Origin of the sequence: Alistipes indistinctus YIT 12060, from assembly GCF_025144995.1 — a bacterium.
Taxonomy (GTDB): Bacteria; Bacteroidota; Bacteroidia; order Bacteroidales; family Rikenellaceae; genus Alistipes_A; species Alistipes_A indistinctus.
Genome location: NZ_CP102250.1, coordinates 630,354 through 745,696 on the forward strand (window position 1 = coordinate 630,354; position 115,343 = coordinate 745,696).

Below are 115,343 nucleotides of genomic sequence, written 5' to 3' on the forward strand. Positions count from 1 at the left end.
CGCTGCCGAAGGCATGCCGCTGTTGACCGAAAAATTAATCGACACATTCGGACAAAAATAAATCCGCCCTGCGACCGGGAGAATCACCCGTCCTATTTTTCAGCTTCCCATTTTATGCTATCTTTGCCCGGAGCGACCCTGAACGATGAGAAAATTCGCGGATAAGATCAGACGTATTCTGGCCGGTTGGCTGCTCGTACTTTTTGTCGGGTACCTGGCCGGGGCGACTCTTTTTTATCACACGCACATTGTCAACGGGATACGAATCACCCACTCTCATCCCTATTCCCAAACTCCCGATACGGGAAATCACACCCACACCACGACAGGTTTCGCAACGATCGCCCAGCTGACGCTGATTCTGATGCTGGCCGCATCGTTTTATGCGTTGCTCCGGACCTTCGCTCTCCGGGCAGCCCGGATGAAACCGTGCCACACCCCGATCCATTTCGTACGGGCCGTCTCCGTCCCGTCACTGCGGGCCCCTCCCGTCCATTAGACATCCCGACATTCTCCAATGTCCAAATTTATGCCCCCAGCCCATCGCTACGGGGGTTAGCATATCCATGTCTAACGATAACGGGATCGATCCCACCTTATCCATATGAAAACACAACATATTGTAGCTGCAGTCGCTATCACGCTGCTGCATCTCCCGTCGTTGGCAGCGGCCGACGGCTCGCCCGACCACACTTCGCACCCACCCAAACCGGTAACCGATGCCAACATCACCGGCCATGTCCGGAACGCAACCACCCAAGAACATTTACCCTATATCAGCATCACTGTAAAAGGGACGACCTTGGGCACCACGACCGACGCAACAGGGCACTATATGCTCAAGAACCTGCCCGCCGGCGATTTGGTATTGGAAGCCTCCATGCTCGGATATAAAACCGAAGAAAAAAAAGTCACTACACAAGCAGATAAATTGCTCGAGGTCAATTTCGACCTGGAAGAAGACGCCGTAGCACTCGACGAAGTAGTCGTATCGGCCACCCGGAACGAAACCAGTAAAAAAGAGGCTCCCATCATCGTCAACGTTTCGTCGGCCAAACTCTTCGAAGGGACTTCATCTGCCACACTGGCTGAAGGAATGAATTTCCAGCCGGGCCTGCGCGTCGAAAACAATTGCGGGAACTGCGGCACGACCCAACTGCGTATTAACGGACTGGAAGGCCAATACTCCCAAATCCTGATCGACAGCCGTCCCGTTTTCAGTTCCCTGGCCGGAGTGTACGGGCTCGAACAGCTGCCCGTCAGCATGATCGAGCGGGTCGAGGTGATCCGCGGCGGGGGATCGGCCCTGTATGGATCGAGCGCCATCGGCGGCGTAATGAACATCATTACGAAAGAACCGCTGCGCAACTTCGCCTCGCTGGCCAACACGACCAGTGTGCTGCCCGGCGGAAAAACCGACATCAACACATCGCTCAACGCCTCGCTCGTTTCGGATGATCGTAAAGCAGGCGTCTACCTCTTCGGCATGCTGAAAAACCGCGACTGGTACGACCGTAACGGGGACGGATTTTCGGACATTCCGGAAATTAACGCCCAAACCCTCGGATTCCGGGGTTATTACCGGACCGGCGACCGATCGCGCCTCAGTGCCGAATACCACCATATCCACGAGTTCCGCCGCGGCGGCAACCTGTTCGACCGCCCTCCCCACGAAGCCGACATCGCCGAGCAACTCGACCACGAGATCGACGGCGGCGGCCTGCGCTTCAATACCTTCTCTCCGAACTACAAACACCGCTGGGAGATTTTCGCTTCGGGACAGGGCATCCGCCGCGCCAGCTATTACGGCGCCCAGAAAAATCCGGATGCCTACGGCCACACCAACGACAAAACCTTTGCAATCGGTACTCAATACACCTACACGATGGACCGGCTGTGGTTCATGCCTGCGGAACTGACCGCCGGGATCGAATACAACTACAACGACCTGCACGATTACTACATGAGCCTCGACCGCGATTTTACGCAGCAAACCCATGTCACCGGCGGTTACCTGCAGAACGAGTGGAAAACCGAAAAACTGAGTCTGCTCGTCGGGGCACGCCTCGACAAGCACAACCTCATGGAGCACGTGGTGCTTTGCCCCCGGGCAAACATCCGTTACAGTCCCAGCGAGCAGGTCGGACTGCGGGTCAGTTATTCGAGCGGCTACCGCGCCCCGCAGGCCTACAACGAAGACCTGCACATCGAAGCCGTGGGGGGAGCGCTCGCGCTGATACGGTTGGCCAAAGGGCTCAAGCCCGAATATTCGCACAGTGTCAGTGCATCGGCCGACCTCTACCACAGTTTCGGACGCCTCCAGGCCAACCTGCTCGTCGAAGGATTCTACACAATGCTCAACAATGTATTCACGTTGGTACGGATCGGTGAAAACGAAGACGGCAGCATCGTCTACTGGGAGCGCCGCAACGGATCGGGCGCAACCGTGGCCGGCGTCAACTTCGAAGGAAAAATCGGCATTCCACACCGATTCGAACTTCAGTTAGGGTATACGTTGCAATCCAGTCGCTACGACACCCCCGAACGATGGTCCGACCAACTGGCTCCGCAACGAAAAATGTTCCGTGCGCCCGACCACTACGGCTACCTCACCTCGCTGTTCGATATCACGCCCAGGTTCAAAGCCTCGCTATTCGGCACCTACACGGGTTCGATGCTTGTCAAACATATCCTCAGCGACGGAACAAACGAAACGGATTTGGAACAAAACACGCCATCGTTCTGGGATATGGGTATCAAACTGGCCTATACGTTCCGGATCGGGAAAGCTGTCGACCTGGAGGTCAACACCGGAGTCAAAAACATTTTCGATGCCTACCAGAAAGACCTCGATTACGGAGCGTTCAAAGACGCCGACTACGTCTACGGCCCTTCCCTGCCGAGGATGTATTTCGTCGGTATAAAATTCTCCATTTAAGCCACATTCCGGAATACAGTTCCGCCCCTCATACGGAAATCCGTCCTGTTTCAAAAAATACTTTCAGCTATTTCCCGAGACAACGGAACCGTAACGACACCCAAATACAAACAGCCCCGGAACTTGAAGGTTCCGGGGCTGTTGTTTGCATAACCCTCCGCTTTATTTAGTCTGCGTAGTGGCTTTGATATAAGTGTGGTGTGCTCCGTAGCGCTCGAAAGCAGCCTTATCGAGCTCTTCCTGATGATCGGGGTGAGCCACCGAAATGATCAGGCGGGCACGCTCCTGCAACGATTTGCCGTACAGGTTCACCGCACCGTACTCGGTCACGAACCAATGAGCGTGTGCACGGGTCGTCACGACACCGGCGCCCAGCGTCAGCGTCGAAGCGATCTTACTCACCCCCTTGTTCGTTACCGAAGGCATCGCGAGAATCGCCTTGCCGCCCTCGGAACGCGAAGCGCCGTAGATGAAGTCGATCTGGCCGCCGACACCCGAATAGAACTTCGTCCCGAGCGAATCGGCACAAATCTGTCCGGTCAGGTCGACCTGCAACGCCGAGTTGATCGCGGTCACTTTCGGGTTCTTGGCGATGATAAACGGATCGTTCGTATAGCCGACATCCATCATCGCTACGCCCGGGTTGTTGTCGATAAAGTCATACACTTTCTGCGATCCCATCAGGAAGGTGGAAACCATCTTTCCTTTGTCGATAGCCTTGTTACGGCCGTTGATCACCCCGCTCTCCACCAGCGGCAACACGCCATCGGCAAACATTTCGGTGTGGATACCCAGGTCTTTGTGGTTACCCAGCTGCGCCAGTACGGCGTTCGGAATGGCACCGATACCCATCTGCAAGCAGGCACCGTCCTCGATCAGCGCCGCGCAGTTCTTACCGATAGCGGTTTCGATTTCGTTGGGCACCGAAAAATGAGCCTCTTCGAGCGGCTTGTCGTCCTGCACGAAAATGTCGATATCGTCGACATGAATGAAGGCATCGCCGAACGAACGGGGAACATATTTATTGATCACGGCGATCACATGCTCGGCGCACTCGACGGCGGCCAGCGTAGCATCGACCGAAGTACCCAGCGACACGTAACCGTGCGCATCAGGTTCCGACACCTGGATCATCGCCACATTACAGGGCAGTACGCCGCTGCGGTAAAGTTTCTGCGTTTCGCTCAGGAAAACAGGAATGTAATCGGCGTAACCGGACTGCGTCACCTTGCGCACGTTGCCGCCAACGAAAAACGAATCGAGCTGGAACACGCCCTCGAATTCGGGATCGGCATAAGGCGCGGGGCCTTCGGTGTGCAAGTGATGGATATGTACATCCTTCAGCTCATGGTTGCGGCCACGGTCGCACATGGCCTGGATCAGGCACTGCGGCGCACTGGCCACGCTGCTCAAATGGACATGGTCTCCCGATTTGATCACCCTGACCGCCTCGGCAGCCGATACATATTTAATTTGTTTCTTCATGGTGGTTATTTTGAGTTAGATTTGACGATTCTTAAACGGAAATGCAAATTTAAACATTTTTCACATCCAAAACCGATTTTCCGGCAAATAATCGTCGGATCGGGCATATTCATACCACTGCACATCGGATGGCATACGCAAATACGCATGCCATCCGACAGCGGGGCTTTCAGGCCATGCCCGGTCAATACCGGTTGATTGTCTCGAATAATTTGGCTTTGCTGAGCGGTTTGGTCAGGAAATCATCGACTCCCGCCTCGAATGCGCGCCTGCGGTCTTCGTCGAACGCATTCGCCGTAACCGCGATGATCGGAATAGCCGGACAGAATTCCCGGATTCGCCGCGTAGCTTCCGCGCCGTCCATCTCCGGCATCCGGATATCCATCAGGATAATATCGAACTTCTCGCGTCCGGCCAGCTCGACCGCTTCACGTCCGTTGCAGGCCCGCGTAAGGTTATACCCTTTCAACAATACTTTGACCAGCATATAATTGCTGTCGTTGTCCTCGGCAACGAGAATCCGTACCGTAGCACAATCGCAGTCGCTCACTTTCTGACCGGACACGTTCTCTCCCCCATGTCCGGCCCCGTCGTCCGCATGGTCGTCCGTTCCGGTATTCAACGGAAGAATCGCCCAGAAAGTGCTGCCTTTGCCGGGTGAGGACACCGCGCCGATCTCCCCGTGGTAAATCTCCACGATCGCCTTGGCAATCGTGGTGCCCTGGGCGGTACCCTGTTCGAACATATTGAATTTTTCAAACCGGTTGAACACGCGGTTGACCTCATTTTCGGTCATTCCGCAACCGGTATCCCCTGCATAAAGTCTTACACTCTGAGGTACGATCTGGAATCCCATTTTTATATATCCCTGTTTGGTAAACTTAATTGCGCCGGTCATGAAATTCGAGAGGATTTGCGCTACCCTGAAAGCAATAATCCCCGATCTGCTTCATGACACGTAAAAACAAAGCATAAAACACCCCTACGATTAACTGAAAACCAAAATTACAAATAAAACCAGACGAAGATAGGCTTTTTTCCCTTTCCACGAAACGAACGGACTCATTGTGTTTAGAAATGTTTATTTCACAAAACACAGGCGGGAGAAAGGTTACTTTCTCCCGCCCGACAGACATTACACCTTCGGATACACATTCCGGACGTACCGAATCCTATTTATTTTTTAAATGCTGCGAAGAAATCGTTGCCCTTGTCGTCCACCAGCAGGAATGCGGGGAAATTCTCGACATAAATCTTACGGACAGCCTCCATGCCCAGTTCCGGGAAATCGACCACTTCGACCGACTTGATGCTATCCTTGGCCAGCACAGCGGCCGGACCGCCGATCGAACCGAGGTAGAAACCGCCATGCTTCTTGCAGGCATCGGTTACGGCCTGCGAACGGTTACCCTTGGCCACCATCACCAACGAACCGCCGAGGCTCTGGAAAAGGTCCACGTAGGGGTCCATACGGCCTGCGGTCGTCGGGCCGAAACTGCCCGAAGCCATGCCCTGCGGAGTCTTCGCGGGACCGGCGTAATAGATAGGATGTTTCTTGAAATATTCCGGCATCGGTTTCCCTTCATCGATCATCTGCTTGATGCGGGCATGGGCAATGTCGCGCGCCACGACCAGCGTGCCCTTGACATTGAAACGGGTCTTGACCGGATACTTCGACAACGTCTCGCGTACTTTGTCCATACCCTCGTCGAGATCGAGCTCGACGGCGGGCTGCATATTCGGAGCTTCCTTAGGCAGGAAGCGGGCAGGATTTTTTTCAAGTTGTTCGAGGAAAATACCGTCTGCGGTAATTTTCGCCTTGATGTTGCGGTCGGCGCTGCAACTCACGCCGATACCGACCGGGCAGGACGCCGCATGGCGCGGGAGTCGAACGACGCGCACGTCGTGCACGAGGTATTTGCCGCCGAACTGGGCACCCACGCCGCTCTCCTGGCAAATTTTCAGGACCTTCTGCTCCCACTCCAGGTCGCGGAACGCGCGACCGCCCTCGTTACCGCTGGTAGGCAAGTGGTCGAGGTAACCGGCCGAAGCCTTCTTTACGGTCGAGAGATTCGCCTCGGCCGACGTACCGCCGATCACGATGGCCAAGTGGTACGGAGGACAAGCCGCCGTGCCGAGGTCCATGATATGCGATTTGATGAAATTAGTCAGGTTCTCCTCGGTGAGCAGCGCTTTGGTCTGCTGGTAGAGGAACGTTTTGTTGGCCGATCCCCCGCCCTTGGTGATAAACAGGAACTTGTATTCGTCGCCAGGAGTGGCGTAAAGGTCGATCTGGGCCGGCAGGTTAGTCCCGCTGTTCTTCTCCTCGGTCATCGAGAACGGCACCACCTGCGAATAGCGCAGGTTCCGGTCGCGGTAAGTCTCGTAAACGCCTTTCGACAGCATCTCGGCGTCATCGGCACCGGTGTACACGTTCTCGCCCTTCTTGCCGATCACGATCGCCGTACCGGTATCCTGGCAGGTGGGCAGTTCGCCTTGGGCCGATACGACCTGGTTGATCAGCATCGTGTAAGCGACAAACTTATCGTTGTCAGTGGCTTCGGGATCCTTGAGGATATCCGACAGTTTCTGCAGGTGTGCAGCACGCAGGTAGAACGATACGTCGGCAAAAGCCTCTTTGGAAAGCAGTTCCAAACCTTTGGGGTCGACCTTAAGCACTTTGCGTCCGTCGCATTCGACCACCTTCACGTAATCCTTCGTGAGCAGGCGATACTCCGTTGTGTCGGCCGACAACGGAAACGGCTCCTGATACTTGAACTCTGACATATCTTCGTTATTGATTTGTGTTGGATGAAATTCGGATATGCAAAGGTAAAAATATTTGGTTGTTTTTCGTTACTTTTGCCGGAACAAAAGCGCTTCGTAACGATGACTGGAACCATAGCCAACGCCACCGCGATCATACTGGGTACGCTCGCGGGCGTACTGATCCGCTCGCGGCTTCCGCAAAAAAGCGTGGAGATCGTATTCCAGGGAATCGGCCTCTTTACGCTGGCGATCGGTATCTCGATGTCGCTCAAGTCGGCGAACCTGCTGCTTGCCGTGCTCAGCCTCGTGATCGGCGGACTGATCGGCCAGGCACTAAACCTCGACCGACACCTGCGCCAGCTCACGGAGCGGCTGCAGCGAATCGCAAAAAAAGAGACCGCAGAAACTCAATCATCCTCACGCTTCACCGAGGGACTGATAACCGCTACGATGCTATTTTGCGTCGGCTCGCTGTCGATTCTAGGAGCGATTGAAGAGGGTTCGGGCGAGACTCCCCGTCTGCTGCTGACCAAATCGATTATGGACGGGATCTCTTCCATAGCATTGGCCTCGTCGTTCGGCATCTGCATTCTTTTCTCGTCCGTGCCGCTGCTGATCTACCAGGGCGGCCTGACGCTCTTCGCCGGGGCGATGATGCGGTTCATGTCCGGGAGCATGATCGCCGAATTGACCGGGGTAGGCGGTATCCTGCTGATCGGGTTAGGGATCAACATTCTCAAGATCAAAGAGATCAACATCATCAATTTGTTGCCGGCACTGATCGTGGCTGTCATACTCGCCTACCTTTGGCCGTCAGGTATTTAATGAGTAGGAACGCCGCGCCTTCAACTTCGCAAAGCTCCCGGACAACAGTAGCGGGAAGGAAATCAGCAGAAGCTTATCGAAATATTTGATTTTCCCGGAGAAATCACTACCTTTGTGGCTCATTTTTACCAAACACTTTTAAAAATCGCATTATGAACCATTACGAAACCGTTTTCATTGCCACGCCGGTTCTGTCCGATGTACAGGTCAAAGAGGCTGTGAGCAAATTCCGCGGTGTTATCACCGAAAACGGCGGTCAGATCATCAGCGAAGAGGATTGGGGCCTGCGCAAGCTCGCCTACCCGATTCAGAAAAAGACCACCGGCTTCTATTACCTCATGGAGTTCACGGGTGAGGGCGACATCATCGAAAAGCTCGAAACCCAGTACCGCCGCGACGAACGCGTGATCCGTTTCCTGACTTTCAAAATGGACAAGTACGCCGTTGAGTACGCCGAAAAACGCAGAAACAAAAACACCGCTAAACAAGAGTAAGAGCCATGGCACAGAATCAATCAGAGATCAGATACCTGAATCCTCCCACCGTCGAGGTCAAAAAGAAAAAATATTGCCGCTTCAAAAAAGCCGGTATCAAGTATGTCGATTACAAGGACGCTGAATTCCTCAAGAAGTTCCTCAACGAGCAGGGTAAAATTCTGCCCCGCCGCCTGACCGGTACTTCGCAGAAGTTCCAGAAGAAAGTAGCTACCGCCGTTAAGCGTGCCCGCCACTTGGCCATTCTGCCGTTCGTAACCGATATGTTCAAATAATCAAAACCGGAGGACCCATCATGCAAGTAATTCTTAAGAAAGACATTGAGAAACTGGGCTACGCCGATGATATCGTGGATGTTCGGCCCGGTTATGCCAATAATTTTCTCATTCCGCAGGGCTATGCCATCAGCGCCACCGAGTCTGCCAAGAAAGTGCTGGCCGAAACGTTGAAACAGCGTGCCCACAAAGAGGCCAAATTCGTTGCCGACGCAGAAGCGCTCGCAGCCAAACTCGCCGAAGTAACGCTGACCATCACCGCCAAGGCAGAGGAAGGCCGCATCTTCGGTTCGGTGACCGCAGCCAACCTGGCAGAGGCCCTCGAGAAACAAGGCATCTCGGTAGACCGCAAAAATATCGCTCTGGACGCAGTGAAGACGGTCGGACAGTACGAAGCGACCGTAAAAATCTACAAGGGTATCCAGGGCACCGTAAAGTTCGGTGTTGTGGCAGAAGAGTAATCTTATATCCCGCTTCATACAAGACAGGCGGCTCATACGAGTCGCCTGTCTTATTTCAGAGAGATTCTCGCATTATCCAGTCCATCCAATTCAATTATCCTGTCGACCCGATTCAACAAGCTGTCCTGAAATCCGAGGTACGGTTCTATTCCATTTTGAAGAAAATCTGCCATCCGGCCAATCGGATCCAAGCCCCCCTCCGGAGATCACTACACTGACCCCAAAACATTCCCCTCCAAACAGTCAATAAATAAAAAAGGCAGGCCTGCGGGCCTGCCTTTTTTATTTCGGACAGCAATTTGATTATTTCGCAGCTGCAGGTTTGTCCACAATGCCGAGTTCCTTTTTAACTAACGGGAGAATATTGGTTACGGTAGCCTCATTGTAGTAAGCCATTGCACCGGCCGCAACATCGAATACGATCGTATAGCCGGCAGCCTGGGCCACTTTCTTGATCGCATCCTGGGCCTTCGTAATTACGGGCCCCATCAGTTGCTGCTGCATTTTCTGCGCATCCTGTTCGGCAACCTGCTGGAAGTCGTCGAAACGTTTCTGGAGATCCTGCAGTTCGCGCTCTTTGAGCTGTTTGGCCGATTCGCTCAGCGTCTCGGCATTCTTTTGATAATCCAGATACTTGTTGTTGAATTCGACCTGGATCGTCTCCAACTGGCTCTGCTGGTCTTGTGCGAACTTCTGGTATTTGGACAGGGCCGAATCACGTTCAGGCATGGCAGTGATCAACTCCTGCGAGTTGACATAGCCGAATTTCTGCGCATAAGTCGTACTACCGCACAACAACAGCGCTGCAAGCAAGGTTAGTTTTACAAGGTTTTTCATAAAGAAAATACGTTAAAAAGTGGTTTATTTTAAAAGGTTGATTATATCTTGGGTTTTATCCAACGAAGGCGAGTAGTACAGCAGGGTCTGGTTGTTCACCACGTCAAGCACCATCGTGTACTTGTTCGCTTCGGCATATTGGTTTATCGCAGCAAAAACCTTGTCCTGGATCGGTTTGATCAGCTCGGTGCGCTTCTTCATCAAATCGCCCTGGGGACCCAACACATCCTGCTGGTACTTCTGCACCTCTTTCTCCAACTCCACAATCTCCTGCTCTTTGGCGGCACGTTTCGTCTCGGAAAGGTAATTCTTCTGGGCCTGATAATTGCTATAAGCCTCCTCCAGCGTCTGATACGCGTCGTCCACATTCTTCTGATACTGTTTGGCCAGATCGTCAAGTTGCTGGATCGCGGTATTGTAATCGTTCTGCGATTTAAACACCTTCTCCGAATTGACAAAGATATAACTTTGGGCGTAAGCTCCGCCTACAGCGAGGAGCAATACGGCACATGACAACAGAAACTTTTTCATAATCGTTCGGTTTATAGGATTTAGAACTCTTGCCCCATCATGAAGTGCAGCTCGCCTCCGTGACGTTTGGACGAACCGACCTGGTTGTCGAAACCATACCCCCAGTCGAAACCGAGCATGCCCACGATCGGAAGATAAAGACGGATGCCGACGCCGACGGAACGTTTGATCGAGAAGGGATCGAAGTCCTTCCACGTCGCAAAACCGTTACCACCTTCCGCAAATACCAGACCATAGATCGTAGAGCTGGGCTGCATGATGAACGGATAGCGGACCTCCACGGTATACTTGTTATACACTCGCGCATAGGTATTCGAGTTAGTCGAATAAGGAGTCAAACCTCCGTTCTCGTAACCACGTACCTTGATGATGTCCACACCGTAAACATTGTAGCCGGTCATACCGTCACCGCCGACGTCGAAGCCTTCGAACGGCGAGGGTTTGTTTTTGTTATACGACCCCAGGTAACCGAATTCGACGCCTGTCATCAGGACCAGCTTGCGGTTCGCACTCAGCGGGTAATACCATTTACCCTTGAGCAACCATTTGTTGAACTCGATCCAACGGTAACGGTCCTCGTTCGACATATTCGGGTCGGCGTAATTCTTTCCGTCGAACAACGAATAAGGGGGAGTCAGCGACAGTGAGATCGAGAAATCGGAACCCTGGCGCGGATAGATCGGCTGGTCTACGGAGTTACGGCCAAATACCGTCTTGAACTGGATAATATTAGAAGTACCGTTTTGCACCAGAAAGTTGTCCCAGTCTTTCAGGTTATAGGCCTGGTACGAGATTTCGTTATAGAGCGTAAAATAACGGTCGGGCCACGAAAGTCGGCGTCCGATACCGGCCGACACGCCGATCGTACGGAAGTGTTTGGTACCTTTTTGCGTGAAATAGTAAGCATTGGTTTCATCCGAATAATAGAGGCCGATGGTCAGCGAATTGGGCTTGCGGCCGCCGAGCCACGGCTCGGTGAAGTTCAGCGAGATCGCTTTATAATAAGTACCGTTGGTCTGTCCCTTGATCGCCAGCTGCTGGTTCTGTCCCGAAGGATAGGGACGCCATTCGTTGCCTTTAAACAGGTTGCGGATCGAGAAGTTGTTCAACTGGACGCCGACCGAACCGACGAACATACCGGAACCCCAACCGCCCGAAACCTCGAATTTGTCGCTCGCCTTCTCTTCCAGCGGGAACGAAAGGTCGACCAGTTCGTTGGATACGGGAACGATATTGGGCTGCAACTTCTCCGGATCGAAGTGTTGCATCTGGCTCAACTGGCGCAGCGTGGCCATCAGCATCGAACGGTCGTACAATTCGCCGGGGCGAACATACAGTTCACGGCGAATCACTTTGTCGTCCACCCGGTAGTTACCCGTAAAGTTCACATCGTTGACCCGCGCCTGCTTACCTTCGTACACTTTGATGATCAAATCCACGGAATCTTCCCCGACGACCACCTCCTGGGGTTCGATCTGCGAGAAGAGGTAGCCCGAATTCTGGTAAAGCGACGAAACGGACATCTCCTCCGGATTCGTCTCCCGGCCGATACCCAACTGTTTATGCAGCGACTTGCGGTCATAGGCAGTACCCTTGACCACCCCCAGCATGTCGTTGAGTGTTTTGGTGTCATACACGCTGTTACCGAGCCACGAGACATTCCGGTAGTAGAATTTACGTCCTTCGTCCACCGTCAGCGAAATCCCGATACGCTTATCGTTGATCGGATAGATCGAATCCTTGACGATGACCGCATTGCGGTAGCCGCGCGAATTGTAGTAATCGAGCAGGTTTTCCTTATCCTCTTCGTACTCCTTGCGCTTGAGTTTCGTAGCCCTGAAAATATTAATACCCTTCTGGTGGGTCTTTTTGAAGGTCTTGCGCAGGCGTTTGTCGGAAAAGACCTCATTTCCCTCGAAACTGATCTTGCCGATCTTGACGCGGCTCTTCTTGTTTACGACAAAAGTAACGTTGACGGCATTGTGCACCGTGGTATCGTTGACCTGCTCGACGGAAACTTCCGCATTCTGGAAGCCTTTTTCGTCGAAATATTTCTTGATCGCGTCACTGTTGGTATTGATCACGAACTCAGAAAGTTCGCTACCCCGCTTCAGCTTAAGTTTTTTGTCGATCAACTCGGACTTTTCGCTTTTGTTCACACCCACGATATTCCATTTGAATACACGGGGGCGCTCCTGCAGGTAAATTTCGAAATTGACGCTGTCACCCACAGGCTCGGCCAGAATCCGTACATCGGAAAAATACCGCTGGCTCCACATTTTACGCATCGCCGAGGAGATGTAGTCGCTCGGGAGCATGATCGTATCGCCTTTGTGCAGCCCCGAGGTGTTCGCGATAATCTCGGGATCGAGGAACTTGACACCGGAGACGGTCACCTTGTTCACGATATAGCGTTTCGGGGCGTTGTAGTCGGCTATCGGTGCATCGGGCACCCCTGCCTTTTTTGTCGTATCGACGGCTGTTGCCGGGCCTTGCGCCACGGCGGCCGACCCCGAGCCCACTCCTATCGCCAAGAACATCAGGGCCCTCAATCTTTTTCTCATATGCCTTTCGGTAATCTTCAAACCTATTCCGTTAGTAGTCCGTATCTGCGCTGACGTTGCTGGTAATCTTCGATCGCCCGGGCAAACTCTTGCTCGTCGAAATCCGGCCAGTAAACATCGGTAAAATAGAGCTCGCTGTATGACAATTGCCACAACAAAAAATTACTCAGCCGGCGCTCCCCGCTCGTCCGGATCAACAGATCGGGATCGGGCACACCGGCCGTAACCAAATGGCCGGAAATCACTTCCGGCGTAATATCCTCGACTTTAAGGCCGCCCCGTACCGCTTCGGCAGCCACCCGCTGAGCCATACGGGTGATCTCCCAACGCGAACTGTAATTGACCGCGATCTGCAACGTCAGTCCCGTATTGTCCGCCGTGGTTTTTTCGCTGCGGCGGATAGCCTCCTGCACATCGGCAGAGAGAGCCTCCGTGTCGCCGATGAACCGCATCCGGATTCCCTCCGACAGCAGCGCAGGGGTCTCTTTTTCGGTACTTTCGCACAACAGTTTCATCAACGCTTCGACCTCGCGCGAGGGACGCCCCCAGTTTTCGGTCGAAAAAGCATAAATTGTCAAATACTCGACCCCGCAATCGGCTGCGGCACGCACCACTTTACGAACGCTCTCGACACCCTGGATATGGCCGCAAATACGATCCAACCCGCGTTGGCGGGCCCATCTGCCGTTGCCATCCATAATGATAGCGATATGCCGGGGGATCCTCTTCTGGTCCATATGCTCCATACTGCGACTGATACTGAATTAAAGTGCAAATATAACATTTATACCGTTAATCGTCCCAAATGGCCGGCTATCTTTCGTTTTTCTTTTGCCGCTCGCGGGAGTCGATCCCCCACATCATTTTATTTCTTAACGTATCATAAAACGATATATTTTGGAGATGCACCAAAAAAATCGATTTTTCGGCTTTCCTGACTCTCAGCTCCGTTCCGTCTCCGGCCAGATAATTGCGGTTGTCGAGCGAGACGAAGAACTTTTCGCCGCGCGTATGCACCCGGAAAGTAACCTGCGAAGTATCGGGAACGACCACCGGACGCATCGTCAGGTTGTGCGGAGCAATGGGCGAAACGATGAAACAGCGGCAATCGGGCGCCACCACCGGTCCCCCGACACTCAGCGAGTAGGCCGTCGAACCCGACGGGGTCGAAACCAGCATTCCGTCGCCGTGGCAGGTGGCGATCATCTCGCCGTCGACGAATACTTCGGCCGCGATCATGCTCGTATCGTGGCGCTGGATGGTTACCTCGTTAAACGCATAAGGATAACAGGTCCGGTCGATGAAGTCGCCTTCGGCCGAAAGCAGGGTCCGCTCTTCGACCGCATAATTGCCGTCGCGAATGTCGCAGAGCGCTGCATCGAGCCCTTCCATCGTGATATTGGCCAAAAATCCGAGCCGCCCGGAATTGATGCCGATCATCGGAATCGGCCGCAGATCGAGCACCCGGACCGCTTCGAGGAAAGTGCCGTCCCCCCCGTAACTGATCAGGACACGTACCTCGTCGTCAATCTCGCCGGGACCGCAGTAAAGCTGTTCGGGAGCGAAAAGCCGTCCGGTAAGTTCCGTCACCTGTCCGGCAAATTCGCCGTTGACCTGAAAGGAAAAGCCATGCCCGGCAAGCGCACCGAACAGTCGGTCAAGTTCACCGGCCCGGTGCGAAGCCTGGGCACGGCTGTAGAGGGCAATTTTCATACGGCAGCGGATTAGGAATATGAATGAAACCGCCCGCCCGCAAATTCCCGGGCGCCGGGTTCGTGATTTTCGTTCGTAATGTGTACCTTTACCCCGCAAAAATAAAGAAAAATATGACAAAGCTGAGTGTTAACATCAACAAGATCGCCACACTGCGCAATTCGCGCGGAGGGGATATTCCCAACGTGGTGGAGGCAGCGCTCAATGCGGAACGGTTCGGTGCACAGGGCATCACCGTGCATCCGCGTCCCGACCAGCGGCACATCCGCTACCAGGATGTCCGCGACCTGAAGCAAGTAATCACCACCGAACTGAATATGGAAGGCAACCCCATCGACAGTTTCATCGACCTGGCGCTCGAGGTCCTGCCGGCACAGGTGACGCTCGTACCCGACGCACACGACGCGCTGACTTCCAATTCGGGCTGGGACACCAAAGCGCACCAAAAATTCCTCAGCGAAGTCATTGCCACCTTCAAAGCCAAAGGCATCCGTACTTCGATCTTCGTCGATCCCGATCCGGAAATGATCCGTTATGCCGCCGAAACCGGTGCAGACCGGATCGAGCTCTATACCGAATCCTATGCTTCGGGCTACGCAGCCGGACGTGAAAAAGCGATCGCCCCGTTCGTTGCGACGGCTGAAGAGGCGGTCAAATACGGACTGGGAGTCAACGGGGGCCACGACCTGAGCCTCGAAAATCTGCACTATTTCGCCAGGACGATACCCAACCTGCTCGAAGTGTCGATCGGGCATGCGCTGATTTCTGACGCGATCTACCTGGGCTTGGAGAATACGATTCAACTCTACCTGCGCCAATTGAAGGAATAATCCGGCCCACGCACCTTTGTCCATACTTTATGCATTAGATAACCGCAACACTCCATAGTTTAATTATGAACGACGCCCTGAGCGCCCCGCTTTTCCGACGGATCGGCCGCATTGCCGACGAAAAAGGCCTGCGCGCCTTCGTAATCGGCGGCTATGTCCGCGACCATTTCCTGCACCGTCCCTGCACCGATATCGACATCGTGGTGGTGGGAAGCGGCATCGAAGTGGCCGAAGCACTCGGACGGGAATTGAAAACCAAAGTTTCGGTGTTCAAGAACTTCGGCACGGCGATGCTGCGCTGTGACGGATGGGAAGTAGAGTTCGTCGGGGCACGCAAAGAGTCCTACCGGGCCGACTCGCGCAAACCGATCGTCGAGGACGGAACGATCGAAGACGACCAGCTCCGGCGTGACTTCACGATCAACGCCATGGCATTCTCGCTCAATGCCGGCACGTTCGGCGAACTGGTCGATCCGTTCGACGGAATGCGCGACCTCGAGAACTACATCATCCGCACGCCGTGCGACAGCGACACCACCTTTTCAGACGATCCGTTACGCATGATCCGCGCGATCCGCTTCGCCACACAACTCGGTTTCGACATCGAAGACGAGACGTTCGAGGCGATCCGCCGCAACCGCGAACGGATCGAAATCATCTCGCAGGAGCGCATCATCACCGAAATGAACAAGATTATGCTCTCTCCCGTCCCGTCTATCGGATTCCAACTGTTCGACAAGAGCGGACTGCTGGAACTGATCTTTCCGGAATTGAGCACACTGAAAGGGGTCGAGACCCGTAACGGCAAGGCGCACAAAGATAACTTCCTGCACACGCTCAAGGTGCTCGACAATGTGGCCCTCAAAAGCGACAACCTCTACCTGCGCTGGGCTGCACTGCTGCACGACATCGGCAAACCCCGCACCAAAGCTTTCGATCCGCGTACCGGTTGGAGTTTCCACGGACACGAAGTGGTCGGGTCGAAAATGATCCGGCCATTGTTCCGCAAATTGAAACTGCCACTGGGCGAACAGATGAAATATGTGCAGAAACTCGTCTTTTTGCACCTGCGGCCGATCGTACTCTCGGAAGAGGAGGTAACCGACTCGGCGGTTAGGAGACTGCTTTTCGAGGCCGGAGACGACATCGACGAGCTGATGACATTGTGTGAAGCCGATATCACCTCGGCCAACGATGCGAAAGTAAAACGCTTCCTGCACAACTTCGAACTGGTCCGGCGTAAACTGCGCGAAATCGAGGAAAAGGACCGCATTCGCAACTTCCAGCCACCGATCGACGGCGAACTGATCATGCAGACCTACGGACTGGCTCCCTGCCGCGAAGTGGGCATGATCAAGGAGGTAATCAAAGACGCCATCCTCGACGGCACGATCCAAAACGATTACGACCAGGCATATGCCCTGATGGAGCAAGTGGCCGCACAATACGGCCTGGAGAAAAAAGAATAACGGCCAATCAGCCTGCACCCAACAACGACGTCCCTTTTACGAGGGGCGCCGTGTCATATTATAGCGTCCGGTTTCTCCGGAAAAGCTTTTCCGGAGAAACCGGAATCGTTTACGGATAAAGTGGTTTCCGGATCAAATCGGGTAAGCCGTGGCGCTCATACCCGTTATTTTTTATTGAAAATCCTGTTTTGGCCCAGATTTACCGTGAAAATGATCTTCTGCTGCCAACCCCATTTGTGCCCGTCGTAATGGTGCACCGACGAAACGCGCAGGTTCATCAGGCTGGTACGGACAGGCTGCCAGTAGATTTCCAGCCGGTCATAAATATTGTCGGTACGATAGAACGGCTCTCCCCAGTAGAGCCCCGGACCGTAATCGAGGTTGTCGAAAGGAGCCACGTAGTAGGGCATCAGGTTATCGCCCGCATAGAACGTATTGTGGATACCGAAATTCCATTTCTGCACGTGCGCTTCGATCTGCACGCCACCCGGCGTCACATAATCGCCCACATACTTGCGGTCGTTCTGGAAACCGTTGATCCAGCCCGCCCGCAACGACAACTCCTGCATGCAGGGCACGATCCGGGTGAAATCGACCCCGACGAACGGCTCGACCAACACGTTGTCCACCACCCCGTCGCCTACGGTCGGATCCGGTTCTTCACTGCTGTCCCAACCCGCATGGTGGTACATCGTCAGGTTATAGCCGACAAAGAACATCTGCCGTGCACCGAGCCCGAGTCGTCCGGCCGAAAAGAGCAGGAACTTCTCACGGGTGGTTTTCGAAAACATGCTGTTCCAGTCGCAGCCGAACTCCACATAACCGCGGCCGCCCATATATTGCAGCAACAGGCCGGTCAGGTTCGGATCGTAATACTTGACCGAATCGCTGAAAAAAGCGCCCGAATACTCGCCGATCATCCGGCTGCGCGGCACGACACCGGCATAAGCCCGGAATTTCGGGGAGATGAACTGGTAATACCCGAAAATCTCATTATCGACCTCGAAAGGTTTGGCCCCGAAATTGGCCAGCAGGCTCACACCGATCATCAGCGAATGGCGACCGTCCCAGGTAACGCCCACCTCGGGATTGATCCGCGCGCCGAAAAGCGTCTGCGACCAGTTGGTCGTCAGGTTTTTGTATTCGCGGTTATCGAAAAAGAAGTCGAACGACGCACCCCAGACAAGCTGCGGTAACGCTGAACTGACCTTAGGTTCAGGAGTTACCGATACCTCCGCAGCCGAAAGCTGTGACGTCACGCCCGGTACGGCGGCGGGTGCCCCCTGAACCGAAATCGCAGGGGTAAGTTCAGCGGCCGGTTGTGCCATAGGCGTCACCGGGGTCGTCCCGGACACCGGAAGGGAATCCCGCTGTTGGACCGGAGACTCCAAACCGGACTCCCGGGCCTGTACCGGAACATCAGTTCCTTCGGGCAGTACCGCGAAGGCGTCCGCTTGCGGAAAAGCCGCAAAAAGAACGGCTGCAATAAAGGAAAAACGGGTAAAGATTTTGCCAGTCATATGATCCTAAATGATGTATTTGATCGTAAACGTATTTTTGCGAACCGACACGAACAGGAAAATTCCAAGGGGGGATCCCGCCCGGAACGTTTCAGGAAGTTGCAAACAGTCTGACCCGGAACGCCAAAAACGCTTCAAAGGTAAAGATAATTTCGCACAAAGATCACCTTGCGGGCTACATATGCCGAAATCAGCCAAAAAAGGGGCGGTCGAGACGACCGCCCCCTACAACATTGGGTCCGTAACATAGATCAGGGCGGCCCGATGGGCCGCCCTGAGGCTTCGATAACCCAGCGGTAAACCGCCCGGGCTATTTCACCATTTTTCCGATCGCGCCTTTCATCGCGACGATGTCGTCCTGGAACGAAACGATATCGTTCTCGTGTTCGAGCTCGTCCTCGAGAATATCCACCGCCATTTTCGCCGTCGTGTAATCCACGCCGCTGGTGTAATCGGCGATGTCCTGGTAACGTTTGATCGCGCAACGCTCGCTGCGCAGGTTCTGCTCGAGAATCGTCTCGATGTAGGGATCGGTCGGGGTTTCGTACTTGCAGCGGGCCATCTCCTGCCATTGCAACGGATTGAGCACCGGAGTGCCTCCCAGCTGGATGATGCGTTCGATCAGCATTTCGGCGTGTTTCAACTCCTCGTTGGCATGCTCGAGCAACTCGGCCTCAATCGGAATGCGCATCGGGCCCTCCATGATCCGGGCGCCCACCCAGTACTGGTAGTAGGCTAGCCACTCTTCGCACAATGCGGCGTTCAACATCTCAATCAGTTTCTCAACGTCGAGGTTCAGTACCTCTGCACTCACTTTTTTCATAATTTGTATCTTTTAAAGTATAGTTGAAAATCCCTTTGTCCCATACTTGTGCAAATACTGTGCTAATGAGCCTCACCGCCAAAGAAAAAAGCGGCACGGCCACCACCTTTCACGCATGATACCATGCGAAATGTCCCCGCCGTGCTCGCTTTGCGCATGCTTTTTGCAAACCGGAATATTATTGTATATTTGTTCTGTATCTTGAGTTTAACTATCAGGCACGAACATGCTGAAAGAGAATCTGATCGAGCTCTACCAAAAGAGCTTCCGGGAAAACAAGGAACTACCGGCTCTCTCCGACTATTTCAAGAAGGAGAGTTTCTCATATTTTGAAATGGCCAAGGAGATCGCCAAGCTGCACCTGCTTTTCGAAGAGGCCGGACTGCAACGTGGCGACAAGGTAGCGCTGATCGGCCGCAACAACCCGCGCTGGTGCATCGTCTATATCGCCACGATCACTTACGGCGCCGTCATCGTCCCGATCCTGCAGGACTTCAGCCCGAACGATGTGCACCACATCATCAACCACTCGGATTCGGTGCTGCTGTTCGCCGGGGATATCTATTGGGACACGATCGAGACGGACAACATAGAACAGGTCCGGGCGGCCTTTTCGCTCACCGACTTCCATTGCCTCTACGAACGGCACGGCGATTCGCTGGCCCGCTTCCAGCGCGAGATCGGCAAACGCTACCGCTGCCGTTATCCGCGGGGATTCACCTCCAAAGAGATCGCCTACCCGAAAATCGATAACGACAGCGTGGCGGTCATCAGCTACACTTCGGGTACGACCGGATTCAGCAAGGGAGTCATGCTCACGATAAACAACCTGACCGGAAACGTACTCTTCGGCGTGCAGTCCAAACTGCACTTCAAAGGAAGCCGGATCGTCTCGTTCCTCCCGTTGGCCCACGCATTCGGCTGTGCGTTCGACTTCCTGGCCGCACTGGCCGCCGGTACCCACATCACCCTGTTGGGTAAAATACCCTCGCCGAAGATATTGATCGAAGCGATGGGCGAAGTCAAACCGCACCTGATCTGCATCGTACCGCTGATCCTCGAAAAAATCTACCGCAAACAGATCAAACCGTCGCTCGAAAAGGGAGTGGTCAAACTGGCCATGCGCGTGCCACTGCTCGATACGCAGGTATATGCATCGGTATGCAACCGGCTGACGGAGTCTTTCGGCGGTGAGTTTACACAAGTGATCGCAGGCGGGGCACCGCTCAACAGCGAAGTCGAGGAGTTCCTCCACAAGATCAAATTCCGCTTCACGGTCGGTTACGGCCTCACTGAATGCGCACCGCTGATCAGCTATACTTATTACAAGGATTTTATCCCCACCTCATGCGGACGCGTGCTCGACGGCCTGATGGAAGCGAAAATCGACTCTCCCGATCCGCAGCGTATTCCGGGCGAAATCTGCGTCCGGGGCGAGCATGTGATGAAAGGATACTACAAAAACCCGGAAGCAACCAGGCAAGTCATCGACGAAGAGGGCTGGCTGCACACCGGCGACATCGGTACGATGAACGAGGACAACACGCTGTTTATCAAAGGTAGGAGCAAAAGCATGATACTCAGTGCGAACGGACAAAACATATATCCGGAAGAAATCGAAAGCAAACTCAACAACATGAGTTGCGTGCTGGAATCGCTGGTCGTCGAACGGGACGGGAAGCTCGTGGCATTGGTCTATCCCGACTACGAACAGGCCGACGAGGCGGGCATCTCGTACAGTGACATCCAACGGGTCATGGACGAGAACAAGGAGGTACTCAACACGCTGGTCGCCCCTTACGAACAGGTCACGAAAATCATGCTGTGGCCCAACGAGTTCGAGAAAACCCCGAAAAAAAGCATCAAACGGTTCCTTTACAACCGTTAAACCGGTCATAACGCATATACCGGCACCCGTCAATACCGGGACAACGGGACATGCGATTATTACACACAACGCACAATCCGCAGGCAGGCCGATGCGGAATTATTGACGCATTTTATAGGTTTGCATCGGTCAGGTCAGCCGTTCCCGGCAGCGGCCACGGACGGGGTTCGTACTTCTGGTTGCGCAGCCGGGGGATGAATCCTGCCTCACGAATCGCCTGTTGAATGCCTTCGGCGTCGAAGCTATTGTGCGCACCGGCCGATGAAACGACATTTTCCTCGATCATAATCGACCCCATATCGTTCGCCCCCCCGTGCAGCGCGATCTGCGCGGTAGTCTTGCCTACCGTCAACCAGGAAGCCTGGATATTCCGGATATTGTTCAGAACGAGACGGCTCATCGCAATGATGCGCAGGTATTCGGCCGCCGATGTATCCGGAACGACACCCTCCCGCTCCAACCGCGTACCGCTGCTGCGGAATACCCACGGAATAAAAGCGATGAATCCGTAATTCCCGGATGGGCATTCAGCTTGTAAGTCCCTGATTTTAATCAGGTGTTCGATCCGTTGCCGCGGGGTTTCGAGATGGCCGTACATCATCGTCGCCGAGGTAGGCAGGTTCAGTCTGTGCGCAATGCGCATCACTGCGAGCCATGTATCGGCATCGGGCTTACCCGGCGAGATGGCGCGACGCACCCCGTTGTCGAGAATTTCGGCGCCCGCCCCCGGCAGGGAATCGAGCCCGGCAGCGATCAGCCGGAGCAGAACCGTTTCAGGATCGAGCCGGCTGATGCGTGCGATATGCGCCACTTCGGGCGCCCCGAGTGCATGGAGCCGAAGCTGCGGAAAACGGCGTTTCAGTTCCCGGAACAGCTCTTCGTAAAAAACGATGTCGAGCTTCGGGTGCAACCCGCCCTGCAACAAGAGCTGGTCGCCACCCAAAGCGAGCGTCTCCCGAATCTTGGCGTCGTACTCTTCGATCGTCGTGATATACGCCTTGTCGCTCTGATGGGGTTTACAATGGAAGTTACAGAACTTGCATCCCGAAATACAAACGTTGGTAATGTTGACGTTACGGTCGATCTGCCAGGTTACCACCTGCGGATCGCCGGCCTGTTCGCGGCGCAGCGCGTCGGCCGCGAGCATCAGTTCGGCCAGCGGAGCGGAACGGTATATCTGCAGCGCCTCCCCTTCCGTGAGCGGATCGAGGGCGAGCGCCTTGCGGTAAATATCGCTGTTGTTCATGCGTGCAAAGATAACATTTCGGCGTGAAAACGGACACACAAGAATCACCCGCAGTCATTCCTGAAAGGGAAACGGGACGGAGACCGGACAATGAAAAACCGCCTCCCCTCTCGGGAAGGCGGTTATGCTAAACCTGTCCGGGATTACTCGATCGAAATCGATTCAGTCGGGCAAACATCGGCGCAAGAGCCGCATTCGGTGCAAGCCGAAGCGTCGATCACGTAAACATCGCCCGGAGAGATAGCCCCTACAGGACATTCGTCAATACAAGTTCCGCAAGCGGTACAGGTATCTTCACTAATTTTGTAAGCCATTGTTGTAATATTTTTAAAAGTGGTTTTAAAAATCTTCCAATGCAAATGTAAAACTATTATTTGTTTCGGACAATATTAAAACGTTTTTTCTATCGTTGAAGTATTGCGGGAATGAGCCAAAAGTTCCCCGATTATCGTATATTTGTCTGCCACCGACCGAACGGGGCGCCTACAAACCTGACTAACGATGAAAATCCGAAACCTTCCGGTCCTGTTGCTTTGCTGCACATTGCTCGCAGCCATTCCCCCAACCGTACAGGGCGCCATGCCGAAATCCGGCGAAATAAAACCTTACCGGGGACGACCCACGATCCACGTAAACGGCACCCCGATGACTCCGGACATCTATGCGCTGACACATGCCACCGGCGCACGCTGGAGTTGGGAAGAGGTACCGCAGCATAACGTCCGCAACTTCTACGACATCGGTTTCCGGCTGTTCCAACTCGATTTCTGGCTGTCGGATATCTGGCCCAAGGACGGCTCGCCGCTCGACGTTTCGCTCGCTCAAAAACAGATTCGCGGCGTACTGGACGTAGCCCCCGACGCCTGCATCATCCTCAGGGTGCACACCGACGCCCCCTACTGGTGGAACGAGGCGAACCGCGACCAGTGCACCGAATATGCGGACGGTCCCATACAGGAATACTACAAACCGGGGCCGCCGCACAACAACGAGGATTTCAGCATCATGCGTTCGCTCAGGGCCAGCCTCGCGTCACAAAAATGGAAACAAGAGGCAGGAGAGAAACTGGTCGAATTCTGCAAGAAACTCTCACAAACCGAAGAAGGCGACGCCGTAATCGGCATGCACATTTCGGGTGGCATCTACGGCGAATGGCACTACTGGGGCTTCGTCGACCACGATCCGGATACGGGAAAAGCGATGACCGCCTATTTCCGCAACTGGCTCCGCAACAAGTACGGTACGGATAAAAAGCTGCAACAGGCATGGAATTCGGCACAATGGACGTTGGAAACCGCAACGGTGCCGGGTGTGGAAGAGCGCACGAAGACGCAGTTCGGCCAGTTCAAGGACCCCAAAGCTGAGCGCCGCGTGATCGACTACATCGCCGCGCAGCAGGAGGCTGTGGTCGAAGACATCGAATACTTCTGCCGGTTGGCCAAAGAGAGTTGGCCCCGCCCGCTGATCACGGGCGTCTTTTACGGCTACCTGCACATGACCTTCAACCGGCAGTCGGTCGGCGGCCACCTGCTCGTGGAGCGCATCCTCGACTGCCCCTGGATCGACTACCTGGCCGCACCGCAAACCTATTATAAGTTTTCGCGCAAACTGGGCGGCAGCGGCATGCCCCGCGGAATCGTCGAATCGGCCGCGCTGCACGGCAAACTCTGGTTCGACGAGATGGACAACGGAGAGTTGGCCCGGCGCGTCTGCCACGATGCGGTACGTTACCTGGAACGTTATGACGCCGACTATGCGCCGGTACTGCGCCGCAGCGTCGTATTGCCACTGATGCGCGGCGGGGTATGGTATTATGACTTCGGCATCCGCGAAAGCCTCGGCTGGTTCGACGATCCGGTTTACCTGCAATCGATCGCCGACGAAAAAGCGCTGTTCGACAAGCAACTGAACGTACCCCACAAATCCGAGGCGGACGTACTCTACGTCTGGAGCCAGGAGAGTTACTATTACCTCAAGCCCCAAAGTACGCCCATCTCGTCGAACGTGATCGACCACTCGATCGAAGAGGCGCTGCGTAGCGGCACCGTGGGCGACCATATTTACGATTTCGATCTCGACAAGGTGAATCTCGACCAATACAAGGCGGTGATATTCATGAACAGTTATGTGCTGTCGTCCGAACAGCGGAAATTTATCCGGGAGAAAGTAGCACAAAACGGCAGGACCTTGATATATAACTACCTGACGGGCGTGACCGACGGCGAAACGATCGGCCTGCCGCTGACCGAGAAACTTTCGGGCGTAAAACTTGCGTTGCAAAACGCAACCGAACCGCAAACGCTCCATTTCACCGACCCGGAATCGGAGTTTACCTTCAAAGGCGTCGTAGAGCCCTTTGCGGTCATTACCGATCCGCAGGCCGAACCGTTGGCGACACTCGGGGGACGCCCGGACGTGGTCGTGGCCCGCAAAAATTTTCCGACCCACACGGCGGTATACGCCACGCTACCGGTCAACGGCACCGACGTATTCCGTAAACTGCTGCGCGATGCAGGCTGCCATGTTTACAACGACCGGAACGACTTCACTTACGTCAACAGCGGCATCATGCTGATCCACTCGCTCGACGGCGGACAGCGCACGATCCGCCTCCGCAACGGAAAAGAGTTGAACCTGACGCTGCCCGAAAAGTCGAACACGGTACTGGATGCCAATACGGGTGAAGTCCTGCTCAAAGAGATTCCGAAAACCTACCCCAAGGTAAAATAAAGCGGGACGCATCGAAACACGCCGCAAAAAAATGAAAATATAGCGGATTAAAACTTCATCCGCGTCATCCATTACAAGCAGCCACCTTGATAAGAGGTGGCTGCTTTCATCGATGCATGACAATCCGCCGGAAGGAATTTAGTATAATATTTTACTAATATCCTGCGAAATGATTACCTTTGCGGCGTTCAATACGAAACAATATGACACCGAACGGAGAAATGGCCCGCGAACTGAACCTGCAACTGCTGAAGACCCGGATGGCCTTCCGGCAGGCAGTCCAGCGCCTGCTGCGGAAATACGAAATCGGCATGACTTTCGAGATGCTCCAAATCCTGTACCAGCTCAGGACCCTGCAAGGTGTGAGCCAACAGCAACTGGCCGAAGCGACTGCACGGGACAAAGCGTGCATCACCAGCCTGATCAACAACCTCGAAAAAAAAGGATGGGTGCAACGGAAGCAGTCCCCCGACGACCGCCGTGCACGGCAGATCTTCCTGACCGACGAAGGTGTCCGCATGTCGGAACAAACCAAACCGCTGCTCAAGGAGATATACGACCGTATCGGAGCGGCAACGCCCCCCAGGCAGATGCAGGAGTGCCGGAAACAATTGGGAAAACTGAATGCGATACTGGATGGGATTTAAGCTACGACACATGTTCCTGAAGGCATCGCTCTCCTTGTTGCTGGTGCCGCTCACAACCGCCGCACAACCTCAGGTGCGGACGCTGAGTATCGACGAACTGTTCCGGCTCGGCATAGAAAACAGCCTGCGTATGCAGGCATCCCGTATCGGGGAGACCCTGGCCGGAGAACGCGCAAAAAGCGCCCGCAGCGAAAGGCTGCCCGGCCTGAATGTAGGATTGTCCGGCGGCTATCTCGGGCAGCCCGTCGTTTTCCAGCAAGGATTGACCCAAGCCACGCGCCCCGACACCCCGAACTGGTCGAACAACTACAACATCGACCTTTCCCAACCTCTTTACGAAGGAGGGAAAATCCGGTACAGCATCCGGCAGGCAGATCTGGAACGGCAGATCGCCTCGCTCAGCACAGAAAACGACCGGGCGGAGATCAAAATGCTGCTGTTGCAACAATATGTCGCGCTGTACAACCTTTACAAGCAGACTGAGGTCTTGCAACAAAACATCGATGAATCGACGCGCCGGCTCGAGGACATCCGCCGGATGCGCAACGAGGGGCTCGTCACGCGCAACGACGAAATCCGCAGCGAACTGCAACTGACCAACGACCGGCTCGCCCTGCGCGAGGCCCGGAACGACATCTGTATCGTCTCACAGCAGCTGGACGTAGTGCTCGGCCTCGACGAAACGCTCCTGATCGCCCCCGACACCGCATTGCTGTACACAGCAGCTCCGGTGGAGAGCTACCAGAGGTACGTCGAACGGGCCTATGCGAACTATCCGGAATTGAAAATCGCGCGGGAAAATACCTCATTGGCCCGGAATGATATCCGGATCGCACGGGCGAACTACCTCCCCACCCTGTCGCTGCACGGCGCCAACACGCTGGCACGCCCGATCACAAGGACGATGCAGGACACGTATGCGAACAACTGGAATATCGGACTCGCGCTATCGTACAACCTCTCGTCGCTGTACCGCAACCGGCATCGCGTCGAAGAGGCGCGTCACGCGGTTTCGCTGCGTGAAAACGCAGAACAGCAGGTGATGCAGGCGATCCGGGTCAATGTGCGGCGCGCCTGCACGAAACACCAGGAAGCGCTCGAGCGCGTACAGGCACTGATGCTGGCCGTCCGCCAGGCGGACGAAAACTACCGCATCGTGCATAACCGCTACCTGAACCAACTCTCGATCCTCACCGACCTGCTCGATGCGAGCCGCGTCCGGCTCGAGGCACAAATGCAGCTGACGGCCGCACGCGCCGAAGTGATCTATACCTATTACCAACTGCTGCAAACATGCGGCAGCCTGTAAGCCACGCAAAACACAACGAAACACATATGTCGGAACTACTCAACAGGCGCCAGAGGCTCAGAAAGCGCAAAAAGCGCAACATCATCCTCAACACGGTCTGCATCCTGCTCGTGCTCTGCGCGATCGTGTGGACGGTCGATTACTTCTGGCGCTATTTCAAATACGAAACGACAAACGACGCGGTCATCGACCAGTATATCTCCCCGGTAGGCATCCGCGTGTCGGGTTACATCAAGGAGGTACGCTTTACCGAGCACCAACCGGTCAAGGCCGGGGATACGCTGCTCGTGCTCGACGACCGCGAATACCGGATCCGGCTGAAAGACGCCGAGGCGGCACTGATGGATGCCAGGGCTTCGAAAACGGTGCTCGGGTCGGGTATAGCCGCATCGGAAGCCAACGTATCGGTGCAGGAAGCCAACATAGCCGAAACCCGGGCGCGGTTGTGGCAATTGGAACAGGACTACCGGCGCTATGAAAACCTGCTGCGCGAAGAATCGGTTTCCCGGCAACAGTACGAACAGGCCAAAGCCAACTACGAAGCGATGAAAGCGCGCCTCGATGCCCTCCTTCGCCAAAAGAACGCGGCCGAATCGCAATATGCCGAAACGACGAACAAACGGGCCGGGATTGAAGCCGGCATACTGCGCAAAGAGGCGGAACTGGAAATGGCGCAACTGAACCTGTCGTACACGGTCGTAACGGCCCCTTACGACGGCTACATGGGACGGCGCACCGTCGAGCCGGGGCAACTGCTCCAGGGTGGACAAACGATCAGCTACCTGATCCGCAGCGAGGACAAATGGGTCACGGCAAACTACAAAGAGACCCAGATCGCCCGCATTTTCATCGGACAAAAAGTCCGTATCCACGTCGATGCGCTCGGGGACAAAACTTTCCACGGCACCGTAACGGCCATTTCGGAAGCGACGGGATCGAAATACTCGCTGGTGCCCACGGATAATTCGGCCGGTAACTTCGTCAAGGTGCAGCAGCGTATTCCGGTGCGGATCGATTTCGACGACGTTTCCCCGGAAGAGATGCAACTGTTGCGGGCGGGCATGATGGTCGAAACCGAAGCTAAAATCCGCTGATTCCGCCATGGCAGCCGCACCGCTCAGCGTCCCGATCCGCCCGTGGGTTCCCAGATGGCTGGGAATTCTCACTGCGTTCGTGATTATGCTGCCCGTAATCCTGATCAACGGCGCCTATACGGGCAGCGCGGTCGAAATCTCCTCTACGCTCGGAGTGCTGGGCGAGGACATCCGCATGGCCTATTACGCCACAGCAGCCGGGATCGCGGTCTCCTATCCGCTGGTACCGGACGTGCGGAAGGCCGTCACGACCAAAACCGTACTGCTGATCGACCTGTTGTTGCAGGCATTGCTCAGTTTCATCTGTGCGCAAACCACGCAGATGGATATCGTGATCGTATGCAGTTTCTGGATCGGCATACTGAAAGGATTCGCGATGATCGAAGTGATTAACATGGTCAAGCCGCTGTTCAGCCCGGCCGATATCCGCAGCGAATTCTACGCCTATTTCTATCCGATCGTATTCTCCGGGGGACAGCTCTCGATCGCGCTGACCGCGCAGCTCGCTTACCACTACCAATGGCAGCACATGTACTACTTCATTATCCTGCTGCTGCTGGTCGCCGTGATGTTCGTGCTGCTCTTTTTCCGGTACAGCCGCCTGCCGCTCAGGTTCCCGGTGCACGAAATCGACGGGCGCAGTGTCCTGCTGATTTCGTCGGTGCTGCTGCTCTCGATCTATGTGGCGACTTACGGCCAGATGCTCGACTGGTTCGCATCGAAGAAACTGGTCGTTTACACGGTACTGATTCCGTTTTTACTGTGGCTGTTTATCCACCGCCAGCAAACCTTGCCGAAACCCTACCTGAAACTCGACGTACTGAACGACATCAAACCATTGGTCGGCTACCTGTACATGATGCTAGCGATGTTCTTCTCCTCGACCAGCACGCTGGTTACGAACTATGTGAACACCGTCCTGCACGTGGACAATGTCCATGCGAACCTACTCTATCTGGGACTGATTCCCGGTTTTGCGGTAGGCGGGGCGATTTGCTACTGGTGGTTCCGCTACCAACGGTGGAAGTTCCGGTTCCTGATCGCCGGCGGCATGGCCTGCTTCACGGCCTATCTGGCGATCCTCTACTTCGGAATTTCACCCGACGCTACCTACGAGATACTCTACCTGCCCACTTTTCTCAAAGGGCTCGGGATGATGATTATTTTCATCGCATTCGGCATCTACGTGGTCGAGGACCTTCCGCCGAGCCTGACGATCTACAACGCATTTTTCCTGATTTCGTTCCGTTCGGCGCTCGCTCCCGCCCTGTCGACCTCTTTCTTCAGCAACCTACTCTACCGGCTGCAGCAACAAGGACTGACCCGGCTGGCCGACCATACGACTGCGCTCGATCCGCTCGCCGCACAACAATACGATAATGCGCTGCACAGTGCTCTTGCACAAGGGCACGGCATCGACGAAGCGGGTCAGATCGCGACCCAATCGCTCTACAGCACGCTGCAAACACAGACCATGCTGCTCGAGCTGAAAACCATTTTCGGCTACCTGCTGATTTTTGCAATCGTCGCGACGGTGGTCTCGCGTTTCATTCCGTTCCACAAGACCGTCAAGGTCCGGATAGTCAAGACCGGCGAAGATATGGTATAGCAGAAAAATACATGATCGCATGATTTTGCAGTTTCGGTTCGTCGTTGTAATTACAGACAGATCCTCTCTCCGTCGACCTCCCTTTTTTTCGTAAAACAAAAGCAGGCGGGGTAAGATTGCCCCGCCTGCCAAATAATTCCCTTCTACTCTACGCAGATTGCGCTACATCAAACTATAGGCAACGGTCAGACCGGCTACGACGATCGAGACCATGCTCATCAGCTTGATCAGGATGTTGAGCGACGGGCCGGCGGTATCCTTGAACGGATCGCCGACAGTGTCTCCTACCACGGTAGCCTTATGGCATTCTGAACCCTTACCTCCATGGTTACCCTCTTCGATAAATTTCTTCGCATTGTCCCAGGCACCGCCCGAATTGGCCATAAAAATCGCCAGGACGAACCCGGCCCCGAGACCGCCGACCAACAATCCCATCACTCCGGCTACGCCGAAAATAAATCCGGTCAGCACAGGTGCCACAATAGCCAGGATCGACGGCAGCAACATCTCTCGCTGCGCGCCTTTGGTCGAAATCTCGACACACCGCGCATAATCGGGGGTCGCCTTGCCTTCGAGAATCCCTTTGATTTCACGGAACTGGCGGCGCACCTCCTCGACCATGCTCTGCGCCGCACGGCCCACGGCATTCATCGTAAGGCCGCAGAACAGGAAGGCCATCATCGATCCGATAAACACCCCGATCAGTACGTTGGGGTTCATCATCGAAATGTGGTAATAATCGACAAAATCGAGGATATTCGCATCGGTAATCGCTTTCACCGTACCGTTCGACAGCGTAATTGACGTCTCACCGATATGTAGCAATCCGATCTTCACCTCCTCGATATAAGAGGCGAGCAGTGCAAGGGCCGTCAGGGCGGCCGAACCGATCGCAAAGCCTTTGCCCGTCGCAGCGGTCGTATTGCCAAGCGCATCGAGCGCGTCGGTACGTTTGCGTACTTCCGGGTCGAGGCCGCTCATTTCGGCGTTACCGCCCGCATTGTCGGCAATAGGCCCGTAAGCGTCGGTAGCCAACGTAATGCCCAGTGTGGAGAGCATGCCGACGGCGGCAATACCGATTCCATAGAGCCCCTGACTGAGGCTCGCAGCCGTCAGCATATGCGCGAAATCGAATCCGATCGCACACAGGTACGCAAGGATGATGGCCGCCGAAATGGTCAGCACCGGAATGGCGGTAGAGATCATCCCCATTCCGATACCGGAGATAATCACGGTTGCCGGACCGGTTTCGGCACTCTGCGCAATACGTTTCGTAGGTTTATACGAATGGGAAGTATAATATTCGGTAGACTGGCCGATGATGATGCCCGCCAGCAGGCCGACGATCACCGAGAACGAGATGCCCACCCAATTGTCGAGCTGCAACGTATAGAGAATAACGAAGGTCAGCACAGCGATCAGCACGGCACTGACGTTGACGCCGAGACCCAGCGCACTGAGCAACTGCTTCATATTGGCCCCTTCTTTGGTCCGCACCAGAAAGATGCCTATCACCGAAAGGAGAATTCCCACCGCAGCGATCAGCATCGGGGCGAGCACGGCTTTGAGCTGCATATCCCCGGCGAAAGCTGCCGCCCCGAGCGCCGCCGTGGCGAGGATCGAGCCGCAATAGCTTTCATAGAGGTCGGCGCCCATGCCGGCCACGTCGCCCACATTGTCGCCCACGTTATCGGCGATGGTCGCCGGATTGCGCGGATCGTCTTCGGGAATACCCGCTTCGACTTTACCTACCAGGTCGGCGCCCACATCGGCCGCTTTCGTGTAAATTCCGCCGCCGACACGCGCGAACAACGCCTGCGTCGAAGCACCCATACCGAAAGTCAGCATCGTCGTGGTAATGATCATCAGTTTTTGGGAATCGGTCACCCCTTCAACAAAATGATTCAAGACCAAATACCATACGGAAATATCGAGCAGGCCCAACCCCACCACGACGAGCCCCATCACGGCGCCGCTGCGAAAAGCCACCCGCAGGCCGCTGTTAAGGGATTGTCCTGCCGCATGGGCGGTACGGGCCGAAGCATATGTTGCGGTACGCATCCCGATGTACCCGGCCAGACCCGAGAAAAGGCCGCCGGTCAGGAAGGCGAACGGCACCCAGTTGTTCTGCACCCCGAGGCCGTAAGCCAGGAAGGCAAAGAAAAGCGCTAACAGGAGAAAAACGATGGCGACCACCTTGTACTGCTGCCGCAGATAAGCCATGGCCCCCGCGCGGACATGCGCGGCAATCTGCTGCATCCGTTCGGTGCCTTCGCTCTGGCGCATCATTCCGCGGAAGAAATACCATGCGAAAAAGAGAGCGACCAGCGAAGCGAACGGTACAAGCCAGAAAAGAATCGGTGTACTCATAAAAGAAGTTTTGAAGGTTAATTTGGAAGTTTGCAGGTCAGTTGCAGTCCAAAATTATTAAAATTTTTGATTAAATAATATCTTTGCCGAAGTTTTAACAAATTTCACCTCAACCGCTGAAAAAGATGCAAAAAATCCCCAACAGCGCCCTGGGACGCCTCTCGCCCGAAGCTTTTGCCGCCACAGAAAAGTATCCGGTAGTCGTTGTACTGGACAATATCCGCAGCCTCAACAACGTCGGATCGTTCTTTCGCACCTGTGACGCATTTGCGATGGAACGCATTGTACTGTGCGGCATTACGGCAACCCCGCCCAATAAGGAGATTCACAAAACCGCGCTGGGCGCCGAACTGACCGTTCGCTGGGATTACGAAAAACTGACGACCGACGCGCTGCAGCAGCTACGCGGGGAAGGTTACACGCTGCTAGCCGTCGAACAGGTCGAAAAAGCCGCCCGATTGACCACATTTGAGGTGGAAAAAGGCAAAAAATACGCACTGGTATTCGGCAACGAGGTGGACGGCGTCGCCCAGGAGGCGGTCGATCTCTGCGACGGGGCCGTGGAAATTCCCCAACAGGGCACCAAGCATTCGCTCAACGTCGCAGTATCGGGCGGCGTGGTGCTGTGGGAGTTCTTCCGGCAGATGGTTTTGTTTTGAAATAATATATACCTTTGCCCTTGCCGTCCGGGAAACGGCACGGAAAACAAAAACCGGCAGAAGCCGGCCACGCAACACAAACCTTGCACAACCATGTCAACCGATAGCAAAACCAGGGTGGTCACCACCTACCGCCTCGCCGAAATGAAGGCCCGGGGCGAGAAAATCTCGATGCTCACCGCATACGACTATTCGATGGCCCGCATCGTCGAAAGTGCCGGCGTGGACGTGATCCTCGTCGGGGATTCGGCGGCCAACGTAATGGCCGGGCACGAAACGACGCTGCCCATCACGCTCGACCAGATGATTTACCATGCCCGCAGCGTCACCCGTGCGGTCAAACGTGCACTGGTGGTGGTCGACATGCCGTTCGGCACCTATCAGGGCAATTCGAAAGAGGCGCTCTCATCGGCCATCCGCATCATGAAGGAGACCGAAGCGGATGCGATCAAGCTCGAAGGCGGCGAGGAGGTGCTCGAATCGGTGGGCCGTATCCTATCGGCCGGAATCCCGGTCATGGGACACCTCGGGCTGACGCCGCAGTCGATCCACAAATACGGCACTTACACCGTGCGCGCCAAAGAGGAAGCCGAAGCGCAGAAGTTGCTCCGCGATGCGCACCTGCTCGAAGAGGCGGGCTGTTTCGGCATCGTACTCGAAAAAATTCCGGCGGCGCTGGGTGCGCGGGTTGCCGGCGAACTCCGGATTCCGCTGATCGGGATCGGGGCAGGAAACAGCGTAGACGGACAAGTGCTCGTGATCCACGACATGCTGGGCATCACCACCGAATTCTCACCCCGCTTCCTGCGGCGTTACGCCGACCTTCACACGCAAATGATGGCCGGCATCCAAAATTACGTCGCCGATGTCAAAAGCGGAGCATTCCCGAACGAACAGGAACAGTATTAGGTATTGTCACGACAAAATAGTATTTTTGGGTTAGAAGACATTTCTAACCCAAATTTATTTTGCCATGAAACCAATCCTTCTCCCATTGGTGGCCTGCCTGCTGACCGCATCCGCTTGCACGGACCGGGGCGCCGAATCCGCACCGCAAGCTCAGCAAGACATCATCCTGCCGGTCGATTTCAGCCGTGTCTCGATCCGGGACGGTTTCTGGTCTCCGCGACTCGAAAAACTGTCCGATTCGACACTGCCCGTCTGCATCGACCAGATCGAAAACCGGACCGGACGCATCCGCAACTTTGAAAACGCAGCCAAAGGCAGCGGCAAGCACTCAGGCATCTTTTTCGACGATTCGGACGTATACAAGGCTCTGGAAGGCATCTCGTACAGCCTGATCAACAACCCCGACCCGATGCTCAGGCGAACGGCCGACCAATGGGTCGCCAAAATCGCCGCGGCCCAGCAACCCGACGGCTATATCAATACCTACTACACGCTCACCGGACTCGACAAGCGCTGGACGGACATGGACAAGCACGAGATGTACTGTGCGGGACACATGATCGAGGCCGGCATCGCATACCTGCTGGCTACCGGCGACCGGACCCTGCTCGAAGTGAGCACCCGCATGGTCGGCCACATGATGAACGAATTCGGCCCGGGCAAACGCCACTGGGTACCGGGCCATGAAGAGATCGAACTGGCGCTCGCGAAACTTTACAGCGTGACGGGCGAACCCAAGTACCTCGAATTCGCCCGCTGGCTGCTCGAAGAGCGCGGGCACGGTTACGGCCGCAACGAAGAAGGCACCTGGAATGCCGCTTACTATCAGGATTCGATCCCGGTCAGCCGCATGACGGACATCACGGGACACGCAGTACGCTGCATGTACCTCTTCTGCGGCATGGCCGACATGTCGATGCTGTCGGGCGACACGGTCTACCGTGCAGCGCTCGACCGTGTCTGGGACGATGTCGTACAGCGGAACATGTATATCACGGGCGGGATCGGCTCGTCGCACCAGAACGAAGGCTTCACCGAGGATTACGACCTGCCCAACCTGGAAGCTTATTGCGAAACCTGCGCTTCGGTGGGTATGGTTTTGTGGAATGCACGGATGAACCGCCTCAAAGGCGACGCGAAATATGCCGACGTAATGGAACGGGCGCTGTACAACGGGGCATTAGCGGGTATCTCACTCGACGGCAAGCGTTTTTTCTATGTAAACCCGCTCGAATCGAAAGGCGACCACCACCGCAAAGCTTGGTACGGCTGCGCCTGCTGTCCCAGCCAACTCTCACGCTTTTTGCCGTCGATCGGCAGTTATATTTACAGCCATTCGCTCGACTCCGACACGGTCTGGGTGAACCTTTACCTCGGCAGCAACGCCGCTATCCCGACCCAGGACGGCAGCCGGTTCGTACTGACCCAAACAACCCGCTATCCGTGGGAAGGCAACGCCAGGATAACCGTCAGCGAAGCTCCGGGCAAAATCAGGAAAGAGTTGCGGCTCCGGATTCCGGGATGGTGCAAGAACCATACGCTGTGGGTAAACGGCGAGTTGTTCGACCATCCGACGGATAAAGGCTATGCCGTGGTAAACCGCTCCTGGAAGAAAGGCGACCGCATCGACCTCTCACTGGCGATGCCGACCGAAGTTGTGGCCGCAGACCCGCGAGTCAAAGCCGACAGCGGCAAGCTGGCCGTACAGCGGGGACCGCTGGTCTACTGCATGGAAGAGGCCGACAATGCACAGACCTACGACAGAGCCGGCATAAACTCCCAAACCCGGTTTACCGACAAATTCATGCCCGACCTGCTGGGCGGTGTGGCGGAAATCACGGCCGAAACTCCGGCAGGGCCGCTGCACCTGATTCCCTACTATGCGTGGGACAACCGCGAAGCAGGCCGGATGAAAGTCTGGATCGATGAGAAATAAAACGAAAAGTCCCGGCCTTAGCCGGGACTTTTCGTTTTGCAATATTGAACCGTATTGCTCTGCAGCAGTCGCAGTATCTTCCTGTTCCTACAGGTAAAAGTGATGTCCGGACAGAAGATGCTGTTGAAAGGATCCTTCCTACGGGCCATTTCGCACGATTCCTCATCTGTCGATTATTCGTTCCTGCCGGTTATCGGTAATACCTCCAGTCCCTCAGGCTGACATAAGCCAGCTTCTGAAACAGGATCGAAATTATCGTGTTTCCGCCAGTTCGCGAAGCGTACGGATTTCGGCAGCCCAGCGGCTCTCGTCGGGTGTTTCCAGAATCAGCGGCATACCGTCGAAACGCTTGTCGCGAGCAACGTAACCGAAAACAGCCATACCGAGCGTACCCTCGCCCAGACTGGCATGGCGGTCGACCCGGCTGCCCATCGCCTTCAGGTCGTCATTGAGGTGCATGCCGCGCAGGTAACGGAATCCCACCACCTCGTCGAATTCGGCAAACGTCTTTTCACAAGCGGCGTCGGTCGACAGATCGTAACCGGCCGAGAAAGCGTGGCAGGTATCGATGCACACCCCTACCCGGCCCTGATCCTTCACCTGATCGATAATCGCACGCAGGTGGTGGAATGAAAAGCCCACATTGGTGCCCTGACCGGCCGTATTCTCGATAACAGCTGTAACCCCTGAAGTGCGCTCCAACGCCATATTGATCGACTCGGCCACCAGAGACAGGCACTCCTCCACACTGATTTTACCCAGGTGGCTGCCGGGATGGAAGTTGAGCCGGTCGAGGCCGAGCTGCTCACAGCGCTGCATTTCGTCGAAGAACGCTGCCCGGGATTTGGCCAGGCCGTCCGGATCGGGGCTTCCCAGGTTGATCAGGTAACTGTCGTGCGGAAGTATCTGCGAAGGCGTAAATCCCCCCTTTTCACAGTTCTCCCGAAATGCGGCGATCGTCCCCGGCGTCAGCGGGGGTGCAACCCACTGGCGCTGGTTCTTGGTGAACAGCGCGAAAGCATTGGCCCCGATCGCTGCGGCGTTTAGCGGGGCATTTTCGACCCCTCCCGATGCACTGACGTGCGCTCCGAAATATTTCATAGTACAATCCCTCCTGAATCGTTTCAATTCTTGCATACAATCCGCCGAACTTCCATTCGCCGGCACTTAATTTGTTTCCTGCAAAAACGATGCAGTTCACCCCGTCCGGACAGAAGAAAAATGGCGTTGTCTGCCACAAAGTAACGCGTTTTTTCTCAAATCGTAAATTTTCGCCCGAAACAATGCGGAACAAGACACGCCAATCCGGTAAAATCATTGCAACAAGTGATTGAAACAACAACAAAAAATTGTACATTTATGGCACGTTTCCCACAATTGGACAACCTGTTTTCGCAAACCTAACTATTCCGGTACCCCATGCCCAACGACTACAACCACCTATCCCGCGAAGAACTGCTTGTCCTGCTGGAAAAATCCGAAACCGAAAACCGCCGGTTGAAATCGTCGCAGGGCTTTCTCTCGCAAGGATTCGACCACGCCCCGCTGCCCACGATCCGAATAACACCCGAAGGAATTGTCGAAGAGGTCAATCCGTACACCTGCGATTTCTTCGGCATGCCGCGTGAAACCCTGATCGGGATCAATGTGCTGAACAACGGCCCCGAAGAACAGATACAGTCCGCACGCGAAAACATCGCACGGCTCACCCCCCGGGATAACACTTTCTACCAATACGTCTGCCACCTGACCCCAACCCAACAGGTGGTCTATTACCTGTGGTGCAACGTCGGCATTTTCGATCCCGAAGGCAAGCTACAATACATCATCAGTTACTGCATGCCCAAAAACCTGCAGGAAAACTTTGCCAAGGAGCTGCGCGAGCAGGCCCTCGTGAACCTGAAAATCGAACAGGAAAACCAGAACATCATTACCGACGTATTGCATATACTGGCCCAACAAGATACTTTTTCGTGCGAAAACATCCTACAACTGGTCAACAGCCACTACCACACCGAATTCTCGGCTGTATTCCGCTATGAAGAGGAGGATTTGTCCTACCACATGAAGGATTATGCGATCCAAGAGGCTTCCGCATTAAACAAATTTCTCCCCCAGATGAAGACATACGGCTTTTTCAGCCGGTCGGAAACGCTGGAACATTTTCGCCAGGGCCACATGAAAGTCGTTTACAGCGACGAAAATGCCGCCCACTCCGTATTCATGGATTTCTTTCGGGCGCAACAGGTGCATTTCGAGAGCGCGTTGGCGATTCCGCTGTTCGTCAACAACCACTTCCACGGTTTTCTCGCCGCTATCCGCGAGAATTACGACCTGCGCTGGACAGAAAACGAAATCTCGCTTTACCAACTCTTCGCCAAAGTAGTGGCGCTCAATATCGAACGGATCATCATCCAGAAAAAACTCGACCGCGAAAACAGGCTCACTACGCTCGCGCTGGAACGCAGCGAAGTTTACTCGTGGGAATACGACATCGAACACGATTTCTTTTACAACAACGAGGCTCTGCTCAAACGCTACGGCTATCCGACCGGACAGCAACCGCTGTTCGACGCACAGATGTTTATCGACCACGTCCATTCCGAAGACCAGGAGGCCATACTCAAGGCTTACGAAAAAATCAACAGAGGTCAGGACGGCGACGTGCAGGCCCGTATCCGGATACGGCGCCCTGACGGCACCTTCCGTTACGAATGGTTCGAATACCGTTTCATGACCCTGCGCAAGCATGCCAACGACCCGGTGAACTATGTGATCGGCACAGGAACCTGCATCGACAAATTCAAACAAAACGAGTACGCACTGATCCGGGCCAAACAGGCCGCAGAAGAGAGCAACCGGCTCAAATCGGCATTTCTCGCGAACATGAGCCATGAAATCCGGACGCCGCTCAATGCGATAGTCGGTTTTTCGGGCGTACTGGCCAACACGGTGGACGAAGCCGAAAAGCGGGAGTACGTAAGTATCATCGAAAACAACAACGCTTTACTACTGCAACTGATCGGCGACATCCTCGACCTGTCGAAAATCGAAGCGGGCACGCTCGAATTTTCTTACTCGGAAGTAGACCTCAACGGCATGTTGGACGAGATAGAACAGAGCGCCCGGATGCGACAGAAGAACCACGAGGTGGAGATCCGTTTCGAAGAGCGCCTGCCCGAATGCTCCGTTCGCACGGATCGTCAGCGGATCATGCAGGTTATCAACAACTTCCTAAACAATGCGATGAAATTCACCCCGGCAGGAAGCATCCGGTTCGGCTACCGGCCCCACGAAGGGAACCTCCTCTATTTCTACGTCAGCGACACGGGATGCGGCATCGCGCCTGAAAACCACGACAAAATTTTCGGTCGCTTCGTCAAACTCAATACGTTCGAGCAGGGCAGCGGACTCGGGCTTTCAATCTGTGAAAGCATCGTTCATTCGCTCGGGGGCGAAATCGGCGTGGATTCGACACCCGGAAAGGGAGCTACGTTCTGGTTCACCATCCCGTACCGGCACGGTAAACTTACAGTTCATTCGAATGTGGCAGTCAACGGCATCACCGGACCGGAACCCGATCCCTGCAATACGGCGGATACGGAAAAGCCGATCCTGCTGATTGCAGAAGACAACGACAGCAATTACAAACTGTTCGAATCGCTGCTGAAAAAGGAATACCTGCTGATTCACGCCTGGGACGGTCAACAGGCCGTGCAACTGTTTCACGACAATCGACCGCACCTGATCCTGATGGACATCAAAATGCCGGTTATGGACGGCTACGAGGCTACGATCGAAATCCGGAAGTCTTCGCAAACGGTGCCGATCATCGCCGTAACGGCCTACGCTTTTGCGGAAGACGAGGCACGGGTTTTGCGCAGCGGATTCGATGCCTATGTTTCCAAACCGATCAACGCCTCGATCCGCGATATTGTCCGGCTGCATCTGAACAAGCAACGCTGACCGGCCGAAACGAACGACCGGAAAAGGAAAAACTTCAGGTGCCGGACGACAAACGCTTCCCAAAATATTATTACCTTTGCGGATATCCAAAAAATACCGGACATGAGACGATTCATAACGCTGTTGCTCCTGTTGGTTCTGCTCGGAGCCGCCAACCGCTCTTCAGCCCAGTTCTCCATTTCGAGGGTCACCCCCAAAGAGATCGACACCAAAGCGATGGACGACACGATCAAACCCATCGCACCGATCAACAACCGTTTTTTCAGCGAAGCCCGCTACAAAGCCGAGCGCCGTGCGATCCACAAAGAGCGCAATACCGTTCAGATCAACGCTTCGGCCATGTTCAATCTAACCGGGTTTGAAAACTGGTATGCCGGCGGCGACAACGTTTTCGCCTCGAACCTGGCATTCTATTTTTCGCATACATACATTAAAAGCAAGTTCAATTTCCAAACGACTTTCGACGCCCGTTACGGCATCAACCGCATCAGCGGAAAAAACTTTAAAAACGAGGACGCTTTCGTCTTCAACCTGAGCAGTTCGTGGGAGCTGAACAAGAACTGGTCCTATGCTGCGACATTCCAGTACCGCAGCCAGTTCAGCAACGGGTACAAATCACGCGATGACAATACACTGGTATCCGCATTCATGGCGCCGGGAACCATCGCGCCGGCCATCGGTTTTATCTACCGCAACAAGAAGGTTCCGCTCACGATCAGCATCATGCCCGTAGCCGGAAGCGTCACGTTCGTACTGAACGACAGCTTGTCGCAAGCCGGTGCGTACGGTGTCAAACCCGGACAAAAAAGTACCGGTGCGATCGGAGCTTCCTTGCAAATCGATTTCGACAAAGCATTCTACAAAGACAAAATCACCTACCGGACCTATTTTTATGCCTTTTCGAACTACAACAGCAACCGGAATGCTTATATCAACTGGAAGAATACCCTGCAATTTAAAATATTCAAACTCATTTCGGCCGAGATGTTCTGTTCTGCAGTCTATGACGAAGCGGCTCGAACCCCGGACAGACGACAATGGATGCAATTAAATTACAAATTCGGCTTGGGCCTGGCCTACACGTTCAAAAACAAATAGCGGACACTAAACGGCACTGCCGGGCCGTTTGACTGACAGTGAAATGTTCTTAGGGATGCCTTCTCTCTCCCGGAACCGAAGTATTGCAACAACATGTATAAAAACAATAAATTCACCCTGATCCTGCCGACCGTCGTGGCAGTCTCCATCGCTGTCGGGATCCTGTTGGGAGGCGTCGTATTCAAAAATACACCGCCGGTGCCGCGCCGCGGTAATCTGGTCGCTCCGGGCAGCGGCAAACTCAACATGCTCCTTTCCCTGATCGAGAACCGCTACGTAGACACCGTCTCGATGGATTCGATCACCGAGAAGACAATTCCGTTCATCCTGGAAGAACTCGACCCGCATTCGGTTTATGTCCCGGCCAAGGATATGGCACAGATGAACGAATCGCTCGACGGAGAATTCGACGGGATCGGCGTGATGTTCAACATGGCCACCGATACGGTCATCGTGCTCAACGTCATCAATTCGGGTCCGAGTTCGAAGGTCGGCGTGCTGGGCGGAGACCGCATCATCACGATCAACGACACGGTAGTAGCGGGCGTGAAGATGCGGCAGGACGAAGTGATGAAACGGCTTCGGGGCCCGCGCGGGAGTAAAGTAAAGCTGGGTATCCAGCGTGTCGGAGTCAAAGACCTGGTGCCGATCACCGTTACACGGGGCGTCATTCCGATCTACTGCATCAACGCCGCCTACATGATCGGGCCGGAAACGGGCTACATCGTTTTCGCCCAATTTTCGCGTAACGCCCACAAGGAGTTAATGGATGCAGTCGACAGGCTGAAAGCACAGGGGATGAAAAAACTGATCCTCGATATCCGGAGCAATCCGGGAGGATTCCTCGACCAGGCCATCGAGATCGCGAACGAATTCCTGCCCGCCCGCAAAATGATCGTCTATACCGTGGAGCGCGGAGGCGAGCAGTCGCGTCAGTACAGCAACGGCAAAGGCCGGTTGCAGGACATCGAACTGGCGGTACTGGTGGACGAAGGAAGCGCCTCGTCGAGCGAAATCCTCGCCGGGGCCCTTCAGGACAACGACCGTGGTACGATCATCGGACGCCGCACCTTCGGCAAGGGACTCGTACAGGAACAGATCCCGTTCCCGGACGGATCGGCCGTAAGGCTCACCATCGCACGCTATTATACTCCCTCGGGACGTTCGATTCAGAAGCCGTACGACAAAGGGTCTGAGGATTACAACAACGACCTGATGAACCGGTACGAACACAACGAAATGTTCTCGGCCGACAGCATCCACTTCGCCGACAGCCTGAAATATTTCACCGCAGGAGGACGTACGGTTTACGGCGGCGGAGGCATCATGCCCGACCGGTTCGTACCGGCCGACACGACCGACATCACGCCCTACCTGCGTGAAGTGACCGGACGCAATATCCTTTACCGCTTTACGATCGAATATGCCGATCGTCACCGCAACGAGCTGAACCGAATCACCACGCTGCCGGAACTGGATGCATTCTTCGCAAAAGACCCGGGTCTGCTGAGCGAATTCATCCGCTATGCCGCCCGTGCGGGCGTCGCACCGAAACCCTCGCAGATCGAACGGTCGAAAGCGATTATCCTCTCACAGATCAAAGCCTACGTCGGACGGAATACGCCGCTCGAAGACAACGCTTTCTACCATGCGCTGCAAGGCATCGACAGCACAGTCCAGCAGGCGCTGAAAGAGATGAGCGCACCGAAAGCGGAACAAGCCCTCAATACTGCCGAACATGAATAAGAAAAAAGTGACCGGAATCATTGCTGTCGCGGCGATCGTAGTGATTATCCTGATTGCGGCCGGAGCAAAAAAACAATCGCCCGCACCCGAGGAGCTTACCGGCGAAGACCGGACCGAAGAGGCGGCTAATTCCGGCAATGGGGCGGTCGATACCGGTATGCGACCCGAAACCGGCACCCAGGCAGAATCAAATGTTTCTACCGCACCAGAGACTTCAGTAGATACTTCGGCCTCGTTCGGGACTTCGCCTGCTGAGACCTCCGGAAACCAATAAACAGGGGGAAACGCCCGACTCTCCTCCATCCTGCTCGATTCCTGCGATTTCCGGATAATACTTCTCCGGTAACCTCCGGTTACAAACACCGGGATATGTCGGGAAAACCGAAGTCGTCAATAACGGATTGAGGTATTTCCCGGTTTGCCTGCGGTCTGACTGAACCGGCCCATAAACCGCACTACAGTCCGTAAAGCAAATATCCGACGACACCGGAAAGGCAGATTACCAAAATCGGGTTCATTTTTTTGACCGAAGCGAAAAAAGCTGCGGCTAAGATGAGCCAACTATACACGTCGATAAACGTATCGGGGGTCAGCAACAGCAATGTCGCGGCCAGGATCATCGCCACCACCATCGGCAGCATGCCGTACATCGCATCGCGCACATAACGGTTGTTATGCAGTACCATATAGAATTTGGTGATCAGCAGCATGATCGTAAGCGAAGGCAGGCTGACTGCAAAAGTTGCCAGCAACGAACCCCAGATATTCCCCGTGACCGTATAGCCGACATAAGTAGCGCTGTTGATCGCAATGGGCCCCGGCGTCATCTGCGAAATAGCAATGATGTCGGTCAGTTCACTGTTGGTCAGCCAATGATGTCGCACCACAATTTCGTTCTGGATCAGCGCAAGCATCGCATAACCGCCGCCGAAGCCGAAAAACCCGATTTTCAGGTACGAATATAACAGTTGCAGGTAAACCATAATCAGTTCGGTTTGTGGGATTATTGTCGACGTTCGTTAGCATCACCGGATACATCGGATACTTCGCCGGCCGTATCGTCACGATCGGTAATGCGCTTCTGAGCCGGGCTATCCTTCACATTACGCAAACTGCGGCGCAGCTTCAACCAACCGAACGCGATGCCGCCCGTAGCCCCGACGATAATCATATAAACGGGTGAAACGGCAAAATACCACACGACGAAGGCCGCGAGAACCGCGAGAATCCCCCGCGTCCAACCCAATCCCTTCGAGAAACCGAACACCGGCGCAAGCATCAACGCGACGACAGCCGGACGGATTCCTTTGAATACCGCTTCGACGACACGGTTCTCGCGAATCGAATTGAAAAATATCGCAATCACCAGTATAATCAGGAAAGCGGGCAGGATAATTCCCATCACGGCGGCGAGCATCCCCCGGTAGCCATGCACCTTGTACCCGACAAATACGGCGGTATTGAGTGCGATCGGTCCGGGAGCCGACTGCGCCAGCGTGAGCAGTTCCAAAAACTCGTCCTCCTTGACCCACCCTTTGTCGATCACTTCGCGCTGTACCAACGGGATCATCGCATAGCCGCCACCGAAGGTGAAAATGCCGATTTTCAGGAACGACAAGAAAAACGATAACGATTCGGGCATATCTTCAACTGTTAGGGAAACGTCCCAGCAGGGACATGATTCCGTGGATAAACGTGAGCGGATGCACCGGGTTTCCGGGTACGTACAGATCGGGCGTAAACCGTCCGAGGAAGCTGCGGTCGAGCGCCGGAGTACCGGCGAACACGCCCCCGGAAACAGCATCCGTTCCGGCCAGGATCAGCAATTTGGGCGACGCTACGGCATTATAAGCCAACTCCAGCGGCACGGCCATATTTTCGGTGATCGGTCCCGTAATCACGATGCCGTCGGCATGGCGCGGCGAAGCGGTGAACTCGACACCGTAACGGGCAAAATCGAAATTGACGTTCATCGTCGCGTTCAGCTCCATTTCGGTCGAGTTGTCCCCGCCGGCAGAGACCTCGCGCAACCGCAGCGAACGGCCGAAATGACGGCGGATCTCCCCTCTTACCCGGTTTTCGTCGAGGGTAATCCTCTGCGGCGAGCCCTCCCGAACGGACAACCTGTCCAGATCGTTGGTAGCCAAACGGTAATCGGAGGTAAAGCGAATCGCCCGGGGAAAACGCTTCGCACATTCGTTGCAAAAAATGCAACGGTCGAGCCGGATCGTGAACGGCGATGCGACAATCGCACCGGAAGGACACATGGCCTCGAGTTCAGCGGACTCCTCTTCGGACATCCCTCCGGAAATCACCGGGCGTCCCCGGAACGTATCGGGAAGTTCCACTGTCCTCAGGTCGGGAATAGCCTGCCGCCCGTGGCTGCGCAACACACGTATTTTGGAAAGCACCATAATTACTCTGTTTTAACACCCCTGCATTCTGCTACGGTCCTTACAAGTCATGGCCGCAATAGGAAAGGTTGAAACTTTTGTTGCAGATCGGAAAGTCGGAAATGCCGGCACCGCGTACCGAAAGTGCCAGCGCCGTCCAGTTGTGCAACGACGGGTCGCATATCTTGTACTGCCGGAACTGCCCGTCGCTGCCGGTAATCCCGACATGGCACACTTCGCCGCGCCACCCTTCGACCAACGAAAAAGCAAGCGCATCGCTCTCCAGCGCCATCCGGTAATCGGGCAAGCTTGCAACGCGCATCCCGCAATCGAGCGTATCGAGCAGTGTCCGCACATACCCGGCCGATTGCGCCACTTCGCGCATCCGAACCCTCAGCCGTGCATATACATCGCCGGAATTCTCCGCCACAGGATCGTGCGCAATCAATTTGCCGTACGCACCACGGGGATGGGTCTGCCGGATATCCCGTACCAAACCGGAAGCCCGGGCCGCCATGCCGACAGCCCCGATACGCAATGCCTGCGTGCGGGTAACCACGCCGCAATCCTCAAAACGGGCCAGAACCGACGAGGTTCCTTCCAAACTGTGCACGACCTCGGCATAGCGCGTTTCCACCTCATTCAGGTTTTTCAAGACCAACATCTTGAGATCGTCCGTCAGCGGATAATGGGTTCCGCCGAAACGGATCAATCCTTTTGCAAAACGGTTTCCGCACCAACGCTGTGTCGTATTAATCACAATTGTGCGCAGGGCCTCGCAGGCCACCTGCCCCAACTGGTAACCGATATCCATGCACAGCGCCCCCGTATCGGCCAGATGCATCGCAATACGCTCCATCTCCAGGGCTACGGTGCGTTCTATGCCCAGATCGTTCGCGGCCGGATCGAATTCCAATCCGGGTTCGCCGAGTCCTTCGGCAACCTCAGCATAGGCGAGAGCGTGGGCCACGACGCTGTCTCCCGCAATACTTTCGGACAGGACGGATTGCCGCAACCGATTCGGCGTCCCGCAAATCAGGCGTTCGATCCCCCGGTGCTGGAATCCCAGTACGATTTCGAGATGAATGACCTGCTCCCCGTTGCAAATAAAGCGGAAACAACCCGGTTCGATAATCCCCGCATGGATCGGCCCAACGTTGACCTCATGCAGGGCCTGCCCGCGAATGGCGTAAAAAGGATAGTTGTTCAGCGTCCGGCTACGGTCGGCACGGTCGTGTGCAAAACGCAACGGTTTGTTCCACGGATGGTCGGCGAAACAGATTCCATATTGCTCGGTCAACTCGCGTTCGAACGGGTGTGCAGCCGGATATAGTGCGGTCAGCGACGGCAGCGGTGACGTATCGTTCGGATCAAGCCGGCTCGAAGCGATCAAAATTTTGCCGGACGCATCGTCCAGCACCAGACAAAAGAGCCGCAAACCTTCCTCGGAAGGCATCCCGAAATAGGCGGCGAGGTGGCACGGCTCGTTACGCAGGTAGCCGTGCATCCCCCGGAGAAATTCGGGATACGGGAAACAGGGAATCGCATCGAGTTTCACACTCCCCTGCCGGTTGGATGTCATGAACCACTTTTTCATCTAAAAGGCGATAACGGCATTGATAAATTTGATCAGGAACGGTGGCTGCACGATGCCCAGCACCGAAGCCCCGGCGATCAGCAACAGGCCGCACCAGGTCAACCCCAGGTGGATACGCAGGGAAGGCATCGGCAGCGGGTTTCCCACCGGTTTGTAGCACAATTTCAGAATGCGCGAACAAAAACTGAACATGACAAAGCAAAGCAACAGCGCCAGCAGAACCAGCAACCACCACCGCCCCGATTCGATGACCTGGCGCAGAATCATCATTTCGGAAACGAACAGCACCGAAGGCGGAAAAGCCAGCAGAGACATGCCGCCGAGCAACAGGGCTACGGCTCCGGTACGGTTCACGCCGATATATCCGCCAATGCGGTTCATCCGGTAAGTGCCGTAAACTTTCCCGACTTGCGCCATTTGTACGAACATCCCCGACTTGATCAGTGCATGGGCGATCACCTGCAACAGTGCCGCGAAAATCCCGATCCCCCCCACGCCGAGCCCGACTACGGAGAGGCCCATGCACTCGACCGTCGAATAGGCGAGGAAACGCTTGTAGTTGTTCGTACGGCGCAGGTATACCCCCGCAATCAGCAACGAAATCAGCCCCGCAAGGATCAACACATGCGAAAACCACTCGTAAACGGGCGAGGCGGCCGCCACGCGGTAGACGCGGAAAAACGAAACGAAACCGGCATTGACCAGCACCGTCGAGATGACGGCCGAAGCCGGTGCGGGTGCGGCAAAATTGGCATCGACGCCGATCGTATAGAGCGGAAAAACCTCCATCTTGCAACTGTATCCCACCAGGATAAACAGGAAGGCTATCTTCAGGTAGAGCGGATTGCCCGAGGCTACCGTCCGTGCCAGGTTCGCATACGACAGTTCGCCGCCCGCGGTAACGGTGCTCAGCAGCAGGATACCCAGGTAAGCCACGGCGATCCCGAGCGAACAGATGAATATATATTTCCACGTAGCCTCCAAACTCCGCGTATTGCGGCGGTGGTAAACCAGCCCGGCCGTACAGAGTGTGGTGGCCTCGAGAAAAATCCAGGTCACGGCGATGTTATTGGCGAAATAGACGCCCGTGGCCGACACGCAAAGCAGCATCAGCGAAATGTTGTAAAGCTTGAACTGGCGCAACGTCTCGCGGTCGAGGTAGAAATTGCTCTGCACGAAAGCCACCGCCGAAATCACGGTCATCAGCACGAAAAAGATCGCGCCGAGCAGGTCGAACGTAAAAAACTGCGACTCGACCTCCCCGATACGGAACGGAATGACTGCAACGGCGAACCCGGCCTGCACCAGGTAATAGAATGCGGCAAAAATGCGTACAGTGCGATGCTGTGCGGCCAATGCGACAAAACCGACAATAGCCAACGAGATGAGCAGGAAAATAAACATCATGGCATCAGTCCTTGAGCGAGGTTAGCGAATCGGAGTTGAAATCGTGCAGGCGTCGGCCGATCTTACCGGCAAACAGGCCGAGCATCAGCACGCTCATCAGGATATCGAGCAGGATCGCGATATTGATCAGGTAGGGCATTTCGACACCGATGGCCATAGAGAAGAGGAACACGCCATTCTCGATAACCAAAAAGCCGACCAGATGCGAGAAGATACGTTTGTGATTCACGATCAACAGCATCCCGCTGAGCAGCGCATAGAGTGCCACGCCGAAGAACACCCGGTCGATCTGCGTATCGGCCAGATAATAGGTGACGACGATGCTGCACAGCAGCGCGGCGAGCGACAACAACAACTGGTTGAAGGTCGCGACCGAAGCCGCATGCACACGGTCGATACCCGTCCGGCGGATAATGTTATAAAGCAATACCGGAACAATAATCGCTTTAAAAACCAACGTTTCAGCTACGATAAAGACCAACTCCGGCCAGTCGATCGACCGAAGGCTCCACAACGCCACGGCCAACAACAACCAGCCCTGCAATCCCACCAACGAAGCATAATGGCGGAACCGCTCGACGATCGAGAGGTACAGCAGCGTCACGACATACAATATAATCAGTGCAAGCAACATAATCTCCTATCCGATCCGGATTTGGTTCAACAACAGGAAGGCGATGACGAAAGCCACCAGCGCAACCGCGAGGATCGTCACGATGTACGTGCTGTTGCGCGCCATGCGGCTGCGGGCCAAAAACGACTCGACGATACCGATCGCCAGCCCGGCCGCGAGACCCAACAGGAGTACTACAATCGTGTCCCAATACAGTACCGAAGCGAATGCCGAAGCGGCCAGTACGGCCAATAGCCCGGCCTTGATCCAACCGGCAAGGGTAATCAACGCTAGATCGAATCCACTATAATCCAACACCATCGCTTCATGAATCATCGTCAGTTCGAGGTGCGTACGGGGATCGTCCACCGGAATCCGCCCGGCTTCGACCAGCATAATCTTGAACAGCGCATACATCACCAATACCATCACGACGACCATTTCGGGCGTACCGCTCCCCACTCCGGCAAAAACCTGGGAAAAACTGAGGCTGTCCGACACCAGTGCGAGCGTTCCGGCCACCAGGAAAAGCGCCGGCTCCAACAAGGCGCCGTAAAGCGCCTCGCGGCTGGCCCCCATCCCATCGATGCTGCTTCCTGTCTCCATGGCGGCGAGGATCAGCATTACGCGCCCCAGCGCCAGCAAATAGCAAAACAGGACGATGTCTCCATTGAACGCGAGTACGGCGGAAAAATCGCCGACCGGTACCAACAGCATGGCCGCCACGGTCGAAGCCAGATAGACCACCGGGGCGAGCCGGAACACGAACCCCGTCGCCGGACTGTAAACAGGCGCCTTGCACAACAACGCCCCCAACCGACTGATATGCTGATAGAAAGGAGCCCCCTTACGGCCGGCCAACAAGGCCCTTGTCCGGACGATCATTCCGGGCAGCATCAGTGCAACGAACAGGTTCAATACTACACTCATCGTATAAATCGGTATCTTAGAGCAGATTCAGGATCGACAACAAAAACACGAGGGCCAGGAACAACAGCGCATAGAGCACGTAATGGTTGACCTTGCCGGTACGGAACATCACCAACCGCGCGTTCATACGGCGCAACAGGTAACTCCACCACCGGGCGAACAGCGAGTCGAGCGTATCCTTATGCCGTACGTCGAAATGGTGCTCCGTGGGAAAAATCTCGTCGGCGGCGATCCGTGCGGGATCGAGCCGGTTGGTAATCATCCGTTCCGAGATACGGCCCAGTCCCTCGCTGAACGATTCGCCGGTATACTGCATCCGGGAGGTCACCGCCGTAAAGCCGCAATTCCATGTAGGCGAAGAGCTTTCTGCACGACGGCGCACGACCCACGAGCGCAACAGCCACAATATGACGGAAATTCCCACCAGCATCCCGATCCCGTAAGTAAGCGGCAGGAAGCTGTCTGAAAAAGACACCGTGCGGTCCAATACGTCCGCCGGAACAGAGATCGGAGAGGCTCCCGAAACATCGGCAATCCGGGCCACGAGCCCGACGATCCACCGCAACGCGAACACGGGCGCCAACCCCACCAACAGGATACCCGCCAGCGGCAATGCCATCGCCGCGAGCATCGGACGGGAAACCTCCCGTGCCCGCTCGGCCACTTCGCTGCGCGGAAGTCCCGAGAAGACGACCCCGTAAAGTTTCGTGAAGGCCAGCACGGCCAGCCCCCCGATCAGCGCGAGAAAAATCAGCCCGGACAGTGCGATGACCGTCACCGGTCCGTTGGCCGCAATTCCGTCAAGCAGACCCATATAAATCAGAAACTCGGAAACGAACCCGCTCAGCGGCGGCAACGCGCAGATCGCCAGCGTCCCGACCAGAAACAGGATCGCCGTCACGGGCATCCGTTTGCCCAGTCCGCCCAAATCGTCGAGCGAGGTGGTGTGCGTGGCCGTATAGATATTGCCTGCCCCCATAAAAAGCAGCGACTTGAAGAACGAATGGTTCAGCGTGTGCAGCAGCGCTCCGGCCATACCTGCGTAAAAAATAGGGTCGCTTCCTTCCGCCTTGCCGAGCAGCGCGGTACCGAGAGCGATAAAGATGATCCCGATATTTTCGATGCTCGAATAGGCGAGCAATTTCTTCACATCGTTCTGCAACGCCGCGAGGATCACGCCCCACAAGCCGGTTACCGCACCGATGCACAGCACGATCAGCCCGATCGCGAACAGGTGCGAATCGAAACAGGAGACGACGCGCATCACGCCGTATACACCGGTTTTGATCATCACACCCGACATGAATGCGGAAATGTGGGCCGGAGCGGCCGGATGCGCCTCGGGCAGCCAAACATGCAACGGGAAAATACCCGCTTTCATTCCGAAACCGATGAGGAATACGATGAACAGCGGGATGATGTTTCCACCCTGTTCACCGTAGAGCGCCAACGCATCGAACGATGCGGGCAAGCCGCTCGCATACAACGTGACGAATCCCGCCAGCAGGAACAAAAAACCCACATGCATCAGGATCAGGTAGCTGAGTGCGGCCCGGCGCACTTCGCGGCGCTCGGCATCGAACAGCATCAGCACGAACGACGACAGCGTCATCACCTCCCACGCGAACAGGAAGCTGAATCCGTCGCGCAGCGTCACGACCAGCAGCATCGACAGGTACAGAATGCCCAGGCCGCAATAGTGCAGCGAGATCTGTGCCGGGGATTTGCGGCCCAAATAGGGCTTTATATAACCTTTCGCATAAATCAGCACCGCGACGGCCGACAACGACAATATAATGAGGAAAAAGGAAGACAGCGGATCGGTAACGCCGTATTGCGGACCGAAAACGATATTGATTCCCTCGGGATAAATTCGCCCTCCGCCAGAAAACACCCCGACAGCCTCATACAGGGCCGACAATACTCCGAGGCCGACGACACAGAAAGCGACCTGCCATTTCCACCGCACCGGAACCGCAAAAACGGCCAGCGACAGCAACATCAGTGCTATAACGGACTCGATAAACATACGCGCGGCTAATTCTTCGGATAAGATTCATTGACGAACGCGACCGCCGCGACAGCTGCCACGGCAGCCGTTTCAGTACGAAGGCGGCTACGCCCCAAAGAGATATCGGCAAACCCATACTGACGGGCTAATCCGATCTCTTCGGGCGAAAAATCGCCTTCGGGCCCGATCAGCACCGTCACACGGCTTCCCGGAGAGATGAGTTGCCCGATAAAACGGCGCGGCATATCCTTTTCGCAATGGGCGATCAGCTTCACCCCGTCGAACGGCCGTGCGACCCATTCGCGCAGCGGCGTCAGCGGCTCGACTACCGGATGATAGGCCTTGAGCGATTGTTTGACGGCACTGGTAACCACCTTCTCCAACCGGTCTGTCTTGAGCGTGCGACGCTCGCAATGATCGGTCAGCAACGGTACGATACGGTCTACGCCGATCTCGGTCGCCTTCTCGGCGAACCACTCGAACCGGTCGGTATTTTTGGTCGGGGCAACGGCCATCACCAGCTCGTAGCCCCGTTTTTCGAACTCAGGCCAGCGTTCGCGGATCACGACACGACAATGTTTCGGCGACGCTTCGACGATCTCGGCCCGGCACATCGTTCCCCGGCCGTCAGTCAGGTGCAGCGAATCGCCCGCCCCAAGACGCAATACCCGCACGCAATGCTTCGATTCCTCCTCGGAAAAAACATAAGAACCGGTGTCAGGATCGAGCTCGGGAGCGTAAAAGAGTTGCATGAGCGGCGGATTTTATCTAATTTTAGCGGCGGAAACGAATTTCCATCACAAAGATACGACAACGAACCTAAAGAAACAAAAACGATCTAACCTCCAGAGCCAATTCCCGGACAATTATGAAAAATTTATCCGCATTGACATTTCTCATGATCATGACGACACTTCTAAGCGGCTGCAAAAGCAAACAGGCTGAGAACAATCCGCTGCTCGAAACGTGGAGTACTCCTTTCGGCGTACCCCCTTTTGACAAGATCAAAACCGAGCATTTCAAACCTGCGGTCGAGGCGGGTATCCGCCTGCACGAAGCGCAGATCGACTCGATCGTAAAAAACACCGAAACCCCGTCGTTCGGAAACGTCATCGAGGCACTGGACCGCAGCGGCGAGGTGCTGAACAACGCCTATACGGTCTTTTCCCTGCTGAACTCCGCCGAAAGCAACGACCGGATGCAGGCGGACGACATGGAAATTTCTCCGCTGGTATCCGCCCACAACGACAACATTTACCTGAACGACCGCCTGTTCCAAAAGGTAAAAGCCGTTTACGACCAGCGCGAATACCTCTCGCTCGATCCACAGCAGCTACGGCTCACGGAACAAACTTACAAGCGGTTCGTGCGGGCCGGGGCACTACTCACGCCCGCGCAGAAGGAGCAGCTTAAAAAGATCAACGAACAGCTCTCCAGACTCGGCGTACAATTCGGCAACAACCTGCTCGCCGACAACAACGCCTTTACGCTGGTAATCGACAAACAGGAAGACTTGGCAGGAGTGCCCGCCTCTATCCAGTCGGCGGCCAACACCGAGGCGGTGAACCGCAAGATGGAAGGCAAATGGGTCTTTACGCTCAGCAAGCCGAGTATGATTCCGTTTCTGAGCTACTCCGAGCGGCGGGACCTGCGCGAAAAGCTCTACAAGGCCTACCTCGAACGCTGCAACCGCGGTGACAGCACCGACAACAAACAGATCGTGAACGAGATCGCGAAACTCAGGCTCGAAAAGGCCCGGCTGATGGGCTATCCCTCTTACGGCGCCTTCGCACTCGACGACGAAATGGCCCAAACCCCTGAAAACGCCTATGCACTGCTCGACAAGCTGTGGCAGCCATCGTTGGAACTGGCAAAAAAAGAGCTCGAAGAGATGAAAGCGATCAAAAAAGCCGAAACCGGCGACGACAGCTTCGAATCGTGGGACTGGTGGTATTATGCGGAAAAAGTACGCAAGCAAAAATACGACCTCAACGAGGAGATGCTTCGCCCCTACCTCTCGCTCGACAATGTCGTGCAGGGTATTTTCCAACTCAGCAACCGCCTCTGGGGCATTACCTTCCGGCCCGTATCGGTGCCGGTTTACCACAAGGAGTGCATAGCTTACGAAGTATTGGACAAGGATAACAAACACCTGGGGATCCTCTATTTCGATTTCTTCCCGCGCCCGGGCAAGCAGGGCGGCGCATGGTGCGGCGCTTACCGCGAAGAGCGCTATGAAGAAGGCAAACGTATCGCTCCGGTCGTAACGATCGTCGCGAACGTAAGCCGCCCGGCAACTCCCAACGGAGTGGCGTTGCTGAACCTCGACGAAACCGAAACCCTCTTCCATGAGTTCGGCCACGCGCTGCATAGCCTTTTCTCCCAGGTACATTACGCAGGTATCGGCGGCGTGGAACAGGATTTCGTCGAACTCCCCTCCCAATTGATGGAAAACTGGGCGTTCGAACCGGATATGCTGCGGATGTATGCGAAACATTACCAGACGGGCGATCCAATGCCGGACGATCTGATCGAAAAAATCCAACGAAGCGCGCTGTTCAATCAGGGTTTCACCACAACCGAACTGCTGGCCGCCTCGCTTTCGGACATGGATATCCACACGATCACCGAATACCGGCCGATCGACCTCAACGCTTTCGAAAAGGAGATGCTGAACGGCAAACGGGGACTGATCCCGCAAATCGAACCACGTTACCGTTACCCCTATTTCGCACACATTTTCGGCGGGGGATATGCCGCTGGGTATTACAGCTACATCTGGGCCGAAGTACTCGACAAGGATGCTTACGAAGCTTTCGTCGAGAGCGGCGACATTTTCGACCGGACGACGGCGGAATCGTACCGCAAAAATATCCTCGAGCGCGGCGGTAGCGAAGGCGGTATGGAACTGTACAAAAAATTCCGGGGCCATGAGCCGGATATCAAACCGTTGATGATCAAACGCGGACTGATCGAGATGCCGGCCGACACCGCAGCCCGGCCCGCTCCGCTCGACACGGCAGCGCGCAATGCCTCGATCCGCCGCATTATCGGGCAACAGTGACGCCGGAACCGGCTTTATTCGCATACAAAGTCAAATACCGTAACAAGACAGGCGCCGTACGGCGCCTGTCTTGTTACGGTCAAAAACGTGTGCATCATCGAAGAACAGTAAATCCGCAACCTCTCGTACCGCATCGCATGGAAGCCGGTAACCTGAAACCGGACCGATTCATCCCCGGCAGACCGGATATACCCGCCCTGGCCGGGCCACGCGAAATCAGATAGTATACCCCGCACCCATCAGATCAGGATTCCGATCAGTGTGGCGGACATGCAGGAAACAAGCGTCGCACCGACAACGGCCAACAATCCGAAACGGGTCAGGAAAAGTTTTTTATTCGGGGCCAGCGAACCGATGCCGCCGATCTGAATGCCTATCGAAGCCAGATTCGCAAAACCACACAACAGATAGGTAGCAATGATGACCGAACGCTGGTAAACAAAAGCTCCGGCCTCTTTATACGCCGCCAAATCGGCATACGCGACGAACTCGTTGATCGCGATTTTCTTGCCGAGCAGCGCCGCTACCAACGGCACATCCTCCCGGGCTACCCCGATCAGCCATGCGACCGGCGTAAAGGCCATGCTCATGATAAATTCGAGGCTCAGCCCGTCGAAACGGCCTCCGGAGAAAGCAAGTATCCATTCGTTCAACCCGGTATAACGTCCGATCAGCCCGCCGAGCAGGTAGTTCAGGAAAGCGACGAGCGCAATGATGACCAACAACATGCCTGCAATATTGACCGCCAGTTTCACGCCCTCGATCGTACCGTTGGAGAGCGCATCGAAAAAGTTGGCGCCGACCGAATCGCTCGATACCTTGGCCTCTTTACGGACAGCTCCCGTCTCGGGGAAAATGATCTTCGCAATCACGACCGTCCCCGGGGCAGCCATGACCGATGCCGAAATCAGGTGTTTGGCAAAAATCACCGTCGCCTGCGGATCGCCGTCGCCCAACATCAGGATGTAAGCGGCCATCACTCCTCCGGCAATCGTAGCCATGCCCGAAACCATCACGAGGAACAGTTCTGAGTCCGACATGTCGGACAGGTATTTTTTCGTCAGCAGCGGCGATTCGGTCTGTCCCAGAAAGATATTACCGGCGGCCACCAATCCTTCGGCACCACTGATATACAACAATTTGCGCAATCCCCAGGCAATCCATCCCACGACCCACTGGATCACTCCGTAAAAATAGAGGATACTGGTCAGTGCGGCGAAAAAGACAGTGACAGGTAAAACTTGGAACACAAAGATATAGCCGACCTTATTCACATCGACCAGATCGCCGAACAGGAACTTCGAGCCGGCGTGCGTAAAGTCGAGAATTTTGACGAAACAACGCCCCAGCACCTCGATAAAGTTACCGACAAACGGCACGTAGAGGATCGCTACACCCAACACCAACTGGAGCAACAGCGCGACGGCAATTTGCGTCCAATCGACGGCACGCCGGTTGCGGCTGAACAGGTACGCGATAAAAATCAGGGCAAGGATTCCGAGAAATCCCCGAAAAACGGTCACCAGCATAGGTTCAAAACTATTAAAAAGGCCGTAACAACTTTCGCTCTTCGCCGGCGGAACGGTCATCCGCAAAATACCTGGAATACAAGATCATGAGATCATGGAACACCACCCCGTGCAAGGATCAATCACCGGTATCGGCCTTGTTGCAAAAATCGATATTCCAAACCGGCTATCATCAAGAAATAATATCGGGCACTCCTATATCGGACAAAAGTAGGTTATTTTTCGGCACAGCCGCGGGACGAACGAAAAAAAGCGGCGCCGAAGCACCGCTTTATCATAACTTTTATCTTTTAAGGCTATTTATTTTACCCGGTATCGTTCAAGCCCGTCCCTCTCTCCGGGGTTACACCAGATCGGTTTCGAGGCATATTTCCGGACAAGGAACGGTTTCCGGCCCCGGGGAATCCTTCTTTGGGAGAAGCACCTGACGCCGGGTCACCGCCCTAAAGCGGTTTACCGTCGCGGTCGACCAACTGCACTTTACCCAGGTTTAGTGCTTTCACACCGGAGAGCTGGCTCTTTGCATCGCCAACCACGACAACCACCATCTTGCCGAAGTCGATATTTTTCGCGATTACCGCTTTAGCCTGTTCGAGGGTCATCTCTTTGAGGACTTTCTCACGCTGCAACGGATAATCTTCGCTCAGGCCATAGATCGAGATGTCGCGCAACAGGCCCAACAACGCGCCGGGCGTCTCGAACGAACCGTTCATCGTACGCAACAGTGCCGTACGCGTCTGGTCGAGGTACTCCTGCGAGAACTCCGCCCCGTAACCCGACAAAATATCGCGGAACAGTGCGAGCGATTCTTTCGTCACCGTAGCCTGCACGCTCGAACGGGCAGCGAAGTAGTTGTTATAGATGCCCTGCGTGAAGCTCGAATAAGCACCGTAGGTATACCCGTGCTTGAGGCGCAGGATATCGAACAGCAGGCTGCCCGACGAAGCGCCCAGCTTGTCGTTGACCACCACGGCGGGATAAGCCTCGGGGCTGGCCACCGGCATCGCTTTGTCGCCGATCATGATGTAGGACTGGCGGGCGCCCGGATAGTCGATGAAATAGACTTTGGCCTCGGGCCGGACATCTGCGGAGACGATCTGCGGAGTTTCCACCTCTTTGGCTTTCCAGTTCTTCTCCAGGGAACCGAGCGAAGAGACCACCTCCTGTTGGCTCAGGCCTCCCACGAAGCTCACCTTGGCCACCGAAGGCGAGAGATTGGCCTCGTAAAATGCTTTCGCATCGTCGAGCGTCAGGCCGCTGACGGTTTGTTCCGTTCCGTCGGGCGTATAGGAGAGAATGCTCTCCGAACCGAATACCTGCTTGCGGAACAACTGCTGTCCGATCAGCGAAGGATCGGCCGCATTCTGGCGGATATTGTCGAGCATGCGTTCCTTCACTACCTCGAACGACTGTGCGTCCCAGCGGGGATGCAACAGCATCTCTTCGACAAGGGCGATCGCCTGGGGGTAATTCTTCTTCAGGCAACTGCCCGTCACGACCATCGTCTCCGTACCGGACTGCACCGAAATGCGGGCGCCGAGGGTGCCGATAGCCTCCTCGAGTTCGGCCGGCGTTTTATATTCGGTACCTTCGTTGAGCATATTCGCGGTCAGCTTCGCAAGACCTGCCTTGGCCGGCGTGTCGGACAACATACCGTTGCCCAGTTCGATGGCGAAATTCACCAGCGGCAGCTCGCTGTAAACGATGCCCTTTACGGTCATGCCGTTACCGAGCGTAGCATTCCAAACGGCAGGCACCTTCAGTTCGGGGGTATTGGACATCAGGGCCGGCTCAACGCTGCGGTCGAACGACGAAGGAGTACGCTCGTACGGATCATCGACGATCGCACCGCCCTGCGAATTGAGCTGCTGATCTTCGATCGACTCCTGGTTCACCACGGCCGGAACAGATCCGGTCAGGGCCAAGTCGAGCTGTCCTTTGGGTACGATACTGATGCCGAGGTACGGTTTGCCCTTGATGTATTTGTTGTACACGCGCATCACATCTTCGGGGGTGACGGCCTTATACTTTTCGAGTTCGTGGATCGTCCGGTCGGGCGAACCGCCGAATACGTTGTCGTGGGCCATCGCGATCGCCTTGCCGTTGGTCGAAACCAAGCGGTTGTAAGTGCGCGTCTCCTCGATGTTCTTGTAGCGTTCGAGGTCTTTCGGGTCGACTCCCTCCTTCTCGAAGCGGGCATACGCCTCTTCGATACCGGCGTACACGTCGTTCAGGTTCACTCCGGGAAAAGTCGTCGCATTGAGCAGCGCCAGGCCCGCGATCTCCAGCTGGTAATTGAACATATCGACCGAAGGCACGAGCTTGCGCTCCTCGACCAATACCTTGTACATCGGGGATTTTTTATCTCCCGCCAACAGGTTGCACAGGAAATCGAGTGCATAGCCGTCCTCGTTGTAAGCCTCCACCGCAGGATAAGTCATAACGATCATCGGCGCATTGCAAAACGCATCTTCATACGAAATGCGCTTGGTCGAATCGAGCGTCACGTTCTGAACGACCGGAGCCTCGGGCTTCGGCCGGGCGGGAATCTCACCGAAATATTTCTGGATCAACTCCTTGGTTTTAGCCACATCGAAGTCACCCGCCACGACCAGCGTCGCATTGCTGGTGGTATAGTACTTATTGTAGAACTCCTTGACATCTTCGACCGTCGCGCTACGTAGGTCGGGAATTTCGCCGATCACCGTCCAACTGTAAGGATGTCCCTCCGGGAAGAGGTTTTTGAATACGAGGTCGAACGCCAGCCCGTAGGGCACGTTCTCACCCTGGCGCTTTTCGTTCGACACCACGTCGATCTCACGCTTGAGGCCGCCTTCGGTCACCGTATTGATAAAATACCCCATGCGGTCGGACTCCATCCACAGCACTTTCTCCAGCGCGTCACGCGGCACCGTTTCGAAATAGACCGTTCCGTCGTTGCTTGTCCCGCCGTTGAAAGAGCCGCCCATCGCATCGATCTTCTGGAAAAACGCATTGCGCGGCAGGTTCTCCGAACGCTGGAACAGCATGTGCTCGAAGAAGTGCGCGAAACCGGTCTTGCCCGGTTTTTCACGATTGCTGCCCACATGGTACTGGATCGCCACCGACACCACCGGGTCGGATTTATCCTCGTGCAGAACCACCTCGAGACCGTTGTCGAGTTTGTATTTTTCATATTTCAGGGATGCGGCATCCCCGTTTTTACAGCTGCTCATGCCTGCCATAACAGTAGTCATCAGTAAAGGAATCATCAATTGTTTTCTCATAGACAGAAGGGTTTTAGATCGATAAAGTTACGACTTTTCCGACACAGTAACCACTCCCGCAAGACAAATGTGAACTATTTTTAGCTAATTTTGTTTTTTGTTGCCTCACCAAACCCGCCAATTTTCAATGAAAAAGAACCTATTCTTCGTATTGTTGCTCTGCAGTGTTTTACAGGGAACCTCCCAGACCCCGGCCGAATTCAAGAGCCCAACCAACCGGTACCGGCCCAAACCGCTTTGGTTCTGGAACAACACGACGGTCACCCGCAAGGGTATCGACACCCAACTCAAAGCGCTCAAGGAACAGGCGGGGTACGGTGGCGTATCGATTTTACCGTTCGGTGCCAAATTCGGGCCAAAATACCTCTCTCCGGAATATTTCGACCTGTACGAATACACTGCGGGAAAAGCCGAGGCCCTCGGAATGCAACTTTCATTATACGACGAATACGGATTCCCGAGCGGCAGCGGCGGCGCGATAGGCGGCGACGATATTCCCCGCTTCCTGAACCGCTACCCGTCACTGGCCATGAAGCGTCTCGACAAAATCGAGGAAGAGGTGGACGGTGGGACGGTATACCACAAACCGGCGTCGGCCGCAGGCAAGCTGATGGCCGTCGTAGCGATGGATACCGCCACGAAAGAGCGGATCGACCTGACGGACAAGATCACCGAAGGGGTGATCGTCTGGAAAGTACCCGAAGGCAGGTGGAAAATCATGCAGTTCGTCTGCGTGAACGACGGCGACCCGAACATGGACTACCTAAGCAAAGACGCGGCCAGGGCTTACGTCACGATGACGCACGAACAGTATTACAAGCGTTTCCCCCAATATTTCGGTACGACCATCACCGAAACGTTTTTCGACGAACCGACCCTTTACCGGGCCAAAGGACGGGTCTGGACCCCCTCTTTCAACGATGAATACCGTGCCCGGTACGGTTCCTCTCCCGCACTTTACTACCCGGCGTTGTGGTACGACATCGGCCCCGAAACCGAGGCGGCACGCAATGCACTGTTTACGCTGCGCAGCGACCTGTATGCCGAAGCGTACCCGCTGACCATCAGCCGGTGGAGCGCCGCACACGGCGCACTGGCGACCGGCCATCAGGACAACGAAGAGGTCGAGAACCCGGTAGGTACGTCGGGAGACCTGATGAAGTGTTTCCGCTACCTGGACATTCCCGGCATCGACAAAATCGGCACGTGGGCCGAACGTCCCACCGAACGTTTTTACAAGATCGTCAGTTCGGCCGCTTACAACTGGGACCATTCGCTGGTCATGTCCGAGACATACGGCGCCATGGGGAACCTTCCCTGGGACAGCCTCTATTCGATCGCAATGGACCAGTTCGCCAAGGGAATCAACGTACTGATCCCGCATGCCGCATGGTACGACGACGACAACGTGACATTCCTGCCCGAACTGTCGTCCCGCAATCCGCTCTATGCAGACGGACTGTACGACTTCAACACGTTTCTCGGACGGATGCACACGATACTGCAAAACGAAGACCGCTTCGTGGCCGAAATAGCCGTACTCTACCCGATCCATACGATGCAGGGCGACCACCGTTTCGACGGTCCGCTGGATCCGTATCAGGGTGGCGTGGAGATCCCCTATCTCGACTATGTACAGCTCGGACAGATGCTGACCGACGGCCTCGGGCGCGATTTCGAATGGCTCCATCCCGAAGTGCTGGCCGACCGCTGTACGGTGGGCAAACGCGGCACCCTCGACCTGAGCGGCACGAAACAATACAACTCGTTCCATACGCTGATTATCCCGGCTTCGAAAACCATCAGCGTCAGCACGCTCAACCAGGCTGCAGCGTTATACGAAGCCGGCGGAAAGGTCATTTTCACGTCGCAGTTGCCGACCCGTTCAGCCGAAGCCGGAGCCGACGATTGGGTGGTGACCCTGATGGGTGAACTGCTGCCGCAAGCGGCCCAGGGAGTATACCGGAACCGCAATAAAAACGGCGGCGAGGTGTTATTCATCGAGCACCCCGACCTTCAGACGCTCTCCCTGGCCCTGCAACGCACAGAACCGTACGATGTGGAAGGGATCGGTTACACCCCGGCGATGGCGCTGGCCGGCGGAAAGGCTAATCCGGGCCTGAAAGGCGGTGCGGTACCGCTGCGCTATATCCATAAAGAACGTAACGGTAAATCGATTTTCTATTTCGCCAACCTCTCGGACGAACCCTTCGACAAAGAGATCGCCCTGCGCGGCAAAAAACGGTTCGAACTGTGGAACCCGCACACCGGAGAAACCTATCCGGTCGCGGCGCACTACGACAAAAAGGGCAAAGAGAATATCACTCTGCTCCGGCTGACGCTGCCCCGGCTCAAATCCCTGTTCCTGGTCGAAAAATAACTGCCCCGCGAACCGACGGCCGGTTTTCCCACACCAGACAATCGGCCTCGGTTCAGCCCTGGCGATGAGCGCCACGACCGGCACAATATAGATTGAGAAAGAAGTAAACAGTCAGCAGATAAAGACGTAAACAGGCAAACGAATAGCCGGGCTTTCCAAAGAAGATGAAGACGCGCTCCAAACACTGCACATAATCGGATTGCGGATAAACGCCCGGCAGGGTCAAATCCGGACTGAGAAAAACCATCAAAATAGCGAAGGCAGCCGATAATAGGGCTGCCTTCGCTATTTTGATCCATGGCTATCCTCCATTTGCGGTTGATCTGCCATGCGCAATATCACGGGAGATTACGCGTAGAATCCGGATACTTCCCGGCGCCGGAAAGTTCTGCTGCCGGCGGTTCATGTCCCCGGGAATTACGCGTCTGCGGACATCCGCCGCACCTCTTACAACTCTTTGATCCGGATATTGCGGAAATGCACCTCCGAACCGTGACCGAGGAAGCCGATATGTCCTTTCTCGTTGAGCAGGCCCGGATGCTGCTTGTGATCCGCCGTAGCTTTGCCGTTATCGCTCGCTTTCGCAATATCGCCGTCGACAATCACCTCGCCGTTCAGAATCACCTTGATGTGGTTGCCTTTCGCAATCACTTCCTGATAGTTCCACTCGCCTACAGGTTTCAGTGCACCGCGTTTGGCGGGAATTACCCCGTAAACCGAACCGTGATACTGGTAAGGTTCGAGATTCTTATAGATCGGTGCGTCGTTATCGAGAATCTGCAACTCCATCCCTACATAGGCGGCATCGCCCTCGGTCGGGGTACGGATACCGAGACCGTTGTTCGCTCCCGGCGTCAGCTTGAACTCGAAGCGGAAAACGAAGTCCTTGTACTCGTCCTTCGTGTAAAGGTTGCCGCCGTAGCTGCCCTCGTGCGGAACGAGCGAAATCATGCCGTCGTTGCTGACATAATCGCGCGTATTGCCGATCCACTCGTGCATGTTGGTACCGTCGAACAGCACCTTGAAACCCTCTTTCTGCTCTTCGGCCGAAAGTTCGTACGGTGCGGTGCGGGGCAGCTCGTTGATGTAGAGGTTGCGGTAATCGACGCGTGAACCGTGCGCCTGCAACTCGATCTGGTCGATCGCCGGAATCGGCTGCGAGCGGTCCCAATAGTTCTCCATGATCACGTTGTCGACCACCTGCTCGCCGTTGAGCCAAACGCTCACGCGGTCGCCGACCATCCGGATGAAGAAAGTATTCCAATGGCCCAGTTTATTGTCGGCCACATGCGAAGGTTTGCTCTCGTTGACCTTGTTGTTGTACAGGCCGCCGGAACCCACCTGTGCGCCCACGTTACGGCGCGACGTGTCCCAAATCTGCACCTGCGGGGTACCGCGCAGATAAATACCCGCATCGGGCTCCTTACCGTTGGGATCGAGCCGCCAATCGACATACATTTCGAAATCGCCGTACTGTTTCTCGGTGCAAATATTGTCGTAACCGTCGCCCACAAAGCTCAGCAATCCGTCGGCGACCTGCCAGTCCCGGCGCATCGCTTCGTCAGCAACCTTCTGTTTGGCGGCCAATTCCTGCGCGCTCATCTGCGCACGTTTGACCGGATTTTCGACCAATCCTTTCCAACCGGCGAAATCTTTGCCGTTGAACATCGACACGAAGCCTCCTTCTTTTGGCATCGCTGCAATGTGCTTGTTGGCCTCCTCAACCTGGTAGCGCTGGTCGGGATTGGTGCTCACGGCCACCGCTTTTTCCAACAGGTCGGTGACTACCGGACCGTAAAGGTCCTTGCGGGCCAGCGCCGTATTGTAAATGACGTTCACGGCGGCTTGCTGCACGGCGGGATCGGTACTGTTCAGATAATTTCCTGCCAGCACCATAGCCTGCAAGGTCCCGGTGTCGCCCATCTTTTTCAGTATCGTCGCCTTGCGGGCCGGTGTCGAAGCAATGTCCATCGCCTCGGTCAGCATGATCTGCTTGAGTTCGGGCGTTACGCCGGACGCGGCCACACGGCTGACAAAGCCGTCCAGCGCCTTGCCGGCATAAGCGGCATCGCCGGCTTTAGCAATTTTGTAGAGTTCATCCGTCGCCCCCAGTCCTTTCCAGGAAAGCAACGCCGTCAGCGCCTGCTCTTTGGCCGCAGCATCGCCGGATTCGAATCCGTCGGTGATAATTTGCAACGCTTCGGGTGAACCGGTTGCGGCCAACACCACGTAATAACGGGAAGCCGCATCACCGCTGCGGGCCATCTGCGCTTTGACCGTCGCCACCTGATCGGCCACGGAAACCCCGTCCAAGGCAGCGATCACCGCCTGCTGGGCCAGCGGCAGGCGTACACCGTCGGCCGATCCGACCAACGGATAGAGCGCCGCGAGCTGACGCGTTCCCACGACATTTTGCAATGCGGCGTAAGCGGCCGTAGCCACTTCAGCATTGTTGCTTCCGGTCGCCGCCAATACGATATCGGCTTTATCGGTCGCACGGCGTTCCGACAGGATCGACAGGGCATCCACCTGACCTGCAGGCAAACCGTCCTGAACCGCTGCAGCGGCCAGATCGGCCACCACTTTTCCTTTGGTCGAAAGCAGGCAATCGCGGGCTGCCTCACGCACGGCATCGGGCGTCTGGCCATCGCTCATCACAGCTGCGATCGCAACCGGAGCTTCGGGAGCCCCCATCCGGGTAGCGGCCCACATGGCAGCGGTACTCACTTCCGGATCAGCATCGCCGATGTAGGGGAGAATAGCCGGCAGGGCCGACTGCGCATTTTGAAGCCCCAGATAAGTGATAATGTCGGATTTCACCTCGGGCTTGGCCTTTTTCAGCTCTTTGACCAAAGCATTGTAAACCGGTTCTCCGAGATAGGGCTGAATAAAGCGCAGGGCGGCATTGCGGTACGCGCGGTCGGAGTTTTTGAGCGCCTTGAGCAACTGCGGCACGGCCGACTCTCCTTTGCGCTGTACTTGTGCATATAAATCGGCAATCCGTCCCACCGGGGCGTCGTAATGGATCGTCAGGCTGGTCTCTTCCGGCACCAGAGCCCGTGCTGCGGGCGTCCCGATGGCCAACAGCGCGCAACGCGCCGGATCGCCCAACTGCCCGTCGCCGAGGTATTCGGCCAGTACGGGCACGCTCTCGTCACCGCCGCACCGTTGCAACAAACGGATATAATAAGCCTGTACAACCGGATCGCCGCTCTTTTTAAGCGCACGGGCAATCCCTTCGGCAAAACTCTTGCGGGCCGCTTCACGGCCCGGAGCGGATACATAAGCCGCCCAGCCCGAAAGGGCATAACTGACCGGAACATTATTCGTATCCTCGAACATCGAAGTCATCAGGTCGATCCCTTCGGCACCCGTCGAAACGAGGTCGTCCATCAGGCGGCCGAACTCGGCCTGGTCGCGTGCGGGCATCAATCCCAACGCATCCGACACCTTCGTGCTGGCCGTGCGCCCTGCAGCGGTCTGCGCCTGGACGCCCACCGCCATCACCAGCAGGACAAGGAGAAGCAATATTTTTTTCATCGCTAAATTCTTCATTTTTCGGTTTTCAATACGGTTAAAGGGTCCACGGATAACGCATCGGCTGGTCGATCAGCCGGTTGGCCGCCTCGTCGTCGACAAAGAGCAGTTTATCCGGATCGAACTTCAGGTTGCGGCCCAGCCGGAGCGCCACGGCCCCCATATTCACGATCGTGGCCGAACGGAAGCCGTTCTCCTCGTTGAGCGCGAACTTCTGGCGGCTGCGCACGCAGTCGATGAAGTCGGTCTGCTGCGGCAGCGGATCGGGATACTCGGCGAGTCTCTTCTCCCAGTCGGGAATGTCGCATACGAAGTTGGGATATACCTTGCCGCCGGGTCCTTCGATGTAGGCGTCGTTCGGATCGCCGTTATCCTCGCCGTAGAGGATGATCTGGCAACCATCGTCATAGGTGTAGGCGATCTTGCGCCAGGTACCCACCGCATCATCATGCTGCTGCGGCGCGTCGATTTCGACCGAGACCGGACTGGTATCGTCCTTGCCCAACAGGTACTGCACGGGGTCGATATAGTGCTGGCCCATATCGCCGAGACCGCCCGCATCGTAGTCCCAATAACCGCGGAATGTAGCGTGCACGCGGTGCGTGCTGTAAGGTTTGTAGGGTGCAGGCCCGAGCCACATGTCGTAATCGAGTTCGGCGGGAACCTGCTGCACGGGCAGGCTGGTCTGCCCCACCCAGAAGAACTTCCAATTGAACCCGGTATGTTTGCTGATGGTAACCTTCAACGGCCAGCCCAGCATGCCGCTGTCGACGAGCTTCTTGATCTTGTTCACGGTGGTATTCATGCCGTAGAACGTATCGGTGAAACGGAACCAGGTATTCAGGCGGAAAATACTGCCGTTCTGCTTGACAGCCTCCTTTACCCGCTTGCCTTCGCCGATGGTACGCGTCATCGGCTTCTCGCACCAGATATCCTTGCCGGCGCGCGCGGCATCGGCCGACATGATGCCGTGCCAGTGAGGCGGCGTGGCGATATGCACGATGTCCACATTGGGATCGTTAATCAGGTCGCGGTAATCGTGATAGGCGGCGATTTTCTCACCGGCCAGCTGCAAACCGGCATCGAGGTGGTTCCGGTCCACATCGCAGATGGCCACCAGCCGGGTTCCGGCATAGCCGTAATGTCCGCGGCCCATACCGCCGACACCGATGATACCTTTGGTGAGCTGGTCGCTGGGTGCGGTGTGTCCCGGTCCGCCGAGCACATGGCGCGGGACCACGGTCAGCGCTGCCGCTCCCAGCAAGCTCTTTTTCAGGAAGTCTCTCCGTTTCATCTATTTGAATTTAAGTTAGTATTTTGTTGACTTTCAGCATTCACAGCAAAAGAACATGCCGCTCCGGCCACGCAACCGATGCGACGTTTACAAATTTACGAAAAATACTCTATTCCCCGAAGAAAACATTCCCGGCAAGAGTCTCCGCGACCCGGTCAGCCTCTCAAATGTCGCTGCACCCAATCGGTCAGCCCGACGAACTGTGCGACGCCCAACACCTCGGGACGCAACGAGAAAAATTCATGTTCCGCGCCCCCAAAATCGCCGAAAGCGGCCCGCAGGGAGTTGCGGATCGTCTTGCGGCGCTGGTTGAAGGTCGCCTTGACCACCTTCATGAACAGCCGTTCATCGCAGTCGAGACGCTGCACGCCGTTGCGGCGCAGGCGGATGACGGCGCTCTTGACCTTCGGCGGCGGATTGAAAACGCCCTCGCTGACGGTAAACAGGTATTCTATATCGTAAAAAGCCTGCAAAAAGACACTCAGGATACCGTACTCTTTCGATCCCGGCGGCTCGGCGATACGTACCGCCACCTCGCGCTGCACCATGCCGACCACTTCGGGAATCAGGTCACGGTATTCGAGCACCTGGAAAAATATTTGCGAAGAGATATTATAAGGGAAATTGCCAATAATGTTAACACCCTGCGGAAACTGTTCCGCCAGGTTCATCCGCAGAAAATCGCCCTCCATCAACCGGGGGGCAAACCCGGGAAAATACTCGTGCAGGTAAACGATGCTTTCGGTATCGACCTCGGCGCCGTAAAGCGTTATATCTTCTCTCTCAAGCAGAAAACGGGTCAAAACGCCCGTGCCGCACCCCACCTCGAGCACCGTAGAGCACCGGTCGGCTGTCAGGCTGCCGGCAATGCGCCGGGCGATGGACTGGTCGGTCAGGAAATGCTGGCCTAAATGCTTCTTGGGGCGAACGTTCATACTCCTAGTTCCCCATTTCGCTCATGAACTTGATCCGCACCAGGCGTATCTCCTCCTCGGTATATTCGCCGCCCAGCTCCGCCACTGCCTCTTCGAGCGAATCGGTCTCGGCATCCTCCTTGAAATACAGATAGATATCCTCGGCTTTATCCTCGTCGATCACCTGGCTGACGTAGTAGGAAATATTGAGCTTGGTACCCGAATGGACGATCGCTTCGATCTCGGTGAGCAGTTCGTCGAGGTCCATGTCGCGGGCCCGGGCGATATCCTCGAAATCCATCTGGCGGTCGATGCTCTGGATGATGAACACCTTATTACCGCTTTTGTTCACGACGCTCTTGACCACCATGTCCTGCGGACGGGTAATATCCTTTTCGTCGACGTATTTCTGAATCAGCTCGGTGAACGGCTTGCCGAACTTCTTAGCCTTGCCGGCGCCCACGCCGGTAATGTTCTGCAACTCCTCCATCGTCACCGGGTACTGGATCGACATATCCTCGAGCGACGGGTCCTGGAAAATCACGAACGGCGGCAGCTCCATCTGTCGGGCCACCTTCTTGCGAAGGTCCTTCAACATCGCGAAGAGCTCCTCGTCGGCTACGCCGCCTTTGCCCGAAGGGGGTGTAACCGCCTCGTCATCGTCGCCATCCTCGTATTCGTGATCGGCAGTCAACAGAACGGAATAAGGCTGTTCCAAATATGCAAGTCCCGTCTGGGTGATTGACAACAATCCGTAATTTTCGATATTCTTATCGATAAAACCCAAAATCAACGCCTGACGCACCACAGCGCCCCAATAACGATCGCTCTGGTCGCCGCCCACGCCAAACCATTCGCTCTTGTTGTGGCCGTAAGACTTGATCAGTGCATTGTTGCGTCCGATCAGCACATTGATCAGATAATCGTATTTGAACTTGTCGCCAAGAAACTTCAGCACCTTGAGCATCAACACCAACGACTCACGCCCTTCGAACTTGGGCTTGGGATGGAGACAATTATCGCAGCAGTTGCAATTCTCCTCGGGATACTCTTCTCCGAAATAGTGCAGCAGCGTCTTGCGCCGGCAGATCGAACTCTCGGCATAGGAAACCGTTTCCTGCAGCAGCAACTTACCGATCTCCTGTTCGGCCAACGGCTTGCCCTGCATGAATTTTTCGAGTTTCTGAATATCCTTATAACTATAAAAGGTCAGGCAGTGTCCTCCGCCGCCGTCGCGGCCTGCGCGGCCCGTCTCCTGATAATAGCCTTCGAGGGACTTGGGAATATCGTAATGGATTACATAGCGCACGTCGGGCTTGTCGATACCCATGCCGAAAGCGATCGTCGCGACGATCACATCGACCTTCTCATTCAGGAAAGCATCCTGATTCGCCGCACGGGTAACGGCATCCATGCCGGCATGATAAGGCGCCACCTTGATGCTGTTGGCGGCCAGCAATTCGGCCAACTCCTCGACCTTTTTGCGGCTCAGGCAGTAGATGATTCCGGATTTGCCCGGATTACTCTTGATATAGCGGATGATCTCTTTGGTCGCATTGGTCTTCGAACGTACCTCATAAAACAGATTAGGCCGGTTGAACGACGATTTGAACACGGCCGCATCGAGCATACCGAGATTCTTCTGGATATCCATCTGCACCTTCGGCGTGGCCGTAGCGGTCAGCGCGATCAGCGGTGCGGCACCGATATCGTTGATGATCGGGCGGATGCGGCGGTACTCCGGGCGGAAATCGTGCCCCCACTCGGAAATACAGTGCGCCTCGTCGATGGCGTAAAACGATATTTTGATCTGCCGCAGGAACGACACGTTATCCTCCTTGGTCAGCGACTCGGGTGCGAAATAGAGCAGCTTGGTTTTGCCCGCGAGCACATCGCTCTTGACTTTGGCAACGGCAGCTTTGTTCAGCGATGAATTGAGGAAATGGGCGATCCCATCCTCCATGCTGAACGTGCGCATCGCATCGACCTGGTTTTTCATCAGTGCGATCAGCGGCGAAATGATAATAGCCACACCGTCCATCACCAGTGCCGGGAGCTGGTAACATAATGACTTCCCGCCACCGGTAGGCATCAGCACAAAAGTGTCCTTACCTGCCAGTACATTGCGAATAACCTCCTCCTGATTGCCTTTGAAACTGGTAAAACCGAAATACTCTTTCAGACGTTCGTGCAGCACCGCACTCTCTTTATCAGACATTTGGATCGATAATTGCCTATTTACGAAATCTAATCGCTTACTAAGATAAAAACTTTTTGCGAAAATCACTAACTTTGTAGGAAATTATTTCTTTTTCGGGGACATTCGCCAGATGAAACTATACACCAAAGACCTAGTTAAAAAATACAAAACGCGCACGGTAGTCGACCACGTTTCGATCGAGGTCAACCAAGGCGAAATCGTCGGATTGCTGGGGCCCAACGGAGCCGGCAAGACCACCACTTTCTACATGATCGTGGGACTGATCAAGCCCAACGAGGGGGGTATTTTCCTCGAAGGTACCGAACTGACCAAAGAACCGGTCTACAAACGCGCGCAAAAAGGGGTCGGTTATCTGGCCCAGGAAGCCTCGGTGTTCCGCCACCTGTCGGTGGAAGACAATATCCGGGCCGTGCTGCAAATGACCGATTTTACCAAGGAGTACCAGCGCGAACGGCTCGAAAACCTGATCGAAGAGTTCCGGTTGCAGAAAGTGCGTAAGAGTATGGGTATCCAGCTTTCGGGCGGCGAACGGCGCCGAACCGAAATCGCGCGCGCGGTGGCGATCAACCCCAAGTTCATCCTGCTCGACGAACCGTTCGCCGGCGTCGACCCCATCGCCGTAGAGGATATCCAAAGTATCGTGGCGACACTCAAGGATAAGAATATCGGCGTGGTGATCACCGACCACAACGTGCACGAAACCCTCTTGATCACCGACCGCACCTACCTGCTCTTCGAAGGCAAAATCCTCAAGGCAGGGTCGGCCGAAGACCTTGCCAACGACGAAACGGTACGAAAAGTCTACCTCGGGCAGGATTTCAAACTTCGTTAGGAAACACCATGAAAACAACCATACACAAAGGCCGTATTGCAGGCAGCATCACCGCACCGGCATCGAAAAGCTATGCTCAGCGGGCCGTAGCCGCTGCCCTGCTTGCCGGCGGGGAGACGACGCTCACCCACCTGGATCTGTGCAACGACACGCGTGCCGCGCTCGACGTGGCCCGTAGGCTCGGGGCATCGGTCTCGCACGAAGGGACTACCTACACGATCCGTGGCGGCCTGAATCCGGTCTCGACCAAACTCAACATCGGGGAATCGGGACTGGCCACGCGGCTCTTCACTCCGATCGCTTCACTCTGCCACATGCCTATCACGATCAACGGCGAAGGCTCGATCCTGCGCCGCCCGATCGAAATGATGGAAGAACCGTTGCAGGCGCTCGGCGTCGAGGTAATCTCCAACGGGGGCTACCTGCCCATCTCCGTAAAAGGACCGATGCGCGGCGGGGAAATACATGTGGACGGTTCGCTCAGTTCACAGTTCATCACGGGCCTGTTGATGGCCCTACCGCTGTCGCCGAACGACACGGTACTGCATGTGGAAAACCTCAAAAGCCGCCCTTACGTCGATATGACCATCGACCTGGCCGCCCGGTTCGGCGTAGCCATCGAACACAACAACTACGAACAGTTCTACATTGCGGGCGGACAACACTACACCCCCTGCACATACAATATAGAGGGAGACTGGAGCGGAGCTTCGTGCCTGCTCGTAGCCGGGGCAACCGCAGGCAGCATCACGATCCGGAACCTGAACCACATCTCGCTGCAGGCCGACCTGGCAATCATCGAAGCACTGGCGCGTGCCGGAGCCGAAATAATCACTACTAACTCCTCGGTCACGGTGCACGGAGGGCCGCTGCACGCCTTTGAATTCGACGCCACCGACTGCCCCGACCTCTTCCCGGCGCTGGCCGCATTGGCGGCGAGTTGCGAGGGCACATCCGTGCTGACAGGCACGCAGCGGCTCACTTACAAGGAAAGCAACCGGGCCGAAACGATCGCGGAAGTGTTCGGAAGGCTGGGAATAGGGGTCGACCTGTCGGAAGAGAACACGATGCGCATCACGGGCGGTCCGGTCTCGAGCGCCGTCGTGGACAGCCACAACGACCACCGCATTGCGATGGCTGCCGCCGTAGCCGCACTCAGCAGCGACGACAGCGTTGTAATCGAAGGTGCCGATGCGGCCGACAAATCCTATCCGAACTTCTGGAACGACCTGGATACGTTGCGGAGCTGAAACAATTACATCTAATTTCATTAATACACATAAAAAAACCGGCGACATAAAGACCGAAGCAACCTGAATTCGGATTCTTGCACACCGGCATCCAAACGCAAAATATCCGCCGCAAGGCGCCAAACCTTATAACCAGACATCAGATGAACAGCTTCGGCAGGTTATTCCGAATCTCCATTTTCGGCGAATCGCACGGCGGCATGGTCGGCGTCACGCTGGACGGCGTGCCGGCAGGCATCGCCCTGAGTGAAAAATCCTTCACGGCAGACCTCGCACGGCGCAAAAGCGGCAAGCGGGGAACCACCCCGCGCAAAGAGAGTGACGCCCCGCACATCGTTACGGGCGTTTTCAACGGGCGCACGACCGGAGCGCCGCTGACGGTCGTCTATTACAATGAAAATACGCTTTCGGGAGACTACCGCAACCTGGTCACCCACCCGCGCCCGTCGCACGCCGACTGGGTAGCGATGACCAAATACAAAGGATTTGCCGATTACCGCGGAGGCGGGCATTTTTCGGGACGGCTGACCCTCGGACTGGTTACGGCCGGGGTAGTAGCCAAACTGATCCTCAAGAAACTTTACAAGAATAAAATCAAATTCGACACCGTGCTCTCCGAAATCGGAGGCTGTGCCGATCCGGACCGGTTCCCCGAAATCATCGAAGAGGCGTTGCGGACGCAGGATTCGGTAGGCGGTATCGTCGAATGTACCGCCAGCGGCGTACCGGTGGGATTGGGCGAACCCTTCTTCGACTCGGCCGAAAGCGTGATGAGCCACCTGCTCTACTCCGTCCCGGCAGTCAAGGCAGTGGAGTTCGGACTCGGTTTCGGATCGGCCAAACTGCACGGCAGCGAAAACAACGACCCGATCATGTCGCCCGACGGCGCGACAGCTACGAACCATTCGGGAGGTATCGTCGGCGGCATCACCAACGGCAACCCGGTGGTGGTGCGCGTGGCCGTAAAGCCCACTTCGAGCATATCGTCGCCGCAGCTCACGCTGAATACCGAAACAGGCACCCCTGAACGGCTGGTCATCAAAGGCCGCCATGACGCGTGCATCGCAATGCGGGCCGTGGTGGTGATCGAATCGGCCGTAGCAGCGGCCCTGTGCGATCTGGCGCTGGTCGCCAAGTCGCAAGGTTTGTAAAGATATGCGCAAAGGTTTTGCATATCCGGTAAAAATATATACATTTGTGCTCTATTTTTCAGTAGCTGAGTGGATATTTTGAAGCGATACGCGATCCCGTACAAAGGGTTGAGCATTGGAAACCACCATTTTGAATTTGAGGTGGACGACCGTTTTTTCGACGCTTTCGAGGGTTCGGAGATTCACAGGGGGCATGCATCGGTCAGTGTCGAATTGGTCAAAACGGAACGCCTGCTGACGTTGGACTTCACAATCGACGGTGAAGCGGAGGTGACCTGCGACCGCTGCCTGGACGAATTCATGATGCCCGTACACTATGCAGGAACGCTGCAGGTCCGGTTTTCGGAGACTGAAAAAGAGAGCGACGGCGAAGTGATGTGGCTGAGTCCCAATGAGACGGAACTCCCGTTGGGGCAATATATTTATGAAAGCATATCACTGAGCCTGCCCTACCGGAAGATTCACCCGGAGGATGCCGAAGGCCACAGCCTGTGCAATCCCGAAATGCTCTCGCGTTTTCGGATTGTCAGTGAAGAGGAGTTCGAGCAGTTCGTGCAGCAAACCGCAGCCGAGGCCGCAACGGAAAATGCCCCGGCGCAAGACGGCGACTCGCCTTGGAGCGAACTGGAAACGCTGAAAAAGAAATTGGAACAAGAACAACAAAAGAAGTAGATTAAGAGTTATATCATAAAAACATTCTCAACATGGCACATCCTAAACATAAAGTCTCCAGTACGAGAAGAGACAAGAGAAGAACCCATTACAAAGCCGCCGTTCCCACATTGGCGACCTGCTCGAACTGCGGCGCGACCGTCCTTTACCACCGGGTTTGCCCCGAGTGCGGCTATTATAGGGGCCGTGTAGCGATCGAGAAAAAAGCGGAATAGGCATGCCGGCCCCCATTAAGCTCCAATGACTATGACCAGAATAGGAATTGATGCAATGGGCGGAGACTTTGCCCCGCGGACGGTCGTACTAGGCGCCATCAGCGCTTCGCGCAAACTGGCGCGGGACAGCCGGATCGTCCTTTTCGGCGACAAGAGCCGCATCGAGGAGATTCTAGCCGAGGAAAACTGCCCGGCCGGCACTTTCGACATCGTGCATACGAGTGAAGTGATCGAAATGGGCGACAATCCGACGCAGGCTTTCTCGAAAAAAACCGACTCAAGCATCGTGGTCGGTTTTAACCACCTGCTCGAAGGCAAGATCGACGGCTTTGCAAGCGCCGGAAGCACCGGCGCAATGATGGTGGGTTGCATGTATACCGTCAAGCAGATCGAAGGTGTAATCCGTCCGACCATTTCGGCCCTGTTCCCCACTATCGACGGCAGCGAAGCGCTGCTGTTGGACGTAGGCCTGAATGTAGACTGCAAACCCGACGTTCTTTACCAATACGGTATCATCGGCAGCACTTACGCAAAAAGCGTGATGGGCAAGGCTAACCCGCGGGTGGCCCTGCTGAACATCGGCGAAGAGAAAGAGAAAGGCAACCAACAAACGAAGGCTACCTACGAACTGATGGATAACAGCACCGACTTCAATTTCGTCGGCAACATCGAAGCGAAACACTTATTCGACAGCAGCGTGGCGGATGTGATCGTTTGCGACGGTTTCGTAGGCAACACGATTCTCAAGATGTCGGAAGGTATTTTTGAGATGACGCGCCAACAGGGTTTGAAAAATACCTATTTCGAAAATCTCAATTACGAAAAAGTGGGTGGGACGCCCGTGTTAGGCATCAATTCCACCGTAATCATCGGCCACGGCTGCTCCAGCGCAACCGCCATCGAAAACATGGTTCTCCAGACTGAAAAGACGATCAAGGCGGGAGTGGCAGCCAAACTCCGAGAAATTTTCAGCTAATGACGACAAAGACAACCGCAGCGATTACAGGCGTGGGCGCCTACCTGCCCGACTACATTCTCGACAACATCGAGCTGAGCCACATGGTGGACACCTCCGACGAATGGATCATGTCACGCATCGGCATCAAAACCCGCCACATTCTCAAAGGCGAGGGCCTCGGCACCTCTTATATGGGAGAGCGCGCCGTGAACGACCTGCTCGAAAAAACGGGAACCGATCCGATGGACATCGACGTAGTGATCTGCGCCACGGTAACGCCCGACATGTTCTTCCCGTCGACGGCCAACCTGATCGCCCATAAAAGCGGCATGAAAAAGGCTTTCGGATTCGACCTGTCGGCAGCCTGCAGCGGCTTTATCTTCGCCCTGAACACCGCATCGAAACTTATCGAAGCGGGACCTTATAAAAAGATCGTCGTAGTCGGCGCCGACAAGATGTCTTCAATCATCGACTACACCGACCGCTCTACCTGCCCGATCTTCGGTGACGGCGCCGCAGCCGTACTGCTCGAACCGACGACTGACGGTACAGGTGTCCTCAACGCGATCCTGCATTCGGACGCATCCGGCGCGCAGCACCTGCACATGAAAGCCGGCGGCTCCGCCTATCCCCCGACACACGATACGGTAGACAAAGGCTGGCACTATGTCTATCAGGAAGGACAGCCCGTTTTCAAAGCCGCCGTATCGAACATGGCCGATACATCGGTCGAAATCATGGAGCGTAACCACCTGACCGCCGACGATATCCGCTACCTGGTACCGCACCAGGCCAACCTGCGTATCATCGACGCAACGGCACACCGAATGGGGCTTCCGGCCGAAAAATGCATGATCAATATCGACAAGTTCGGCAACACCACGGCAGCAACTATTCCGCTCTGTCTTTGGGATTACGAATCGCGCCTGCGCAAAGGCGACAACCTGATTCTGTCCGCATTCGGCGGAGGATATACCTGGGGAGCCCTTTACGTGAAATGGGCCTACAACGGCGGGGATTTTTCCAAATAAGCCCCAAAAACACCGTCATCAAACATATTGCGTACACACCGGACGAACTCACCTCATACCGATGAGATGTCGCAACAGCCTATAGAAAACAGGACTGAACAAGTTGGAGGTTCTATAGTTCAAGGGATAGAACGGAAGTTTCCTAAACTTTAAATGCAGGTTCGAGTCCTGCTAGAACCACAGAAATTCCTGATAATTAATACATTATCAGGAATTTTGATTTTACAACAGGAACGAATTTAGGAACGTTTTATATTCTCAAGGGATAAAACGCCTAATTCCTATCTTCCTCCACAAGAGAAAAATTAAGGTTACCCCTACCCACCGGACACCCACACCCTCCACGGTCTTTTTCGTTTTCTCAGTCACGACGGTCAATCAACTATAAACCAGCGACTAATCGCAGGGTGTGGTCGATTATCGTGCAGGCAGGGGAATTGGCTGGAATGTAATATTTTGATTATCAGTTTACATTCAGCCCCGTGAAGGACATAAAATCGTACCTTCACTTATTTATTTCAAAACTATAAAACAACACTGGGATACAAGAAATAACCTAATCTCTGTACAAAACATGTCATTTTATATCGATCCGTTCAACCGGTTGTTTCTTCACGTCATCCAGCGGCATACTGTAATATCTCACATTCTCGAAATCAATAGTTTTCAAGTCTATGCAACGGATGTTGCTATTGTACATGGTGCGATAATAAATGATCCTATTTCGCGTATCCGTGACCACTGTGAATTGCGTAGCGCTCGGGACATCAGCAGATGCTTTCCCCCAAGGTTGTTCAGTACCCGTCGGAATATCGAAATTATTCAGGATATGAAATGCCTGAAAAGCACTTTCTTGTGCAGACGGTTGTTGCGGTGCTGTCAGTTGAAAGAAAGTCGCACGAACAAACCGGGATGGCGGGGTGAAATCTCCCGGAAGTCCAAGTAAACCGGCTCCATGTCCGAAAGACTTCATCTGCAAAGGACCATAATCATGTTCTAGGGTTGTCCCGGGCTGTAAATTAATATAATTATTCAAGTTTGTCCAGTGCCATTCCAAGCCGGGGGAATTGGTCAATACCCCCAAAGGGTTATCGTAAAAACGCATGGTTTCATCCACTATTTCGAGTACGACCTGCCGTCCCGAAGGTTCAGTGAACCGCCAATGAACGGTAGAGGAACGAGGTTCGATATTGGTAACCCGTATGTTTTGAAGTTTTTCTTTCACCTCGTTGACGGTTTCGCATTCTCCTAATACATAAGATACCAGTTGGAAGTCTGCCAAACTTTTCTCCTTTTGAGAGGGATCATAGGGAGGATATTTCCCGTAATTAGGAAAATAGAACAATCCGGCAGACAGGCCTTTTTCATTGATACCTTCCACCATAAATTCCTTTTGCTCCACGGACAAACCGAAAAACCCGTGTTTGGTTGTGAATTTCATTCCATCCCCTCCCGAAGGAGTAAACGATTGAAGTTCCTGATCACGGGGAACAACCACATACATCGTATTCATGACACTTTCCGCCCACTCGACAGTACGTGCGGCAACGACTGAACCATCGCTGCTTTTTAAGGTAATACCGGTACAGGCTGCTATCGGTGCTTGTGGTGGCAAATCGATTGTATCGGGCAATTTTGACGGTTGTTTTGAGTTCATAGGTCACAATTTTAATGTTCTACAATAAAACACTTGAAGCATTTTCGCGAATAGTAAATACAGTTATCAGGCTTTCCGCGTCCGAGACAGATTCGCGAGGTGTCTATGATTACACTCCTTCCAGTATGATTTCTTTTCAAGCAGTTTTAGGATGTTACTAATGAGGTATATTTTTATAAATGACATTGAAAAACAGAGGTACGTTTTCACGCGTCTGTTTCATGGAAGGAACGATTCGATTCTCCCGTCACGGGGCAAGACGCTGCCGGAGCCACTCTCCGTCCCCTTCCCGCGTATAGAGGATACGGTCGTGCAGCCGGTTTTCGCGCCCCTGCCAAAACTCGATCCGCTCCGGCGTAACCGCATAACCGCCCCAATAATCAGGACGCTTCAGTCCGGAAATGTCGATACTTGCCGGATGGTCCCGCAAGTCTTGTGAAGCCGGAGAATCTGCCAGGGGTATATTATTCGCCTTTTGGCCACCTTCCTGCTTCTGACCGTGACTCAGACCATATCGGTCACGCATGCGCACGAATTCCCGCATCAGTCCGGTCCGGCTTCCGATCACCCGGCTTTGCGGCGAAACTATCGCGCCGATGCGGCTGCCCAACGGCCGGGAATCGAAATAAGCATCGGACTCCGCTGCGGACAGCTCGACAGCACGGCCTTCGATATGCACCTGGCGTTCGAGGCCGTACCACAAAAACGAGAGCGAGACGCAGGGATTGGTTTCGATCTGCAGCCCTTTCCGGCTTTCGTAATTGGTAAAAAAGACAAACCGGCCCTCCTCAAGCCCTTTTAACAATACGGTACGGGTCGACGGGCGGCATTCCTGCGAAACGGTGGCCACGACCATAGCGGTCGGTTCGACCAACCGGGCTTCGACCGCCTCTCCTAACCACTCTTCAAATACGACCAACGGATCGTCAGGCATCTGGCACCGGCGCAGACCACCTTGTAAATACTCCTTGCGGATCGAAGCGATATCCATAAAATTCATCTTTTATATTGGTTCAATTTTCATTAGCCGGTTTTCCGTCTGCTTGCACGGGAAGCGGTTTACCCCGCCTGCGCAGCAGCATCCACACGAACGGCAGCATCGAAGCCAGCGTAATAAACGTGACGACGAGAAAATCATCGGTCACCCCCTCCACATAGGACTGTGCGTGCGATACCGTTTCGCGGGCCGTATGAAAGGCCGTGCGGTAAGTCAGGATCGACGTGAGCACGGCAATGCCGATACTGCCCGAAAGCTGCTTGATGCTGTTCGAAATCCCCGCCGCCGCCGCCATCTGCTGCTGGGTAAGGTTCTGCAGCGAGAAAAAGTTGAGCGGAGCGAAGGTAAGCCCCATCCCGAAACCGCGCAGGTAAAGGACCAGCATGATTTGCGCATGCGAGGTGTGGATCGTGAAACGGCTCGCCAGATAGAAGCTCGCCGACATAACCATCACCCCGAGAAAAACGAGCACCAACGGTTTCACATAACGAGTGAGCACCCCGGAAACGGTCGAAAGGACGCCCTGTATCATGCCGACGGGCAGAAAGACACTGCCGGCCATTACAGCCGTATAGCCCAGTCCTTCCTGCATATAAAGCGGCAGGAGATAGGTCCCCCCGAGCATCCCGATCCCGAAAATGAACAACGTGACCATCGACACACCGAAATGAAGGTCTTTCAGCAGCCGGATATTCAACAGCGGATGTTTTTGCCTCCATTCAGCCGCTATGAAAACCGCAAGGGCGACGGCCGCCACTATGAAACAACCGATAACCACGGGCGATGACCATCCTTGCGGATTCGTCGCGGCGTTTCCCCGGGCCAGCGCATAAATCGTCAACGGCATGAATACGGCAATGGAGGTAAATCCGAGCCAGTCGAAACGGCCCTGAACGGGATTTTTCCACTCTTTCTGCACGAACAGGCCCAACAGGACGGCAAAAATGCCGATCGGCACATTGATATCGAAAATCAGATGCCAGCTCTTTTCGACCAGGAAACCGCCCAGCAACGGACCGAACGAGATCGAAGCGGCGGCAGCCACCGACCAAAGACCGAGAGCCACCCCGCGCTGCCGGGGCGGAAACTCACGCGTGACGATGGCCAGTCCGAGCGACTGGATCATGCCGCTGCCAACTCCCTGTAACGCCCGTGCAGCAATCAGGAAACCGTCGGTTCCCGCACGCCCGCAGAGCCACGATCCCAACGTAAAAATAACCATTCCACCCAAGTAGAGTTTCTTGTTGCCGTACCGGTCGGCCAACCAGCCGGCCGACGGCAGCATAATCGTCATCGTAATCATATAGGCGGTGATGACCCATTCGGCCGACGAAATCCGGATATGGAACGCCGACATGATCGTCGGGATACCCACATTGACCACCGTCACGTCGAGCACGGCCATAAACGTGCCGAGCATAATCATTCCCAACACCCACCATTTATATCCCCGGCTCTGCTGCAAACGGGCCTGCATCTCTCGTATCTTCATTTTATCTCCTTTCGGGGTTCTGCTTCCTGTCTCTTTTGAAGTCCTGTTTTCAGCGGGACAAAAAAAGTGCCACCGGCAGGTGTGGACGCAAATTTGCATGGGATAAGGATCAATCGACGTTTCAAACATTTATCTTTACACTATGACTGAGCGAACCTCGAAGCGGTGGTGGAAGCGTCCTGTCACACTTATGGCGGGAGGTGTGCTGTTGCTTGTGCTCCTGCTGGCAGGAGCCGAAATCTGGATCGGGATAAAAATCCGCCGCACCATCGAGCGCGAAGCGGCCGTCCTGACCGGCGGCATCTGCCGCGTGGAGGTCAGGCACGCCCGTTTTAACCTCTTTAACCGCTCGGTACGCCTGCGCGGCATAACGCTCAGCACCGACAGCACGACGCTCGCAGCCAAAGGTACCCCGCTCGAGTCGCTCAGGATCGAACTGGAACAACTTTTCGTCAAAGGCATCCGTTGGAAAAACAGCGGGGGTGACCGTTCGCTTTCACTCGGCGAACTGACCCTGCAATCCCCCGTCGTACGTCTGGTGCGCAACTCCGATTACAGGCGTCCGGACCAGGACAGCACGGCACCAAAATCCAAAAGAAACGCCCGCGAACAACTGGCCGCATTCGCAGGTCAGATAGCCATCGGTCGCTTTGCACTGACCGGTGGGACGTTCGACTATTGCGAACTCAGGAACGGCAAGCGGCTTTGCCACGGTATCGATGACATTACGCTCCAAACCGACCACCTCGGCCTCGACGCTTCGTCCAGCGATCCGGAGCATGATTTTCTCAGCGGCGACTTCCATACCACGATCGGCAGCATCACCTACCTGCTGGACGACGGTAACATAAAACTGGAGATAGATTCACTCGGCGTCGACACCAAAACCGGAGGGCTCTCGCTCCGGGGTATCCGCCTGCTGCCGCAACTTCCGAAAAGCGACTTCGCAGCGCTCACCCGCAACCACACCGACTGGACACAGGCAGTAGCCGCAGCGGTCGACTGCAACGGAGTGGACTTCGCGGCATTGCTGAACGACAAGTCGTTGAAGATAGACAGTGTCGCTGTCCGGAATGTGATACTCGGCAGTTACAAAAACAGGCAGGTGCCCCAGCGCCAGCGGATCAAACCGCTGTTCTACGAATCTCTGCATAAACTGCCCTGGGACGTCGATATCCGCCGCATCCGTTTCGACAGCCTCGACGTGACCTACCAGGAACTTTCGCCCACAGGAACGACCCCGGGAACCATCACCTTCAACGAACTGAACGGGGACTTTTTCGGGCTTACGAACCGGCCCCGGAACGGTCGCACCTCTTTCACGATCGAAGCACAGGGCAAGCTGATGAACCGGGGCCGGATGCAGGCGACCTTTACGCTCCCCGTCGATTCGACCGATAACGATTTTACGGTAACAGGCCGACTCGGCCCCCTCAATGCCGAAGCGCTGAATCCGATTACAGAACCCCTCACCAACCTGTACATCGACAACGGCCGGATCAACGGCATGAACTTCAGCATCGCCGGGAACGCCATGCAATCCTCGGTAACGCTCGAACTGCGGTACGACAGCCTGAATGTCGCATGGATGAAAAACGAAAACGGACGGCTGCAAGAACGGAAATTCCTCTCCGCAGTGCTCGACGGACTGGTGCTCAAGCACAGCAATCCGGACAGCCAGGGGATGCGAACCGGTTCCGGAACAACGGAAAGGGACCAGTACCGCTCCCAATTCAACTACTTGTGGAAATCGCTGCTACCGGGAGTCAAATCCACGCTCATGGGGCGCGACAGGAAGCGGCACCGCGACAAATAACACCATTCCCCGGACCGCTTATACCTAATTTTTAGTCCGGACCGTATCATTCTCCAATTTATTTTCCTATCTTTAATTATACGAAGATTTTTTCGGCTCACATATCGGTTTCATTTTCAAACCATTCACCATATCCATTAGGCTAAGACCGCAACTTGGCCGGATATTTGACTTGAAAATTGAAAAATGCAGGCTGACCGCTCCCCGGACAGACTCGCTGCATAACACGAAACTTCAGGCAGCTCCGGTTTCAGGCAACCGCAAGCTCCGGGATAAAAGCAATACAAACTATGATAACCGACCAATTGAACACCGGGCTGATTTCCGCGATGAAGGAGAAACTACCCCAGGGTACGAATCTCGCGAACCTGCTGATGGACATCCTCTATATCGGCAAAGAGGCCGTTTACCGCCGGCTGCGAGGCGAGGTACCTTTCACGCTGGCCGAAGCGGCGGTCATCTCGCAGAAAATCGGCATATCGCTCGACCGGATCACCGGCACAACCTTCAGAGGCAACGCACTCTTCGATCTGAACCTGACCCATTATGACAATCCGATCGAGACCTACTACGGCATCATCGAACATTATGCAAAAATATTCAGCGTCATCAAAGAAGAACCCGAAAGCGAACTGAACACCTCGTCGAACATCATTCCGCAAACGATCTACCTGAAATATCCGCTGTTATCGAAATTCAGGATGTTCAAATGGATCTACCAGCATTCTCAGCAGAACAACACGCAATGCTACGAACAACTGGAACTTCCCGACAAACTGCTCGACCGGCAGCGGGAGTTCGTTTCCGAAACACAATTCGTCCGCAACACCTACTATATCCTGGACAGCATGGTGTTCCGGTACCTGACCAACGACATTCGCTATTTCATAGACAGCCACCTGATTACCGATGAAAATGTACGGAACCTGCGCGAAGAGCTGCTCGAACTGGTCGATGAACTCGAGCATATCGCCACCGTAGGCGCTTTCGAAACGGGTCGCGAAGTGCAGTTCTATGTTTCGAATATCAACTTCGAGGCGACTTATAGTTACGTCGAATCGCAACAGCATTGCCTCAGCCTGATCCGGGTATTTGCGATCAACTCGATCACCTCGATCGACCCCGAAGTGTTCAAGCAGGTCAAGGAGTGGATTCAGTCGCTCAAGAAGTTCTCGACACTCATCTCCCACAGCGGCGAGATGCAGCGGCGCCAATTTTTCAACCAACAGCGAGAAATCATCGGCACCCTCTGATCCGGACACCTATCACTGCCGCGCCACACATTCGAAATCATGTTGCGAATTTTGCCACAACCCGAGACGCCGCACACCTGATTTTCGATTTTCGGGCCCCCAGCCAACCCCGCCGCCAGAATCAGAATCTTCCCCAAAGAGTCAAACTCCCGCCGCGCAACAGTTTTCCGGTAAAGAAACCACATCTTTGCAAAGAGGTGAGGAAAGTTTTACACACCCAACATCCGATGCGGAAAACGCACCGCGGCAGGGCATAATCCGGACGACCAATCCGGCTCCAGGCAACGATTTGCATCCGAAGAACATCCTGAAAGTACAGATACAAAATTATATATACACAAGATCGAATATCCTATCGAACAAAATCATGAAAGAAAATTTTAACGCCGCATTAATCCGCGCGATCCGCGAAACGGCTCCTTCCGGGGAAAATCTGGCCAACGCGCTGATGGACATCCTCTGTATCGGCAAGGAAGCCGTATACCGCCGCCTGCGCGGCGAAGTGACCTTCACGTTCGAAGAAGCGGGCATCATCGCGCACCACTACTCGCTCTCCCTCGACCGCATTACCGGAACAGTCAGCGGCGGCACGAACCAGTTCAGCCTGGGTATCCCCCTTGCCGACAACCCGATGGCAGCCTACACCACACTGTTGAAACGCTACCGGGATTTCTTCGAAAACGTACAGAACGATCCCTCGGCGGAGGTCTCTTCGGCGACGAATATCATACCCTTCACCTTTTACTGCGGGTACGAATATCTCTCCCGGTTCCGGCTCTACCGCTGGATGTACCAACACCAGCCGCTACGCACCCACGTACCGCTGTCGCAAATTACCGTCCACCAGCAACTGACCGACCTGCATTTGCAACTGGGCCGGTCCGTCCGTCAGGCGGCGCACACCACGTTTATCCTCGACGGAAAGTTGTTCGAATCGTTCATCAATGAAATCCGTTATTTTTCGGATTTGCACCTGATTTCAAACGACGAACGGGAAAAGATGCTCTGCGAACTGCTGTTACTGCTCGACGAACTGGAAACGCTCGCTGCCGCAGGGGAATTTTCTCCGGGAAAACGACTGGATATCTACCTCTCACACCTGGATTTCGAGGCGACTTACAGTCTACTGGTCAAAACCGGCTTTGAAATGGCTTTTTTCCGGGTATATTCGATCAATTCGCTCGACTCGCAGGATCCGAGCATCTGCACCGTACAGCGGGAATGGCTGCAATTCCTCAAACGCCATTCGACACTGATCTCGCAAAGCGGCGAAATTCAACGCCGCCAGTACTTCCTGCGCCAGCGGGAACTGGCCGCACGCCTGCAGATGGAACCAGCCTGAAAACGTTATCCGAGTTCCGGTGCAACTACCGGCGCGATTGCTTCCGCACCCTCTGTTCCCGATCCGACAGCTCCCCCGGTATCGGGGCATTCCAGATAGGTGCGCGAAGCAAGGCGGCGCCCGATCCGGGCCGTCGCCCACGCAAGGTAAATGCCCGCTGTCAGCAGCACCAACATCGACTGGCCGAAGACATAGAGACAATCGTACCCGAAACGCCCCTGATAGCCGAAACGTCCCGCCTCGTCGCCGTCACCGGACAACAGCACCGTATTGTCGACCAGGAACCGGTAAATCATCGCCAACGCCACCGGCAGGTACAATCCGAGCGTCAGGATCGATAACGTAAACTGGATGAAGAAAAAGAGCAGGGCCACCAACACCGGACTTTTCAGGCGAATCCGGTACTCGCCGTATGCGAAATCGATGAACCATTTAAGCTCGAGATAGTAATAGAGTGCCAGCAACAGCAGGATTCCCACGCCGCAAACCGGAACGAGAATCCCGAAGAATGCGCTGCCGGTAGCCGCTGCGACACCCGACGAGAAGTAGAGCACAAAAGCCAGGATACCGTAAGGAATCATCAGTACGAAAGTCATCAGGCAAAACAGCGTCCAGCCTGCACCCTTAAAATGGAACGGCCTGTCGCGGTATGTCGCGTTGTCCGAGAAAAAGCGCGTCATCCGCGCGATAAACCAAGGATAATAAATCCCCAACGTTACAAACGTCAGCAGCGTTCCCAAAGCGACCAATCCCAAATACCGGCCGAAACTGTAATCGGTCCGGACGGCTTCGCCCCGGTATTCGATCCCCTCTATGCAAATACGCATATAAAAGAAAGCCAGCAGGCACGCCGCCAGCAAATATAGAATCTGGAACACGACGAGTTCGACCAATGCTTCGCGTGCAACCGCCGAAGAGGTTACCGGGTCCACGGCTGCCATCGCCGCAGCCTGCGTATAGTGCATGGAGATCGTCATGCCGCTATAACCGCCCGCTACGATACAGAGCAGATAACCGATGCAAACGGCAAAAAGCTGCAACCCGCGCACCCGAAAATTGAAATAGTTTTTCATAATCTTGATTCGTTAGCTGTTCCGACAACGAATGTACGACTATTTTTCGATTCCTCGCGGGAAAAGAAGTGAAAAATTTGTACATTTGTTGCCTGTATTTAACATTCAAACCGCTATTATGAGCACGTTGGAACTGAGCGAACAGGAGCAGATCCGCCGCAACTCGCTCGCCGAGCTGCGCAACCTGGGCATCGATCCCTACCCCGCAGCCAGATACGAAGTGACGGCGACCGCCGCACAGATCGCAGAGCAGTATGACCCAGAAAAGGGCAATTTCCAGGACGTTTCACTGGCCGGCCGCATCATGAGCCGCCGGATCATGGGCAGCGCATCGTTCTTCGAATTGCAGGACCATACCGGCAAAATCCAGGTCTACATCAAACGTGACGAAGTGTGCGGAGGCGATCCCGAATCGACCCTCTACAACAAGGTGTTCAAGAAACTGCTCGACATCGGCGATATCGTCGGGATCAAAGGTTTCGTCTTCATCACCCAGACCGGTGAACTGTCCGTTCATTGCAAGGGATTTACGCTGCTGAGCAAAGCGCTGCGCCCGCTGCCCGTAGTCAAGGAGAAAGACGGCAAAGTATACGATGCCTTCAGCGATCCGGAACAGCGCTACCGCCAGCGCTACGTCGACCTGATCGTCAATCCGCAGGTCAAGGATACGTTCCTCAAGCGGAGTAAGATCGTCAACACGATGCGCCAGTTCTTCAACGAGCGGGGCTACCTCGAGGTGGAGACGCCGATCCTGCAGCCAATTCCCGGCGGAGCGACGGCCCGGCCTTTCGTCACGCACCACAACGCACTGAACATCCCGCTCTACCTGCGCATCGCCAATGAATTGTATCTCAAACGCTTGATCGTAGGAGGTTTCGACGGCGTGTACGAGTTCGGCAAGGACTTCCGCAACGAAGGGATGGACCGTACGCACAACCCCGAGTTCACGGTGATGGAGATCTACATCGCTTACAAGGACTACATCTGGATGATGGAGTTCGTCGAAGAGATGCTCGAACGGGTCGCCATTGCACTGCACGGCAAGACCGAGGTAATGATCGACGGCCGCGAAATCAGTTTCGCCCGCCCGTTCCGCCGCCTGTCGATGACCGACGCGATCCGCGAGAAAACCGGCTTCGATATCACCGGCAAAAGCGAAGAAGAGCTGCGTGAAGCATGCAAAAAACTGAACGTCGAAATCGACGAGACGATGGGCAAAGGCAAACTGATCGACGCGATCTTCGGCGAATACTGCGAAGAGGAGCTGGTTCAGCCCACTTTTATCATCGACTACCCTATCGACATGTCGCCGCTGTGCAAGCGCCACCGCGACAATCCGGACCTGACCGAACGTTTCGAACTGTTCGTGAACGGCAAAGAGTTGTGCAACGCCTACTCTGAACTGAACGATCCGATCGACCAGCTCGACCGTTTCCAGGAGCAGCTGCGCCTGAGCGAGAAAGGCGACGACGAGGCGATGTTCATCGATATGGACTTCGTCCGCGCACTCGAATACGGCATGCCGACCTGCTCGGGCATGGGTATGGGTATCGACCGCCTGACGATGTTCATGACGGGCCAGACCACGATCCAGGACGTGCTCTTCTTCCCGCAGATGCGTCCTGAAAAGGCCGCGCAAAAAGACGGCGAGAAGGAATTCGGCGCAGTCGGCGTCCCGGCGGAATGGGTCCCCGTCCTGCACAAAATGAGCCTGCTGACCGTCGAGGCCATGCGCAAAATCGCATCGGGCAAGCTCTTCAACGACCTGTGCGGCTTCAACAAGAAAAACAAACTGGGCCTCAAAAACCCGACGATCGAAGACGTACGCAGTTGGATCGGGGAATAACCCCTCACACCGGCTTCCGGCGGCTGCGGCCGAGGCAGCGGACCACGCCAAGCCAGCACACTCCCTCCGTGGAACCGAGCTACAAAAGCGATGCATCCCGGATTGGAACCGGATGTACGCCCACAACGATAAAAATGCATTTAATTTACTGATAATAAGACTATGAGAAAGAAAATTGTCGCAGGAAACTGGAAAATGAACACCACTCCGGTGGAGGGTGTCGAACTGTTCAAAGAGGTTGCCGCCAAGAAAGGCGAGGTTTGCTCGTGCGTAAACTTCATCGTGGCCCCCCCTTACACGCACCTTTCCGAAATCGTGAAGCTGTCGCGCGGCACCGGTATCGGAGTAGCTGCCCAGGACTGCGCCACCGAAGCCAAAGGCGCCTACACCGGCGAGGTTTCGGCCCAGATGATCGCTTCGCTCGGCGTCGAGTATGTAATCCTCGGACACAGCGAACGCCGCCAGTATTACGGCGAAACCAGCGCTACGCTGAATAAGAAAATGGAACAGGCTTACGCCAACAACCTTGCACCTATCTACTGCGTTGGCGAGAACCTCGAAGAACGTGAAGCCGGCAAACATTTCGACGTAGTGCGCAAGCAGATCGAAGAGGTTGTTTTCAACCTCACTCCCGACCAGTTCAAAAAATTGATCATCGCTTACGAGCCCGTATGGGCCATCGGTACCGGCAAGACCGCTTCGGCCGAACAGGCACAGGAGATCCACGCCTTTATCCGCAAGGTGCTGGCTGAGAAATTCGGCGATGCTGCGAACGAAACCGTAATCCTTTACGGCGGCAGCTGCAAACCCGGCAATGCAGCCGAACTGTTCGCCAAGGCAGACGTGGACGGCGGCCTGATCGGCGGCGCGGCACTGAAAGCCGAGGATTTCATCGCCATCGGCAAAGGATTCTCAAAATAACGGATTCTTTATACATTATACATTTTACAAAGGCTTCGGGCTGCTTGCCCGAAGCCTTTGTCATTTAATCGCAAGAAAAAGCCAGTAACTTGCATGAAGTGATTGCAATCAAGCTCCGAACACACAATCGGAAGTGTCAATATCCCCCGAACTGACGCTGCAAACTTCCAGCCCTGAAGTCACCCAACACATGTCTGTAATTATTGGAAGATGAACCGGTATTGAACTCCAGAGCAACCGTATACGAGGCGTCCACCGGTTTACCGAATGCAGTAGCGGGTTGCCATCGGGGTGCACCCTGCATCACCCGGATCACCTCCTGGGTAAACAACGGACTGGAAGATTCCAACTCCCGAAAATCACAAACAGAGCCATCCGCACGCACGGTGAAGGCGACACGCACAAGTCCGCTTTTATTAAACCGCTGCAAAGTCGGCGGATAAATTACTTGAGTGGCAACCCACCTCGAAAACGAATCCACCCCGGCGCCCTGGAATTCAGCACCTGCGAACGATGCGGCATAGGCCAGGCAGGAACGCAGGGAATCGGCAGCCTGCCGCGACGACTCCGCTCCCGGTGCCGTGCGATACAGAAAAACGAAAGCTACTCCGTTCCGGTCATACACCACCCCATTCCGGTCGCGGGAGAGGATGCTGAGCGTACGGTCCAAAGCATCGTATTCCGCGCTCTTGATCGCATCGAGGGGCAACTGTTTCACCTGCTTTTTATCCGCAGGCTGCCAGTCGATCAAATAACGCTTAGCCTTTTTGTGCCGCAGCGCCTGATCCGGTGCGATCCAACGGCCGCCGTAATCAACTCCGGACAGCGAGGTGACATACAAAGTATCCCCTGCTGACGAAATATGCACCGATAAAACAGAATCGGGATTCAGGCCCTGCATCCCTTCCTTCACCTCGGCCCCGTCCACGTAAATGACCGGATCGAACCAAACAACTTCCGGAGAAATTGTCCGGGACATCGCACCTTCCGAAGATACGGATGCCCGGAGCGACACAACCGATAATAACATCATTCCATTCCAGACCATCCAATGCATAAACGGCCCGGTCAGCATCTTGCAACTTCTCATAAGCATAATTTCAATGGTTAAACATATGCACAGTGTATGACAACGTTCACAAACAATAAAATATAACTCGATCGAACCAAAAATTACGGACTAAAATACAATCGACTCGGCTGTCGGAAAGGAGGGGATGTAAGCAGGGCTGTCTCCTCCTACCGTTATATACGAGCGTTCGAATTGTCGTCGCAGAGATTCGGCGCGAGGTGACCGTAAAACCGGTCTACGTTCTACCGACTTTCCCTTTAAATTCCACGGTTGCCCGAATTCAAAAGCTATCGTATAAGAAACATCCACCGGTCTACCGAAAGCGGTCGCCGGTTTCCAACGGGGTGCACCCTGCATCACCCGGAATATCTCTTCTGTAAAAAAATGACTGTCCGATTGCAATTCATGAAAATCTCCGATCGAACCATCCGTGCGTACAAAAAATGCCACACATACCTTTCCACCTCTATTCCGAGACAAAAGCTGCACAGGATAAACCGTATGCCGGGCTACCCACCTCGAAAACGAATCTACCCCGGCGCCCTGGAATTCAGCACCTGCGAACGATGCGGCATAGGCCAGGCAGGAACGCAGGGAATCGGCAGCCTGCCGCGACGACTCCGCTCCCGGTGCCGTGCGATACAGAAAAACGAAAGCTACTCCGTTCCGGTCATACACCACCCCATTCCGGTCGCGGGAGAGGATGCTGAGCGTACGGTCCGAAGCATCGTATTCCGCGCTCTTGATCGCATCGAGGGGCAACTGTTTCACCTGCTTTTTATCCGCAGGCTGCCAGTCAATCAAATAACGCTTAGCCTTTTTGTGCCGCAGCGCCTGATCCGGTGCGATCCAACGGCCGCCGTAATCAACTCCGGACAGCGAGGTGACATACAAAGTATCCCCTGCTGACGAAATATGCACCGATAAAACAGAATCGGGATTCAGGCCCTGCATCCCTTCCTTCACCTCGGCCCCGTCCACGTAAACGACCGGATCGAACCGATTCTCTTCCCGGAACGTAATCCGGTCAACCGTTGTTCCGTCCGGAGAGGAATCCGCCGCCCGGACCGAAGTCAACGACAATAACACCATTGCATTGCAAATCAGGCAAAACATCAATGGGTGTAACAAAATCCTTCGCCGTATCATCATACCTATATTTTGTTTAGGATTGAACAACCTACCCAAATATAACCATATTTCAACAAAACACATAGCGTTTTATACAATATAAAACATTCTTATTCCTAAAAATTAACCGTCTGCTCGCTCTTGCATTGTCCTCACCAGAAGTTCCGACACCCTAACGTGCCACCGGCGGCAAAGCAAAGCCCCGGACAACCGATACCAACGGCCAGATACAAAAACCGGTGTTTTTCCAGATTTGCATAATTTATAGTATCTTGACACCGTCAATTCTTTACTATTTTATGGAAATTGTAATCATACTCGGCCTGATCCTGCTCAACGGAGTCCTTTCCATGTCCGAGATTGCACTGGTATCAGCCCGTAAGTCGAGGTTGGAGACCGATGCGAAGAAAGGGAGCAAAGCTGCCGGAACCGCCCTGAAACTGGCCAACAGCCCCGACATATTCCTGGCGACGATCCAGATCGGCATTACGCTGGTGGGGATCCTCACCGGTCTTTACTCGGGCGACGTACTGGCCCAGCGGTTCGCACCCGTAATCGCCAAAATCGGACCGCTGCAGCCTTACAGTGTAGTCATCTCCCAAACGCTGATCGTCGTGGTGGTCACCTACCTGACGCTCATCATCGGTGAATTGGTCCCCAAGCGGATCGGCATGACTGCAGCGGAAAAAGTGTCGAAGCTGGTCGCCCGGCCGATGTACCTTTTCTCCCGCATCGGACGCCCGTTCGTTTGGTTGCTGTCGTGCAGCACGAACGGCGTTATGCGCATGATCGGACTCGACAAAGCCGGGGAGAGCAAGGTGACTGAAGAGGAGATCAAAGCGATCATCCAGGAAGGCGCCGAAGACGGCGAAGTCCAGGAAGTCGAGCAGGAGCTGGTAGAACGGGTCTTCAACCTCGGCGACCGCAACGTCGGATCAATCATGACGCATCGCAGCGAATTGGTATGGCTCAACATTTCTGACGACAACGAGCAGATCAAACGCATTGTGGAGAGCAACCTCTACAACGCCTATCCGGTAGCCGACCATACGCTCGACAACATCGTGGGCGTGGTCTACCTCAAAGACCTGTTCGGCAAGCTGGACACGCCGGGCTTCACCCTGCGGCAGGTATTGCGCCCGGCCAAGTACATCCCGGAAAAACTGAGCGTCTATAACGCACTCGCGCGACTGAAAGCCGAAGAGGTGAAATACGGCATCGTAACGGATGAGTTCGGCAGCGTCGAAGGTATCGTCACGCTCAAGGACATCGTCCGCGCACTGATCGGCGGCATGCCCGAAGTCGGCGAAGAGGAAGAGATTATCCCGCGCGAAGAGGGCGGTTATCTGGTTGACGGACAATGTCCGTTCTATGATTTCCTTGCCTATTTCGACCGAGAAGAGCTTTACAACGAGTACAACTACAACACGCTCAGCGGACTGATCCTCGATTTGCTCGAACGCATTCCCGCTACCGGCGAGCGCTTCGCCTGGAAAGAGTTCGATTTCGAGATCGTCGATATGGACGGTGCTCGCATCGACAAAGTGCTCGTCACCATGAACAGTCCGGTTACGGAAGAATAACGGTTGCGGCACTAACCCGAACAACCGCCGGAGACTCCTCCGCGACTTGCCTGCATCAGAACCGGCAAACGATCGCCGCCAAAGCGGTCCTGCCTATAAAACAATTTTCCCGTCCCGGTGTCGATGTTGCCGGTACGGGAAAATTTATTTAGCTATCACTGTGGTGAGGGCACTCATCACCGTCGAGAAAAAGCAAAGCGAGAGCACAAACCAAATACCCATCCAGAGCAGCGCCGCCCTCGCCCAAGTCACCTTATTGGGGTTGATTCCGTCACCGAACGCCCAAACCAAAAGAAAAATCAGGTTGACTAAAGGGATTGCCATCAACAGGATAGCGAAAAACCACTCGACGGTCGAAACCGTCTGAACAGGCGGAGCGTCATCCGCAGCAGGACGTGGCGTCTGGGGAGTGAAGCCGGGTCCGTACATAATCAATATACATTTATAGGTTAGTCTTCCCTATAAATGTATGATTTTTTTACACACCAGACAATAATACCCTGCAAATAAGCCCGAATATATCATCCTTTAGCCCTTATGTATCTGTCGATTCCCTCTGCCGCCTTACGGCCTGCCCCCATCGCAAGGATCACGGTAGCAGCGCCGGTCACGGCGTCGCCTCCGGCAAAAATCCCGGCACGGGTCGTCGCCCCGTAAGCCTCATCAGCCACCAGGCAACCGCGCTTTGTCGCTTCGAGCCCTTCGGTCGTCGAAACGATCAGCGGATTCGGCGAAGTGCCCAGCGCCATGATAACCACATCGCACGGCAGTTCGAATTCGGAACCCGGAATTTCCACCGGCGAACGGCGTCCCGAAGCATCGGGTTCGCCGAGTTCCATACGGATGCACCGGATCGCGCGAACCCAACCCTTCTCATCACCGAGAATTTCGACCGGATTCGACAGCATGCGGAACTCGATTCCCTCCTGCTTGGCGTGATGCACCTCTTCGACACGGGCCGGCAGTTCGGCTTCGCTGCGGCGGTAAACGATACTGGAGAGGGCACCCAGACGCGCTGCGGTACGCACGGCATCCATCGCCACGTTGCCGCCGCCGACCACCACGACGCGCTGACCCACATAAACGGGCGTATCGTAACTGTTATCGTAGGCTTTCATCAGGTTGACCCGCGTGAGGAATTCATTGGCCGACTGCACGCCGTTCAGGTTTTCACCCGGAATATTCATAAAACGCGGCAACCCTGCGCCCGAACCGACGAAAACAGCCTCGTACCCCTCACGGTCCAACAACTCGTCGATAGTCACCGTGCGGCCTACAATCACATCGGTTTCGATCTTCACGCCCAACTTACGGACATTGTCGATCTCCCGTGCCACTACACGGCTTTTGGGCAGGCGAAATTCAGGAATCCCGTACTCCAACACGCCGCCCGGCTTGTGCAACGCTTCGAAAATCGTCACCTGATACCCCATCTTGGCCAGGTCCGATGCACAGGCCAGCCCCGCCGGGCCACTGCCGATAACGGCCACCTTGTGTCCGTTCGGAGCGGTTCGATCCGCAGCTTGCATCTCATCGGCATGTTCCAGCGCCCAATCCCCGACGAAACGCTCCATCTTGCCAATCGCCACCGGCTCGCCCTTGATACCGAGAATACAGGCACCTTCGCATTGCGACTCCTGCGGACAAACCCGGCCGCAAACCGACGGCAGGGAACTGTCCTGGGCAATCACCGCAGCGGCAGCGGCCAGATCGCCCGCCGCCAACTCGGCGATAAACTGGGGTATTTGCACCGATACCGGACAATGGTCGACACAGCGGGGCTTACGGCAATGCAGGCAGCGCGAAGCTTCCAACTGTGCCTCCTCCAGCGAATAGCCGTAACACACCTCTTCGAAATTGGTGACCCGCACCTGCGGGTCCTGTTCCCGTACGGGAACGCGTCCTATCTTGTTTGCCATCTCTCCTTCTCCGATTATCTGTCCAATCCAATGTTGCAGGCATGCCCCTGGGCACGCTCTTCGGCCATGTGCGCCTTGCGGCTTTCGATGGTGCGGTACATACCCTGGCGGCGCATCGCCTCGTCGAAATCGACCTGATGCCCGTCGAACTCCGGGCCATCCACGCAGGTAAAGCGCGTCTTGCCCCCGACAGTCACCCGGCAGGCACCGCACATACCCGTTCCATCGACCATCAGCGTATTGAGGCTGACGATCGTTTTGATCCCGTATTTGAGCGTCGTCTGCGCGACGAATTTCATCATAATCATCGGACCGATGGCGATCACCTCGTCGTAATGCTTGCCCTGATTGTCGATCAAATCGCACAACAGAGCCGTCACCAATCCTTTATACCCCGCGCTGCCGTCATCCGTGGCGATATAAACGTTTCCGGCCACGGCTTCCATCTCGTTGACGAAAATCAGCGTATCCTTGTTCTTCGCCCCGATAATCACATCGGCTTTGATACCATGCTCGAAGAGCCACTTCACCTGCGGATAAACCGGTGCGGTACCTACTCCGCCCGCCACGAACAGGATACGCTTGCGGCTTAACTCCCCGGGGGAGTCGTGCACGAATTCCGAAGGCTGGCCGAGCGGCCCTGCGAAATCGGCGATCATATCGCCGGGATTCAGTTCACAAAGTTTGCCGGTGGAATAGCCGACCGTCTGGATCACGATGGTTACAGAGCCTTTCGCCGCATCGTAATCGGCAATGGTAAGCGGAACCCGTTCGCCCTTTTCGTCGAGCCGCAGAATGATGAACTGCCCGGGTTTAGCCGACTGTGCCACACGCGGAGCCTCGATATCCATCCGGTAGATGTTCGGGGCCAGTAGTTCTTTGCTGAGAATTTTAAACATATCGTTTGTTTTGTGTTGCTGGCAAAATATCGTTTTTCACTCCCATCACAGGCGGTATCCAAATCGCAAACGCGGTGATCCGGCCCAACGGCTCCGTCAAATCACGTTGCCCGTCAGCCTCAGTTCGCGCATCGGACGCTGCGGATCGTTCAGGATAATCACGGTCGTCCCCATAAAGCGGCCCGGCCGGGCCCCCTCGGTACGCAACGTTCCGGAGAAGGTCACCGATCCCCCCGGCCGGATCACAGCCCCCTGTTTCAGTGTAACGCTCATATGCTCGTCGGGATGCACATAGCGAACGACCAGCGGCAACCGACCCGTGTTGGTCACGGTAAAGTTTTTGGTCTTCTCCTCCCCGGCCCTCACATCGCCGAAATGGTAATACTGCGCGGTAAAATCGGCCCGTACGCCCTGATTGAATTGTTCGGGAGTAAGGTTCGAAAAATCCTCCACGGCAATGCCCGTAGCGGTAAAACGCACCGGCATTTTGCGGCCGTTTACGGTCAGGTAGAACCCGCCAGTCAGGCGTCCCCAAAGGTCGGCCGAGCGCAGGTCGAAGGTAAGCGTCATAACGCCCCGCGCACCCGGTTGCAGTACCGGGGATGAAAACGATACACTGAAACCCGGAATCGCAGGAGACTCGTACTCGACGCCGAGCGTAACGGAATTTTTCGAATCATTATAATATTCCAGCGTTCCCGCCTGTGAGGTCCCGCGTGCGAGATACCCCACCCCGACCGTCGTGCGGGAAGCCATCAGCCCGCCGCCAACCTCGACCGGAAACTCCTGCTGCGGCGTCCGGGGAGTCGCTATCACATTGCCGCGAATGATCAATTTGTTGATATTCTTGCGGTCATTGCTCGTCACCGTCACTTCCCGGCGGAAAGAACCGGGCCGATAAAGCGGATCGTAGGTAATTTCCACATAACCTTTACGCCCGGGCAACACCGGTTCGCGCGTGAAAGTCGGTGTCGTGCAGCCGCAGGAGGTCTCGACCTTCTGGATTACAAACGGATTGGGGCCGCTGTTCGTAAATTCGAAACGGTGCGACACTTTGCCGCCTTCTTCCTTGATAGTGCCGAAATCCCACTCGTCGGCGGTGAACTTCATCGTCGAAGGCTGCTGTGCAGCCGCACCCCAAAATGCCAGCAGGGCTACCGCTATAAAAACGAACCTTTTCATGCGTTTTCCTCCCTTACGGTGAAATCTTCCTGTACTACAAAAACTCATTACACCTCGAAGCCGCACCGGCGGAACATCGCTTTATCGGTATCGATATCCGAGCCTGTCGTAGTCAACAGGTCACCCACGATCGACGCGCTGATCCCGCAATACAACGCCTTCTCTTCAAGGTGTTTGATCATATTGCGCCCTCCTGCCAACCGGATATTCGCTTCCGGATTGATAATCCGCATCATCGCCATCGTCACGAGCACTTCGGTATCAGTCAGCGGCGCCACATCGGCAAGCGGCGTTCCCGGAATCGGGTTGAGCACGTTGACGGGAATCGATACGGCACCGATTTTTTGCAACGTCACCGCAAACTCGATGCGCTGCTCGGCGCTTTCCCCCATCCCGATAATACCCCCGGAACAAATTTTAAGTCCCGCCTCTTTCGCCCACTCAATCGTCCGTATCTTCTCTTCGGGCGTATGCGTGCTGCACAGTTTCGAAAAATAGGAAGGGGCGGTCTCCATATTGCAATGGTAGTGCTCTACCCCGCTCTCTCGCAGTTTCACCAATTGCTCCCGGGTCAGCAACCCGAGCGATGCACAGAGTCGAATCGGCACTTCACGTCCGATGCGGCGGTAAATCGCGCACACACGATCGGTTTCGGCATCGGTAAGCGTCCGCCCGCTGGTCACCAGCGAAAAGCGCCCCACGCCTTTCGAAGCGTTATGCGCCGCTTCCTGTACGGCCTCTGTTTCGCCCACCAACGGATAGACGTCAATATCGGTCTTGTGGAATTTCGATTGCGCGCACCACTTGCAATCCTCGCTGCAACGGCCGCTCCGCGCATTCATGATCGAACAGGTATCGATACGTTTGCCCTGATAACGGGTCCTCAGGCGATGGGCCAATTCGTACAACTCCCCGGGGGACGTCGTGCGCATCAATTCCAACGCTTCGTCGTAACCGAGGCGGTAGCCCGCCGCTATTTTCTCTTCCAACCGGATGATCTCCATAGAAAATTTGTACTAGACTTACAAAGATACTACTTTTGAAACGATATTCGAAGTTAAAACGCATGCGTATGATAAGCAAAAATGTATATTTCATCACAGGTATAGACACCGATGCGGGCAAAAGCATCGTAACGGGTGTGTTGGCCCGTGACATGCGGGCCCGGGGCGAACGGGTCATTACCCAGAAATTTATCCAGACGGGTAACACCGGCATTTCGGAAGACATCGAACTGCACCGCCGTATCATGGGCATTCCGCTGCAACGTGAAGACCTCGACGGCACCACCTGCCCGATTACCTTTACCTACCCCGCCTCACCGCAACTGGCGGCCGAGATCGACAACCGGGAGATCGACCTGTCGCTGGTGGAAAAGAATACGGGTAAACTGCTCGAAAGTTACGACACGGTCCTGCTCGAAGGAGCCGGGGGCCTGTTCGTTCCTCTGACCGACACCTATTCGACGATCGACTACATTGCCGACCACCGCCTCCCGGTCATCCTCGTCACCTCTCCAAGGCTGGGCAGTATCAACCACACCGTGCTGAGCCTCGAAGCGTGCCGTGCCCGGAATATCGAAGTGGCCGAACTGGTGTACAACCTCTATCCGCCGACGAGCCGGGAGATCACGGAAGATACGCGGCGCTACCTGAAACAATACCTCAACCGTACCTATCCGAATGCCGGGTTTACCGAAATCGGAATGCAGGGCGTGTAACGCGCGCCCAGAATTTCCGGAACAAATAACAGGTAAAAGGTAAATCCGGCTTTAGCCAGCTGTCAGAGACATCGGTTATGCTGTATTCCAACGGGTTGCAGACTGGTTCAGGGTGACACAGAAGAGCACGAAACACAATTTTCACAAAAAAATCGGGAATATTTTCACGAAAACCTTTGCAGTATTCAGATTTTGGCTTATATTTGCACTCGCAAAACGATAGAAACATTCCTCAATAGCTCAGTTGGTTAGAGCACCTGACTGTTAATCAGGGGGTCCAAGGTTCAAGTCCTTGTTGAGGAGCCAGAAAACGAAGAGGTTACGATGAAAATCGCGACCTCTTTTCTTTTGTGTACATACAACTTGCCGCATACTATAGCGCGATGGTCCCGGCAAGGCCCGTGTCGACAGGATGAAGAGTGCTGCAGATTTCGGTTTACGGACCTCGGGAAACAGAGAACGAACCAAGACGGACAACATGGAGTCTGCAACCAGCAGCACGGTGGGCCCCGTGCTGCCTATCGAACTCTTTTCTGTTTACTCCAATAATTTCTGGAGCAAAGGCGAAATTTCAACCTGCTCGCATGTAATGGCAGAAATCAGCTCCTTGCCTTCCGGAGTCAATGAAAAATACATCTGTCGCCTATCCTTTGTGCCCATCACGCGTTCGACCAGACCCTTACTCTCGACAGAGCGCATTATCTTCGAATTGTTCGACGACGTCAGCCCCAGCAACTCTCCTATCTCACCCGACGAGAGGCACCCCTGCTTAAGCAGCGAACAGAGCGCCATACCCTCGTTCAAAGAGATTCCATACTCTTTATCAAAACTCTGCTCGAATTGATTAACTGCGCGCTGAATGTCGCGGATCTTACATAGTTTATCCATTGTCCTGACTTTTAGATAAGGACGGCTTGTCACACAAAATTTTCAACAACTATTTATCCGTTTCCGACTTTATCCGGAACACACTGAACAGCAAGTCCTCCCTCAAGGCGCACCATACCGTGCTCTTCACGGGCGAAAAGACGGTCGGGTACAGACCCTACCGCTCCCACACACATAAACGAAATTAGAGCCAACCACCTTAGGTCCCGACCACGATTTCCCTCCCGATCAGCCAATAATTCTTCAATAAACCCTTATCTATAACCAATTAAATAAACAGGTTGACGTTCGCTTCTTCAGCGCGTTCCATATAGGTGGCGACACCGCCCACAGTCACATCATCCAACAGCTCTTCACGCTTTACCCCCATCACGTCCATCGACATCTGGCAGGCTATGAATTCCACGCCGCTATCGATAGCTTGCTGGCGTAGAGATTCGAGCGAGTCGATCCCCTTGTTTTTCATGATGTGGCGCATCATCCGGTCGCCGATCCCCAGCATACTCATCTTCGAGAGGCGAAGCTTCAGCGACGACGAGGGCAGCATCATGCCGAACATCCGGCCAAAGATATCCTTTTTTACCTTAGGTTTCGCTGTTTTCTTAATCACGTTCAGTCCCCAGAAGGTAAAGAATATCGACACTTTCTGTCCGGTGGTTGCCGCGCCGTTGGCCAGCACGAAGGTCGCCAGCGCCTTGTCCAGGTCGTCGCTAAACATGATCAGCGTTTTGGCCCTGCCACCACCCGCAGCCAGAACCGTGCACGTATCGGACGAACCTTTCTCTATGACCACTGTATATTTCCCTTTATCTTCTGATTTGTATACCAATCGGTTGCCAGTTGTATTACACCACGCCTGCGCATCACGCGAGAACCCGGCGTCAGTAGCGACCATTTCGATCCGTTCGCCCTCCGAGATCGAATCTATCGCCTGCTTGATCTTCATAACCGGCCCGGGGCACTGCAACCCGCAGGCGTCGATTCGCACCGTTTTGACCTGCCCGTCCACACGCCGGGTATCCACGCCGGTCGTGCAGCAAGTGTCCACAGGAGCCATTGTGTTCACTATCGGCGCAGTCGCCGTAGCATAGGTTTTGTAGCCGCCCGACAGGTTTTTGACACGGTTAAACCCGTGCCCCATCAGTATCTTCAGCGCCAGATAACCCCGTAATCCGATCGCGCAATAGATATAAATATCTTTGTCGTGCGGCAACTCGTCGATCCGGCCGCGAAGTTCATCGAGTGGAATATTCACCGCTCCGGGAATTGCACCGAAGGTAAACTCCTCCCGGGTACGCACATCCAGAAACAGCGTATCGGTGCGATCCGCTTCCGATATTTGCCTCCATGTCACCACAGGCATCGCTCCGCTGATGATATTGCCTGCCACATAACCAGCAATGGCAATCGGATCTTTAGCAGAGGAGAAAGGCGGAGCATAAGTGTGCTCGATTTTCTGCAGGTCATACACCGTGCCGCCACGCTTAATGAGCAGTGCGATCTGGTCGATGCGCTTATCCACCCCGTCGTAACCCACGCACTGGGCACCGTAAAGTTTGCCGTTCGCGGGATCGAAGGTCAGTTTGAGGGTCAGCGGCAGCGCATCGGGATAATACCCGGCATGCGAGGCCGAATGGGTGGTCGAACTGATATAGGGAATGCCGGACTGTTTGAGCCGTTTGGCGGCCAGGCCCGTAGAAGCCACCGTAATATCGAACACCTTGGCGATCGAAGTGCCTATTGCACCCTCGTATTTCGTCGTGTTACCGAACACCATGTTGTCCGCCACGATGCGCCCTTGACGATTGGCCGGATTAGCCAGATAGTTCAACCACGACTTGCCTGTCAGCGGATGTGGGAATTCGATGGCGTCGCCTACGGCATAAACGTCTGCCGCGGAGGTCTGCAAATAGTCGTCCACCCAGATCCCGCCCGCATCGCCGATTCTGAGGCCGGCCACTTTGGCTAATGTGATTTCGGGACGCACACCTATCGAAAGGATCACAAGATCGGTTACGATACTCCCACCGTGCGCAAAAAAAACTTCGATATTATTACCACTGCGTTCGAACCGCTCGACGCTCTGCCCCAGAAAGAGGCGAACCCCTTTCTGCAATAAATGTTGATGTACATGCGAAGCAATCGAAAAATCGACAGGGGCCATTACCTGGTTCCCCATCTCCACAACCGATACCTCTGCTCCTGCGTGATGCAGGTTTTCAGCCATCTCCAATCCGATAAATCCCGCGCCCACGATAACGGCGCTCTTTATCTTGTGCGAGGCAATATAGCTTTTGATGCGGTCGGTGTCATCAACGTTGCGCAACGTAAAAACGCCTTCGGAGTCGATACCCTCCAGCGGCGGTCTCACGGGCGTAGCTCCCGGCGACAGTAGTAGCTTATCGAAACTTTCCGCATACGTCGATCCGTCCGCACGGCGAACCTCGACTCTCTTTGCTATGGTGTCGATACCCACAACTTCGTTCTCCACCCGCACATCGATGTTAAAGCGCCCACCGAACGAAGCCGGGGTCTGCACAAAGAGTTTTTCCCGCTCGGTGATCGCACCGCCTATATAGTACGGCAGGCCGCAGTTGGCGTACGAAATGTATTTCCCTTTTTCGAAAAGGATGATCTCCGCCTGCTCGTCTGCCCGGCGGATCCTTGCCGCCGCCGTTGCACCTCCTGCAACACCTCCGACAATAATATGTTTCATCTGGTCTGTATAAGGTTTTACAAAGATTATATTCCTATGGAAAAATCTTCCTAAAGAAGATAACAACGCAAAGGTATTATTATTTTCCAATAAAACAATCTTCCATTGGAAGATAATCCCGCTTATACTATGCAGACAAAATGTGTCGGACTTTTAAGAAGCGCCGTCCTTTCTGCGTACTTCAAGGGAACACTGTATGCTCCATCCGGATTGTTCTGCAACCGCAGACGAACACAGCAAAGCTCCCCACAAAGCCTAAAAATCAGTTTTCCATTTTGTGCTGTTTTATCTTTTACCTCTAAAAGGTTATCCGTCAAATTCCTCTCCTCCGTCCCTCTCTTCGGTCACCACCTGATCGTTTTCCTGTATCGTAAACTTCACCCACTCATTATTCTCTTCTTCCAGCTTCTCTATCGTCGGTAACGGATCCGCTTTTTCCAAAGCCGGCGGGTCGATCTCGATACGTACGTACCTTTTTGCGTAGGAAATCCCGTCATCATTTTCTTCACACTCGTCCCCTTCCAGGAAATTGCCGTACGGCTCCCCGAAATAGAGCTGGACGGGCTCCTCCCGGGGTACCTTCGTAGCAACGAGCGTATGTTCGCCGACCCATATAAAATTGTCCAGATCAAGCGTTCCGAAACCGGCCCCCCGGTCACAGGAAGCGACCTGTGCAATCTTCCCTCCCGGTAATACCTTGTAGATATAGACAACATTCACCGGTTTCTCCCACGCATACGGCTCTTCATAACAGGTCAGAAAGAGGTCGGATTTTCCACAGCAAACCGGAGTATAGCTACAAAAAAGTTCGGTTGATACACCCGACGTATGGTCTATCGCAAAATATTGTCTTTCTTCAGGACGTACACAATTCAGGACATGCATTCCGGCCCGGGAATTATAGCCGTCATATCGCCACAGCACACCGTAATAGTCACTCAAATAATTTAAAAGTAGCATTTGCCGCTTTTTCAATTCTACGACCAGTGAATCGGGTTTCCATATGTGCACCGCTCCCGTATCCAACGGCATATTGCAACTATCGGCCAGTAACTTTACATATTCAGCCGAAGTGATATCTGTGACGGTCACTCCCGTATTCTTGTAGAGGCGTACCGGAACCGTCCTTTCACGGTTAAAATCATAAACGTATTTTTCAGTAAGCTCCCCGGCCTCGGAATAGCTTTCGAAGTACGGACCCAACGTGCTATCCATATTCCGGTTATCTAACGGATAATTCGCATACTCCCGCAGCCGGCCCCGTAAATACCCCCGTACTTCCAAACGCTGCTGCGGTTGTCGGCAAAGCGTATCATACACGACGGAATCACAATGTTGATAAGTGCTGTGCACCAAATCGCCGTATTCATAGTATTCACTGGTGGTCAAACGTTTGGTGCCGTCCTTGCCGATCGTAAAAATCTCCGTCAGTGTGTAGTCGGAACCCTGATCGGGCATGAGGCTGTACTCGATTTTATACCAATCAGGCGCTGTTGAGGAATATTCATCTTCAGAATCCGAATAGTACCACCGTTCATGGGGAAATATTTGTTGCCCGTCGGCATAATGCCAGATGCCGGAGAGGTATCCGTTCCCGTACCATATTTTTTCCTCTCCACACTGCTCGCCATCTTTGTAATGCCGCAGGAGGAGGGGGCGGCCCTCCCAATGCCATTTCTGCCAGATACCGTCCAGTTTGCCATTGGATGATTCAGCGAGAATCTTCAAGTGTCCGTTATCGTAATAATCTTTATAGATTTTCCGTATGCTGTCGAGGGTAATCACCTCAGCTACCAAACAACTGTCATCGGCCCTGTAATCCCGGACGGTATCGTTCCGGATTCCGTCTTTGAACTTATAAACGCTATAACGCAGATCGAAACCGTCGAATACAGACGGCCCATAATACTCGATGTAGGGGACTCCCCGGTAGAAGCCGTCCATGATCGTGTCATTACAAAACCAGCGTTGCACCCCGCGATCGTTTTTTTGTTTGATAAGATCTGCGTCGTAGAATTGTGAGTTCACCTTGTATCGGTCGAAATGGTGGATCTCGTCAGGGACTTTCTCGGTGCAAACCTGCCCGAACTCCTGCGCTGCGGCTGCCAGTACCGAAATCCCGAAAAGGAGTGTAAAAACCAGTCTCTTCATCTTATTCCAATTTAGTCGTTTAGGATCATGTCTGCCGCAAACCGGTCAGGCGACTGCCATCTGGCATATTCACCGGTCTCATCGTCAAGGATATAATATTTGCGCGGGTTGCTCGCCCAGTAATTATATACGATGCTTACGGAGACCTTGCCGTTGCGTCCCGCAGGAAGATACCCCGTTATATCGGCGTCGACAACCAGCGAATCATCCTCCGCCCACCCCGCAACGGCATACACCTCTAGCCACCCTTTTCTGTCAATCAGACACCGAATGATTCGCGCATCGGTTTGATAAGCGATAAAAGTATTCAGATTATCGGTCACCACCCTTTTAAGAGCTCCCATATTGAAGGCTCCCATTACATCTCCGCCCTGAACGGTGTACCGTATCTGTTTTTTATGCTTACGCAGGTAACGGGATACCCAACCGTTCCTGATCCTGGCGACCCGTCGGGCTTTTGCGGCATATGCGTTCCAATCCCCTTTTACCGGGATGCCGGCACTGTCCGCAACCCACTCGATTGCAAGGAAATCACCGGGATTCAGTTTCGGATTCCGGGATATGGCTTTCATTAGCTTGCCGGTGCAGAGAAAAAACGCGGTTGCTCCTGCATCATTCTGCACACGGAGAAACAGGCGGTTACCATTGCCGCCGTAGGAATCGACATATTCCACCGTATCCCGACACGCCGTATTCAGCGTCAACGGTTCTCCGGGACGAAGGGCAAAGCCATACCCAACCGGATCCTGTCCGACATTTTGTCGATCCGGTATGGCGGATGGACTGCCGCCGGTCAATACCGTCACCAGTATCCCCGACAACAAAACAACACCCAGATTTTTCATTAACAGTACTATCATTTATTCTGTTATTCGTCCGTCCATCTCGGGATAAATCCTGAGTCGGAATAATCTTCCGGGCAAACTGTCTCCCAATGCGTTGTATGCGCGGATATAACTGTTTTGGATCCGCAGGATCAACGCCGGTGTTTGTTGACCGAGGCACGTATACGTGTCACGGACAAAACTGTTATATCTCATCATCTGTCTGCGTTTCTTGATAGCCGTCATTAGGAATCCCACCGTCTGGGAAATCACGATCGCCGACATGGCAGCAGCCAGTATCAGCAAATATTTAATGTAATGTAAATCATTCATGTTTTTCAGCCACTTAAAACACAAATCCGGTCAAAACCCGCGTGCTGCCCATGCCACCTCAACCGGGACTGTTACTATTTTCCGAACATTTTTTCACCGAGCCTGACCAGCAACAGCGGCAGCCCGAAAACAGCCATAAATACGCAAAAACAGGCCAGCCACGACAGTCCGATGATCCACCGGATCGTTTTGTCGAATACACGGCCCGCAGAGCGTCTCCCTCGGGGAGCTACGTTACATGTCACATATTCCTGCATATCAGTTTCATATTTTTGGATCGGGAAATATTCCAAACCGTTCTGCCCATTGGCCGGCCCCTTCCGGACGCCTGCCCGGTCTTCGTCTTCCTGTTCTTGATCACCCGTCTCTGTGATCCGTTATCCTCTGCCTCAACAAAAACCGACACCCGCAGCAATCGCCGAATCCGGTCAATCAAATACGTGACTTCGAAAAATCCCGGAGGAAAGAACCGCGTGTTTAACTTACGACCTTTTACTAACCAAAATGAATTAGTCCTATCCTCCGGGAGATGATAAGTTACGATAAGGCTACTCTGTCCCCAACCCCTTGCCTTTGATACGTTCGTAAAAGCAAGCTGCAGCCGTAAGGGCATAAGGATAAAACCAGATGAATCCGACACCCAGCGTGACGATACACAGCAAAAACCAACCGACCAGTCTCAGCGACAACAGGAACAGTTCCGTTTTGTGCCCGTTCATCATCTTCCAGCTCGCGTTCATGGAGCCGAACACCCCGAGCTCGGGCCGGTCGCGCAGGATGTAGAGCGACATGGACAGACCCAGCGACAGGACAAATCCCGGCACGATAAACAGGCATATGCCGATGAAGCATGCAATCACCGTCAGCAGGAAGATACCCAAAATAGGCAGGTAAAGCCGCAACGGGGGAAAAAGACGCCCCAGCCCGGTAGGCTCATCGCGCGTCATGTCCAGATAGATATACTGGGCGCCAGCGACGACCTGAACAGCTATGAGCAGATAGGCCGCCGTATACAGCAGCGGGTTGACAAACCGCAAGCAAGCGACAGCCAACAGAATCAGAAGAAGGCACACCGAAACGGAGACTGCCTTTCCCCAGCGGCCCCGCAAAACCTGCCGGGCTTCAGTCAAAATTTCTACAAGTTTAATCTTTTCCATAAAGTTTGGGGTTTGAAGGTTAGGTTACAATTTGGTGCCGTGCGTCGCACGCCACCAGACCGTCCACCCGCCGCCGTAACTGCCGGGACGGTCGAAGTGCCGGAGATTCCTTAACCAACCACCATTCCCTATAGAGTTGGATTCTCCAGGCACTTCTTCCGCCAGGGCAGCCAGCCCGTCCGTCGGGCCGGTATTCAGAATGGCGGAGCGAACAGGCATTCCAAAACCACGGGGTAAACCGGCGCAGGCAGTTCGGGCGGACGGCTCCGGAGCGGGGTCTCCGGTGCAGCCCGGACGGCACGAGATGGTCGGCAACGATCATCCGTAGCACAGCGGGGAGCCGTTACTGCCGCACGCAGCGGATCGGGAACGCGTATCCCCTGTCATAATTCGCTTTCAGGTTGATGCTCGGGCCTGTCGTGGTATATTCCCAAGCACTCCCGGTATTGGTATTAGTCCCCGCCGTGGAGCTCCAGTAGACCGGCTTCTGAGTCGCATAGTACCTGCTTCCGTCCTCACTGGCCCGCCATCCCGACGAAGGCATGAAGCTGCCGCTCACATAACCCGTGAAATTCGCCCAACTGCCGTAAATGCCGTTCACGCCGTCTTTCGTTCCCCAATAGCATTGCGTCGAGAGGAAAGCGATATTATCCGCCTGGGTCGGCATCCGCCACTTCTTGTTATCGACCGTGGAGCCGGAGCCGTACTTGATGTCGTAAACCGTAGTGCCGACCAGCTTGCACGGGTCGCCGAGGCCATCCATGGTGACCGTGCCATAATTGTGCTGGAGGGCCGTTCCGGTGGAATACGGAACGCTGTTCCAGTCGGTAATGGTGATATACTTGGAGTTCGTCGGGTTGAAGGCAATGTCGTCGAGCGAAAAGTTGTCCGTAACCGCACCCGGCAACCGGCTGTTTGCCCCGCCGGCATTGTAGAGGCCGACCACGCTGCCCCACTTGAAATAGAGTCCGGCGTCGTGCGGGTCGTCGGTCAGCACCAGCATCGCCTGGTCGCCCGTTCCCTGGATGGTGATGCGTTTGTAAAGCTCCTTCCATTTCGCGGTAAAGGTCGTGCTGGCCGTCACGGCCCCGCCGAACTTCTGGCCGTTGGTTCCGTCCGACCATCCGTCGAAAATATAGCCCTCACGAGTAGGATCGGGCGAAGGTTTCAGCCACTTTTCCTTAGCCGTCTTCACCTGGTCGGGTACCGCGGAGCCGCCGCTTCCCGTATCGAACTTCGCCGTCGCCTCGTCACCCCAGCGCGCATAGAGGATACCCCCCTGCTCCGGCATCGAAATCGTCGACAACACGGCCACGTCCTCATTGGTGCTTTCCGGGTTAGGAGCCGGATTCCAGTTCCAGCAAAGGAAAACCCTTCCCGTCCGGTACATGGTGTTCGGCATTTCGGGGATCACGATCTTCGCATTCGATTCGGCAATGATCGGCGGCGGCGGGGTGCCGTCGCCATAATTCAAATGGAAATCCAGCCGGGCCCGGTTGCCCACATAGATCGTCTGGACCGTGCTGCCGACACGGACGTTTACGCTGGCGCTCCATGCGGTTTTGGCAGGAATGGTGCTCGTAATTTTGATCGGCTGGGCCACGTCGCTCAGCGAGTGGGTCTCCAGGGTCAGCTTCGGGGCTGCATTCGCCGGCTTGATGTCGCTCAACGTGATGGTGTTGGTCAGGCCGTCGGGAGGCGTCGGCGGCAGTTCCGGCGACGGGGAGTACCGGCCGGTGGCAACGACGTAGGTACCGGGAGCGTCCGGGACGACTTTCCTGTCGTGGGAAAGCAGCAGCACGTACTGGCCGTTGTTGATGATGACATCCTCGTCGCCGTCGATCTTGATCGAAAACTGGATGTTGCTGCCCGGCAGCAGCAGAGACTCCTCGGCCGAAAGGTATCCGTAGCCGAAGATGTTTTTGATGTTCACCCTGATCCGGGTGTTGCGGCGCACATCGATGTACTGGCGGTTCGAGTCGCGCAGGTCGATGCGGAAGTAGCCCCGGCTCGGACTGTAGAGGACCACGCAGGTGCGGCCCGTGTCGAAATCGCTCCCGCCGACGGGTTTGACGCCTGCTTTCGTTGCCGTGGTATATTCGGGCAGGTAGTAGGCCTTCTCGCCTTCGGTTGCAGACGACCCCAGCGTTTTGCGCGTAAACGCGGTATTGACGAAATCCGCAGCCGCGATGTCCGGTGCCGTGACGATGCCCGTCTCCCCGTCGGACACGTAGACCGCCCCCTTATCCGACCTGAGCACATGGTAGAGGCCCCAGCTCAGCTCTTCGGGGTCGAGTCCTCCCGCGTCCCCCGTAAATTCGACGGTGATCTTCGCCACCGAACGCTTCACCGGACAGGCGACCCCGAACGAGTAGTTCATCTCCCCCGACATCGGTATGCCCCGGTTGCCGTCCGCTCCGGGGCGGTTGATATTCCACGACGTGGCGGGGAAGAGCGTATTGAGTTCCGCCGTCGTGGTGACACCGGGCTGCAAGCCTGCCGGAAGGGCCCCTAGGCCGGTATTGAACAGGCAAACGATCCGGCTGCCCTCGGTGAAACCGTGCTTCATCAGCAGCGACGGACTGCGGGTGCCGTTGTCGAGAATATCGGCCTGCTCCACCTTGTCGCCGCCCTTGTAGGTCCCGTCCGCATTAAACTCCAGCACGTAGGCATCGTCGATGGTCAGCTCTCCGCTACTGGCGGCGCTGCGCGTCTCCACCACTTCGGGGTTCTGGATCGAGACCCTGAACCGGAACGGGCCGCCCGGGCCGGTCGGATCGTCCTTCACGCAGGCGCCCAGTACCAACACCAGCCCCAGCGCCACCAGACGGGAAAGGTTCTTTTTCATATCGGATTTCATTTTATACCACTCAATCTATACTACTTATACCGCGTTTCCGCTGCACTGCGCCCCGGACCGACCGCGGCGATCCTTTAAAAAGCCCGGACACATCGCACGATGTAGGAGCCGTTTTTATCCCTCGAATAGGAGGATACACTGCCGGGACCGTTGTATTTCACCGTGTAGGCGTTGTTCTGGTCCACTTCCGAGGAGCTCAGCAGCTCGCTCTGCGGCGCAAATCGGTACGAGGGGCCGAGCATGAGGTTGTATTTCAGCAAGACTTGCAGTTCGTCCCGCGAGAACAACCATACGTTGCCATATCCCATTGTGCGGCACTCCGTGAAAGCGGGGATTTTATTGGAAGTGGAAATATAGAACCGCGTCACCGCCAGCATATTCGCCTGGGCAGTATTGAATCCCGTCGCCGTTCCGCCCACCGATTGCTTGTCGGTCGACCAGGGCAGGCTTTTGTCCCCGGCCGCCGGGGTGCTGCCTATATCTTTGTTGCCGATGCGATTGAACAGCATGCCCAGGCCGTTCACGATGGGATAGTCCGTCCATCCTTCCGTGGCCAGCGTCGTAAACGGAATCAGACCGTTGTCGTAAATGACCTGTAAATCCCGGATCAGGTTTCCGCTCTGGAAACGCAGCGTCACGCCGGGATGCTCGTTTTCGGCCGTCGCCTCGTACTCTATGTATACGGTCTTCTTGATCTCGCTGTTCGGCAGTCCGGTAATATTTTGTTTCGGCAGCCAGGCGGGAAGGTTCGAGCCGTCGGTGGTCAGTTCGCCGTTGACGATATACCCTTTGAAATAGATCGGATAATTGGATCTCATATAGACTTTCGCACCGAACCGGTAGAAGCCGTAATCCATCACGATCCGCCCCGGCTGCATCGAAAAGGCGACGGGAACCACATCCACCGGAATATTCTGGTCGCCCCACTCGCCCAGGTCACCCGGCACGCCGTCGACGTGCTGCTGGAGCCGCACCGTGGCGCTCATGCGCCCCGATGTGAAGGTGAGCGTCACAAACCGGTCGCCGGCTTTGAGGTAAGGCTTCATGCCGATGTGCAGCGTGGAAGTCACACCGCCCGCTCCGTGCGTCACACCCTGGGTAGCCCACCCGGACTCGGGAATCTCGTTCCCGGAATCGTCGTAAAAAACCAGCCAGTCCTTTTTTGTGTTGTAGTCGTCCCAGGTCAGCGACCAACCCGAAGCGGATGAGCCCGGAATACCCGTGTAATCGGTAAAGACCGAAAGGTCGCGCCGCTGGCCCGGCATATCGAACCGCAGCGTGCCCGATGCGCTCAGCGCGAGGCGGTACTGGCCGTCGGTGGTGATGTTGACCATATCGGCCTGGTCTTTGGCTTCGATCGCCACCTCCATGTCGTTGACCGGTTTCGCCTGGGCCGCCTGCTCGGGATCTGGATACCCCGGACCTTTCACCTGCCTGATATCGACCACATAAGCGTAGTTACGCAGCAAGTCGAAGCGGTTCGCCGCCGTCGGCCCCGTCGCAGCAGCGGGATCGGCACCGGGATCGTAGAGGTCGATGCGGTAATAGGTGACCGACGACGATCCGTTGTAATAGCCGCCCACGATCAGGAAAACGGACTGGGAATTGTCGTCGGTTTTGCCGGAGCACTCCGGAACGTAGATTTCACGAGAGAGCATATAGGTCTTCGCATTGGGGGGATTCGGCGTAAACCCGGGCGACACGGCGTAGGGCACCGCCCCCGTGAGGCTGGGAGCGGTCACTTTCCCCGCCGCAGGATCGTAAGCCGCAGCGTCCGGCGCGACCTGTATGGACCGGCTGCCCGCATGTACCGTCACGCTCGACAGGTAGAAATCGCCGCCCCGGGCCGGCCTCGACCCCGCCATGTTGTCGAGGTCGTACAGGTCGCCCGCACGGGAGGTGATGTTCACGCCCACGTCGATACGGGCCAGCGGACGGATCAGCGAAACGGTTTTCACACTGAATACGTTGCTGTCAAAAGTGCCGATCGTTTCGCCGTACAACGGCAGTTTGCGCGTGCCGTCGGTCGGCCACATCGAGCCGTCCGGCAGTTCGATGCGGATGTTGCTCCGCACCCAGTCCATCGTCTTGCCTTCCACCGAGGCCGGAAATTCAGCGGGAAGCAGGTTCGCAAAAAGCATCGCCTTGAATTTGATTCCCTTCTCTTCGGGCAGCAGCGCAATGCGGAAAGACTGCTCCATGACACCGCCGACGGTCGTGGAGGCCCCCCAGTCGGTGGGCCCGGGCTGAATCACACGCTTGCAAACCCACGTGCCGGAGCCTGCGGGATTCTCGTTGAAGAGCAGAATGCGAAAATTATCCTGGTCGATGGTCCGTTCGTCGTTCAGCGGAAGGCCGCGGGTTCCCGGTGCGAACACTCCCCCGGGAACGGCCACCGTAAATTTAACGCTGCCCGCAGGGGGAGACTCTGGGCCGTCGAAATAATCCTGCGCGCACCCTCCCGCGAACAGCAGTCCGCAGGTCAGGAGCACGGGAATCATGTAATGTCGGAATATCATGGTCGTTACCTGTTTTGTTGGTGTGGCGTTGGCATTTGCATGGCCGTTGGTGTGGGCGGCGTTGGCGTGGGCCTCGTGTTCGTGTTGACGTTTGCTCCGTGGAGCGTGTTTACGTTGATATCTACCTCGCGTCGGCGTTCGTGTATTGCGTTTGCGTCCGGACAGCGCTACGTGCCGGGCGGCGGATCGTCCGGCGACTGCCGCACGCAGCGAACCGGGAGGCCATTTTTCATTGTGGTCATTGCACTCTTATTCAGAAAGCCGTTTTCGGAGTTATAGAGCCATGAGAATGCCCAGTCCGGCTGCAGCCCCGAAGCCGTCCAATATTGCGGTTCCAAATCGGAATAGCTCCTTTTCCCGTCGGCATATCCCCGATATCCAGACGAGGGCATGAAGGTCCCGCCCTGATAGTCCGAGGTGCCCGGCCAATTGCAGTAACAGCCGTTCACGCCATCTTTGGCCCCCCACTGCAATTTCCCGACAAATTCGGCATCTTCCGCCTGGGTCGACATCCGCCAGGTTTTGTTGTCGAAGTCGTTCGCCCTGACCTGGGCAACCGTATAACCGACCAGCCGGCACGGGTCGCCGCGGCCCTGTTTGACCGAAGCCTGATCGTGGGGAATACTTTGAGTGTATGGAATGCTCGCGTAAGGCACGCTGTTCCAGTCGGTGACGGTATTGGTTTCCATCGGATTGAAGGCGATATCGTCCAGCGAGAAATTATCCGTGACCACACCCGGCAGCGGGCTGTTGCGGCCCCCAGCGTTGTAGAGGCCGACCACGCTGCCCCATCTGAAATAGAGCCCGGCGTCGTGCGGATCCTCGGTCAGCACCAGCTGCGCCTGGTCGCCCGTTCCTTGGATGGTGATGCGCCCTGAAATGGCATTTACGAGCGTCTTGGTCAGCGTGACCTGCCGGACGATGCGCCCTGCGCGAAGGGTAAGGGTCGCCGTGCGGTGGAAGTTTTCGAGCGTGACCGGAAAATCCTCCATCCCTATCCGGAAAGAGTATGTCCCCGGCGCGCCAGACGAAGGCCACGCCGGATCGCCGTAGTGACAGTGGGTACCGTCGCTCCGCAGGAAATAAACACTCTCCTTGGCCACCTCGTCCGGGGTCAGCGTCCAACCCCGACCCAGCGAACCGTCGTAATCCGTCGTAATGCGAAGCGTCTGCTCCGAACCCGAAGTCGAAAAACCACTGAAAAAAAATTGGCTGGCATTCAGGCTCAGGTTGTAGACCCCGTCCGGCGAGACATTGACCTGCCGGCTCTGGTCCCACACCTCCACCGTCGCGTCCATGTAGACCGGATCGGAGGCGAAAGCCTCTTCGGGAGTGGAATAACCCTTCATCTTGACCGAGATAATGTCCACCACGTAAATGTGGTTGCGCAGCAGGTCGATCCGGGTGGCGGCCGTCGGTTTGGAGATGTTCCCGGCCGCATCCGGCGTCCGGTCGTAGAGGTCGATGCGGTAATACGTGGTCGACGATCCGTTGTACTCTCCGCCCACCACCAGGCAAACCGCCCGGCCATTATCCGAAATCCCGTGATTGGCGGCCTCCGGCACATAAAGCGTGCGGGTCAGTGACCGCTTTTGCGTAGAGCCGGACGGATAATCCAAATCGCCCAGGGTGTAAACGCACCGCGTGTAAGCCGGAGCCGGCGGAATCGACGGGTTTCCGGGTAACGTCGGCGCCGTCACATAGCGGCCCGATTCCGAATAATTCGCAGCGGCGGGCCCGATCACCCCCTTCTCCGGCACATTGTACAACTTCACCGAAGTGACCCGGAACTTCAAACCGTCGATTCCCTGCGAGACCATATTATCCAGCGGATAACTGCCGTCGGGATTCCGCTGGAAGTTCACACCCACGTCGATACGCGCCACGGAACGCACCATACTCACGCTCCCCACGGTATGCGACGTACCGGTGAAAACGCCGCTTTCGCCCCACATCGGAAACGACCGGAACGGCCTGAGCGGCCAGTTGCCCGGCTGTGCATAGGTAATGCCCGTGCGGATCGTTTCCATCGGATCGGCCGTGCCGTTCGCAGCCTTGAAGTTACTGCCATCCGGACCAGCCGCACCGGCGAATTCATCGTCGGTCAGATTGGCCAGCACCATGAACCGGTAACTGTCCCGCGGATCCGGAACAGGAAACCGGAGCGAGAGAGAATAGACGGTAGCGCCGTCCACCGTACCGGCCGTAACCGTAGCGGGGGTATAAAAAGCCGCGTATTCGAACTTGCCGGCCTGTTCGCGGAAAAGCAGCAGATACAACTGCTGCGGATCGATCGAAGATTCCGCAGCCACAGCAGCCGACCGGACCTCCTTGCTATCTCCGTTTCCGGGAATACGGAGCTGGATGGTAAAGTCCGCAGAGACCGGAACACCACCGCCCGTATCCTTAGTACACCCCGGTACCAGTACGCAAAATACGCACAGAAACACGGCGAGCTGCGCCAGAGGCTGCCGGAAAAATATGGTTAAGGAGGATATTATCATTTTTTCTGCCTTATATGGTTTCAGATACCGCTATGCTGATGGATTACGTCCCAATCCTCGACATGCAGCGTCGCATCCACCCGAAAGGTGATCTGGGAAAGTGTGCAATAAAGTTTATAAATCGAATTGCGCCGGATCGTATTGTCGTAGCCCACCACCCCATCGCCCAGGGAAAAGGAGGGGTATGAAGCGGTATCGCCCTCCCAGTCAAGTTCCGTCAGGGTCATCCGGATGCGGTCTTCGGCCCGCGCGAACCGTTGCGCGGGCAGGTAATAGGAATAGACAAGCTTGTAATCGCTTTTGTCCGTCACATCGGTTGCCGGTGAAAGCCTCAGCGGCGAAGTGCGGGTAATCGTGCGGACCGCTCCCGGAGGAGGCGTTACCTCCCCGTCAGGAACAAAACATCCCATATCCGCACCCCGTTCCGCCGTCAGCGTAGAGGACGGTGTGACATCACAATTCACATAGGCGGAGGCCTCCGTACGCAAATAGAGATCGACACGGGCAACGGCACGGTAAATATCGAGTGCCACGTCGTTGGGACCGTCCTCGGTGATCGTCACCTCATTACTCTCGCCGTACAGGGGCAACATATAGGCTCCTGCCGTACCCGGCTGGTCGAGCGTGCTGACGCTCCGGTTCAGATCCATATAATCGGCCAGGGAAAACAGGACAGCCTGCAGCCCGGCCGGGGTAGTCACATTTTCCAACGTCCCGGTCAGCGCCGCAGGCTCATTGACAACCGCACAGAAGGTTTTATGCCCTTTAACTTTGGCCTGCATCCGCATTCCCTTTGCAATTGCGTCTTCACCGAAGAATTGCATCCGATCCAACTTATTTCCGTCGAAAATGTAAACGCGCACCGACTTGACAACGGCTTCGGAAGCGTTGAGCAATTGCTCGTCGTCCCCTGCGCCGGCCAAAGTGCGGATCGTTACGGGGACTTCATCCGGCGGAGAAGGAGGCAGCACAGTCTTCTTGGAGCACGACAGTGCAAGGACCAGCATCAACGGCCATGCGTATCGGATCAGTTTTGTCGTCATTCTGTTTAATTTTTCAATATACCCGCTGTTGTCGGCGGAATACATACCGGATACCGGCACGGACATAAAGCCCGCGAAGCGAACCGACATGCATCACGGGCCACCGATTGGAGGCATACTGCCACGCACATGCCGCTTCGAACCGCAAACGACCTCCGGAGACGGGGGCGAAACTGATACCGGCCTCCGGCATCACTACTCCGCCCCACGAACGGCCCCGGGAGGTATTAATCTGGTCGCCGGTGATCCGGAATTCCGCGTATTGGCCGCCAGCCGCAACTCCGATAAAAGGTTGCAGTTTCTGCTGCGGGGAAGCTCCCGGAAACCAGCGCAAATGTGCTGTAAGGGGAAGCAGGATCAGACGCCGGTCGGTAAATCCCGCCACGAGGTCCCCGTCATAAAAGTCACTGGTGACACCGCTTTCATCTCCCCGGGTGTA

General features: G+C 55.2%; 88 protein-coding genes and 2 tRNA genes (2 of these 90 cut by a window edge). 40 read left to right on the forward strand and 50 right to left on the reverse strand.

Annotated elements, in window-relative coordinates:
- From NQ495_RS02950 to NQ495_RS02960, 3 genes are all read left to right on the forward strand, one after another.
- Positions 1-61: the 3' portion of an SIR2 family NAD-dependent protein deacylase gene (locus NQ495_RS02950; RefSeq protein WP_009134455.1), read on the forward strand. The gene continues 644 nt to the left of window position 1, outside the view; 61 of the gene's 705 nt are visible here — the last part of the coding sequence; the start codon falls outside the window, past its left edge; its stop codon occupies positions 59-61.
- Positions 62-145: 84 nt separating this feature from the next.
- A complete protein-coding gene (locus NQ495_RS02955) occupies positions 146-499 on the forward strand; it encodes a hypothetical protein (protein WP_009134454.1) in 354 nt (117 codons plus the stop codon).
- Between the two features lie 105 nt (positions 500-604).
- Positions 605-2,938 (forward strand): TonB-dependent receptor, encoded by a 2,334-nt coding sequence (locus NQ495_RS02960; protein WP_009134453.1) that lies wholly within the window; start codon positions 605-607, stop codon positions 2,936-2,938.
- A 162-nt stretch (positions 2,939-3,100) separates the two neighbouring features.
- Here the strand turns inward: NQ495_RS02960 and NQ495_RS02965 are convergent, their stop codons facing one another.
- The 3 genes from NQ495_RS02965 to NQ495_RS02975 form a co-directional block, all read right to left on the reverse strand.
- Entirely contained in the window at positions 3,101-4,423 is a 1,323-nt protein-coding gene (locus tag NQ495_RS02965) for an acetyl-CoA hydrolase/transferase family protein (protein WP_009134452.1), read from the reverse strand.
- A gap of 184 nt (positions 4,424-4,607) precedes the next feature.
- Positions 4,608-5,321: a response regulator gene (locus NQ495_RS02970; RefSeq protein ID WP_009134451.1), complete on the reverse strand. Its 714-nt coding sequence runs from the start codon at positions 5,319-5,321 to the stop codon at positions 4,608-4,610.
- Positions 5,322-5,599: 278 nt separating this feature from the next.
- Positions 5,600-7,210: a fumarate hydratase gene (locus tag NQ495_RS02975; protein WP_009134450.1), complete on the reverse strand. Its 1,611-nt coding sequence runs from the start codon at positions 7,208-7,210 to the stop codon at positions 5,600-5,602.
- A gap of 102 nt (positions 7,211-7,312) precedes the next feature.
- On the opposite strand from NQ495_RS02975, the gene NQ495_RS02980 reads away from it, so the two are divergent.
- From NQ495_RS02980 to rplI, 4 genes are all read left to right on the forward strand, one after another.
- Positions 7,313-8,017, forward strand: a complete 705-nt coding sequence (locus NQ495_RS02980) for a DUF554 domain-containing protein (RefSeq protein ID WP_009134449.1) — start codon at positions 7,313-7,315, stop codon at positions 8,015-8,017.
- Positions 8,018-8,169: 152 nt separating this feature from the next.
- Positions 8,170-8,511: a 30S ribosomal protein S6 gene (gene rpsF, locus NQ495_RS02985; RefSeq protein ID WP_009134447.1), complete on the forward strand. Its 342-nt coding sequence runs from the start codon at positions 8,170-8,172 to the stop codon at positions 8,509-8,511.
- 5 nt (positions 8,512-8,516) lie between these two features.
- Positions 8,517-8,786 (forward strand): 30S ribosomal protein S18, encoded by a 270-nt coding sequence (gene rpsR / locus NQ495_RS02990; RefSeq protein ID WP_009134446.1) that lies wholly within the window; start codon positions 8,517-8,519, stop codon positions 8,784-8,786.
- 20 nt (positions 8,787-8,806) lie between these two features.
- On the forward strand, positions 8,807-9,247 hold the full coding sequence (gene rplI, locus NQ495_RS02995) for a 50S ribosomal protein L9 (protein WP_009134445.1): 441 nt from the start codon (positions 8,807-8,809) through the stop codon (positions 9,245-9,247).
- A gap of 303 nt (positions 9,248-9,550) precedes the next feature.
- Here rplI and NQ495_RS03000 read toward each other — a convergent pair whose 3' ends face one another.
- The 5 genes from NQ495_RS03000 to NQ495_RS03020 all read right to left on the reverse strand — a co-directional run bounded on the left by NQ495_RS03000 (position 9,551) and on the right by NQ495_RS03020 (position 14,892).
- On the reverse strand, positions 9,551-10,084 hold the full coding sequence (locus tag NQ495_RS03000; RefSeq protein WP_009134444.1) for an OmpH family outer membrane protein: 534 nt from the start codon (positions 10,082-10,084) through the stop codon (positions 9,551-9,553).
- Between the two features lie 24 nt (positions 10,085-10,108).
- Positions 10,109-10,615 carry an OmpH family outer membrane protein gene (locus NQ495_RS03005; RefSeq protein ID WP_009134443.1) on the reverse strand — a complete coding sequence of 169 codons (507 nt, stop codon included), beginning with the start codon at positions 10,613-10,615 and terminating at the stop codon, positions 10,109-10,111.
- 20 nt (positions 10,616-10,635) lie between these two features.
- A complete protein-coding gene (bamA, locus tag NQ495_RS03010; protein ID WP_232208916.1) occupies positions 10,636-13,179 on the reverse strand; it encodes an outer membrane protein assembly factor BamA in 2,544 nt (847 codons plus the stop codon).
- Positions 13,180-13,202: 23 nt separating this feature from the next.
- A complete protein-coding gene (locus NQ495_RS03015; RefSeq protein WP_009134441.1) occupies positions 13,203-13,925 on the reverse strand; it encodes an isoprenyl transferase in 723 nt (240 codons plus the stop codon).
- A 67-nt stretch (positions 13,926-13,992) separates the two neighbouring features.
- Entirely contained in the window at positions 13,993-14,892 is a 900-nt protein-coding gene (locus NQ495_RS03020; RefSeq protein WP_009134440.1) for an NAD(+)/NADH kinase, read from the reverse strand.
- 113 nt (positions 14,893-15,005) lie between these two features.
- Here NQ495_RS03020 and NQ495_RS03025 point away from each other — a divergent pair, with 113 nt between their 5' ends.
- Both NQ495_RS03025 and NQ495_RS03030 read left to right on the forward strand, forming a co-directional pair.
- Positions 15,006-15,722, forward strand: coding sequence for a pyridoxine 5'-phosphate synthase (locus NQ495_RS03025; RefSeq protein ID WP_009134439.1), 717 nt, complete (start codon positions 15,006-15,008; stop codon positions 15,720-15,722).
- A 65-nt stretch (positions 15,723-15,787) separates the two neighbouring features.
- The gene (locus NQ495_RS03030) at positions 15,788-17,191 is read left to right on the forward strand and encodes a CCA tRNA nucleotidyltransferase (protein ID WP_009134438.1); all 1,404 of its coding nucleotides are present in this window, start codon (positions 15,788-15,790) and stop codon (positions 17,189-17,191) included.
- Between the two features lie 164 nt (positions 17,192-17,355).
- Here NQ495_RS03030 and NQ495_RS03035 read toward each other — a convergent pair whose 3' ends face one another.
- Together NQ495_RS03035 and NQ495_RS03040 are read right to left on the reverse strand one after the other, a co-directional pair.
- The gene (locus tag NQ495_RS03035; protein WP_259801941.1) at positions 17,356-18,519 is read right to left on the reverse strand and encodes a hypothetical protein; all 1,164 of its coding nucleotides are present in this window, start codon (positions 18,517-18,519) and stop codon (positions 17,356-17,358) included.
- A gap of 502 nt (positions 18,520-19,021) precedes the next feature.
- Positions 19,022-19,534, reverse strand: coding sequence for a ferritin-like domain-containing protein (locus tag NQ495_RS03040; RefSeq protein ID WP_009134436.1), 513 nt, complete (start codon positions 19,532-19,534; stop codon positions 19,022-19,024).
- Between the two features lie 226 nt (positions 19,535-19,760).
- On the opposite strand from NQ495_RS03040, the gene NQ495_RS03045 reads away from it, so the two are divergent.
- Positions 19,761-21,422, forward strand: coding sequence for an AMP-binding protein (locus tag NQ495_RS03045; RefSeq protein WP_009134435.1), 1,662 nt, complete (start codon positions 19,761-19,763; stop codon positions 21,420-21,422).
- 112 nt (positions 21,423-21,534) lie between these two features.
- On the opposite strand, the gene NQ495_RS03050 is transcribed toward NQ495_RS03045, so the two are convergent.
- On the reverse strand, positions 21,535-22,668 hold the full coding sequence (locus tag NQ495_RS03050) for a CofH family radical SAM protein (protein WP_009134434.1): 1,134 nt from the start codon (positions 22,666-22,668) through the stop codon (positions 21,535-21,537).
- Between the two features lie 143 nt (positions 22,669-22,811).
- Complete coding sequence (locus tag NQ495_RS03055; RefSeq protein ID WP_326929426.1) at positions 22,812-23,015, reverse strand: indolepyruvate ferredoxin oxidoreductase subunit alpha; 204 nt, start codon at positions 23,013-23,015, stop codon at positions 22,812-22,814.
- Between the two features lie 154 nt (positions 23,016-23,169).
- Between NQ495_RS03055 and NQ495_RS03060 the strand changes: the two genes are divergently transcribed.
- From NQ495_RS03060 to NQ495_RS03080, 5 genes are all read left to right on the forward strand, one after another.
- The gene (locus NQ495_RS03060) at positions 23,170-25,398 is read left to right on the forward strand and encodes a beta-galactosidase (RefSeq protein WP_009134432.1); all 2,229 of its coding nucleotides are present in this window, start codon (positions 23,170-23,172) and stop codon (positions 25,396-25,398) included.
- Between the two features lie 203 nt (positions 25,399-25,601).
- On the forward strand, positions 25,602-26,045 hold the full coding sequence (locus tag NQ495_RS03065) for a MarR family winged helix-turn-helix transcriptional regulator (protein WP_009134431.1): 444 nt from the start codon (positions 25,602-25,604) through the stop codon (positions 26,043-26,045).
- A complete protein-coding gene (locus tag NQ495_RS03070; RefSeq protein ID WP_040294556.1) occupies positions 26,035-27,354 on the forward strand; it encodes a TolC family protein in 1,320 nt (439 codons plus the stop codon). The genes NQ495_RS03065 and NQ495_RS03070 overlap by 11 nt, the downstream gene beginning before the upstream one ends.
- Before the next feature lie 26 nt (positions 27,355-27,380).
- Positions 27,381-28,448 carry an HlyD family secretion protein gene (locus NQ495_RS03075; RefSeq protein WP_009134429.1) on the forward strand — a complete coding sequence of 356 codons (1,068 nt, stop codon included), beginning with the start codon at positions 27,381-27,383 and terminating at the stop codon, positions 28,446-28,448.
- Positions 28,449-28,455: 7 nt separating this feature from the next.
- The gene (locus NQ495_RS03080; RefSeq protein WP_009134428.1) at positions 28,456-30,057 is read left to right on the forward strand and encodes an MFS transporter; all 1,602 of its coding nucleotides are present in this window, start codon (positions 28,456-28,458) and stop codon (positions 30,055-30,057) included.
- 162 nt (positions 30,058-30,219) lie between these two features.
- Here the strand turns inward: NQ495_RS03080 and NQ495_RS03085 are convergent, their stop codons facing one another.
- Complete coding sequence (locus NQ495_RS03085; RefSeq protein WP_009134427.1) at positions 30,220-32,427, reverse strand: sodium-translocating pyrophosphatase; 2,208 nt, start codon at positions 32,425-32,427, stop codon at positions 30,220-30,222.
- A 125-nt stretch (positions 32,428-32,552) separates the two neighbouring features.
- Between NQ495_RS03085 and NQ495_RS03090 the strand changes: the two genes are divergently transcribed.
- The 3 genes from NQ495_RS03090 to NQ495_RS03100 all read left to right on the forward strand — a co-directional run bounded on the left by NQ495_RS03090 (position 32,553) and on the right by NQ495_RS03100 (position 35,931).
- Positions 32,553-33,086, forward strand: coding sequence for an RNA methyltransferase (locus NQ495_RS03090; protein ID WP_009134426.1), 534 nt, complete (start codon positions 32,553-32,555; stop codon positions 33,084-33,086).
- A 93-nt stretch (positions 33,087-33,179) separates the two neighbouring features.
- A complete protein-coding gene (panB, locus tag NQ495_RS03095; RefSeq protein ID WP_009134425.1) occupies positions 33,180-33,995 on the forward strand; it encodes a 3-methyl-2-oxobutanoate hydroxymethyltransferase in 816 nt (271 codons plus the stop codon).
- Positions 33,996-34,059: 64 nt separating this feature from the next.
- A complete protein-coding gene (locus NQ495_RS03100; RefSeq protein ID WP_009134424.1) occupies positions 34,060-35,931 on the forward strand; it encodes a glycoside hydrolase family 127 protein in 1,872 nt (623 codons plus the stop codon).
- Positions 35,932-36,183: 252 nt separating this feature from the next.
- Here the strand turns inward: NQ495_RS03100 and nfo are convergent, their stop codons facing one another.
- A complete protein-coding gene (gene nfo / locus NQ495_RS03105; RefSeq protein ID WP_009134423.1) occupies positions 36,184-37,032 on the reverse strand; it encodes a deoxyribonuclease IV in 849 nt (282 codons plus the stop codon).
- A 318-nt stretch (positions 37,033-37,350) separates the two neighbouring features.
- Here nfo and NQ495_RS03110 point away from each other — a divergent pair, with 318 nt between their 5' ends.
- The 4 genes from NQ495_RS03110 (at position 37,351) to NQ495_RS03125 (ending at position 43,015) form a co-directional block, all read left to right on the forward strand.
- Complete coding sequence (locus NQ495_RS03110; RefSeq protein WP_009134422.1) at positions 37,351-39,897, forward strand: ATP-binding protein; 2,547 nt, start codon at positions 37,351-37,353, stop codon at positions 39,895-39,897.
- Positions 39,898-39,999: 102 nt separating this feature from the next.
- On the forward strand, positions 40,000-40,995 hold the full coding sequence (locus tag NQ495_RS03115; protein ID WP_009134421.1) for a DUF3078 domain-containing protein: 996 nt from the start codon (positions 40,000-40,002) through the stop codon (positions 40,993-40,995).
- Between the two features lie 93 nt (positions 40,996-41,088).
- Positions 41,089-42,741: a S41 family peptidase gene (locus NQ495_RS03120; RefSeq protein ID WP_009134420.1), complete on the forward strand. Its 1,653-nt coding sequence runs from the start codon at positions 41,089-41,091 to the stop codon at positions 42,739-42,741.
- Complete coding sequence (locus NQ495_RS03125) at positions 42,734-43,015, forward strand: hypothetical protein (RefSeq protein ID WP_009134419.1); 282 nt, start codon at positions 42,734-42,736, stop codon at positions 43,013-43,015. The genes NQ495_RS03120 and NQ495_RS03125 overlap by 8 nt, the downstream gene beginning before the upstream one ends.
- 181 nt (positions 43,016-43,196) lie before the next feature.
- On the opposite strand, the gene NQ495_RS03130 is transcribed toward NQ495_RS03125, so the two are convergent.
- The 9 genes from NQ495_RS03130 to NQ495_RS03170 are packed head-to-tail and all read right to left on the reverse strand — an operon-like array spanning position 43,197 to position 52,444.
- Complete coding sequence (locus NQ495_RS03130) at positions 43,197-43,724, reverse strand: chromate transporter (protein ID WP_009134418.1); 528 nt, start codon at positions 43,722-43,724, stop codon at positions 43,197-43,199.
- A 20-nt stretch (positions 43,725-43,744) separates the two neighbouring features.
- A complete protein-coding gene (locus NQ495_RS03135) occupies positions 43,745-44,383 on the reverse strand; it encodes a chromate transporter (RefSeq protein WP_009134417.1) in 639 nt (212 codons plus the stop codon).
- Between the two features lie 4 nt (positions 44,384-44,387).
- A complete protein-coding gene (locus tag NQ495_RS03140; RefSeq protein ID WP_009134416.1) occupies positions 44,388-45,155 on the reverse strand; it encodes an NADH-quinone oxidoreductase subunit B family protein in 768 nt (255 codons plus the stop codon).
- A gap of 40 nt (positions 45,156-45,195) precedes the next feature.
- On the reverse strand, positions 45,196-46,731 hold the full coding sequence (locus NQ495_RS03145) for a hydrogenase large subunit (RefSeq protein ID WP_050808006.1): 1,536 nt from the start codon (positions 46,729-46,731) through the stop codon (positions 45,196-45,198).
- Positions 46,732-48,138, reverse strand: a complete 1,407-nt coding sequence (locus tag NQ495_RS03150) for a proton-conducting transporter transmembrane domain-containing protein (protein ID WP_232208915.1) — start codon at positions 48,136-48,138, stop codon at positions 46,732-46,734.
- Positions 48,139-48,142: 4 nt separating this feature from the next.
- Entirely contained in the window at positions 48,143-48,772 is a 630-nt protein-coding gene (locus NQ495_RS03155) for a membrane protein (RefSeq protein ID WP_009134413.1), read from the reverse strand.
- 6 nt (positions 48,773-48,778) lie between these two features.
- Complete coding sequence (locus NQ495_RS03160; protein ID WP_009134412.1) at positions 48,779-49,681, reverse strand: respiratory chain complex I subunit 1 family protein; 903 nt, start codon at positions 49,679-49,681, stop codon at positions 48,779-48,781.
- A 16-nt stretch (positions 49,682-49,697) separates the two neighbouring features.
- Positions 49,698-51,710: a proton-conducting transporter transmembrane domain-containing protein gene (locus NQ495_RS03165; protein ID WP_009134411.1), complete on the reverse strand. Its 2,013-nt coding sequence runs from the start codon at positions 51,708-51,710 to the stop codon at positions 49,698-49,700.
- 8 nt (positions 51,711-51,718) lie between these two features.
- Complete coding sequence (locus tag NQ495_RS03170; RefSeq protein WP_009134410.1) at positions 51,719-52,444, reverse strand: 16S rRNA (uracil(1498)-N(3))-methyltransferase; 726 nt, start codon at positions 52,442-52,444, stop codon at positions 51,719-51,721.
- A 116-nt stretch (positions 52,445-52,560) separates the two neighbouring features.
- Between NQ495_RS03170 and NQ495_RS03175 the strand changes: the two genes are divergently transcribed.
- On the forward strand, positions 52,561-54,756 hold the full coding sequence (locus NQ495_RS03175) for a M3 family metallopeptidase (protein ID WP_009134409.1): 2,196 nt from the start codon (positions 52,561-52,563) through the stop codon (positions 54,754-54,756).
- Between the two features lie 239 nt (positions 54,757-54,995).
- Here NQ495_RS03175 and NQ495_RS03180 read toward each other — a convergent pair whose 3' ends face one another.
- Positions 54,996-56,285: a NupC/NupG family nucleoside CNT transporter gene (locus tag NQ495_RS03180; RefSeq protein ID WP_009134408.1), complete on the reverse strand. Its 1,290-nt coding sequence runs from the start codon at positions 56,283-56,285 to the stop codon at positions 54,996-54,998.
- A 443-nt stretch (positions 56,286-56,728) separates the two neighbouring features.
- Positions 56,729-59,551: a M16 family metallopeptidase gene (locus tag NQ495_RS03185; protein ID WP_009134407.1), complete on the reverse strand. Its 2,823-nt coding sequence runs from the start codon at positions 59,549-59,551 to the stop codon at positions 56,729-56,731.
- Between the two features lie 127 nt (positions 59,552-59,678).
- Between NQ495_RS03185 and NQ495_RS03190 the strand changes: the two genes are divergently transcribed.
- Complete coding sequence (locus NQ495_RS03190) at positions 59,679-61,931, forward strand: glycosyl hydrolase (RefSeq protein WP_009134406.1); 2,253 nt, start codon at positions 59,679-59,681, stop codon at positions 61,929-61,931.
- Between the two features lie 447 nt (positions 61,932-62,378).
- Here the strand turns inward: NQ495_RS03190 and NQ495_RS03195 are convergent, their stop codons facing one another.
- The 4 genes from NQ495_RS03195 to recQ all read right to left on the reverse strand — a co-directional run bounded on the left by NQ495_RS03195 (position 62,379) and on the right by recQ (position 69,894).
- Positions 62,379-65,471 carry a family 16 glycoside hydrolase gene (locus tag NQ495_RS03195; protein ID WP_040294554.1) on the reverse strand — a complete coding sequence of 1,031 codons (3,093 nt, stop codon included), beginning with the start codon at positions 65,469-65,471 and terminating at the stop codon, positions 62,379-62,381.
- A 34-nt stretch (positions 65,472-65,505) separates the two neighbouring features.
- Positions 65,506-66,762 carry a Gfo/Idh/MocA family oxidoreductase gene (locus NQ495_RS03200; protein ID WP_009134404.1) on the reverse strand — a complete coding sequence of 419 codons (1,257 nt, stop codon included), beginning with the start codon at positions 66,760-66,762 and terminating at the stop codon, positions 65,506-65,508.
- Positions 66,763-66,917: 155 nt separating this feature from the next.
- Complete coding sequence (gene rsmA / locus NQ495_RS03205; RefSeq protein ID WP_009134403.1) at positions 66,918-67,697, reverse strand: 16S rRNA (adenine(1518)-N(6)/adenine(1519)-N(6))-dimethyltransferase RsmA; 780 nt, start codon at positions 67,695-67,697, stop codon at positions 66,918-66,920.
- Positions 67,698-67,701: 4 nt separating this feature from the next.
- Positions 67,702-69,894: a DNA helicase RecQ gene (gene recQ, locus NQ495_RS03210; protein ID WP_009134402.1), complete on the reverse strand. Its 2,193-nt coding sequence runs from the start codon at positions 69,892-69,894 to the stop codon at positions 67,702-67,704.
- Positions 69,895-70,006: 112 nt separating this feature from the next.
- Here recQ and lptB point away from each other — a divergent pair, with 112 nt between their 5' ends.
- From lptB to NQ495_RS03250, 8 genes are all read left to right on the forward strand, one after another.
- Positions 70,007-70,729 (forward strand): LPS export ABC transporter ATP-binding protein, encoded by a 723-nt coding sequence (lptB, locus tag NQ495_RS03215; protein WP_009134401.1) that lies wholly within the window; start codon positions 70,007-70,009, stop codon positions 70,727-70,729.
- An 8-nt stretch (positions 70,730-70,737) separates the two neighbouring features.
- Complete coding sequence (aroA, locus tag NQ495_RS03220; protein ID WP_009134400.1) at positions 70,738-71,979, forward strand: 3-phosphoshikimate 1-carboxyvinyltransferase; 1,242 nt, start codon at positions 70,738-70,740, stop codon at positions 71,977-71,979.
- 143 nt (positions 71,980-72,122) lie between these two features.
- Positions 72,123-73,130, forward strand: a complete 1,008-nt coding sequence (gene aroC / locus NQ495_RS03225) for a chorismate synthase (RefSeq protein WP_009134399.1) — start codon at positions 72,123-72,125, stop codon at positions 73,128-73,130.
- A 69-nt stretch (positions 73,131-73,199) separates the two neighbouring features.
- The gene (locus tag NQ495_RS03230; RefSeq protein ID WP_009134398.1) at positions 73,200-73,802 is read left to right on the forward strand and encodes a YceD family protein; all 603 of its coding nucleotides are present in this window, start codon (positions 73,200-73,202) and stop codon (positions 73,800-73,802) included.
- A 32-nt stretch (positions 73,803-73,834) separates the two neighbouring features.
- Positions 73,835-74,017 (forward strand): 50S ribosomal protein L32, encoded by a 183-nt coding sequence (rpmF, locus tag NQ495_RS03235; RefSeq protein WP_009134397.1) that lies wholly within the window; start codon positions 73,835-73,837, stop codon positions 74,015-74,017.
- A gap of 55 nt (positions 74,018-74,072) precedes the next feature.
- Positions 74,073-74,993 (forward strand): phosphate acyltransferase PlsX, encoded by a 921-nt coding sequence (plsX, locus tag NQ495_RS03240; RefSeq protein ID WP_009134396.1) that lies wholly within the window; start codon positions 74,073-74,075, stop codon positions 74,991-74,993.
- Positions 74,993-76,006, forward strand: a complete 1,014-nt coding sequence (locus NQ495_RS03245) for a beta-ketoacyl-ACP synthase III (RefSeq protein WP_009134395.1) — start codon at positions 74,993-74,995, stop codon at positions 76,004-76,006. The genes plsX and NQ495_RS03245 overlap by 1 nt, the downstream gene beginning before the upstream one ends.
- Positions 76,007-76,114: 108 nt before the next feature.
- Positions 76,115-76,186, forward strand: a tRNA-Arg gene (locus NQ495_RS03250).
- A gap of 397 nt (positions 76,187-76,583) precedes the next feature.
- Here the strand turns inward: NQ495_RS03250 and NQ495_RS03255 are convergent.
- From NQ495_RS03255 to NQ495_RS03265, 3 genes are all read right to left on the reverse strand, one after another.
- Complete coding sequence (locus NQ495_RS03255; RefSeq protein WP_009134394.1) at positions 76,584-77,663, reverse strand: linear amide C-N hydrolase; 1,080 nt, start codon at positions 77,661-77,663, stop codon at positions 76,584-76,586.
- A gap of 247 nt (positions 77,664-77,910) precedes the next feature.
- Entirely contained in the window at positions 77,911-78,663 is a 753-nt protein-coding gene (locus tag NQ495_RS03260) for a pyridoxine/pyridoxamine 5'-phosphate oxidase (protein WP_040294553.1), read from the reverse strand.
- A 13-nt stretch (positions 78,664-78,676) separates the two neighbouring features.
- A complete protein-coding gene (locus NQ495_RS03265; RefSeq protein WP_009134392.1) occupies positions 78,677-80,152 on the reverse strand; it encodes a DHA2 family efflux MFS transporter permease subunit in 1,476 nt (491 codons plus the stop codon).
- Between the two features lie 142 nt (positions 80,153-80,294).
- Here NQ495_RS03265 and NQ495_RS03270 point away from each other — a divergent pair, with 142 nt between their 5' ends.
- The 3 genes from NQ495_RS03270 (at position 80,295) to NQ495_RS03280 (ending at position 84,563) form a co-directional block, all read left to right on the forward strand.
- Positions 80,295-81,968, forward strand: a complete 1,674-nt coding sequence (locus tag NQ495_RS03270; RefSeq protein ID WP_009134391.1) for an AsmA family protein — start codon at positions 80,295-80,297, stop codon at positions 81,966-81,968.
- 290 nt (positions 81,969-82,258) lie between these two features.
- Positions 82,259-83,221, forward strand: a complete 963-nt coding sequence (locus NQ495_RS03275) for a helix-turn-helix domain-containing protein (RefSeq protein WP_009134390.1) — start codon at positions 82,259-82,261, stop codon at positions 83,219-83,221.
- A gap of 367 nt (positions 83,222-83,588) precedes the next feature.
- Entirely contained in the window at positions 83,589-84,563 is a 975-nt protein-coding gene (locus NQ495_RS03280; RefSeq protein WP_009134389.1) for a hypothetical protein, read from the forward strand.
- A 5-nt stretch (positions 84,564-84,568) separates the two neighbouring features.
- Here the strand turns inward: NQ495_RS03280 and NQ495_RS03285 are convergent, their stop codons facing one another.
- Positions 84,569-85,636: a DUF898 family protein gene (locus NQ495_RS03285; RefSeq protein ID WP_009134388.1), complete on the reverse strand. Its 1,068-nt coding sequence runs from the start codon at positions 85,634-85,636 to the stop codon at positions 84,569-84,571.
- Positions 85,637-85,754: 118 nt separating this feature from the next.
- Between NQ495_RS03285 and lysS the strand changes: the two genes are divergently transcribed.
- Entirely contained in the window at positions 85,755-87,482 is a 1,728-nt protein-coding gene (lysS, locus tag NQ495_RS03290) for a lysine--tRNA ligase (RefSeq protein WP_009134387.1), read from the forward strand.
- Between the two features lie 162 nt (positions 87,483-87,644).
- Positions 87,645-88,403, forward strand: a complete 759-nt coding sequence (gene tpiA, locus NQ495_RS03295; RefSeq protein WP_009134386.1) for a triose-phosphate isomerase — start codon at positions 87,645-87,647, stop codon at positions 88,401-88,403.
- A 136-nt stretch (positions 88,404-88,539) separates the two neighbouring features.
- Here tpiA and NQ495_RS03300 read toward each other — a convergent pair whose 3' ends face one another.
- Together NQ495_RS03300 and NQ495_RS03305 are read right to left on the reverse strand one after the other, a co-directional pair.
- Positions 88,540-89,493, reverse strand: a complete 954-nt coding sequence (locus NQ495_RS03300) for an energy transducer TonB (RefSeq protein WP_009134385.1) — start codon at positions 89,491-89,493, stop codon at positions 88,540-88,542.
- 90 nt (positions 89,494-89,583) lie between these two features.
- Positions 89,584-90,591 (reverse strand): energy transducer TonB, encoded by a 1,008-nt coding sequence (locus NQ495_RS03305; RefSeq protein ID WP_040294549.1) that lies wholly within the window; start codon positions 90,589-90,591, stop codon positions 89,584-89,586.
- A 314-nt stretch (positions 90,592-90,905) separates the two neighbouring features.
- On the opposite strand from NQ495_RS03305, the gene NQ495_RS03310 reads away from it, so the two are divergent.
- Positions 90,906-92,189 carry a hemolysin family protein gene (locus NQ495_RS03310; RefSeq protein ID WP_009134383.1) on the forward strand — a complete coding sequence of 428 codons (1,284 nt, stop codon included), beginning with the start codon at positions 90,906-90,908 and terminating at the stop codon, positions 92,187-92,189.
- 144 nt (positions 92,190-92,333) lie between these two features.
- On the opposite strand, the gene NQ495_RS03315 is transcribed toward NQ495_RS03310, so the two are convergent.
- The 5 genes from NQ495_RS03315 to bioB form a co-directional block, all read right to left on the reverse strand.
- A complete protein-coding gene (locus NQ495_RS03315) occupies positions 92,334-92,618 on the reverse strand; it encodes a hypothetical protein (RefSeq protein ID WP_009134382.1) in 285 nt (94 codons plus the stop codon).
- Positions 92,619-92,710: 92 nt separating this feature from the next.
- Entirely contained in the window at positions 92,711-94,108 is a 1,398-nt protein-coding gene (gene gltA / locus NQ495_RS03320) for an NADPH-dependent glutamate synthase (RefSeq protein WP_009134381.1), read from the reverse strand.
- Between the two features lie 14 nt (positions 94,109-94,122).
- Entirely contained in the window at positions 94,123-95,007 is an 885-nt protein-coding gene (locus NQ495_RS03325) for a sulfide/dihydroorotate dehydrogenase-like FAD/NAD-binding protein (RefSeq protein ID WP_009134380.1), read from the reverse strand.
- Positions 95,008-95,103: 96 nt separating this feature from the next.
- Positions 95,104-96,189, reverse strand: coding sequence for a DUF1573 domain-containing protein (locus NQ495_RS03330; RefSeq protein ID WP_009134379.1), 1,086 nt, complete (start codon positions 96,187-96,189; stop codon positions 95,104-95,106).
- A 47-nt stretch (positions 96,190-96,236) separates the two neighbouring features.
- Positions 96,237-97,193: a biotin synthase BioB gene (gene bioB, locus NQ495_RS03335; protein WP_009134378.1), complete on the reverse strand. Its 957-nt coding sequence runs from the start codon at positions 97,191-97,193 to the stop codon at positions 96,237-96,239.
- 68 nt (positions 97,194-97,261) lie between these two features.
- On the opposite strand from bioB, the gene bioD reads away from it, so the two are divergent.
- Complete coding sequence (gene bioD / locus NQ495_RS03340) at positions 97,262-97,909, forward strand: dethiobiotin synthase (protein WP_009134377.1); 648 nt, start codon at positions 97,262-97,264, stop codon at positions 97,907-97,909.
- A gap of 229 nt (positions 97,910-98,138) precedes the next feature.
- Positions 98,139-98,215: transfer RNA gene (locus NQ495_RS03345), tRNA-Asn, on the forward strand.
- Positions 98,216-98,446: 231 nt separating this feature from the next.
- Here NQ495_RS03345 and NQ495_RS03350 read toward each other — a convergent pair.
- The 10 genes from NQ495_RS03350 to NQ495_RS03395 form a co-directional block, all read right to left on the reverse strand.
- The gene (locus tag NQ495_RS03350; protein ID WP_009134376.1) at positions 98,447-98,797 is read right to left on the reverse strand and encodes a MarR family winged helix-turn-helix transcriptional regulator; all 351 of its coding nucleotides are present in this window, start codon (positions 98,795-98,797) and stop codon (positions 98,447-98,449) included.
- 268 nt (positions 98,798-99,065) lie between these two features.
- On the reverse strand, positions 99,066-101,513 hold the full coding sequence (locus tag NQ495_RS03355) for a DsrE/DsrF/DrsH-like family protein (RefSeq protein ID WP_009134375.1): 2,448 nt from the start codon (positions 101,511-101,513) through the stop codon (positions 99,066-99,068).
- Positions 101,514-101,819: 306 nt separating this feature from the next.
- The gene (locus tag NQ495_RS03360) at positions 101,820-103,664 is read right to left on the reverse strand and encodes a toxin-antitoxin system YwqK family antitoxin (RefSeq protein ID WP_009134374.1); all 1,845 of its coding nucleotides are present in this window, start codon (positions 103,662-103,664) and stop codon (positions 101,820-101,822) included.
- 11 nt (positions 103,665-103,675) lie between these two features.
- Entirely contained in the window at positions 103,676-104,524 is an 849-nt protein-coding gene (locus NQ495_RS03365; protein ID WP_040294548.1) for a hypothetical protein, read from the reverse strand.
- A gap of 845 nt (positions 104,525-105,369) precedes the next feature.
- The gene (locus NQ495_RS03370) at positions 105,370-105,978 is read right to left on the reverse strand and encodes a DUF975 family protein (RefSeq protein ID WP_009134370.1); all 609 of its coding nucleotides are present in this window, start codon (positions 105,976-105,978) and stop codon (positions 105,370-105,372) included.
- Between the two features lie 343 nt (positions 105,979-106,321).
- Positions 106,322-108,826: an InlB B-repeat-containing protein gene (locus NQ495_RS03375; RefSeq protein WP_009134369.1), complete on the reverse strand. Its 2,505-nt coding sequence runs from the start codon at positions 108,824-108,826 to the stop codon at positions 106,322-106,324.
- A gap of 86 nt (positions 108,827-108,912) precedes the next feature.
- The gene (locus NQ495_RS03380) at positions 108,913-111,357 is read right to left on the reverse strand and encodes a hypothetical protein (protein ID WP_009134368.1); all 2,445 of its coding nucleotides are present in this window, start codon (positions 111,355-111,357) and stop codon (positions 108,913-108,915) included.
- A gap of 167 nt (positions 111,358-111,524) precedes the next feature.
- Positions 111,525-113,861, reverse strand: coding sequence for a hypothetical protein (locus tag NQ495_RS03385; protein ID WP_009134367.1), 2,337 nt, complete (start codon positions 113,859-113,861; stop codon positions 111,525-111,527).
- 20 nt (positions 113,862-113,881) lie between these two features.
- On the reverse strand, positions 113,882-114,904 hold the full coding sequence (locus NQ495_RS03390; RefSeq protein WP_009134366.1) for a FimB/Mfa2 family fimbrial subunit: 1,023 nt from the start codon (positions 114,902-114,904) through the stop codon (positions 113,882-113,884).
- A 13-nt stretch (positions 114,905-114,917) separates the two neighbouring features.
- A protein-coding gene (locus NQ495_RS03395; RefSeq protein WP_009134365.1) for a hypothetical protein crosses the window boundary here: on the reverse strand, positions 114,918-115,343 show its 3' portion. Its footprint extends 213 nt past the window's final position; 426 of the gene's 639 nt are visible here — the last part of the coding sequence; its start codon lies off the right edge, out of view — the gene reads right to left on this strand; it ends in the stop codon at positions 114,918-114,920.

What these genes read in the sequence shown, in the direction of transcription:
- plsX (WP_009134396.1), top strand. Translation starts at nt 74,073, where the DNA reads ATGGGCGGAGACTTTGCCCCGCGGACGGTCGTACTAGGCGCCATCAGC.
- NQ495_RS03020 (WP_009134440.1), bottom strand. Translation starts at nt 14,892, where the DNA reads ATGAAAATTGCCCTCTACAGCCGTGCCCAGGCTTCGCACCGGGCCGGT.
- NQ495_RS03195 (WP_040294554.1), bottom strand. Translation starts at nt 65,471, where the DNA reads ATGAAAAAAATATTGCTTCTCCTTGTCCTGCTGGTGATGGCGGTGGGC.
- rsmA (WP_009134403.1), bottom strand. Translation starts at nt 67,697, where the DNA reads ATGAACGTTCGCCCCAAGAAGCATTTAGGCCAGCATTTCCTGACCGAC.
- NQ495_RS03325 (WP_009134380.1), bottom strand. Translation starts at nt 95,007, where the DNA reads ATGTTTAAAATTCTCAGCAAAGAACTACTGGCCCCGAACATCTACCGG.
- NQ495_RS03090 (WP_009134426.1), top strand. Translation starts at nt 32,553, where the DNA reads ATGCAAAAAATCCCCAACAGCGCCCTGGGACGCCTCTCGCCCGAAGCT.
- NQ495_RS03110 (WP_009134422.1), top strand. Translation starts at nt 37,351, where the DNA reads ATGCCCAACGACTACAACCACCTATCCCGCGAAGAACTGCTTGTCCTG.
- NQ495_RS02975 (WP_009134450.1), bottom strand. Translation starts at nt 7,210, where the DNA reads ATGTCAGAGTTCAAGTATCAGGAGCCGTTTCCGTTGTCGGCCGACACA.
- NQ495_RS03060 (WP_009134432.1), top strand. Translation starts at nt 23,170, where the DNA reads ATGAAAATCCGAAACCTTCCGGTCCTGTTGCTTTGCTGCACATTGCTC.
- NQ495_RS03355 (WP_009134375.1), bottom strand. Translation starts at nt 101,513, where the DNA reads ATGAAACATATTATTGTCGGAGGTGTTGCAGGAGGTGCAACGGCGGCG.
- NQ495_RS03065 (WP_009134431.1), top strand. Translation starts at nt 25,602, where the DNA reads ATGACACCGAACGGAGAAATGGCCCGCGAACTGAACCTGCAACTGCTG.
- tpiA (WP_009134386.1), top strand. Translation starts at nt 87,645, where the DNA reads ATGAGAAAGAAAATTGTCGCAGGAAACTGGAAAATGAACACCACTCCG.
- rpsF (WP_009134447.1), top strand. Translation starts at nt 8,170, where the DNA reads ATGAACCATTACGAAACCGTTTTCATTGCCACGCCGGTTCTGTCCGAT.
- NQ495_RS02960 (WP_009134453.1), top strand. Translation starts at nt 605, where the DNA reads ATGAAAACACAACATATTGTAGCTGCAGTCGCTATCACGCTGCTGCAT.
- NQ495_RS03370 (WP_009134370.1), bottom strand. Translation starts at nt 105,978, where the DNA reads ATGGAAAAGATTAAACTTGTAGAAATTTTGACTGAAGCCCGGCAGGTT.
- panB (WP_009134425.1), top strand. Translation starts at nt 33,180, where the DNA reads ATGTCAACCGATAGCAAAACCAGGGTGGTCACCACCTACCGCCTCGCC.
- NQ495_RS03365 (WP_040294548.1), bottom strand. Translation starts at nt 104,524, where the DNA reads ATGATAGTACTGTTAATGAAAAATCTGGGTGTTGTTTTGTTGTCGGGG.
- NQ495_RS03185 (WP_009134407.1), bottom strand. Translation starts at nt 59,551, where the DNA reads ATGAGAAAACAATTGATGATTCCTTTACTGATGACTACTGTTATGGCA.
- NQ495_RS03265 (WP_009134392.1), bottom strand. Translation starts at nt 80,152, where the DNA reads ATGAAGATACGAGAGATGCAGGCCCGTTTGCAGCAGAGCCGGGGATAT.
- NQ495_RS03165 (WP_009134411.1), bottom strand. Translation starts at nt 51,710, where the DNA reads ATGTTTATCGAGTCCGTTATAGCACTGATGTTGCTGTCGCTGGCCGTT.
- NQ495_RS03025 (WP_009134439.1), top strand. Translation starts at nt 15,006, where the DNA reads ATGACAAAGCTGAGTGTTAACATCAACAAGATCGCCACACTGCGCAAT.
- recQ (WP_009134402.1), bottom strand. Translation starts at nt 69,894, where the DNA reads ATGTCTGATAAAGAGAGTGCGGTGCTGCACGAACGTCTGAAAGAGTAT.
- aroA (WP_009134400.1), top strand. Translation starts at nt 70,738, where the DNA reads ATGAAAACAACCATACACAAAGGCCGTATTGCAGGCAGCATCACCGCA.
- rpsR (WP_009134446.1), top strand. Translation starts at nt 8,517, where the DNA reads ATGGCACAGAATCAATCAGAGATCAGATACCTGAATCCTCCCACCGTC.
- NQ495_RS03035 (WP_259801941.1), bottom strand. Translation starts at nt 18,519, where the DNA reads ATGGCACAACCGGCCGCTGAACTTACCCCTGCGATTTCGGTTCAGGGG.
- NQ495_RS03245 (WP_009134395.1), top strand. Translation starts at nt 74,993, where the DNA reads ATGACGACAAAGACAACCGCAGCGATTACAGGCGTGGGCGCCTACCTG.
- NQ495_RS03155 (WP_009134413.1), bottom strand. Translation starts at nt 48,772, where the DNA reads ATGTTGCTTGCACTGATTATATTGTATGTCGTGACGCTGCTGTACCTC.
- NQ495_RS03280 (WP_009134389.1), top strand. Translation starts at nt 83,589, where the DNA reads ATGAAAGAAAATTTTAACGCCGCATTAATCCGCGCGATCCGCGAAACG.
- NQ495_RS03380 (WP_009134368.1), bottom strand. Translation starts at nt 111,357, where the DNA reads ATGATATTCCGACATTACATGATTCCCGTGCTCCTGACCTGCGGACTG.
- NQ495_RS02965 (WP_009134452.1), bottom strand. Translation starts at nt 4,423, where the DNA reads ATGAAGAAACAAATTAAATATGTATCGGCTGCCGAGGCGGTCAGGGTG.
- NQ495_RS03170 (WP_009134410.1), bottom strand. Translation starts at nt 52,444, where the DNA reads ATGCAACTCTTTTACGCTCCCGAGCTCGATCCTGACACCGGTTCTTAT.
- NQ495_RS03005 (WP_009134443.1), bottom strand. Translation starts at nt 10,615, where the DNA reads ATGAAAAAGTTTCTGTTGTCATGTGCCGTATTGCTCCTCGCTGTAGGC.
- NQ495_RS03310 (WP_009134383.1), top strand. Translation starts at nt 90,906, where the DNA reads ATGGAAATTGTAATCATACTCGGCCTGATCCTGCTCAACGGAGTCCTT.
- NQ495_RS03100 (WP_009134424.1), top strand. Translation starts at nt 34,060, where the DNA reads ATGAAACCAATCCTTCTCCCATTGGTGGCCTGCCTGCTGACCGCATCC.
- NQ495_RS03175 (WP_009134409.1), top strand. Translation starts at nt 52,561, where the DNA reads ATGAAAAATTTATCCGCATTGACATTTCTCATGATCATGACGACACTT.
- NQ495_RS03050 (WP_009134434.1), bottom strand. Translation starts at nt 22,668, where the DNA reads ATGAACAACAGCGATATTTACCGCAAGGCGCTCGCCCTCGATCCGCTC.
- NQ495_RS03255 (WP_009134394.1), bottom strand. Translation starts at nt 77,663, where the DNA reads ATGAACTCAAAACAACCGTCAAAATTGCCCGATACAATCGATTTGCCA.
- NQ495_RS02955 (WP_009134454.1), top strand. Translation starts at nt 146, where the DNA reads ATGAGAAAATTCGCGGATAAGATCAGACGTATTCTGGCCGGTTGGCTG.
- NQ495_RS03115 (WP_009134421.1), top strand. Translation starts at nt 40,000, where the DNA reads ATGAGACGATTCATAACGCTGTTGCTCCTGTTGGTTCTGCTCGGAGCC.
- NQ495_RS03160 (WP_009134412.1), bottom strand. Translation starts at nt 49,681, where the DNA reads ATGAGTGTAGTATTGAACCTGTTCGTTGCACTGATGCTGCCCGGAATG.
- NQ495_RS03135 (WP_009134417.1), bottom strand. Translation starts at nt 44,383, where the DNA reads ATGCCCGAATCGTTATCGTTTTTCTTGTCGTTCCTGAAAATCGGCATT.
- nfo (WP_009134423.1), bottom strand. Translation starts at nt 37,032, where the DNA reads ATGAAATATTTCGGAGCGCACGTCAGTGCATCGGGAGGGGTCGAAAAT.
- NQ495_RS03350 (WP_009134376.1), bottom strand. Translation starts at nt 98,797, where the DNA reads ATGGATAAACTATGTAAGATCCGCGACATTCAGCGCGCAGTTAATCAA.
- NQ495_RS03200 (WP_009134404.1), bottom strand. Translation starts at nt 66,762, where the DNA reads ATGAAACGGAGAGACTTCCTGAAAAAGAGCTTGCTGGGAGCGGCAGCG.
- NQ495_RS03125 (WP_009134419.1), top strand. Translation starts at nt 42,734, where the DNA reads ATGAATAAGAAAAAAGTGACCGGAATCATTGCTGTCGCGGCGATCGTA.
- NQ495_RS03030 (WP_009134438.1), top strand. Translation starts at nt 15,788, where the DNA reads ATGAACGACGCCCTGAGCGCCCCGCTTTTCCGACGGATCGGCCGCATT.
- rplI (WP_009134445.1), top strand. Translation starts at nt 8,807, where the DNA reads ATGCAAGTAATTCTTAAGAAAGACATTGAGAAACTGGGCTACGCCGAT.
- NQ495_RS03305 (WP_040294549.1), bottom strand. Translation starts at nt 90,591, where the DNA reads ATGTTTTGCCTGATTTGCAATGCAATGGTGTTATTGTCGTTGACTTCG.
- NQ495_RS03045 (WP_009134435.1), top strand. Translation starts at nt 19,761, where the DNA reads ATGCTGAAAGAGAATCTGATCGAGCTCTACCAAAAGAGCTTCCGGGAA.
- NQ495_RS03150 (WP_232208915.1), bottom strand. Translation starts at nt 48,138, where the DNA reads ATGATGTTTATTTTCCTGCTCATCTCGTTGGCTATTGTCGGTTTTGTC.
- NQ495_RS03130 (WP_009134418.1), bottom strand. Translation starts at nt 43,724, where the DNA reads ATGGTTTACCTGCAACTGTTATATTCGTACCTGAAAATCGGGTTTTTC.
- NQ495_RS03375 (WP_009134369.1), bottom strand. Translation starts at nt 108,826, where the DNA reads ATGAAAAAGAACCTTTCCCGTCTGGTGGCGCTGGGGCTGGTGTTGGTA.
- NQ495_RS03120 (WP_009134420.1), top strand. Translation starts at nt 41,089, where the DNA reads ATGTATAAAAACAATAAATTCACCCTGATCCTGCCGACCGTCGTGGCA.
- NQ495_RS03300 (WP_009134385.1), bottom strand. Translation starts at nt 89,493, where the DNA reads ATGAGAAGTTGCAAGATGCTGACCGGGCCGTTTATGCATTGGATGGTC.
- NQ495_RS03145 (WP_050808006.1), bottom strand. Translation starts at nt 46,731, where the DNA reads ATGAAAAAGTGGTTCATGACATCCAACCGGCAGGGGAGTGTGAAACTC.
- NQ495_RS03180 (WP_009134408.1), bottom strand. Translation starts at nt 56,285, where the DNA reads ATGCTGGTGACCGTTTTTCGGGGATTTCTCGGAATCCTTGCCCTGATT.
- NQ495_RS03360 (WP_009134374.1), bottom strand. Translation starts at nt 103,664, where the DNA reads ATGAAGAGACTGGTTTTTACACTCCTTTTCGGGATTTCGGTACTGGCA.
- rpmF (WP_009134397.1), top strand. Translation starts at nt 73,835, where the DNA reads ATGGCACATCCTAAACATAAAGTCTCCAGTACGAGAAGAGACAAGAGA.
- lptB (WP_009134401.1), top strand. Translation starts at nt 70,007, where the DNA reads ATGAAACTATACACCAAAGACCTAGTTAAAAAATACAAAACGCGCACG.
- bamA (WP_232208916.1), bottom strand. Translation starts at nt 13,179, where the DNA reads ATGAGAAAAAGATTGAGGGCCCTGATGTTCTTGGCGATAGGAGTGGGC.
- NQ495_RS03015 (WP_009134441.1), bottom strand. Translation starts at nt 13,925, where the DNA reads ATGGAGCATATGGACCAGAAGAGGATCCCCCGGCATATCGCTATCATT.
- NQ495_RS03315 (WP_009134382.1), bottom strand. Translation starts at nt 92,618, where the DNA reads ATGTACGGACCCGGCTTCACTCCCCAGACGCCACGTCCTGCTGCGGAT.
- lysS (WP_009134387.1), top strand. Translation starts at nt 85,755, where the DNA reads ATGAGCACGTTGGAACTGAGCGAACAGGAGCAGATCCGCCGCAACTCG.
- NQ495_RS03270 (WP_009134391.1), top strand. Translation starts at nt 80,295, where the DNA reads ATGACTGAGCGAACCTCGAAGCGGTGGTGGAAGCGTCCTGTCACACTT.
- NQ495_RS03190 (WP_009134406.1), top strand. Translation starts at nt 59,679, where the DNA reads ATGAAAAAGAACCTATTCTTCGTATTGTTGCTCTGCAGTGTTTTACAG.
- NQ495_RS03040 (WP_009134436.1), bottom strand. Translation starts at nt 19,534, where the DNA reads ATGAAAAAAGTGAGTGCAGAGGTACTGAACCTCGACGTTGAGAAACTG.
- gltA (WP_009134381.1), bottom strand. Translation starts at nt 94,108, where the DNA reads ATGGCAAACAAGATAGGACGCGTTCCCGTACGGGAACAGGACCCGCAG.
- NQ495_RS03275 (WP_009134390.1), top strand. Translation starts at nt 82,259, where the DNA reads ATGATAACCGACCAATTGAACACCGGGCTGATTTCCGCGATGAAGGAG.
- NQ495_RS03330 (WP_009134379.1), bottom strand. Translation starts at nt 96,189, where the DNA reads ATGAAAAGGTTCGTTTTTATAGCGGTAGCCCTGCTGGCATTTTGGGGT.
- NQ495_RS03085 (WP_009134427.1), bottom strand. Translation starts at nt 32,427, where the DNA reads ATGAGTACACCGATTCTTTTCTGGCTTGTACCGTTCGCTTCGCTGGTC.
- aroC (WP_009134399.1), top strand. Translation starts at nt 72,123, where the DNA reads ATGAACAGCTTCGGCAGGTTATTCCGAATCTCCATTTTCGGCGAATCG.
- NQ495_RS02980 (WP_009134449.1), top strand. Translation starts at nt 7,313, where the DNA reads ATGACTGGAACCATAGCCAACGCCACCGCGATCATACTGGGTACGCTC.
- NQ495_RS03140 (WP_009134416.1), bottom strand. Translation starts at nt 45,155, where the DNA reads ATGGTGCTTTCCAAAATACGTGTGTTGCGCAGCCACGGGCGGCAGGCT.
- bioD (WP_009134377.1), top strand. Translation starts at nt 97,262, where the DNA reads ATGATAAGCAAAAATGTATATTTCATCACAGGTATAGACACCGATGCG.
- NQ495_RS03075 (WP_009134429.1), top strand. Translation starts at nt 27,381, where the DNA reads ATGTCGGAACTACTCAACAGGCGCCAGAGGCTCAGAAAGCGCAAAAAG.
- NQ495_RS03285 (WP_009134388.1), bottom strand. Translation starts at nt 85,636, where the DNA reads ATGAAAAACTATTTCAATTTTCGGGTGCGCGGGTTGCAGCTTTTTGCC.
- NQ495_RS03070 (WP_040294556.1), top strand. Translation starts at nt 26,035, where the DNA reads ATGGGATTTAAGCTACGACACATGTTCCTGAAGGCATCGCTCTCCTTG.
- NQ495_RS03080 (WP_009134428.1), top strand. Translation starts at nt 28,456, where the DNA reads ATGGCAGCCGCACCGCTCAGCGTCCCGATCCGCCCGTGGGTTCCCAGA.
- bioB (WP_009134378.1), bottom strand. Translation starts at nt 97,193, where the DNA reads ATGGAGATCATCCGGTTGGAAGAGAAAATAGCGGCGGGCTACCGCCTC.
- NQ495_RS03260 (WP_040294553.1), bottom strand. Translation starts at nt 78,663, where the DNA reads ATGAATTTTATGGATATCGCTTCGATCCGCAAGGAGTATTTACAAGGT.
- NQ495_RS03385 (WP_009134367.1), bottom strand. Translation starts at nt 113,861, where the DNA reads ATGATAATATCCTCCTTAACCATATTTTTCCGGCAGCCTCTGGCGCAG.
- NQ495_RS02970 (WP_009134451.1), bottom strand. Translation starts at nt 5,321, where the DNA reads ATGACCGGCGCAATTAAGTTTACCAAACAGGGATATATAAAAATGGGA.
- NQ495_RS03000 (WP_009134444.1), bottom strand. Translation starts at nt 10,084, where the DNA reads ATGAAAAACCTTGTAAAACTAACCTTGCTTGCAGCGCTGTTGTTGTGC.
- NQ495_RS03390 (WP_009134366.1), bottom strand. Translation starts at nt 114,904, where the DNA reads ATGACGACAAAACTGATCCGATACGCATGGCCGTTGATGCTGGTCCTT.